This window comes from Microbacterium foliorum, from assembly GCF_003367705.1.
In the GTDB taxonomy this organism is placed as follows: domain Bacteria; phylum Actinomycetota; class Actinomycetes; order Actinomycetales; family Microbacteriaceae; genus Microbacterium; species Microbacterium foliorum.
Genome location: NZ_CP031425.1, coordinates 1,478,843 through 1,591,347, shown reverse-complemented (window position 1 = coordinate 1,591,347; position 112,505 = coordinate 1,478,843). Strand labels below are relative to the sequence as shown.

Sequence of the window (112,505 nt, the reverse complement as noted above, 5' to 3'; positions counted from 1 at the left end):
CCGCAGCTTCAGCAGCAGGCCACGCTCGATGTTCGCGTCCTTGAGGCGCGGGTCGCCGGGGGTGCCCCCCACCGCGCCGAGCAGGATCGCGTCGTGCCCGGCGATCGCCTGCAGGTCGTCATCCGTGAGGGTGTCGCCCGTCTCGAGGTAGCGGGCAGCGCCCAGCGAGAACCGGGTCTTGTCGAAGGTGACGTCCGACGTCGCAGTGACCGCGTCGAGCACCTTCTCGGCCTCGGCGACGACCTCGGGGCCGATTCCGTCGCCGGGGATGACCGCCAGCTTCACGACACGCGACATGACTCTCCTTGCACCGGGATGGACCGGCTCGCGCGCGGACGGATGCCGAGCGGGCCGGTCCTCCCAGCGTACTGGTCAGTGCGTGGGGGCCTTGCGCAGTGTGACGGCGGCGATCGCGCCGGCGAGCACGACCAGGCCTGCGCCGATCAGCGAGGTCACCATCACTCCGGAGCCGAACGCCGTGGACGCCGCATCCCACAGTGCCGTCCCGAGGGCATCCGGAAGTCCCTGCGCGGCGGTGTACGCCCCGGCGAGTGTCTCCTCGGCGGCGCGCGCGGCGTCGGCGGGGACGCCCGCGGGCACGATGAGGGCTCCACGGTAGAACGCCGTGATCAGACCGCCCAGCACCGCGGTGCCGAGCACCGCGCCGAGCTCGTACGCCGTCTCGGACACCGCGCTCGCGGCGCCGGCCTTCTCGGCCGGGGCGCTGGAGAGGATGAGCTCGTTGGAGATCGTCTCGGCGCCGCCGATCCCGATGCCCAGCACGACGAACGCGAGGATCAGCGGCGCGACGCCGTGGTCGGAGGTCGTGAACGCCACCAGCAGGTACCCGGCGAGCGAGAACACCAGACCGACCGGCACGAGGATGTGCGGGCGGACCCGACGTGAGATCGGCACCACCGACAGGCCGGCCACGATCATCGCGAGCATTCCGGGCACGAGCGCGGCACCCGCGGTCATCGGAGAGAGACCCAGAACGAGCTGCAGATGCTGCGACACGAAGTACAGGAAGCCGACGAGCGCGACCACGCTCAGCAGGTTCACGAGGATCGCACCGGAGAACGACCCTCGACGGAACAGCGCCATGTCGAGCATCGGGACGTCGGCGGAGAGCTGACGCCGCACGAACAGGTAGCCCATCACCACTCCGAGCAGCGCCCACGCGCCCGCGGTGAGGCTCGGACCGTCGACGGCCAGCGACTTGATCGCGTAGACGATCGGGATCATCGCGGCCATCGACAGCGCGATGCTGACGAGGTCGATGCGGCCGGGGTTCGGATCACGACTCTCGGGCACCAGCAGCGGGGCGGTGACGAGCAGCGGGATGAGCACGGGGACGGCGATGAGGAACACCGAGCCCCAGTCGAAGTGCTCGAGGAGGAAGCCGCCGACGATCGGACCGAGGGCCGAGCCCGCCGAGAACGCCGAGGCCCAGACCGCGATCGCCAGTCGCCGCTGGTCGCGGTTGCGGAAGATCGACCGCAGCAACGACAGCGTCGACGGCATGAGCATGGCGCCGAAGAGGCCGAGCAGCGCGCGGGCCGCGATCAGCAGCCCGGCTGTCGGGGCGAAGGCCGCCAGCGCCGACACGGCGGCGAAACCCGTGGCGCCGATGAGGAGCATCCTGCGTCGACCGAAGCGGTCCCCCAGGGTGCCCATCGTGACCAGGAGCCCTGCGAGGACGAGCGGGTACACGTCGATGATCCACAGCTGCTCCGCACCGGTGGGAGCGAGCGCGAGGGAGATCTCGGGCAACGCGAAGCTCAGCACCGTGTTGTCGACCGACACGAGGAGCACAGGCAGCATCAGGACGACGAGCGCGGCCCAGCCGCGGGCACCCACGCGGGGGGCATCCGTCTCTGTCGTCGGGATCGACGCAGTGCGGGACATGGAACACCTCTCAGGATCATGACGGCCGGATTACTAAACCGTCCAGATGGTATAGTAACAGAACCGTCATCTCCGCGCGTTACGGTGAAGGACGACGAACAGAGGACCCTATGCCCCGACCTCCCCTGGCCCGCGAACGCGTGCTGGACGCATTCGAATCGATCGTGATCGAAGACGGCGAACGTGCGGCGACGCTCGAGGCCACCGCCCGCGCCGCAGGGGTCTCGAAGGGCGGGCTGCTCTACCATTTCGCCTCGAAGGACGACTTGGCCGCAGGCCTGCTGGAGCGCCTCGACGCCCTCACCACCACCGACCTCGAGCGGATGTCGAGCGCCGAGGAGGGACCCGTCGCGTACTACGTGCGCACGTCCGTGATGGAGGACGACGCACTGGATCGCGCACTGATCGCCGCGAGCAGGCTCGCCCAGGGCGGTTCGGCCCCGGCGGCCGACGCGCTGCGGAGGAACCGGGACCGGTGGGCGGACAGCATCCGTCCCCATGTGCGGGATGCGGCGAGTCTCGATCTCGTCATGCTGCTGAGCGACGGCCTCTATTTCAACAACTCGCTCGACGTGCACGGACCGGAACGGCTGGTCCCCCGCAGCGACGAGCTGTCAGAGCTGATCGCGCTCGTGCTGCGTGCGACGGCACCCTGACGCACGGCCCCACACGCAGAGAGCGGGAAGGCCGCCTCTCGGCCGCCCTCCCGCTCCGCTGAGGCAGGGGCTCCCCCGCTCAGACCTCGGTGATCTCGATCTGACGGAACAGGTCGGCGTCGATCGAGTCGCGAACGTCGTCGAGCAGCTCGTCCGAGACGGGCGAATCCAGCGTGAGGACGCTGAGCGCCTGGTCTCCCGCACCGAGGCGCGAGATCTGCATGCCGGCGATGTTGATGCCGGCCTCGCCGAACTTCTGTCCGTACACGGCGACGATTCCCGGACGATCGGTGTAGAGCATCACGACGTGGTGCTTCTCGATCGGCAGCTCGAGCGCGTGGTCGTTGATGGCGACCAGCTTCTCGGACTGCTTCGGACCGGTCAGGGTGCCTGAGACCGAGAGCTGCGACCCGTCCGACAGCGCTCCACTGAGGGTGATCACATTGCGGTACTCGTCGCTCACGTCGTCCTTGAGCAGACGTACCGCGATGCCACGCTGCTCGGCCAGCAGAGGCGCGTTGACGTACGAGACCGTCTCGCTCACGATGTTCGTGAAGACGCCCTTGAGGGCGGCGAGCTTGAGGACGCTGACGTCGTACTCGTTCAGCTCGCCGTGCACCTCGACGTCGAGGCTCGTGAGCGGCGAGGTCGAGAGGGCGGCGAAGATCTGTCCGAGCTTCTCGACGAGCGAGATGCCGGGGCGGACGTAGGGGTCGATCACGCCGCCGGCGACGTTGACGGCATCCGGCACGAGGTCGCCGCCCAGGGCCAGACGCACCGAGCGGGCGACGGACACGCCGGCCTTCTCCTGTGCCTCCTCCGTGCTGGCTCCGAGGTGCGGAGTGACGACCACGTTCGGCAGGTCGAGCAGCGGACGCGCCGTGCCGCCCTCGGCCGGGGGCTCGGAGGTGAACACGTCGAGACCCGCGCCGGCGATCTCGCCCGCGACGAGGGCCGCGTGCAGCGCCTCCTCATCGATCAGCCCGCCGCGAGCGACGTTGACGACGAACGCAGTCGGCTTCATGGCCGCGAACTGCTCGGCACCGATCATGCCGGTGGTCTCGGGGGTCTTCGGCATGTGGATCGTCAGGAAGTCGGACTCGGCGACGAGCTCGTCGAGCGACAGCAGCTGGACACCCAGCTGCTGCGCGCGCGCCGACGTGACGTAGGGGTCGTAGGCGACGACACGCATGTCGAACGCGGCGAGACGGGCCGCGACGAGAGCGCCGATGCGGCCGAGGCCGACGATGCCGACGGTCTTCTCGAAGAGCTCGGCGCCCGTGAAGGAGCTGCGCTTCCAGTCGCCGGCCGCGAGCGACGCGTGCGCGGCCGGAATACGGCGGGCGAGGCTGAGGATGTGTCCGACGGTGAGCTCGGCGGCCGAGACGATGTTGGAGGTCGGGGCGTTGACCACCATGACGCCCGCGGTCGTCGCGGCCTTGATGTCGACGTTGTCGAGGCCGACACCCGCGCGGGCGACGACCTTGAGGTTCGGCGCGTGGGTCAGCGCCTCCTCGTCGATCTGCGTCGCCGACCTGATGAGCACCGCGTGGGCGTCGGCGAGGGCGGCGAACAGCGCCTCGCGGTCGGTGCCGTCGACGTTGCGCACGTCGAAGTCGGGGCCGAGGGCCTCGATGGTGGCAGGAGAGAGAACTTCAGCGATGAGCACGACGGGCTTCGGCACAGGGATCCTTCGGGGCAGCGCGACAGGGGGCCGATGCGCCGCACACCATGGGGGCGCGATCACGTCAACTGTACCCGAGGGCTCCGGGCGCTCCGTGCCGTGTGACGGGGGCGGTCAGGGCGCGGCGTTGACCAGATCCGCCATGTTCAGGACGCTGTAGCCGATCAGGCTCAGCCAGAACACCGCCACCACGCCCAGCCCCGCGAGCAGGACGAGACCGAGCTCTGCGGCGCGTCGACGCCTGCCGATCACGTAGGCGAACACGAACACGAGCGCCGGGAAGACCACGCCGAAACCGAGCGTCACCCAGCCGACGCCGGTGAGTCCGCTGCTCTGCGCCATGGACACGAGATGCGCCACGGCGTTCCAGATCGCGTAGGCGTAGAAGAGGCCCGCCAGGCCCAGCGCCAGGCCGCTGAGCCACCGCGGCGACGGCGAGGAACGGGGTCCGTCGATCTGCTGCGCGGTCACGATCCGATCACCCCCACCGTCACGAAGGGCCAGGGCACGAGAAGCACGACCCCGAGCAGCAGGAGCGCGACGCGGATCCAGCCCGCCCTCGCACGGGTCAGCACCCACACTGCGAGGAACCACAGCGCGGGGGCGGCGACGGCGAGCACGAACCACGGGACGTACATGGCATCGGCGACGATCAGGTTGGCGAGGGGCTTGAGCCTCATGCCGCCCACGACCCAGCCGATGCTGTAGAGCAGGTAGACGCCGCCCACGACTCCGAGAGTCAGGAGCATCCCCGTGCTGAGCGGTGGACGCTCGGGCTCGTCGTCGTCATCAAGGCGCCCGACGGCGGCACTCCCCCGGCCGACGGCGTTCCATCCCCCGGAAAGAGCGGGATCCTCCGCGGTGCGCTCGGTCGGCGCGACAGCACCCGGCTCCGCGGGTGTCCGACGGGGCTTCTTGGGCGCCTGCTCCTTGCGCGTGCCGCCCTCGTCGCCATCCCAGCTCAGCGCATCGTCGGAATCGGAAGTCATGTCCCCCAGCGTAGGACACGTCGTCCACTATGCTCAGGGCATCCGGGCCACCGGGGCCCGCGTCCGGAGGGATCACCGTGGCCGAGCAGAGCAAGAGGGGCGAGTCCTCGGACTCGCCCGACCGGGTCCGAGAGCCTTCCGAGGGATGGGTCCCGACCGCCGCAGCGAAGTCGAAGGCCACAGCCTATCGTCGGATCGCCGTCGCGGTCTGGGTTCTCGCGATCGCAGCGGAAGCGGTGGCCATCTTCTGGCTCCTGCGTCAGCGCGAGTTCGTCGGCGCCGACGGGGCGCTCGTGCGGGATCCCGACACGGGACTCCTCGAGGCGCAGGGCGCCACCGCACAGTTCCCGCAGTGGGCCTTCATCACGCTCCTCGTGCTGCTGGTCGTGATCGCCGCGCTCGCCATCACCGGCTCGATCCTCTGGAAGAAGGCGAACCGCCTCGACCCCGCGCGCCGGGCCGAGACCCTGCGCTTCTTCGTGCAGAACCAGCTCGGCGCGATCATCGCGATCATCGCCTTCCTGCCGCTGATCATCCTCATCTTCCTGAACAAGGACATGGACAAGGGACAGAAGGCCACCGCCGGCGTCGTCGGCATCGTGCTCGCCGTGATCGCCGCCGTGATCGGCGTGGACTTCTCCCCGCCGTCGGTCGAGAAGTACACCGCCGACCAGTCGGCGGTGATCCAGATGCTCGGTGAGGACGAGGTCGTCTGGGTCGACGGCGGAGCGGTGTACCACGTGTGCGACAGCGTCCCCGACATCCAGACCGGAAGCGAGAAGCGCACCGGCACCACCGCGCAGGCGGTGGAGGCGGGCAAGATCCGCCTGACCCTCAAGTTCGCGTCCGAGCTGAACGCCTGCGGACTCGCCGTACCGCAGAACGCCGACGACATCGAAGACGCGCTGCGTGAGATCCAGGGCGGGGCGGTCGATACGGTCCTCCCGGCGCCCGTGTGGACGAACGGCGAAGACGCCCCTCCCGTGATCGAGGATGCTCCGGCGGAGTAGCAGGGGCGCGATCCGTCGCCGCGGACGACAGAACGGGCACCCCCGAGGGGATGCCCGTTCTGTCGTGTGCGAGCTGTGGGATCAGCGAGCGGCGCTGCCGTCGACGTAGTCCTCATCCTGCTGCTTCCAGGCGAAGAGCGAGCGGAGCTCCTTGCCGGTGGCCTCGATGGGGTGCGTCTCCTCCTTGGCGCGCAGCGCGAGGAACTCCTCTGCGCCGTTGTCCTGGTCGTCGATGAAGCGCTTGGCGAAGGCGCCGTTCTGGATGTCGGCGAGGATCGCCTTCATCGACTCCTTGACCTCGGGCGTGACGACGCGCGGACCGGAGACGTAGTCGCCGTACTCCGCGGTGTCGGAGACCGACCAGCGCTGCTTGGCGATGCCGCCCTCCCACATGAGGTCGACGATGAGCTTCAGCTCGTGCAGCACCTCGAAGTAGGCGATCTGCGGCTGGTAGCCCGCCTCGGTCAGCGTCTCGAAGCCGGCCTGCACGAGGTGGCTGACGCCACCGCACAGCACGGCCTGCTCGCCGAACAGGTCGGTCTCGGTCTCTTCGGTGAAGGTGGTCTTGATCACGCCGGCACGGGTGCCGCCGATCGCCTTCGCGTACGACAGCGCGGTCGCCCAGGCGTTGCCCGAGGCGTCGCGCTCCACCGCGATGATGTCCGGGATACCCCGGCCCGCGACGAACTCGCGACGCACGGTGTGACCCGGAGCCTTCGGAGCCACGAGGATCACGTCGACGCCCTCGGGGGCATCGATGTAGCCGAAGCGGATGTTGAATCCGTGCGCGAACGCGAGGGTCTTGCCCTCGGCCAGGTTCGGGGCGATGGACTCGCTGTAGATCGTGCGCTGGTGCTGGTCGGGCGCGAGGATCATGATGAGGTCGGCCCACTGGGTGGCCTCCGCGACGGTCTTGACCGCGAAACCGGCCTCCTCCGCCTTCGGCGCCGACTTCGAGCCCTCCTTGAGGGCGATGGCGACCTCGACACCCGAGTCGCGAAGGTTCTGCGCGTGCGCGTGACCCTGCGAGCCGTAGCCGACGATCGCGACCTTCTTGCCCTGGATGATCGACAGATCGGCGTCTGCGTCGTAGAAGATCTCGGTGCTCACTGGTTTCTCTCCTTGATTGGGTGTTCGTGTACGTGTGTGGTGTCTGATCAGCCGCGCAGGACGCGCTCGGTGATGCTCTTGCCGCCGCGTCCGATCGCGAGGAGGCCCGACTGTGCGATCTCCTTGATGCCGAACGGCTCGAGAGCCCGCAGCAGTGCATCGACCTTGCCCCGATCACCGGTGACCTCGATCACGAGGGCATCGGATGCGTAGTCGACGACCGAGGCCCGGAACAGGTTCGCGACCTCGATGACGTTCGACCGCGTCGCGTTGTCGGTGCGCACCTTGACGAGCATGTGCTCGCGCTGCACCGACGTCGGGAAGTCGAGCTCCACGATCTTGATGACGTTGATCAGCTTGTTGAGCTGCTTGGTCACCTGCTCGAGGGGCAGCTCGTCGAGATCGACGACGACCGTGATGCGCGAGATGCCTGGCACCTCGGTGACGCCCACCGCGAGCGAGTCGATGTTGAAGCCGCGACGGGCGAAGAGTCCGGCGACACGGGTCAGCAGACCGGGGGTGTTCTCCACGAGGAGGCTCAGCACGTGAGTCGACATGGTCAGTCCTCCTCGTCGAAGGCGGGCGCGTGCTCGCGGGCGTACTGGACGTAGCTGTTGCTCACGCCCTGGGGAACCATCGGCCACACCATGGAATCGGCGCTGACCACGAAGTCGATGACCACCGGGCGATCGTTCGTCTCGAGGGCGAGCGTGATCGCGGCGTCGACCTCCTCCTCCGTCTCCACGCGGATCGCGAGGCAGCCGTAGGCCTCGGCGAGCTTGACGAAGTCGGGGATGCGCACGGTGCCGTGACCGGTGTTCAGGTCGGTGTTCGAGTGACGGCCGTCGTAGAACAGCGTCTGCCACTGGCGCACCATCCCCAGCGACGAGTTGTTGATGATCGCGACCTTGATCGGGATGTTGTTGATCGCGCAGGTGGCGAGTTCCTGATTGGTCATCTGGAAGCATCCGTCGCCGTCGATCGCCCACACCGTGCGGTCGGGCTCGGCGACCTTGGCACCCATGGCCGCGGGCACCGAGTAGCCCATCGTGCCCGCTCCCCCGGAGTTCAGCCAGGAGTTGGGACGCTCGTACTTGATGAACTGCGCCGCCCACATCTGGTGCTGCCCGACGCCGGCGGCATAGATGCCCTCGGGTCCGGTGAGCTCTCCGATGCGCTGGATCACGTGCTGCGGTGCGAGCAGGCCGTCGGTGGTCGGAGCGTAGCCGAGCGGGAACTCGGTGCGCAGACCGTCGAGGTACGACCACCACTCCTCGGTGTTGGGAGTCGTGATGCTCGCCGCGGTGCGGAAGGCCGACTCGAGGTCGACCATCACATCGCGCACATCGCCCACGATCGGCACGTCGGCCATGCGGATCTTCGAGATCTCGGCGGGGTCGATGTCGACGTGCACGACCTTCGCGTTCGGTGCGAACAGCGCGGCCTTGCCCGTCACGCGGTCGTCGAACCGCGCACCGAGCGACACGATGAGATCCGCTTCCTGCAGCGCCAGCACGGCCGGGACCGTGCCGTGCATTCCCGGCATGCCGAGGTGCTGCTGGTGGGAGTCCGGGAAGGCGCCGCGGGCCATCAGGGTCGTGACGACCGGTGCGTTGGTGGTCTCGGCCAGAGCCAGCAGCTCCTTGGACGCGCGTCCGCGGATCACGCCGCCCCCGACGTAGAGCACGGGCTTCTTGGCTTCGGCGAGAAGCGCGGCGGCCGCCTGGATCTGCTTGCCGTGCGCCTTGGTGACCGGACGGTAGCCGGGCAGGTCGAACTTGGCGGGCCAGATGAACGGCGCGACCGCCTGCTGGGCGTCCTTGGTGATGTCGACCAGAACCGGTCCGGGACGCCCCGTGGAGGCGATCTCGTAGGCGGCCGCGATGGCACCGGGGATCTCGGACGCGTCCTTCACGAGGAAGGAGTGCTTGGTCACCGGCATGGTGATGCCGACGATGTCCGCCTCCTGGAAGGCGTCCGTGCCCATGAGGGTCGAGAACACCTGCCCGGTGATGGCGAGCAACGGCACGGAGTCCATGTACGCGTCGGCGATCGCGGTGACGAGGTTCGTGGCTCCGGGGCCCGAGGTCGCGATGCAGACGCCGACCTTGCCGGAGGAGGATGCGTACCCCTCCGCGGCGTGTCCGGCTCCCTGCTCGTGTCGCACGAGGATGTGACGGAGGTCCTTCGCGTCCATGAGCGGATCGTAGACGGGAAGGATGGCGCCGCCGGGAAGCCCGAAGACGTCGGTGATGCCGAGAAGCTCGAGCGTGCGGACCACGGCCTCGGCGCCGGTGATCTCCGGCGCGGCCGACTTGGGTGCGGGTGGCCTCGGCACAGCCGAGACGGTGTCAGCAGTCATGAGATTCCTTCTGATGGTCTGGTGGCGACGTCGGAAGCCGGAGTCCGACGCGGATCAGCCGGTCGTCGCGCCTTCGGCGGCGGACCGCACGAGGCGCGAGTACTTGGCAAGGACGCCACGGGTATAGCGCGGGGGTAGCGGCTCCCAGCCAGAACGGCGGGAGGCGAGCTCCGCCTCGTCGACGAGTAGGTCGAGAGAGCGAGCTGCGATATCGACCCGTATCAGATCACCATCGCGCACGAAGGCGATAGGACCTGCGTCCACCGCTTCGGGTGCTATGTGGCCGATGCACAGGCCGGTTGTGCCGCCTGAGAATCGTCCGTCAGTCAAGAGTAGTACATCTTTTCCGAGCCCTGCGCCCTTGATGGCCGCGGTGATCGCGAGCATCTCGCGCATGCCGGGTCCGCCCTTCGGACCCTCGTAACGGATCACGATCACGGTGCCCGCCTCGATCTCGCCGTTCGCGACGGCATCCATCGCCGCGCGCTCGCGCTCGAAGACCCGGGCGGGACCCTCGAAGACGGCGGCGTCGAAGCCCGCGGTCTTGACGACGGCGCCCTCGGGAGCCAGCGAGCCGTGCAGGATCGTCAGGCCGCCGGTCGCGTGGATCGGGTTGTCGAAGGTGTGGATGACCTCGCCGTCGATCGGCTGCGGGTCGAGGTCCGCGAGGTTCTCCGCGAGGGTCTTGCCGGTGACGGTGAGGGCATCGCCGTGCAGCAGCCCCTCGTCGAGCATCGCCTTCATGATCACCGGGATGCCGCCGTGGCGGTCGACGTCGTTCATGACGTACTTGCCGAACGGCTTCATGTCGGCGACGTGCGGAACCTTGTCGCCGATGCGGTTGAAGTCGTGCAGGCTCAGCTCGACCTCGGCCTCGCGGGCGATCGCGAGCAGATGCAGCACGACGTTGGTGGAGCCGCCGAGTGCCATCGCGAGGGCGATCGCGTTCTCGAACGCCTCCTTGGTGAGGATGTCGCGGGTCGTGATCCCCTGACGGAGCAGGTTGACGACCGCCTCGCCCGAGCGGTGCGCGAAGTAGTCGCGACGACGGTCGGCTGCGGGTGGCGCAGCCGATCCCGGCAGGCTCAGGCCGAGCGCCTCGGCGACGGACGCCATCGTGTTGGCGGTGTACATGCCGCCGCATGCGCCTTCACCGGGGGCGATCGCGCACTCGATGCGTTTGAGGTCCTCTTCGCTCATGAGGCCGGCGCGGCAGGCGCCGACGGCCTCGAACGAGTCGATGATCGTGACGTCCTTCTCGGTGCCGTCGGAGAGCTTGACCCACCCCGGAGCGATCGATCCGGCGTACAGGAACACGCTCGACAGATCGAGACGCGCGCTCGCCATCAGCATGCCGGGGATCGACTTGTCGCAGCCGGCCAGCAGGACGGAGCCGTCGAGGCGCTCGGCCATCATCACGGTCTCGACCGAGTCGGCGATGACCTCGCGCGACACGAGGGAGAAGTGCATGCCCTCATGGCCCATCGAGATGCCGTCCGAGACCGAGATGGTGCCGAACTGCAGCGGGTACCCGCCACCCGAGTGCACGCCTTCCTTGGCGCCCTGCGCCAGACGGTCGAGGCTCAGGTTGCAGGGCGTGATCTCGTTCCAGCTGGACGCGATGCCGATCTGCGGCTTGTCCCAGTCGGCGTCTCCCATGCCGACGGCACGGAGCATGCCTCGGGAGGTCGTCGCCTCGATGCCGTCGGTGACGACACGACTGCGGGGCTTGATGTCGATGGGCGCGCTGCTGGAGGGATCATGCGAGGACATGACGGAAGTCTATTCCCGCCGAGAGGCCCGCTCGTCCGCGAGCGCCTCCAGAAGCCGGGCCATCTCTTGTGGATTCCCCACACGCAGCACGGCGGCGCTGTCACCCGGCCCCACGCGCACACCGAGATCGCCGTCGGTCAGCACGCGCATCGCATCCTCGTCGGTGACGTCGTCGCCGGCGAACAGGATGCCGGTCGCATCGAACTGCTCGCGAAGAGCCGTCATCGCGGCGTCCTTGCCCTCGCTGCGCGACGAGAACTCGAGAACACGGTGTCCGGCGCGGCGACGCCAGTGCGGGAAGCGTCCGGCGACGAGCGCATCGATCTCGGCGAACACCTCTTTCTCGACCTCCGCGGTCGCGGTGCGCGTGTGCACCCCCATCCCGAACGTCTTGGGCTCGAACTCGGCGCCCTCGTGACGATCGATGATCGGGCGCGCAGCCGCCCACAGCTCTTCGCGGTCACCCTCGGCGGTATCGGGCCCCGTCGCGTCGGCCTCTCCCGTTCCGGGGAACCAGTACTGGGCGCCGTGGGAGCCCGCGAGGGCGATCGGCGAGTCGTCGGTGTGCTCGGTGATCTCACGGAGGTCGTGCATGCTGCGCCCCGAGACGTAGGCGACGACCGTGTCGGGCATCGCCGCGAGTCTCGCGACCTGGGTGGCCACCTCCGGCAGCGCGCGTGCCGCCATGGGGTCGGGGACGAGGGGCGATGCCGTGCCGTCGAAGTCGAGGGCGACGACGAGACGTGGCGTCGCGGCTATCGCGGTGATCGCCTCATCGGCGGTTCCGGGGGTCCAGGTGCGGGTCACAGGGTCTCCAATCGATGCGGGTCCCTCCAGTATGGACGCCGGGCTCAGGACCCGCGGACCTCCGCGAGAGCACGCAGGAACGAGGAGGACCAGGCGTTCACATCGTTCTCGAGCACCCGCCGGCGCAGCGACCGCATGCGTTTGCCCTGCTCCGAGGGAGTCATCGTGACCGCCGTCATGATCGCGTCCTTGAGGCCCGCGATGTCATGCGGGTTGACCCGCACGGCCTGCCGCAGCTCGTCGGCGGCACCGGTGAACTCGCTCAGCACGAGCACCCCGCGGTTGTCGGCCCTGGTCGCGACGTACTCCTTCGCGACCAGGTTCATGCCGTCGCGCAGCGCCGTCACGAGCATGACGTCGGCGGCGAGGTACAGCGCGACCATCTCCTCGCGCGGGTAGCCCTGATGCAGATAGCGGATGGCGGTGTGACCCATCGTGTCGTGGTCGCCGTTGATCCGGCCCACCGCGAGCTCGATCTCGTCGCGCAGGTGCACGTAGGCGTCCACCCGCTCCCGGCTCGGACTCGCGACCTGCACGAAGGTGATGTCCTCGACGCTCAAGATGCCGTCTTCGAGCAGCTCCCCGTAGGCCTTGATGCGATGCCGGATGCCCTTGGTGTAGTCGAGTCGATCGACGCCGAGCAGGATCTTCTTCGGATTGCCGAGGCTGGCCCGGATCTCGGCCGCACGGGCCCGCACCTCGGGGCGTGCGGCGAGTTCGAGGTACGGCTCCGTGTCGATGGAGATCGGGAACGCCTTCGCCAGCGCGGTGCGCGTGCCGCCGTCGGGTGTGGGAACGGCGACCGCAGACCCCTTGACCTCGTGGCGCAGCCGCCGCCGCACGGCGGTGAGGAAGTACGTCGCGTCCTGCGCGCGCTGGAAGCCGATGACGTCGGCGCCCAGCAGACCGGTGAGCACCTGGTCACGCCACGGCAGCTGCGCGTACAGGCCGTGGGCAGGGAACGGGATGTGGTGGAAGTAGCCGATGGTCACGTCGTCTCGCAGCTCGCGGACCATCTGCGGCACGAGCTGCAGCTGGTAGTCGTGCACCCAGACCGTGGCGTTCGGCGCGGCGACGGAGGCTGCGGCCTCGGCGAAGCGCCGGTTGACCTTGACGTAGGCGTCCCACCATTCGCGGTGGTACTGCGGCGGCGCGATCACATCGTGGTACAGCGGCCAGATCGTGTCGTTCGCGAAGCCCTCGTAGTAGTCGGCCACCTCTTCCGCGCTGAGCGCGACGGGCACGAGGTCGATGCCGTTGATCTCGAAGCGGTCGAGATGCACATCCGGCTGACCGGGCCACCCGACCCACGCGCCGTGCGCCGTGCGCATCATCGGCTCGAGAGCCGCGACGAGTCCGCCGGGCGACGTGCGCCACTCCTCCACGCCGTCGACGCCCACGACCCGGTCGACGGGCAGTCGGTTGGCGACGACGACGAATTCTGCGTCTGACATGGCGAGATCTCCTGACGCTGGAAGGTGTGCTTCTCAGGCTACAGAAGCTCAGACCGAGGCTACGCGAGGTTCGGCTGCGCTCAGTCGCCAGTTGACAAGCCCCGCGACGAACGCTACCGACGCAGCGATGATCGGAAGCAGGAGCGCGCTGGTCGTCCCCGCGCTCTCCGCGAGTTCTCCCGCGACCGCTGCACCGAGCGATTGACCCACGACGATGCCGGAGCCGAGCATGGTCATCACGGTCGCGGAGCGACCGAGCGGACTGCGCGCGGCCCCGAAGCTGTACTGGGTGACCAGGGTCGGGCCGATCCCGATCCCCATGATCGCGAGGGCGAGCATCATCATCTCGGGGGTGTCGACGCGCAGCAGCAGCAGGCTCCCCCCGAGCAGGATGCCGGAGAACACGAGCCAGCGCGCCCGCAGCGAGAACCGCGAGGGGAGCCAGGCGACGCCGAGCGCGAGGATGGCGGAGCCGACCCCCATGACCCCGTAGAGCAGGCCCGCCTGCTCGGGGGCTCCCCGATCCGCCATGAAGGAGGTCAGGGCGGTGAGCATGGTGCCGAAGAACATGCCGACGCCGAGGATGCCGATGACGACGATGAGCACGCGCGGGGTGAAGAGCTCGGAGACCGCCGACGGCGCGCGTCCGTCGACGCCGCGGTGCAGCGAGACCGCACGTGCGCTCGGGTGCAGCGCGAAGGCGCCGACGAACACCACCGTCAGTGCGGCTGCTCCGACCAGCGGCGCCCACGGCGCGAGCGCGGATGCGAGGATGCCGACGAGAAAGGGCCCGAAGACGAACACCGTCTCGTCGGCCGCGGACTCGTACGCCATGGTCCCCGACACGGTCCGGGCGCGCACGGCCTGAGGCATGCGGTCCGCGATCATCGTCACGAGTCTCGACCGCGACATCGGGGCGACCTGCGGTGCCGTCGCCCCGATGCCGAACGCCGAGACGAGGACCAGCGCGTCGGCCGCGCCCGCATAGACGACGAGCGTGAAGACCACGAGCATCGCCCCGTTGGCGAGGGCGAGGACGAGGAGCACGGTGCGCTGGCCGAACCGGTCGGCAGCGGCGCCGAGAAGCGGACCGAAGCAGGCGGTGCCCAGGCCGACCGCTGCAGAGGTGAGTCCCCCGAGCGACAGCGAGCCGCGCGCCGAGACGACGACGGTGAGCACACCGACGACCATCATCGCGAACGGAAGGCGAGCGATGAAAGCGATGAGGAAATACGGGAGGCCCGCGATGCGGAGCAGTCCCGGCCCCTCTGCGGTCGAAGGGGAAGCGTGCTGCGGGGTGGGGGTGACGTGGGTCATCGTGGCTCTCGCGCGTCTTCCGACGCGGGGTCGGGTGCCGCCGCTGTCCGCCGGAGTGCCGGCGGCCGGTAGATACACGGATTGCGGCCGCGGACCAGCCGCGACTCCCCCATGATAGCGCGGCGACCGGAACGCCGGCTGGGTGAGCGCAGAGATATGCCAGGCGCGCCGCCCGGTTGTCAAGCGGGAGCGTCGGCGGACTCGGCCGGGTAGCGTGAGGGTATGAACTACCTCACGGGTACCGGACTCCTCGGATCTCTCATGACCGGGGCGAACCTGCTCCGCGGCTCTCGCGACACGCCGCTGACGTGGCGATCCGCTCTCGCCTGGGTGAGCTGGGGCATCACGATGGCCCTGGCCATCGGCGCCGCGATCGACACCCGTCGGGCCAAGCAGGGCCGCCCGGTCTCGCATGACTCGCCCGTCTACGCGAAGCAGAAGAAGCAGCAGGAGAAGGACGCCAAGAAGGGCATCAAGCCCCTCAAGCGCTGACGCTCCCCCGCACTGACGCTCACCCGCGGTGACGTTCACCGGGTGAGGATCAGCGCCTCCCCCTGGCCGCCGCCCCCGCACAGGCCGACCGCGGCGTTCCCCGATCCGCGACGCGCCAGTTCGTGCACCGCGTGGACCACCAGCCGCGTCCCTGATGCGCCGATCGGGTGCCCGATGGCGATGCCTCCGCCGTGGATGTTCACGATGTCGCTCGACAGGCCGAGTTCTGTCTGCGATCGCGCGACCACTGCGCCGAACGCCTCGTTGATCTCGACGAAGTCGAGATCGGAGGGAGCCATCCCCTGCTTCTCGCATGCGCGCTCGATCGCGCGGGCGGGCTGCGCCTGCAGCGAATTGTCAGGTCCCGCCGTCTGACCGCTGGCCCCGACGGTCGCCAGCACCGGCCATCCGTGTGCGTCCGCCGTCGCCCTGGTGGTCACCACGACCGCCGAGGCACCGTCGGAGATCTGCGACGAGTTCCCCGCGGTGATCGAGCCGCCCTCCGCGAACGCCGCACGCAGCGCGCCGAGGGTCTCGACGGTGGTGTCGGGACGGATGCCCTCGTCCGCCGTGACGGTCAGCGGCTCACCTCGGCGCTGCGGCACCGACACGGGAATGATCTCGTCGTCGAACACCCCCGCGGCCTGCGCCGCGGCGGCCCGCTGATGCGACAGCGCGGCGACCTCGTCCTGCGCGCGACGGGTGAGGTCGAAGCGGGCGTTGTGCCGCTCGGTCGACGCCCCCATGCTCTCCCGGTCGTAGGCATCGGTCAGGCCGTCGTACGCCAGGTGGTCGAGCACTTCGACGCTGCCGTAGGTCCACCCGTCGCGTGAGCCCATCAGCAGATGCGGTGCGCGAGTCATCGACTCCATGCCCGCCGCGACGACGACGGCGGCGTCTCCCGTGCGGATCATCCGTGCCGCGTCGATGATCGCCGTCAGTCCCGAGAGGCAGACCTTGTTCACCGAGTGCGCGGGCACGTCCCATCCGATGCCTGCACCGATGGCCGCCTGCCTCGCAGCATTCTGCCCCGAGCCCGCGGCGAGCACCTGCCCGACGATCACGGCGTCGACGGCGTCGGGCGCGACGGATGCCTGCGTGAGAGCGCCGCGGATCGCGAGGGCTCCGAGCTGCACCGCGGTGAAGCTCGCCAGCTGCCCTTTGAGGCGCCCCTGCGGGGTGCGGGCGGCGGCGACGATCACGATGTCGTGGTCGTCGGACGGATTCGTGGACCGGTCGGTCGTGGTCATCTCTTCAGCTCTCCGTGTTCGTATTCGTACTCGTGTTCGTGTTCGTGTTCAGCAGGTCATCGGGGACGGTGAGGGGTGGTTCGGTCGCGGCGACGACCTGCTCCACGGTGACGCCAGGGGCGATCTCGACGAGCACGAGCCCTCGGTCGGTGACATCGATGACCGCCAGATCGGTGATGATCCGGTCGACGACGCCGCGCCCCGTGAGGGGCAGTGAACAGGCGTCCACGATCTTGGCGGATCCGTCCCGCGCCACATGCTCCATGAGGACGATGACACGCGCGGCGCCGTGCACGAGGTCCATCGCGCCGCCGGGACCTTTGACCATCTTCCCCGGGATCATCCAGTTCGCGAGGTCGCCCGTCGCCGACACCTGCATCGCCCCGAGGATGGCCGCATCGATCTTGCCGCCTCGGATCATCCCGAAACTGGTCGCCGAGTCGAAGAAGGCCGCACCGGGACGCACGGTCACCGTCTCCTTGCCTGCGTTGATGAGATCGGGATCCACGGCGTCCTCGCGCGGGTACGGGCCGACCCCCAGGATGCCGTTCTCGGACTGGAGCACCACGGTGACCGCCTCGGGCACGTGGTTGGGCACGAGGGTCGGCAATCCGATCCCGAGGTTCACGTACGACCCGTCCTGCAGTTCGGCCGCCGCCCTCGCGGCCATCTCGTCTCGAGTGAGGGCCATGTCAGGATCCTTCCGTGGCGACCGTGCGTCGCTCGATGCGCTTGGGGATGTCGCGGCCCACTTCGACCACGCGGTGCACGAACACCCCGGGAAGATGGATGCGATCGGGGTCGAGGACCCCGGGTTCCACGAGTTCTTCGACCTGCGCGATGCAGATGCGTCCGGCCATCGCGGCGAGCGGGTTGAAGTTGCGAGCGGCCTTGTTGAAGACCAGGTTGCCGTGCCGGTCGCCGGCCAGCGCGTGCACGAGCGAGAAGTCCGTCGTGATGGCCTCTTCGAGCACGTACTCCCGCGGCCCCTGACCGTTGTCGAAGGTGCGCACGTCTTTGACGGGCGATGCGACGGCGATGGACCCGTCGGGCGCGTAGCGGCGGGGCAGCCCGCCCTCGGCGACCTGGGTGCCCACGCCGGTCTGCGTGAAGAACGCGGCGATGCCCGATCCGCCGGCCCGCAGCTTCTCGGCGAGAGTGCCCTGCGGTGTCAGCTCGAGTTCGAGCTCGCCCGAGAGGAACTGCCGCTCGAACTCACGGTTCTCACCCACGTACGACGAGGTCATCTTGCGGATTCGCCGGGCGGCGAGCAGGACCCCGAGCCCCCAGTCATCGACGCCGCAGTTGTTGCTCACCACGCTCAGATCCTTCGTCCCCTGTGCGAGGAGCGCTTCGATCAACGCGATCGGATTGCCGGAGAGCCCGAACCCGCCGACCGCGAGCGAGGAGCCGTCCGAGATGTCGGCGACGGCGTCGGCCGCAGAGGCCCAGTGTTTGTCGATCACGCGTGCTCCTTCGAAGGGTGACTGTCTCCAGCATCCCTCCCCGCCGCGCGATCGGGAAGAGCACCGCTTGCGATGTGGGCGTATCGCCGCGTAGCGTCCACATCATGGACACACCGACGCAGGTCGTTCCCGGCACGCAGGCGATCGCCCGAGCGGCGAGGCTCCTTCGCGCGGTCACGGCGAGCGGCACCGACGGCGCGTCGGTGGTGGACCTCGCCCGCGCCGCAGAGCTGTCGCGGTCCACCGCACATCGCCTCCTCTCCGCCCTGCGCGTCGAGGGGCTGGTCGACCGCGACGAGGTGAGCGGTCGATGGATGCCCGGTCCTGAGCTCTTCCTGATGGGCTCGGTGGCGGCGACGCGCTACGACGTGACAGGACTCGCGCGTGACATCGTCCGCTCGCTCGCGGTCAAGACCGAGGAGAGCGCGTTCCTGTCGGTGCGCCGCGCGGACGAGACGGTGTGCCTCGTGCGCGAGGAGGGCTCGTTCCCGATCCGCTCCTTCGTGCTGAGCGAGGGCGTGCGATTCCCGCTCGGGGTGGCCAGCGCCGGACTCGCCATCCTCGCCTTCCTGCCCGACCACGATGTGGACGCGTACCTCGAGCGGCATCCGGAGCTGGAGACCACGTGGGGTCGCACGCACGGCACGAGCGCCCTGCGCACTCGGCTCGCCGAGACGAAGGAGCGCGGATACGCCGTGAACCCCGGCCTGATCGTGGAAGGCAGCTGGGGACTGGGCGCTGCGGTGTTCGACCGGACGGGTCGCCCGGAATGGGCGCTGAGCCTCACGGGCGTCGGCTTCCGGTTCGGACCGGAGCGGATCACCGAGCTCGGACGCATCCTGCTCGCGCACGCGCACCAGCTCTCGGCACGGATCGCCGGCGCGCGACGCTGAGTCACGGTCACGGCCGGATCCGATTCATACCATCAGGTATATACTTGTTGGTATGCAACGTCAGGATGTCATCCCCTCTCTCGTGCTCTCGGGATACGCGCTCGGGCGCATCGCCGCTCAGGATGCGGGCAACGACGCGCCCGCCGCTCAGTGGCGGGTGCTCACTCTTCTGGAGCGATCCGGGCCACGAAGAGTGGGCGAGCTCGCCGCTGCGGCGCGCACCACGCAGCCGGGCATGACACGACTCGTCGGCGTCCTGGAGCGCGACGGTCTGGTGCTCCGCTCCCCCGTCGCGGAGGACTCGAGGGCGACTGCGGTCGCCATCACGGAGGCGGGGTCGGACGCGTTGCAGGCATGGCGCGCAGAATTCCGCGACACTCTGGCCCCGCGCTTCGCCGGACTGGCGGACGAGGACTGGAGCATCCTCACGCGGGCGGCGGAGATCCTCGCCGCCCACACCACCAACGATTCGACAGGAGCAGCACAGTGAGCACCGCCACCCCATCCGTATGGAAGCAGCCGGCACAGGTCTGGGCCGTGGCGTTCGCGTGCGTGGTCGCCTTCATGGGCATCGGGCTGGTCGACCCGATCCTCCCGGCGATCGCCGAGTCCCTGCAGGCGAGCCCGTTCGAGACCGAGCTGCTGTTCACCAGCTATCTCGCGGTGACCGGACTCGCCATGCTGGTGACCAGTTGGATCTCCTCCCGCATCGGCGCGAAGAAGACCCTCCTGATCGGACTGGCGCTGATCGTGGTGTTCGCGCTCTTCTGCGCCCTCAGCGGCAGCGTCGACGCGGTCATCGGGTTCCGCGCCGGATGGGGCCTCGGCAACGCGCTCTTCATCTCCACCGCCCTCGCGACGATCGTCGGAGCAGCCTCCGGCGGCAGCTCGGCGGCGATCATCCTCTACGAAGCCGCCCTGGGCCTCGGCATCGCTATCGGGCCACTGCTGGGCGGGCTGCTCGGCGAGCAGAGCTGGCGCGTACCGTTCTTCGGAGTCGTCGTGCTCATGGCGATCGCGTTCCTCGCGGTGCTCGCGCTCCTGCGGGGACCGGGCGAGAAGCGCACCCCCGTCGCCTTCTCCGCGCCGTTCAAGGCCCTCGGTCGTCCCGCCCTCGCGGTGCTCGCCACCGCGGCGTTCTTCTACAACATCGGCTTCTTCATCCTGCTGGCCTTCTCGCCCTTCCCCCTCGGGTTCGGGGCGATGGGCATCGGCTTCACCTTCTTCGGATGGGGTCTCGCTCTCGCCGTCACCAGCGTCTGGGTCGCCCCGATGCTCATGCGTCGGATGCCGCGCACGCGGGTGATCCTGCTCGTGCTCCCCCTACTCGCGCTCGACCTGATCGTCGCAGGCCTCCTCGTCGAATCGGCGACAGCGCTGGTGATCTGCATCGTGATCGGCGGCCTGCTGCTCGGGGTGATGAACACCGTGCTGACGGAGGCGGTCATGGAGGCGACGGACCTCCCCCGGTCGGTGGCGTCGTCGGCGTACTCGTCGGTGCGATTCCTCGGCGGGGCTATCGCCCCGCCGCTCGCGGCAGCGCTCTGGCACGCGTTCAGCGCCACCGTCCCCTACCTGGTGGCCGCGATCGCAGTGCTCGTCGCGGCACTGACGATCTTCCTCGGGCGCAAGACCCTCGCACACATCGACGACGAGCCCGAGGACCCCGCCGTCGACGACGCCGCGGCCATCCTGGTGGGCGATGCCGCATGAGTCGACGGCACCAGACCGCCGGCTGACCGTCACGGTGATCTCGGCGCCGCGCCGGTCGCCCCCTCGTCGGGCACGGCACCACGGAACCGGTACTCGAACCGGATCACCGTGGTGCCGAGTCCGAGCGGACCGAAGCGACAGCGCAACTCGGTCGGCGCGCCCGCCTCGCCCGCCTCGCCTGCCTTCGCGGAGGTAAAGCACGCGTGCGGCCCCGGACGACAGCGCCCCAGATGCAGAAAAGCCCCGATGACTGGCGAGAGTCATCGAGGCTGATCCGTGCACCCCCTCGGACTTGAACCGAGAACCCACTGATTAAGAGTCAGTTGCTCTGCCGATTGAGCTAGAGGTGCGTGGCCCGGTTTCCCCGGCCGAGGAATTACATTACCAGCCGACGGTCTCGGTGCGAAATCGAGGCCTCTCCATCCCATCCGCCGCGCGTGTCGCAGCGTGTCGTGCCCTCGCGGTCGCGACGGATCGGGCGACTATCCTGGACGGGTGACCGCCTCCCCCAGCGCCGACCGCCTCTCTCTCGACCTCGCGCTCGCGCTGCGCCTCGCCGACGCCGCCGATGCGCAATCGCTGCCACGGTTCGACAGTCCCGACCTCGAGGTGTCGACCAAGGCCGACCGCTCGCACGTCACCGACGCCGACCTCGCGACGGAACGCGCCATCCGGGCGATCCTCGCGACCGAGCGACCCGACGACGGGATCTTCGGCGAGGAGTTCGGTGCCGAAGGCAGCACGCATCGCCAGTGGATCATCGACCCGATCGACGGCACCGCGAACTTCCTGCGCGGCGTACCGCTGTGGGGCACCATGATCGCGCTGGCTGTCGACGGCGTGCCGCAGGTCGGCGTCGTGAGCATGCCCGCCCTGGGGCGCCGCTGGTGGGCCGCAGCGGGAACCGGAGCCTGGACGGCGACGGATGCAGAGCCGCGCCGCATCCGCACCTCCGCCGTGTCGTCTCTCGATGACGCCAGCGTGAGCTTCCAGAGCATCACCCAGTGGGCGGACTCCGGTCACCTCGACCAGCTGGTGACCCTCGCCGACCGCGTCTGGCGTGATCGCGCCTACGGCGACATCTACGCGTACATGCTCCTGGCCGAGGGGCGCATCGACATGGTCGCCGAGTTCGGCGTCAAGGAGTACGACGTGGCCGCCGCCGTGCCGATCGTGCGGGAGGCCGGAGGCCGGATGACCGGGTTCGACGGCACCGAGACGATCTCCGACCTGTCGACACTCGCCACCAACGGCATCCTTCACGATGCCTTCCTCGAGCTGCTGCATGACTGACGAAGGCGAACGATGACGCACCGCAAGATCTCAGCCGCCCTGGGCGCTCTGACGCTGGCCGTCGTGCTCGCTGCGTGTGCCGGCGCTCCGGATGCCGCCGCGACCCCGTCGTCGCCGTCACCGTTGCCCTCCGCTGAGGTGAGCACAGAGCCGAGCCCGACGCAGCCGCCCGCGACACCGACCGCTCCGACGTGCGACACGATCGTCTCCGCCGGCACGGTGAAGCTGCTCACCGACGCGGGGTGGACGTTCCAAGAGAAGGAGTTCGTGGTCGGCGGAGTGCCCCTGCCCGACGGTCTGCTGTGCTTCTGGGCGGATTACACCGTCGCCTCCGACCACGGCCAGCTCTACGGATGGTCGCCCATCTCGGCGGAGGACGCGACCGAGGCGCAGTCTTCGCTGCTGGCCGACGGCTGGACCCGCGAAGACAGCGCTGACGGCATCTACATCACGGAGAACCCGCAGTACTCGATGGGCACGGACGACGAGGGCTACGGCATGACCTATCTCTTCGGTGACGGATGGGTGAAGTTCGCCGATACCCGGCAGAGCCTCATCCTGATCGAGTGGGCCGGCTGACCGCCTCACCCATCGGATCGACGGCATAGTCGGCCGGATCAGGGTCGCGCGCTATCGTCACCACCGCGACGTGTCGAGCACCTCGTCGAGGAGCATGATGCCCCCCGTGGAGTTGACCGACTGCATGAGGTCATCGATCCACTGCGTGTTGAGCTCGGGCTGTTCGGGGTCGTCGAAGGTGAACCGGAGCGGGATCGACGGGTGGATCCAGATGGTGGAACGTCCGCCGGCATCGCCATCGGGATGCCGCCACGACAGAGTGAAGCTCTCCTGTCGACGCAGTTTCGTCGCGATGACGATCTTGAGGTGCGCGAGCGCCCGGTCCTCGATATGGATCGGGACATCGGACGCACCGTAGAACAGCGTGGCCATGGCCCCAGAATACTGACTGATCGCGAATCGGCCGGAGGTTGTGACGGCGATGTTCGGCATGGCACTCCGGTGTATCGTCGCTCGCATGGCCCCTCGGTTGACGGACATCGCGAGAGAGCTCTACAGCGTTCCGCTCCCGGAATTCGTCTCCGCACGCAATGCCAGGGCCGCAGGCACCTCGGACCCCGAACTGGCCGCCCAGATCCGCACGCTGAAGAAGCCCTCGGTCGCCGCATGGATCGTCAACGTGTTCGCCCAGGAGCGTGCCCCGCAGCTCGAGGAGGCACTGCAGCTGGCCGGCGAGCTCCGGGAGGCCCAGGAGGATCTGGACGCCCGCGCCCTCGCGCAGCTGGGTCGCGACCGGCGTGCACTGACGAATCGGCTCGCCGAGGCAGCCGCAGAGCTCGCCGAGACGAGAGGTGAGCGGGTGACCGCGTCGACGAGAGGCGCGGTGCAGCAGACCATCGCCGCCGCGTTCTTCGATCCTGCGGCCGCCGCCGCGGTCGCCTCGGGGCGGCTGCTGCGCGAACTGGAGCCCTCCGGCGATTACGAGGGCGACCCGGACGCCCTCGTCGGCGGTGGCCCTCCGCAGGCGTCGGAGGTCGCCGCCGCGCCGCGCGACGAGGTGAAGGCGCGCCGGGAACGGAGGGAGGCCGAACGCGCCCTGCGCGCCGCCGAACAGAGCCGGGAACGGGCGGTCCGCGATGCGGCATCCGCAGACCGCAGCCTGCGAGCCGCGACTCTGCGCGTCGAGGAGCTGGACCGCCGGGAGCGCGAACTCGGCGCAGAACTCGTCGCGGTCCGCCGCGATGCGACGCGAGCCCGGGCCTCGCTCGAGGAGGCGCAAGCGGAGCAGGAGTCCCGGGCTCGGGCCGTGGACGATGCCGAGGAGGCGGTCGCGCACGCACGACGCGGTGTCGAGGATCGACCGGCGGACTGACCCTGCCCCACGTCGCGGCGTCGTCGGATTCGCCCGGATCTCCGCGAACGAAGCCGCGACGCCGGGGACGAGAAGAGGAGGAAAATACTCCGGCACGAGGCGTGCGTCAATCCGCTTCATCCGATCTCGCCCGACGGACAGGATCGGAGTGTGAGTGTGAGTCAGCGCCGCCATCGCGGCCTCGTGGCGGCGACCGTGACCGCGACGCTCGCCCTTCTGCTGAGCGGGTGCGGCGTGTCGATCCCCTCGGACCCCGACGGCACCCTCGAGACGGTCCGTGGGGGCGAGCTTCGCGTCGGCGTTTCTCCCGACCTGCCCCTGGTGGAGGACGCCGAGGACAGACCGTCCGGAAGCGTGGTCGACCTGGTCGATGACTTCGCCTCGAGCCTCGACGCGGACACGGACTGGACGGTCGCGACCGAAGAGACCCTCGTCCGGATGATGGAGGAAGGCGATCTCGACCTCATCGCAGGGGGCATCACCTCGGACACTCCGTGGTTGGATCGGGCAGGCGTCACCCGGGGATACACCGGCATCGACGGCGCGGAGGGTCGCGAGATCGTGATGTTGGTGCCATTGGGTGAGAACGCGTTCCTGTCGGCTCTCGAGCGTTTCCTCGATGAGGAGGCCGGCACGTGAGCGGACTCCACAGGTTCGGACGCACCGATCTGCCACAGGAGCAGGCAGAAGCACTGCGCAAGGCGATCCGCTGGGAGTGGTTCACCATCGCGTACACGAGCGCGACGATCGCGGTCATCGCACTCGTGGTGGGGAACTCGCAGGCGATGCGCACCGCCTGGATCGAAGACATGCTGTCGCTGATACCGCAGTTCGCGTTCCTGATCGCGTTGCTCTTCGTGCGGCGCAGACCGAACCGCCGCCGCCCTTACGGAATGCACCGGGCGATGGGAATCGGTCATCTCGTCGCCGGCGTCGCCCTCTTCGTCGTCGGCGCGAATCTGGCCGTCGAGTCCGCTGTCGGCTTGATCGCCGGCGAGCACCCCACCATCGGCACGGTGCAGATCTGGGGTGAGACGATCTGGCTGGGGTGGTTGATGGTCGCAGTCATGGCCGTCGTCGTGGTGGGACCGATCTTCTTCTACGGGCCCGCGAAGGCCAGGCTCGCGCCCGTGCTGCACAACAAGCTGCTCTACGCGGACGCCGACATGGCGAAAGCGGACTGGCAGACGACGGTGGCGTCCATCGTCGGTGTGCTGGGGGTCGGCGTCGGCGCATGGTGGCTCGACGGTGCGGCAGCGATCTTCATCTCGCTCGGCATCATCTGGGACGGCGTTCGCAACACGAGAGCGGCAGTCGTCGATCTCATGGACGAGCGCGCTCGTACTTTCGACAGCAAGAAGCCGCACCCGCTCGCCGGCGACATCGTCGCTCGCCTTCGCGCGCAATCCTGGGTGCGAGATGCTGCGGTCCGACTGCGAGATCAGGGGCAGGTCTTCCACGTCGAGGCCTTCGTGGTGGCCCGACGCGCAAAGGTCGCCACACGCGACATCGCTGCGGCGGCGGAGGAGATCACCGCCCTCGATTGGAAGATGCAGGATGTCGTGATCGTGCTCGCCGACCAGCTGCCCGATGAGGCGGACCCTGGGCATCGATAGCGCCTGAGTAGCTCGATCGACGTCGTTTTTCAAGGGTCTGGAGCAAGATTTCGGACGTTCTTAGCCTGGTGCGAGATCTGGCGGAGGATGCGAACCCGATCGGTCGAGTTGCGCCCCCACGCGCTCGCGGTACTTCTCTCCAAGCCAGGAACCGGTGTCAAGAGAGTGGAGTCCCCCCATGTCCGATCCCCGCTTCGAACTTCGCAAGGCGACCGACAGCGAGTGGCTGGTCCTGGACCACAAGTACACGGCCGATGATTCCCGGCAGACTGTCGCCTGCGTCTATCAGGTCGACGCCGTAGAGGTCGACGTCGTCTGGATGCGGGACCTCCCTCTGGCCAACTGCTACATGTCCGCCGATGACGTGCTCGCTGACGTCCGACGCTTCTACGCGACTCCCGACCGCACCACCTCCCCCATCGCGATCCCGCACCGTCCTCCGTTCGCGACGGCATAACCCGGCCCGGCGCCCGCCGGTGTGCCGAGCACGGCGCCGGAGGCAGGATGCGCGCGTAGAGCCGACCGTCTGGCGGCCTCCACAGAACGCGAAGAAAGAGATCGAACTCTGCCCGATCTGCATGCTTCCGGCGCTGCCCCGAATCTCGCAGGAAGCGAAGGTGAGCCGCCGCGGAAGGCAGCAGGAGTTCGGCAGCTCAGGACCGCCCGCACCAGGCGGCAATCGCCGGGCGGGCCGTCATCGCTGCACGAACGGCTGTGTCAGCTCGTCCCTGAGCCAGTCCTCGCCGAACGAACGGGTGAGCGCTTCGGTCAGGTGGTTGCTGTCGAAATACGCGGGGATTCAACCGACGACGGGGTAGCAGACCTCGTCGCAGAACACGTCGGAGAAGTCGACGACACTGAAATTCACGTTGTCGATCATCGCCGCGGCGCGCGTCAGCGCCGACTCCACTTCGACGCTATCGACGGGTACGGTGCACGAGTAGGACACACGCGTTCTGACATCCGTTCCGCTGACACGAGTCGAGCCGACACCGGTTCCCGCGGAGACGTCTGTGGTGCGACGATCCCCTTCGGGTATTCCAATGTTCTAGTTATGCCCCGATGGCGCGACCGTTCAGCGGTCCCGCTCTCGACGATGTCGCGAATGGGCTCGACGACCGTGCGACAGCGGTGGATGTGGGCAAGCGTGGGCAGGGCTCGCCGCCTGACCAGTTATCCACAACGCGAAAAGGCCCGCCTCCCCAGTGATCACTGGGGAGGCGGGCCTTCTTGCTTGTGACAGCGACCTGGTGGAGCTGGGGGGAATCGAACCCCCGTCCAACGCTGAGTCTCCACGCCTTCTCCGGGCGCAGTCTGTGCAGACGTTCTACTCGGCTCCGACCTTTGTCACAGACACCTAATTCGACAAGCCCAGCCTGGGAAGAGTCCCACGTGACGTCCAGACGCCATCACGCAGCAAGATTCCTAGATGACGCCAGGATCCGTATCGGAATCACATACGGCCTGACGGACTATCGGGCTCGCTTATGCAGCGAGGGCGAAGTCGTTGCGCTTGGTTTCGGCAACTATTTTTTTGCAGAGAGCGTTTACGAGATAACTCTGCATCCTCGGCCCGCTTCTCGTGGATTCACAGGCGCTGTCGAAACCGATCAGCCCCGTGGTCCTTCTCTCGAAGGAGCCGCTGTCACACTGTGGAATTACCTGCTCGGGACCGAAGTACCCGAGCATCTCAGTTTACAACGTCCGGCGGCGCTCCGCCATTCCGCGCCCCGCGAGACGCTGGCGTAGAGTCGCCCCATGAGCGAAGTCACCGTCACCGTGCGCGGAGAACACGAGACCCGCGTCGCCCCTGAGCGCGCCACGATCCGTCTCAGTGTGCGCGCAGAAGGCTCCGAGCGCTCGCCCGTCGTCGAGCACGCGATGCGTCTCACCGAGCCGGTCCGAGACAGCATCACGGCACGCAAGGAGTCCGGCGTGATCGTGGACTGGACGAGCACTCGCCTGTCCGTGCGCGCCGAGCGTCCCTGGAACAACGAGGGCAAGAGGCTCGCTCCGATCTACTATGCGAGCATCGACCTGACGGCGACATTCATCGACGCGTCCGATCTCTCGATCTGGGTGTCGGACGTGTCGCCGTGGGACGGTGTCGAGGTCGGGTCGGTGAGCTGGCACCTCACACCCGAGACGAACGCCCGACTCGAGCGTGAGGTCGCCTCCGAGGCGGTCGGCGTGGCGGTGGCCAGGGCCCGCGCATATGCGACCGCACTCGGACTCCACGACGTCGAGCCCGTCGAGATCGCGGATGCCGGGCTGATCGCCCCCACCGCGTCCGCTCCCCCGGCGGGCATGGCGAAGTTCCGTGGGATGGTTCAGGAATCAGGCGACATGACCGGCGCCTCCATGGCCTACGAGCCCGACGCGATCGTCATCACCGCGACCGTCGAGGCACGGTTCGTCGCACGCTGAGCCGTCGGTCCGGGGTGCGACCCCGGACCCGACGGGGTCAGGCCGCAGCGAACGGAGCCAGATCGGCGGCGAGCCGCTCCGACACCCGGGCGTGCACGACGGTGCCGTCCTCGCTGTGCTCGACCGAGAGCAGCATCCCCGTCTCATGGATCGCGGCGACGAGATCACCCCGGTCGTACGGGACGACCGCGTGCACCTCGACGGCGGGCTTGGGCAGCGCCTCTTCGATCGCGGCCCGCAGCTCCTCGACGCCTTCGCCCGACCGCGACGAGACGAAGTGCGCCTTGGGCTCCAGGCCCTGCAGCACCAGACGGTCGCCGTCGTCGATGAGGTCGGCCTTGTTGAAGACCACGAGCTCGGGCATATCGCGCACTCCGACGTCGCCCATCACATCGCGCACTGTCTGCAGCTGACCGGCAGGGTCGGGGTGGGAGCCGTCGACGACGTGCAGCACGACGTCGGCGTCGCCCACCTCCTCAAGGGTGGAGCGGAAGGCCTCGACGAGCTGGTGGGGAAGGTTCCGGACGAATCCGACCGTGTCTGTCAGCGTGTACACGCGGCCGTCCGAGGTCTCGGAACGACGCACTGTCGCATCGAGCGTCGCGAACAGAGCGTTCTCCACCAGGACGCCGGCGCTCGTCAGAGCGTTCAGCAGGCTCGACTTGCCGGCGTTGGTGTAGCCGGCGATGGCCACAGAGGGGATCGTGTTGCGTTTGCGCTCGGCGCGCTTCGCTTCGCGAGCAGGACCGAAATCACGGATCTGCTTGCGCAGCAGCGCCATCTTCGTGCGGATGCGACGCCGATCGAGCTCGATCTTCGTCTCACCGGGTCCACGAGATCCCATACCGGCTCCGCCGGCTCCGACCTGACCACCGGCCTGTCGACTCATCGAGTCACCCCAGCCGCGCAGACGCGGCAGCAGGTACTCGAGCTGCGCGAGCTCGACCTGCGCCTTGCCTTCACGACTCTTCGCGTGCTGGCTGAAGATGTCGAGGATCACGGTGGTGCGGTCGATGACCTTGACCTTGACGACGTCCTCCAGGGCGCGACGCTGGCTCGGCGCGAGCTCCGTGTCGGCGATCACCGTGTCGGCGCCGGTGGCCGCGACGATGTCCTTGAGCTCCTGCGCCTTGCCACGTCCGATGTAGGTGGCGGCATCGGGGTGCGGGCGGCGCTGCAGCACGCCGTCGAGCACGACGGCGCCGGCCGTCTCGGCGAGGGCCGCGAGTTCGCGGAGCGAGTTCTCGGCATCCTCCTGAGTACCCTGCGGGTATACGCCCACCAGCACGACGTTCTCGAGCCGCAGCTGGCGGTACTCGACCTCGGTGACGTCTTCGAGCTCTGTCGAGAGTCCGCCGACGCGTCTCAGCGCGTGGCGGTCTTCCAGGTCCCACTGGTCGCCGTCCGAAGTGGCATGCGACGCCGTCGATCGATCCTGCAGCGCCTGTGCGGCGCCGAACACTCGAGCCTCCGTCCGCTTCTCCGCGTTCGCGAGCACCCGATCGACTGCTTCGTCGCCGGTGGAGTGTGAGGTGGTATCCGTCATCCGTTCCTAATCTCTGGGTTTCGTTGCGGTCCTTAACCTTAGCCCGCGGTGTCCGCTACGCTCACGGTATGGGGTCCGACCATTACTTCACTGCGGCCCCGGCAAGCCCCGAGAACCTGCGTCCGATCCGTGTGACGCTCGCAGGCCGAGAGCTGTCCGTCACCACTGCCGGTGGCGTCTTCAGCCCGGATCGGCTGGATGCCGGTACTGCCGTCCTACTCGCGAACATGCCTCCCGTACCGCCGGGAGGCCAACTTCTCGACCTCGGAAGCGGGTGGGGTCCCATCACGCTCTCGATGGCCCTCGCCGCTCCGCATTCGACGGTGTGGGCCGTCGATGTGAATGAGCGTGCACTCGACCTCGTTCGTCGGAACGCGGCAGCGCACGGCCTCACCAATGTCAACGCCTCGCTGCCGCAGGATGTTCCCTCAGACGTGACGTTCCGAACGATCCGATCGAATCCTCCGATCCGAGTCGGCAAGAATGAGCTGCACGGGCTGTTGGAGAAGTGGATACCCCGCCTCGACGAGCGCAGCGATGCGTGGCTGGTGGTGCAGCGCAACCTCGGTGCCGACTCGCTGCAGAGGTGGATCGCCGCGACGTTCAGCCCCGGTTACAGCGTCCACCGCACGACGACCTCCAAGGGCTACCGAGTACTCAAGGTCCGCAAGCACGGTAGTCCCCCGACCGAGCCCATCACCCTCGTCTGAGTCCGGGATCGAGACTGTTCACCCGCGCAGCAGTGCGGGCAGCACTCGCATGTCCGAGAACACCGTCGCGCCCTCCTGCTCGAGCCATTCGGGCGGGGTGAGACCGCCGGCGTACCCGAAGACCTGCATCCCCGCCGCCCGCGCGGCCTGCGCGCCGAATCGGCTGTCCTCCACCACAGCGCAACGTCGTGGAGCGACACCGAGGCTGTCCGCGGCATGCAGGAAGAGATCAGGGGCGGGCTTGCCCTCGACGACGTCATCCGCGCTGTAGATCCTTCCTGCGAAACGGGAAAGCAGCCCGGTCAGGCCCAGCGTGCGCCGGATCTTCGCGTGAGAGCCGCTGGACGCGACGCAGGTGCGAGTCGGGATCTCGTCCAGGGCCGCCTCCACACCGGGGACGGCGGTGAGTTCGCGGGAGAAGGCGTCCTCGTACCAGCTCTGATACGGGGCCTCCCAGTCGTCGGAGAGCGGTACCCCGAGCTGACGCTCGATCTCCGCACGGAAATGGGCCGCCGACCGTCCGACGAACCGGTGCAGGATCTCGCTGTGCGACAGCGACCATCCGAGGTCTGCCAGAACCCGACGATCCACCTCGATCGAGAGCCTCTCGCTGTCGACGAGGACGCCGTCGCAGTCGAAGATGACGAGGTCGAACGGACTCGCGACCGGCATCAGATCAGGTCGACCTCGCCGCTGTAGACGAGCTGTGCGGGACCGGAGAGGGCGACGTGCTCGCCGTCCTCCGCAGGGAACATCCGCACCCCGAGCGTGCCTCCCGGAACCTCGACCCGCCAATGGTGGGGGGCCTTCTCCCCCGCCCAGTGCCGGACGGCGAGAGCCGTGGCCGCGACGCCGGTGCCGCAGCTGAGCGTCTCGCCGACACCGCGCTCCGACACCCGCATGGTGACATGGCCGATCCCGTCACGCACGAGAGGCTCGCCCGGAACGACGAACTCGACGTTCGCACCGGCGGGAAGGATCGGATCGAGCTCCGGCGCGCGGTGCAACTCGAGTGACTCCAGCTCCTCCTCCGAGGCCAGCGCGACGACCACATGCGGGTTGCCGACATCGATCCCCAGGCCCGGACGGGTGACCGACAGCCCCTCAGCGGTCACGAGCGGGTCGTCACCGGAGAGCTTCCACAGCCCGAGATCGACCTGGTAACCGGTCTCGCTGCGCGTCACGTCGCGGACGCCCGCACGCGTACCGATGGGCAGAGTCGATCCGGGTTCGATGGTCGCGAGACCGGAGCGGACGAGATAGTGGGCGAAGACCCGGATGCCGTTGCCGCACATCTCAGCGATGGACCCGTCCGCGTTTCGGTAGTCCATGAACCATTCGGCGGCGGGTTCCTCGAGCAACGATGCCCGGCCCTCGTCGATCGCCGCGGAGCGCACGACGCGGAGGATGCCGTCGGCGCCGATGCCGAAGTGCCGATCGCACAGCACCGCCACCTGCTCCGAGGTGAGCTCGAGAGCGCCCTCGGGATCGGCGATGATGACGAAGTCGTTGCCGGTGCCGTGTCCCTTGGTGAATGCGACCATGCATCCAGTCTAGAGTCGCCCTTCAACCCAGACCGATCACCCGTCGGCGCTCAGACGTCGACGATCAACCGCTTGCCGAGGTTCGTGACCGAGAAGCGCTCGTAATCCAGAGCATCGTAGAACGCGAGGACGCCGTCATTGCCCTCTCGCACCATGAGCTGCACCTTCGGGCAGCCCATCGCCTCCAACAGCCGTTCGGCCTCGCGCACCAGTGTCCTGGCGATACCGCGGTGACGATGGGACTCCGCGCTGGCCAGGTAGTAGATCCATCCTCGGTGGCCGTCGTAACCGGCCATCACGGTGCCGACGATCGCCGCCCCGTCGACATCACCGGAGGTGTCCTCGGCGACGAGGAACAGCTCGGGCTGCACTCGCAGCTTGCGTTCGATGTCGAGTCGCGGATCGTTCCAGGGCCGGGTCAGCCCGGCCTCCGTCCACAGCGCGACCACCGATTCTGTGTCGGCGCGTTCGAACGCCCGTACCGCCCAACTCATGGTTCGAGTCTATGGTCGGTGCGAGTTCTGCAGCACCGCAGGTTCAGCCTCGCCGCACGCGGTACCGACCGCACAGGAACGCGCGGTTGCGTGCGACGTCGAGGAGCTCGAGGTCCAGTGCCCTGGGCAGTAGGGGCGCTCCGGACCCGAGGGTCACGGGGGCGTATTGGACCCACACTTCGTCAAGCAGCCCCGCGTCGGCGAACTGTCCTGCGAGGTCTCCTCCCCCGACGATCCAGAGGTCTTCGCCGCCGGCGGCAGCCAGCATGTCGGGGTGAACGTCCGCCACGTCGCCCTGAACCACGCGGATGTCAGCGCCCGGCGGCAGATCGAGGTCTCTGTGGGTGAAGACCCAGGTGGGCTGGGTGTATCCCCAGCGCCCGCGCTCATGTCGCATCACCCACTCGAAGGTCGAGGCCCCCATGGCGAGGGCGCCGATCGACTTCTCGAACGACGCGTAGGCCATCGGCCCCTCATCGTCGATGTCCTGCGTGAGCAGCCAGTCGAGCGAGTGGTCGTCTGTCGCGATGAACCCGTCGAGGCTGCTCGACGTGTAGTAGTGGACGGTCATGCTCCGACCCTCGCACACGCCACCGACATCAGGAGGCGTGCGTCAGACGCGCAGCAGCGCCTCCGCATCGACGGGCGGCTCGTGCCAGGTCAGTCCCGGGTAGCGCTTGAACCAGGACACCTGACGGCGCGCGTAACGGCGAGTGAGCGCCTGCGTCTCCGCGATCGCCTCGGGCTCGGTGAGGCGCCCGTCGAGCTGTCCGAGCGCCTGGGCGTACCCGATCGCACGCGAGGCGGTGACCCCCTGTTCCAGTCCGCGCTCCCGCAGATCCCGCACCTCGTCGATGAGACCTGCGTGCCACATCCGATACACACGGGCATCGAGTCTCTCGACCAGTGCGCCGCGGTCGACATGGAGTCCGAGCAGGCGCGTGTGCTCCTGCCAGAGCGCAGGGGCTTGCGGCAGCGCCGCGCCATGCGTACTGCTCCCCTGCTCGATGACCTCGAGAGCACGGATGACCCGTCGGTCATTGCGTGCGTCGATCCGCGCCGCAGTCTCGGGATCGAGGCGACGGAGCCGATCGAGCAGCACGCCGATGCCCTCGACCGCGAGTTCCTGTTCGAGACGCTCTCGGAGAACCGGGTCTCGTGGGGGGAAGGCGAAGTCGAACACCACGCTCGAGACGTACAGTCCGGAGCCGCCGACCAGGATCGCATCCCCTCCACGCTGCTGGATCTCCGAGATCGCCGAACGTGCCAACGGCTGATACCAGGCGACCGCCGCATCCTCGTCGACGTCACGCACATCGAAGAGATGATGCGGGATCCCGCGGCGCTCTTCGAGCGGCAGTTTCGCCGTACCGATGTCCATGCCGCGATAGAGCTGCATCGCATCGGCATTGACGATCTCCGCCGGGTTGCCGCGTGCGCGCAGGGCGTCGGCGAGATCGAGAGCGAGATCGCTCTTACCCGTCCCCGTCGCACCGACGATCGCCCAGAGGCGAGGACCTCCGAGGTCGCGGGAGGGGGTGGGGTCCGCCGCCTCGTGCGCGGAAGTCACACGCCGACGCGCAGGGTGGGGAGGCCGAGCGAGACCGCCCGCGCCGCTCCGCCGGAGGCCGGCGACGGCACCGCACAGGACTCCGCCTGCCCGCGCTCCCATGCGTCTCCGCCGCGAGTGCGACGGATGCGCAGAGGCGCGCCGGACGGATCGTCGGCGAGCAGATGGAACGGAGCCGCGTGGGTGACGGTCACCGAGACCACGTCACCGGGGCGCGGTACGTCCGACCCGGGTGTGATCTCGAAGTGCACGAGCCGGTTGTCCTCAGCGCGCCCGGTGAGCCGGTGCGTCGCAGCATCCTTCTTGCCCTCGCCGGTCGAGACGAGAACCTCGACCTCGCGGCCGACCTGGCGCTGATTCTCCTCGAGCGAGATCCGCTCCTGCAGAGCGATCAGGCGGTTGTATCGCTCTTGGACGATCTCTTTGGGGACCTGGTCGCCCATGGTCGCCGCCGGTGTGCCCTCGCGGATCGAGTACTGGAAAGTGAACGCGCTCGAGAACCGCGCCTTCCCGACGACACGCAGCGTGTCTTCGAAGTCTGCGTCGGTCTCACCGGGGAATCCGACGATGATGTCGGTCGTGATGGCCGCGTGCGGGATGCGCTCGCGCACGCGATCGAGGATGCCGAGGAACCGGTCGCTGCGGTACGAGCGCCGCATCGCCTTCAGAATGCTGTCGCTGCCTGACTGCAACGGCATGTGCAGCTGCGGCATGACGCTCGGGGTCTCAGCCATCGCATCGATCACGTCGTCGGTGAACGCCGCCGGGTGCGGGCTGGTGAAGCGGATGCGCTCGAGGCCCTCGATCTCGCCGGCGGCGCGCAGAAGCTTGCCGAACGCCTGACGGTCTCCGAACTCGACGCCGTAGGAGTTGACGTTCTGGCCGAGCAGGGTGACCTCGATGGCACCGTCATCGACGAGCAACCGGATCTCGTTGAGGATGTCACCCGGTCGGCGATCCTTCTCCTTGCCGCGCAGACTGGGCACGATGCAGAACGTGCAGGTGTTGTTGCATCCGACGGAGATCGACACCCAGCCGCTGTGCGCGGAGTCCCGCTTGGTGGGAAGGGTCGAGGGGAACACTTCGAGCGATTCCAGGATCTCGAGCTCCGCATCGCCGTTGTGACGAGCCCGCTCGAGGAGTCCCGGCAGGGACCCCATGTTGTGCGTGCCGAAGACGACATCGACCCATGGCGCCTTGTCGAGCACTGCCTGCTTGTCCATCTGAGCCAGGCAGCCGCCCACGGCGATCTGCATGCCGTCTTTCCGGCGCTTGACCGACGCGAGCTGACCGAGGGTTCCGTAGAGCTTGCCTGCGGCGTTGTCACGGACCGCGCAGGTGTTGATGATCACGACGTCGGCCTCGTCGCCGTCCGTGGCGCGGATGTATCCGGCGCTTTCCAACGAACCGGACAGTCGCTCGGAGTCGTGGACGTTCATCTGGCATCCGAAGGTACGCACTTCGTAGGAGCGCTGGCGTCCGTCGAGGTCGATTGCCGCCGACGAGGAACTGATGATCGTCGGCTCACTGCGCGGAATAGTCATGGTCCCTCCATTCTACGAGCGCTCCATCGCGGATGCCGTGCGCGGAACGGCGGGCCTGCGCACCCAGGGCTTCCCGCACTCCGATGGACACCCCGCGCTCCAACCGTGCTCCCGGTGACCTCGGCCCGCGTGGTCCGACGCGTGCCGCACCCGTCAGTCGGAATCCACGAAACGCACGCCGGACCGCGGTCCGCGGAACGACGCCTCCGCCAGTGCCGTCTTCGCGGCGTTCATGGCGACAGAGCCGTTGTACCCGCGCCTCGAGAGCTGACCGACCAGTCGCCGCAACGCGGTGTCGGCATCGAGGCGCGACAGGCTCTGCGCCTTGGTCCTCGCGAACTCCAGAGCGCGGTCCGCATCGTCGTCGGGAAGCTCGTCGAGCGCCGCGTCGATGACGTCGCGCGGCAGCCCACGCTGCGAGAGAGCTCGCGAGAGCGCGACTCGGCCCTGGCCCTTGCGCTCCACTCCCGAGGTGACGAGCTGCTCGGCGAGTACGGTGTCGTCGAGATATCCTCGCCGACAGAAATCGTCGATGATGTCGTCGATCACACCCGTCTCGAGCCTGATCCGATCCTGCTCGTACCCCTTCAGCACCATCCGCGATTCGGAGATGGAAAGGGAGCGCGAGCGGAGCTTGCGCACAAGCAATTGTTCCGCGGCCTCGCGCAGCGCATCGACATCAGGCGAGACATCGGCCCCTGAGGACTCGTCGTCGTCCACCTGCAACGCTCGCAGTCTGGGAGCCGACTTCGCCGCTCCTCCCCGTGCCGGGTGGCGCTCGCTCGGATCACGCGATCCTGTCGTCGAACCTGCACCTGCACCTGCACCTGCACCGGCACCCGCACCTGCACCGGCACCTGCACCGGCTGAACTGCCACTCCATGTCGACCGCCACGTACCGATGTCTTCGGTCGCGTCAGAGCGGCCACCGGCGCCTGCGCTCCGTGCCTGATCTTCTGCCGGATCGGACTCTTGTGGCACCGGAGCCGCGACGGCATCGGTGGTCCTGCTGTCGGGAGGAGTCGTACGGGGCGTACGACCGAACAGCGGGATCACGGGGGCGAGCTGTTCCGGCTTGCCCCCGTGATCATTCATCGCTCACTCCGAGTGCGGAGCTGACGCGGGTCGATGATCACGCCGGTCGACGCTCGGCGAGCTCATCAGCGGGAGTCTCGGAGGCTCCGCCGATGCCGAGCTTCTGCTTGATCTGCGTCTCGATCGCCAGGGCGATGTCAGGGTTCTTGAGGAGGAACGTGCGGGCGTTCTCCTTGCCCTGACCGAGCTGATCGCCGTCGTAGGTGTACCACGAACCGGACTTCTTGACGATCGCGTGCTCGACACCGAAGTCGATCAGGCTGCCCTCACGAGAGATACCGACTCCGTACAGGATGTCGAACTCCGCCTGCTTGAACGGCGGGGCCATCTTGTTCTTGACGACCTTGACCCTGGTGCGGTTTCCGACTGCGTCGGTGCCGTCTTTCAACGTCTCGATACGTCGGATGTCCATGCGGACGGAGGCGTAGAACTTGAGCGCCTTTCCACCGGCGGTGGTCTCGGGCGAACCGAAGAACACACCGATCTTCTCACGCAGCTGGTTGATGAAGATCATCGTGGTGTTCGTCTGGTTGAGACCACCGGTGAGCTTTCGCAGCGCCTGCGACATCAGGCGAGCCTGAAGTCCGACGTGCGAGTCGCCCATCTCGCCCTCGATCTCGGCACGCGGCACGAGGGCGGCGACCGAGTCGATGACGATCAGGTCGATGGCTCCCGAGCGGACGAGCATGTCTGCGATCTCGAGCGCCTGCTCACCCGTGTCGGGCTGGGAGACGAGGAGGGCGTCGATGTCGACGCCGAGCTTGGCGGCGTAGTCCGGGTCGAGCGCGTGCTCGGCGTCGATGAAGGCGGCGATGCCGCCGGCGCGCTGCGCGTTGGCGATCGCGTGCAGAGTCAGCGTCGTCTTACCGGAGGACTCCGGGCCGTAGATCTCGACGATACGTCCACGCGGCAGTCCTCCGACGCCGAGCGCGACGTCGAGGGCGATGGAGCCGGTCGGGATGACGGCGACGGGTGCGCGCTCGTCGCTGCCCAGCCGCATGACCGAGCCCTTTCCGAACTGACGATCGATCTGCGCGAGTGCGGTCTCGAGGGACTTCTCGCGGTCAGCGGGTGATGGCATGTCGTGCTCCTAATGCTCGCATGGTGCCGCCTGTAGGCTGTCGCGGTCCTCCCGGCTGGGCGGAACTCTCCGACAAGGCGTATGGCTCTTCGGCTTGTTCCTCACCGTACGAGGCACCTCCGACATTGCGCCGTAGGTACCGAGAATCCGGGAGAACAGTTCCGCTGAACCACTTGTGCAGAACACTACGCCGATTTCGAACACATATTCGACGACACGCCGACCGCACCGCGCGTCTTACCGAACGAATAGCGGGCGGGAGGCGTCAGCGACTGCGCGGCTCGAGCCGTCCGGCCCCGTGGCGACGCTCGACGGGCACATCGGTCTCGATGCAGAGAGCCGACCAGATGTCTCGGGGCGGGATGCCGACCTCGAGCGCCTCGCCTGCCGTACGTCCCGAGAGCTGGCGCAGGGAGAGATCACTGACGAGGGAGGACGCGCGGCCGCCGAACTCGGCGTCGACGGCGCGGAGGAATTCGCTACGGCGCATGCCAGTCCGGGAATCAGGCAGTCAGTGCAGCGAGAGCTCGGGCTCGACCGATGCGACGAGGTCGTCGGGAACGACATCGGGGAACACCTGGATGCCCTCAAGAACCGAGATCCGGTCTCCCACTTCGCGCATGATGATCGAGATCGGAACATCGAGGGCGTCGGCCACCGAGGCGAGGATCTCGCTCGAGGCCTCCTTCTGACCGCGCTCGACCTCACTGAGGTAGCCGAGGGCCACCGAAGCCTTGCTCGCAACCTGCCGGAGCGTGCGCCCCTTCTGCAGGCGGAAGTCCCTCAGCACATCGCCGATTTCCTGTCGTACAAGAATCATCGGAACCTCCTCCCAGGTCGTCCGATCGAGGTCTGCCTCGATGAGATCGCCAGTCTAGTCCTACTGAACTTCACAAAATCTACCCTTGCACGCTGTGGTTTCCGTGTGAGCACATTCCAGATAACCGTCGATCGCTCTCTCCTATTCCCCGACCATGCGCAGGAGCAGCGCGAGTGCGGCGTCGACCGTGAGGGCGCGGATCTGCGGCCGATCCCCCGAGAACTCGAAGAACTCTGCACTCTGTGCCTCGGGCGTGACGACGGCGATGTGCACGGTTCCGACGGGCTGACCGTCAGGCGAGTCCGGCCCGGCGATGCCAGTGGTCGACACACCGACATCGGCATCGCGCCCGTGCACCTGCACTGCTCGGCGCACGCCGGAGGCCATCTGCAGAGCGACCTCGGCATGCACGGGTCCGTGACGAGCGAGCAGCTCGTGATCCACGCCGAGAAGGCTGTGCTTAACGGGCGTCGCATAGGCCACGACACCGCCGAGAAGTGTGCTGGATGCTCCGGGAACCGCGACGATCTCGGCCGTGAGCGCCCCGCCGGTGAGCGACTCGGCGACGCCCAGCGTCCACCGGCGGGCCGTGAGCGCTGCGACGACGGTGGAGGATGCGGTCACGCGGATCGCCGGGACCCTCGCACCTGCGCGACGATGTAGTCGATCCCACTGGCGACGGTGAGGATCAGCACCGCGATCATCAGGATCGCTGTGATGACGATCCACAGCTCTGCGCCGATCAGCACGTGCAGCGGGAGCAGCGCCCACGAGAGGGCGACTCCCTGCACGGCGGTCTTCACCTTGCCCATCCAGGCTGCGGCGACGACGTGCTCCTTCGCAACGACCAGTCGGTGCACCGTGATGCCGATCTCGCGGACCAGGATGACCACGACGAGCCACCACTGCAGCTCTCCGAGAATGGCGAGCCCGACGAAACCGGCTCCGGTGAGGAGCTTGTCCGCGATCGGATCCCAGAGTTTGCCGAAGTCGCTGACGATGTCGAACCGTCGGGCGAGATACCCGTCTACCCAGTCGGTCGAGATCGCGACGATGAAGAGGATTCCGGCGACCCATCGCATCGCGAGGTCGTCGATGCCGTACGTGCCTCCGAGGAGGAGAACGACGAAGAAGACGACAGCGAGCGGAATCCGCGCCACCGTGATCGCGTTCGGGAGCTGGCGTGGGATGCCCATCAGTCGCGCCCCGTCAATCCCCAGGCGTCTTCATCGCCATCGTCGTCCGACTCCACCACGGGCAGCCCCTGGAACTGGGCCTCGACCGGATCGTGCGGCGTGCCCGCGGCCGTGGCTCCGACAGCCGCCGGTGCCGCGTTTGCGGCAGGACCATCATCACCGCGCAGCTTGGCCATGACCTGAGGCAGCTGCTCCGCTGTGGCCAACACGTCACGCGCCTTCGATCCTTCGGAGGGCCCGACGATCTCGCGGGACTCGAGCAGATCCATGAGGCGTCCGGCCTTCGCGAAACCGACACGGAGCTTGCGCTGCAGCATCGACGTCGAGCCGAACTGCGAGGAGACGATGAGCTCGGCGGCCGCGAGCAGGAGCTCGAGGTCGTCGCCGATGTCCTCGTCGACCTCCTTCTTCTTCGTCGGCTCCAGCGCCTCCTGCACGTCGGGACGGTAGTCGGGGCGTGCTTGACGCGTGACGTGCTTGACGACGGCGTCGATCTCCTTCTCGTCCACCCATGCGCCCTGCAGACGGAAGGGCTTGGACGATCCCATCGGAGAGAAGAGCGCATCACCCTGCCCGATCAGCTTGTCGGCTCCGGGACTGTCGAGGATGACGCGGCTGTCGGTGACGCTGGTCACCGCGAAGGCGAGGCGGGACGGGACGTTCGCCTTGATCAGGCCGGTCACCACGTCGACGCTCGGTCGCTGTGTGGCCAGCACCAGGTGGATGCCGGACGCGCGCGCGAGCTGCGTGATGCGCACGATCGAGTCCTCGACGTCGCGTGGGGCGACCATCATCAGGTCGGCGAGCTCGTCGACCACCACGAGCAGGTACGGATACGGCTTCAGCACGCGCTCGCTGCCCACCGGAAGCTGCACTTCGCCGGCGCGGACCGCACGGTTGAAGTCGTCGATGTGGCGGAACCCGAACGACGCGAGATCGTCGTACCGCATGTCCATCTCCTTCACGACCCACTGCAGCGCTTCGGCCGCCTTCTTCGGGTTCGTGATGATGGGCGTGATGAGGTGCGGCACTCCCGCGTAGCTCGTCAGCTCGACGCGCTTCGGGTCGATCAGGACCATCCGCACATCGCTGGGTCGCGCGCGCATCAGCAGGCTCGTGATCATGGAGTTGACGAAGCTCGACTTACCCGAGCCGGTGGATCCGGCCACGAGCAGGTGGGGCATCTTCGCCAGGTTCGCGATGACGATGTTGCCGCCGACGTCCTTGCCGACGCCGATCGTCATGGGATGCGTGCTCTTGTGCGCCGCAGGCGAGCGGAGAACGTCACCGAGCGCGACCATCTCCTTGTCGGCGTTGGGGATCTCGATGCCGATGGCGCTCTTGCCGGGGATCGGCGAGAGGATGCGCACATCGTTCGAGGCCACCGCGTAGGCGAAGTTGTTGCTCAGCTGCAGGATCTTCTCGACCTTGACGCCGTGACCGACCTCGACCTCGTACTGGGTGACCGTCGGACCGCGCGAGAAGCCGGTCACCTTGGCATCGACCTTGAACTGGGTCAGCACGCTCGTGATCTGCTCGATCACCTTGTCGGTCGCCTCGGATCGTACGACCGGTGGCGGCCCCTCGACCAGGAGACCCGGCGAGGGCAGGATGTACGGTGCGACGGGAGCCTGCGGCCCGCGCTCCCCCGGCCCCGCGGTGCCGAAGCCGTCGAGACCGGGAAGCTCGGGAGCTTCGCCGGTGTCGGACCCGTCGTCGAGAAGTGCCGTGGTCTGCTGCCCCGCGAGCGAGTCCGCGACCGCGCGCACCTCGGACAGCACCTCGGTGGCCGCGTCGTAGGGGTCTTCGACGACGACGGCCTGATCGTAGGCCGGCGTCGGCTCTGCGGTCGTCAGCAGCGCCGTGATGTCGTCGGAGCCGAGAGTGCCCTCGTCGGGGTCTTCCTCGCGTCCGGTCTTGTTGCGCCTCCACCACGGGAGCACATCGGGGTCGTCGACCTTGTCGGCGTCGTCGATCGATGCGGCGTCCTTGGCGGGCTTCTCGGTGCGCTCCGCGTCGAACATCCACGCGTAGAGGTCGCCGAGGCGCTGACCGATGCGGTTGGGAGGCGTCTTCGTGAGGATCAGGACGCTGAGGGCGGCGAGCACCGAGAGCAGGATGTACGCACCGATCGGCGTGAGGTAGGAGAGCGGCTCCCCGAGCATCCAGCCGAACAGTCCGCCCGCTTCGCTGAGAGCCGGCATGCCGTCTCTGGGCTGCGGGCGCGCGAGGATCCCCGCGGAATCGGCGCGGCCGGCCGCGGTATGGCAGAAGCCCGAGAGCGCGAGGATGAACAGCCCGAACCCGATGCCGATGCGCCCGTTGTCGTGCACGGACGACGGATGGCGGAACAGCCAGCCCGCGAGCAGCAGGAGAAGGACCGGCATGACGAAGGCCACGCGTCCGACGAGGAGCCCCACCGAGTAGGCGCTGATGTTCGCGGCGACCTCGTTGCCGATGAAGAACCACTCGTTGACCGCGCCGGCGATCGCCAGCAGCACGAGCAGGAACGGGAAGCCGTCGCGGCGGTCGTCCTTCTCGAGGGTCTCGGGTCCGAATGCCCGGAAGATCCCGCCGACGCCGTGGGCGAGTCCGTTCCAGGCCCGCACCGCCACCGGAGGCTTGTCGACTTCGTCGATGTACTTCTTGGGCGCTGCCTGAGCCTTCGGAGCGGCCTGCCTCTTCGGGCGAGGCGTGGCGCTCTCGGACGCGCGCGCTGATTTCGTGGTGCTCCTGGCCATGCTCTCACGTTACGGCGAGAGGCCGACATTGCCCGTAATGACGCGGCATTCCAGACGGTTCGGCTCCCCGCAGCACCGTCAGGACATCCGATTCACCATCGTGTCGCGCACAGACCCCGACTCGGTGACGATGAACCCCTCCGAACGGTAGAGCGCCTTCGCGAAGTTGTCGTGCTCCACGCTGAGGCTGATCCGGGAATGCCCCTGACTCCGGGCATGGACCACCAGCCGTCGCAGGAGCGCCCGACCGACCCCGTGCGCCCGCCATACCGGCCGCACCCCGATGATGAGCTCGGGGACGGCCGTGCCGACGTATCCGAAGCCGGGATCGTCCTGAGCGAGGATCCGATACCAGGCCGCACCGATCGGCGACTCGTCGGAGTCGATCGCGACGAAACCCGCATCCGCCGGTCGCATCCATCCGGTGACATACCGACGATGCTCGACGGCGGTGAGGATCTCATGACGGGCACGCGCTCCGCCGGCACGCCAGTTCGCCGCCTCGACGACCATGTCGCCGAGGAAGCTCCCGTCCGCCTGCACGGCGGCGCGGATCGAATAGGCGTCCGGCATGCCTGGAGGGTACGACGCCCGCGTTACAGCCGCATGACGCACGGCTGTGAACGCGGCTCGCCGCCGAGGATCAGGCCTCGATGACGAGCGGGACGATCATCGGACGGCGACGGAGCTTCTGGTTCACCCAACGACCGATGGTCCTGCGGATCACCTGCGAGAGCGCATGCGTGTCGCGGACTCCGTTGCCGGAGGCCTCCTTCAGCGCGGCGATGATCTTCGGCGTCACGTCGTCGAAGACGGAGTCGTCCTCGGCGATGCCGCGGGCGTGGATCTCGGGCCCGGAGATGATCCGCCCGGTCGCGGCATCCACGACGACGATGACGGAGACGAAGCCCTCCTCGGCGAGGATGCGACGGTCCTTGAGATCGGCGTCGGTGATGGCGCCGACGGTCGAGCCGTCGACGTACACGAACCCGAGGTCGAGCTGGCCGACCACGCGCGCGTCGCCGTCCTTCAGGTCGATCACGGTGCCGTTCGATGCGATGATCGTGCGCTCGGCCTCGACGCCGGTGTCCTGGGCGAGCTTGGCGTTCGCGATCAGGTGCCGGTACTCGCCGTGCACGGGGAGGACGTTCTTGGGCTTGAGGATGTTGTAGCAGTAGATGAGCTCGCCGGCGGCGGCGTGACCGGAGACGTGCACCTTGGCGTTCGCCTTGTGCACGACGTTCGCGCCGAGCTTGGTCAAGCCGTCGATCACGCGGTAGACGGCGTTCTCGTTGCCCGGGATCAGGCTGGACGCGAGGATGACCGTGTCGCCCGGTCCCGGCTCGATCGCGTGGTCGAGGTTCGCCATGCGGCTGAGCACGGCCATCGGCTCGCCCTGTGACCCCGTGGACATGTACACGATCTTGTCGTCGGGGAGGTCCTTGGCCTTCTTGTAGTCGATCAGCAGTCCACTGGGCACCTTCAGGTACCCGAGGTCTTCGGCGATCGTCATGTTGCGCAGCATGCTCCGTCCGAGCAGGGCGACGCGCCGGCCGTGCGCGTGGGCGGCGTCGAGGACCTGCTGCACACGGTGGACGTGGCTGGAGAAGCTCGCGACGATGACCCGGCGCGGGGCCTTGCCGATGACCTGGTCGAGCACGGGGCCGATCGAGCGCTCCGTGGGGGTGAACCCGGGGACGTCCGCGTTCGTGGAGTCCACGAGGAAGAGATCGACGCCCTCCTCGCCGAGGCGCGCGAAGGCACGCAGGTCGGTGATCCGGCCGTCGAGCGGGAGCTGGTCCATCTTGAAGTCGCCGGTGGCGAGGACGAGGCCGGCGGGGGTGCGGATCGCGACCGCGAGAGCATCCGGGATCGAGTGGTTCACGGCGACGAACTCGAGGTCGAAGGGCCCGACCTTCTCGTTCTGCCCTTCCTTCACCGTGAGCGTGTACGCCTTGATGCGGTGTTCCTTGAGCTTCGCCTCGACGAGGGCGAGGGTGAGGCCGGAGCCGATCACCGGGATGTCGCTCTTGAGGCGCAGCAGGTACGGCACGGCGCCGATGTGGTCTTCGTGGCCGTGGGTCAGCACGACGCCGACGATGTCGTCGAGGCGGTGCTTGATGGGCTCGAAGTCCGGCAGGATCAGGTCGACGCCCGGCTGGTGCTCCTCGGGGAAGAGCACGCCGCAGTCGACGATCAGGATCTTTCCGTCGAACTCGAAGATCGTCATGTTGCGGCCGATCTCGCCGAGTCCGCCGAGCGGGGTCACTCGGAGGGTGCCGTCGGCGAGGGCAGCGGGTTCTGAGAGCGGGATGGACATGTGGTCTCCTCAGTCGGATGCCCGAGGCATCCGTTCGTTCGTTACGACGCGCCTCGGCGCGCCAGGTGTCAGCGGGTGGTGCCGTGCACTTTCGGCAGGGCGCCGCCCGCGGCCGCGTTGCGGTCGGGGCGGAAGTTGGAGAAGTCGGCACCGGCGAGATCGCTCACGAGATCGAGCTCGTCCTCGATGAGGGCGGCCTCCCACTCTTCGGGACCGACGAGCGGCAGACGCACGCGGGGGCTCGAGATGCGCCCGAGGCCGTGCAGGATGTACTTCGCCGCGACCGTTCCCGGCACGTGCGTCATGACGGCGCGCACCAGGGGCTCGAGACGCTTGTGCTCGACGGTGGCGGCGGCGAGATCGCCGCGGTTCACGGCGTCGATGATGGTGCGGTAGGGGGTGGCGGTGATGTTCGCGGTCACGCCGATCAGGCCGGTGGCGCCGATCGAGAGATGCGGGAGTGCGTTCGCGTCGTCGCCGGAGAAGTACATCAGATCGGTCTGGTTGAGCACGCGGCTGACTTCGGAGAAGTCGCCCTTCGCATCCTTCACCGCGAGGATGTTCGGGTGCTTCGCGAGCCGCAGGATGGTCTCGTACTTGATCGGCACACCGGTGCGCCCGGGGATGTCGTAGAGGATGACCGGCAGATCCGTGGCGTCCGCCACGAGCCGGAAGTGCGTGAGGATTCCCGCCTGCGTGGGCTTGTTGTAATACGGGGTGACGATCATGATGCCGTCGGCACCGGCCTTCTCACTGGCCCGGTACAGCTCGATCGCGTGCGCGGTCTCGTTCGATCCACCGCCGGTGATGATCTTCGCGCGCCCGGAGGAGACGGACTTGCCGACCTCGACCAGCTTGAGCTTCTCGGGGTCGGTGAGGGTGGAGGTCTCCCCCGTCGTCCCCGTCACGACGATGCCGTCGGCCCCCGCGGTGATGACGTCGTCGATGTGCTTCTCGACGGCGGGCCAGTCGACTTCGCCGTCGGCCGTCATCGGGGTGACGAGCGCGACGAGGACCTGTCCGAAGGGATTGCCCGAATGCGTCATGCCCCCCAGCGTATCGCTTCGGATGCTGCTCACGCAGACGGGGCGGGACGGATGACGTCGCCGCGGGCGACCGCGATCTTCTCGCGGAGCAGGAGACCCACCGGCTCACCGACCGTGGCCTCTTTCACATGCTTCCGGAACATCTCGATGCCGGTGATTCGCGTCTGCGCCTGCACGACACCCTCGCGCAGCACCTGGATGTCATCGTCCACCCGCAGCACACCGGATCTCATCGTGCCCGTCGCGACCCTTCCGCGCCCCGTGATCGTGAAGACGTCCTCGACCTGGAACTCCGCCCCGCTCGAGTGCACGGACAGCGCACCGGACGCCGCAGGGCGCGTCCCGTCGTCGACCGTCGGCGGCGACGGGAGACCGGAGGTCATCGCCGTGAGCCGCGCGGCCTCGGCCTCGTTGTACCGCCGGAGCACCTCGTTCGCGTCCTCGGCGTCTTGCTTTCTTCCGAACAGCCATCCCATGCGGACGATCCTACGGAGCCACCTAGGCTCGACACCATGACATGGGTCACACACGAGTCGTCGACGGTCTACGCGAATCGGTGGATCGAGGTGCGGGAGGACCAGGTCACGGGCCCCGCGGGCGACGGGATCTACGGCGTGGTGACGATGCGGCATCCGGCGGTCTTCGTGATCGCGCTCGACGACGAGGATAGGATCTGCCTCGTCACGCTCGAGCGGTACACGACCGGCGTCTCGATCGAGGTACCGGCCGGGGGAAGCGATGGCGAGGATCCTCTCGCGGCCGCGAAACGCGAGCTGCTCGAGGAGACCGGGTACATCGCCTCCGACTGGACGCCGCTCGGAACCATGAACGCCCTGAACGGCATCGCGGATGCGCCCGAGCACGTGTACCTGGCCCGCAGCCTGACCTCGTCGGACGACTCCACGCGCACACAGGCGGAGGAGGGCATCGACGCCGTCACCTGGGTGCCGTTCGCCGAGGCTCTCGGCATGATCGCCGACGGACGCATCACCGACGGGGAGACCGTGGCGGCGATCGCCTACGCCGGCATCCACCTGCGCAGGTTCCGCTGACGGGTGTCGGTGCGCTCGAGGGAGATCGCTCCGAGGATCCGGCTCAGACGCGTCCGCGCCGTGCCACTCCTGATGTCACGGAGCTCGGAAGCAGGCTCGCGAGCGCCACGATCGCCTTGTAGCGCAGCGACGGGATCGAGACCGCCTTGCCCTGTGCGGCATCGCGAAGACCCGCACGGACCACATCTCGCGCATCCAGCCACAGGAGACCCGGGATTCCCTCGTGACCGGGCGCGAGTCCCATCCGCTCATGGAACGTCGTGTGGGTGAACCCCGGGCAGACCGCGGTCACGCTGACTCTGTCCGAGGCGTATTCGACATTCGCCCAACGGCTGAAGCCGATCAGCCAGCTCTTGCACGCCGAGTACGTGGAGCGCGAGATGAAGCCGGCGACCGAGGCGACGTTGATGATCCGTCCCCCGCGACCGCGCATCGACCCGAGCGCGGCGTGCATGAGGCGCATCGATGCCTCGACATGCACGCGCAGGTGCCTCACCTCGTCGTCGATGTCATTGTCGGCGAACTGCAGCGGCAGCCCGAAGCCCGCGTTGTTGATCAGCAGGTGCACCGGGTCGGACGCATCACCGAGACGCTCGGCCACGCGCTGCACGTCGTCGGTGACCGACAGGTCGGCCACAAGGACTTCCACCGCCACGCCGAATTCGCTGCGCAGCTCTGCGGCGACGTCCTCGAGCGCTCCGGCGGTTCGCGCGACGAGGATCAGATCAGCCTGTCGACGAGCGAGTTCGCGAGCGAACTCGGCGCCGAGTCCGGCGCTCGCTCCCGTGATGAGTGCGGTGGGCATCAGCGCTCGTATCCGAGGAAGCGGTAGCGGATGCCGGTGCGCGATGTCGCCCATTCGGACTCGTCGACCAGCCGCCAGCCGGTCGTGTCGGGCGCATAGGCATCACCCGAGACGTCGAGATCGAGTTCCGTGACCTCGAGACGGTCGGCATCGGTGATGACGAGGCGGAAGATCTCGGCTCCGCCGATGATCCAGACCCTGTCGTGTCCGCGCACCGCATCGGTCACGGTGGCGGCACGAGTCGCGCCCTCTGCAGACCAGTCCTGCTGCCGCGTGACCACGATGTTGTCGCGCCCGGGAAGAGGACGGAACCGGGCAGGCAGCGAGTCCCAGGTCTTGCGCCCCATGATCACGGGCGCGCCGAAGGTCTTCTCCTTGAAGTGGGCGAGATCCTCGGGCACGTTCCAGGGCATGCCGCCCTCGGCGCCGATGACCCCTCCCCTGGCTTCCGCCCAGATGAGGCCGACCCAGGTCATACCGCCACCGCCGCGCGGATCGGGGCGTGGTGCTGATAGTCCTCGACGATGAAGTCCTCGTACCGGTAGTCGAACACGTTCTGCGGGGTACGGGCGAAACGCAACGTCGGGTAGGGGTACGGCTCCCGGCTCAGCTGCTCGCGCACCTGCTCGACGTGGTTGTCGTAGATGTGGCAGTCACCACCGGTCCAGACGAAGTCGCCGGGCTCGAGCCCCACCTGCTGCGCGACCATGAGAGTGAGCAGCGCGTAGGAGGCGATGTTGAACGGCACTCCCAGGAAGAGGTCGGCGCTGCGCTGGTAGAGCTGGCACGAGAGCTTGCCGTCGGCGACGTAGAACTGGAAGAGCGCGTGACAGGGGGCCAGCGCCATGTCGGGGATGTCGGCGGGATTCCAGGCCGAGACGATGAGGCGACGCGAGTCGGGCGACCGGCGGATCTGCTCGATGACCTCGGCGAGCTGATCGATGCTCCGACCGTCCGGGGTCGGCCACGAGCGCCACTGCACGCCGTACACCGGACCGAGGTCGCCGGACTCGTCGGCCCACTCGTCCCAGATCGTGACACCGTTGTCCTGCAGCCACTTGACGTTCGACTCGCCGCGGAGGAACCAGAGCAGCTCGTAGGCGATCGATTTGAAGTGCACGCGCTTGGTCGTGATCAGGGGGAAGCCCTGCGCGAGATCGAAACGGATCTGCCGGCCGAAGACGCTGGTGGTCCCCGTGCCGGTTCGATCCGACTTGTGCGTGCCGGACTCCAGCACGTCGCGGAGCAGGTCTTCATACGGCGTCGGGACGGCTGCGCTCATGTCTGCCAGACTACCCGCCCCCGGGGCGCGGATGCCCGATCGTCACGAGCCGACACAACCGCGCTCGGCGCGCCGACGGCCCCGTATCCTCGATCCATGTCGCCCGCATTCGCCCTCGCCGCAGCCCTTGCTCTGCTCGGGCTCGCCACCGCCCTGGGCATCGTGCTGCGTGTCCGCGACGGGCGCCGCCGAACGGGCGGTCGACTGCGTTTCGACCCCGCCGATGCGGGTGTCGGCGCGCTGGGCCGCCATGCCACCCTGGTGCAGTTCAGCACCGAGATGTGCACACGCTGCCCGCAGGTGCGGCGAATGCTCTCGTCGTACGTCTCCGAGCGCGACGGTGTGCACCACGTCGAGGTCGATCTCACCCATCGCCCCGACCTGGCCTCCCGCTATCGGGTGCTCCAGACCCCCACCACCTTCGTCGTCGACGCCTCGGGCGCCGTCCTGGCCCGTTTCCACGGCGTGCCGCAGCGCCACGCCCTCACCGACGCACTCACCGCCTGAGGCGGCAGAACCTGGAGCAGAGATGACCAGCACCCCCGGTATCGACCCGCGCGGGCCGCGCTTCGCGGCCACGATCACGACAGTGCTCCTGCTGGTGGCCACCTTCCTCGGTCTGATCGGGATCTCGACAGCCCGGACGTTCGGCTGGTTCGCATACCAGCCGCTCGCGTCGGCGGGACTCGGATCCGGCACCTGGGCGGTCGCCTCGGCATCGCTCGCCCAGCGGGCAGTCGACCCTGGATTCCTCCTCACCGTCGTGATCGCGCTCCTGTTCCTCTGGGGCGTGGCGTGGCCCTCGACCGCCCCCTGGGGCGTCGTCTTCCGGCGGTTCGTGCGCCCTCGTCTCTCGCCTCCGACCGAGCTCGAGGACCCGCGTCCGCCGCGCTTCGCACAGGGCGTCGGCCTCTTCGTCGTCACCGTCGGACTCGTCCTGCATCTGGTCGGCGTGCCGTGGGCGCTTCCGATCGCGACCGCCGCGGCGTTCGTCGCCGCGTTCCTCAACGCCGCTTTCTCGGTCTGCCTCGGCTGCCGGCTGTACCTGCTGTTGCAGCGCGCAGGACTCGTCGCGCGCGGCTCCACCGCGACCTGAGGATCACGCGCCGGCCGCCCGACGGCTGTTCCCCCGCCTCGCCGCGCTCGGTAGGCTGACCGGACACGCGTCCGCACATCCCGCGGCGCGAGAATCGGAGAGATCATGCCCGTCACCAGCGAAGCCGCCACCACCTGGACCGGATCCCTCGCGGAGGGTTCGGGCACCGTGTCGTTCTCCTCGTCGAAGCTCGGCACCTTCCCCATCAACTGGAAGGCGCGCAGCGAAGGCAGCGACACGACCACCACTCCGGAGGAGCTGATCGCCGCCGCTCACGCGTCGTGCTTCAGTATGGCGCTGTCTCACGCGCTCTCCGAGAACGGCACTCCGCCCGAGCGCGTCGACACCAGCGCCTCGGTCACCTTCAAGCCGGGCGTCGGGATCTCCGGCAGCCACCTCAACGTCAATGCGGTCGTACCGGGGCTCGACGCCGACGACTTCCAGCGGATCGCCGCCGAGGCGAAGGTCGGCTGCCCGGTGTCCCAGGCTCTTGCGGGCATCGAGATCACGCTCGAGGCCACACTCGCCTGAGTCCCGTCAGCCGCGGGCCACGCGGATCGCCGCACGGATGCTCGCGCGGGCGTCCTTGCGGCGCCCCGCGGCATCCTGCACCACCCCGAGCCGGTACCGCGCTCGCCAGTCGCTCGGTGCGGCATCCGCCTCGGCTGCGTAGCGCGCGATCAGAGGATCGGCGTCCGAGCGGGCGATACGTCCGCTCGGAGTGAGCTCCGACTCCGCCTCCGGCATCCCGCCCTCGGCATCGAGTTCACGCCCCAGACGGTCGGCCGCGAATCCGAACTGCATCTCGCGCACCAGCGCCCAGGCACCGATCGGCGTGAGCACGATCAGCGCGACTCCCATCCCGATCGACACGGCGGTGCCCACGGCGAAGAACATCACCGCGAGCCAGATCGCGACCGCGAGGTAGACCAGCAGCGCCGCGGCCATGAGCGCGACGCCGATCCTCGACATCATGAGCGGATGCCGATGTCGATCATGCTCTCCAGCCCGACGTGCACGCCGATCGCCTGCACGGCGAACGGGACCGCGAGACGGATGCCGGGCGCGTAGGCCAGAGCGGGCTCGACCGTGTCATGGGTGAAGGTGAGCGACTCCCCCGGGCCTGCGAGCACGACCTCCTGCTTCGCGACCACCCCTGGACGACGCAGGGAATGGATGGGCACGCTGCCCACCTGCTGCCCGCGGGCGCGCTGGTCGGCATGAGGCGCGCTCACGGGTCCCTGCTCCGCTCGGGCGGCGGCGATCAGCTCGGCCGTCCGCACGGCCGTGCCACTGGGGGAATCGACCTTCCCCTCGTGGTGCGCCTCGACGATCTCCGCGGAGCCGAAGAACGGCGCGGCCGCGGCGGCGAGGGCGGAGCCCAGCACCGATCCGAGGGAGAAGTTCGGGATGAACACGGCACCCGTGCCTGCGTCCTCGACGAGCGGACGCACCAGGGCCAGCCGCTGAGTCGACCAGCCGGAGGTCGCGACGAGCACGTTGATGTGCCTCTCCACCGCTGCGCGCACGACGTCGATGCTCACCTGAGGCGTGGTGGCGTCGATCACGAGCCCGGCGCCGTCGAGCTCAGCGAGATCGCTGCGCGAGGTGAGCACGCGGCCCACCTCGAAGCCCTCGAGGTCGTCGATCACCGAATGGATGATCGAGCCGAGCTTCCCGGTTCCGCCGACGAGTGCTACCTGCGTGGTCATGCACCCAGTCTATTTCGCCGGGGCTCTGCAGCCTCGCGGCGGGCCGTGCCCCGAGGGATCAGACCGGCATCGTGTCGGGGATGCCGGTGCGCAGCTCGACCGGAAGATGGCCGGTGTCGTTATGCGTGAGCAGCGTCCACGGCCTTCCCTGCTTCTGCGCGATGACCGTGAGTCCGCAATGCGCCTGGTTGAGGGTCATCCACCGCCACTCTGGCGCTCCGAGAACCTCTCGGACGAACCAGGAGATGACGAAGTTGTGGGTGATGAGCACCTCGTGGACGTCTCCCGGCTTGCGCACCAGGAACTCGTTGACGGCATCGAACATCTGCGCGCGTCCCGCCTCGAGCTCGGCCTCGGTGACGGCTCCGAAGAACGGCTCGTAGGCGGCAGGCGTCTCGTCGGTCATGCCGGTGGGCACGCAGTCGAACAGCAGCGCCGTCGGCTCGGGGTCGACCGACGGCAGACGGGCGGCGATCGCCCTCGCCGTCTCGTTCGCGCGCAGCAGGGGCGAGTGCCAGACGGCGTCGAGCGGAAGGCCCGACAGGCGATCGGCGATCAGCTCGGCCTGGCGCTGACCTCGAGGCGACAGGGGTCCGTCGGCGAGACCGTGCTCGGCGTCCTGATGTTCGCCATGTCTGACCAGATATATGTAATGCGTCACAAACTCGCTCGCTTCATCGACAGCGTTTGTCGGTTCCACTCCACCCTATGCCAGGTCTGTGACAGCGTCGTGACGCCGCTCAGTTGCCGGCGCGGGTGAGTTCTGCGACCTGTGCGCGCGACAGCGTGACACCGGCCCCCTGCATCAGCTCGTCGACGTGCTCCGCGGCGAAGGCGTTCACGATCGGCGCCGCGACAGTGCGCTGGGCGAGCAGCCACGCGATCGACACGGCGGCGACCGGCACCTCGAGTTCGGTGGCGACCTGATCGAGGGCGCGGAGGATCTTGGTGCCGCGACGGTTCAGATGTCCGCGCAGCTGCTCTCCGCGCACGCCCTTCGAGGCCAGCGCCTTGCTGCGGTGCCTCCCCGAGAGGAAGCCATGCTCCAGCGCGTGCGACGGAGTCACCGCGAGGCCCTGCGCGCCGGCGACGAGACGCAGATCGCCCTCGAAGGGCTGACGCCTGACCAGGTTGTACGGAGAGTCGATGACTTCGATGCGCGGATATCCGGCCGAGGCGAGGATCCGCGCCTCGACGAGGCGCTCAGGGGCGAAGCCGAAGGCTCCGAGCGCACCGATCTTTCCCGCGTCGACCATCCATTCGACCGTCGCGAGAGTGTCTTCGAGGTTCGTGGTCTTGTCGAGAGTCGCATCGAGGTAGACCACGTCGATCCGCTCGACACCCAGTCGGGTGAGGGATCCTTCGACGGCGCGAACGAGGTTGACGGATCCGAGTCCGGGGTTGTCGGCGTGCGCGCCGATGCGCGCGCTCACCACCGAGCGCTCCCTCTGACCACGGGACTGCAGCCACTGACCGATGATGTGCTCGCTGCGTCCGCCGGAGAATCCGTCTGCCGTGTGGATCGCGTTGCCGCCGAATTCGACATATCTGTCGAGGATCCCGTGACTGGTCTCGAGGTCGACGTTCCAGCCGAACTCCGCGGCACCGAGCATCAGAGGGAACGTCTCGAAACCCGTCTCGCCGAGCGGGACGCGGATGTTCTCCCCTATTCCGGGTCCGATGACCGGGATGGGAGCCGACGGATGCTCAGCCAGGCTCTCCTGCGCGCGGTCGTTCGAGGCTCCTGTGCCTACGCCGAACAACCGCATATCCTCACCCCGCCTCGGCCGTGGACCACGGCCCGCATCACTGCCCGAATACACCCCCCGGTGCGTACTTCGAGAGTAGGCGAGTTCTGCGAACTCCCCGACCAATCCGAGGAACGGCGGGCGAACTTCCCATAACGGTTTGGTCACGTCGGACACGACGAAGCCCGGGCGTCCTGAGGGACGGCCCGGGCTCCGTGTCGAAGCGCTGGGGATTACTCCGCAGCGGACTCCTCGGCAGCAGCGGCTGCAGGAGCCTCGTCGATGACGGGCTCGAGCGACAGCTTGCCGCGGTCGTCGATCTTCGTGATCTTCACGAGGATCTTCTGTCCGACGGAGAGGACGTCGTCGACGTTCTCGACGCGCTTGCCACCGGCGAGCTTGCGCACCTCGGTGACGTGCAGCAGACCGTCCTTGCCCGGAAGCAGCGAGACGAACGCACCGAACGTCGCGATCTTCACGACGGTTCCGAGGAACTGCTCACCCACCTCGGGGTTGGTCGGGTTCGCGATCGCGTTGACCTGGGCCCGTGCGGCCTCGGCCGACGGTCCGTCGGTCGCGCCGATGTAGACGGTGCCGTCCTCCTCGATGGAGATCTGCGCGCCGGTCTCGTCCTGGATCGAGTTGATCGTCTTGCCCTTCGGGCCGATCAGCTCACCGATCTTGTCGACCGGGATCTGCACGCTGATGACGCGAGGCGCGGTGGGCGCCATCTCGTCGGGCGCGTCGATCGCGGCGTTCAGGACGTTGAGGATCGTCAGACGGGCGTCGCGGGCCTGGGTGAGCGCACCGGCGAGGACCGAGGTCGGGATGCCGTCGAGCTTCGTGTCGAGCTGGATGGCGGTGATGAACTCACCGGTACCCGCGACCTTGAAGTCCATGTCGCCCAGAGCGTCTTCTGCGCCGAGGATGTCGGTCAGCGCCGCGTAGCGGGTCTCGCCGTCGACCTCATCGGAGACGAGGCCCATGGCGATACCGGCGACGGGTGCGCGCAGCGGCACACCGGCGTTCAGCAGCGACAGGGTCGACGCGCAGACGGAGCCCATCGAGGTCGAGCCGTTGGAGCTCAGCGCCTCGGACACCTGACGGATCGCGTACGGGAACTCCTCGCGGCTCGGCAGGACCGGCACGAGCGCGCGCTCGGCGAGGAAGCCGTGCCCGATCTCGCGACGCTTCGGCGAACCGACCCGGCCGGTCTCACCGGTCGAGTAGGGCGGGAAGTTGTAGTGGTGCATGTAGCGCTTGCTCGTGGTGGGCGACAGCGAGTCGATCTGCTGCTCCATCTTGAGCATGTTCAGCGTGGTGACGCCCAGGATCTGGGTCTCACCGCGCTGGAAGATCGCCGATCCGTGCACGCGCGGGATGACCTGCACCTCGGCGTCGAGCGGGCGGATGTCGGCGAGGCCACGGCCGTCGATGCGAGCGCCCTCGGTGAGGATGCGACCGCGGACGATCTTCTTCGTCACGGACTTGTACGCCGCGGAGAACTCCAGCGGGGCGCCGGCGTGGAGCGAACCCGACTCGGTGGCCTCGATGAGCTCTGCCCGGACGCGGTCCTTGATCGCGTCGTCCGCAGCCTGACGGTCGGACTTGTCGGCGATCTGGTAGACGCCGACGAGGTCGTCGTAGGAGCGGCCGGCGACGAAGTCGTAGACCTCCTGGCTGTACGCCGGGAAGACCGGGTACACGCCCGGCTCCTTCGACGAGGTGGCGGCGAGCTCGGCCTGAGCCTTGACGAGCTGAGCGATGAAGGGCTTCGACGCCTCGAGGCCCTGCGCGACGATGGTCTCGTCGGGCTTGGTGGCGCCGGCCTTGATCAGGTTCCAGCTGCCCTCGGTGGCCTCGGCCTCGACCATCATGATCGCGACGTCTTCGGAGCCGTCGGACTTGGTGACGACGCGACCGGCGACGATGAGGTCGAACACGGCCTCTGCGACCTGCTCGGCATTCGGGAACGCGACCCACTGGTCGGCGTGCTCGCCGTGGCCCGGGACGAACGCGAGGCGCACACCGGCGACGGGACCCGAGAAGGGCAGACCCGAGATCTGCGTCGACGCGGAGGCCGCGTTGATCGCGAGAGCGTCGTAGTACTCGCCGGGAGCGATCGACATCACCGTGATGACGACCTGGACCTCATTGCGCAGGCCGTCGACGAACGACGGACGCAGCGGACGGTCGATCAGACGGCAGACGAGGATCGCCTCGGTGGAGGGGCGGCCCTCACGACGGAAGAACGAGCCGGGGATCTTGCCGGCGGCGTAGGAGCGCTCCTCGACGTCGACCGTCAGCGGGAAGAAGTCGAAGCCCTCGCGCGGGTGCTTGCCTGCGCTGGTGGCCGAGAGGAGCATGGTCTCGCCGTCGAGGTACGCGGCGACTGCGCCCTGAGCCTGCTGCGCGAGGCGGCCGGTCTCGAAGCGGATGGTGCGGGTGCCGAAGCGGCCGTTGTCGAGAACGGCCTCGGTGGCGGTGATTTCAGGACCTTCCAAGAGGTCTCTCCTTCTTTGTTTAGGCTCGCGCACCCGTATGGTGCGCGAGCGTATTCATGAAGGAGCGGATGCGGCAGGATATGGGCGCGCGGGCATTCCCGCGAATGTCACCTGCGCTGGCCACCAGTAGAAAGCCACCCGACGCGACCCGCCGAGGAACCCACCACAGGGGACCAGCTCTCCGCCGATCGCTCCATGAGTCGATATGAAGTTATGCGGTCGACACGCGTCGACCGCATCCAGCCTATCAGCGGCGGCCCGAAAAGCCCCGTGGGCTCGACGCCCGGGTGTTCCGACATGCGCCGTCCACGTGGCGTTCACCCCTCCGATGCTCTCGCGTGAGGAGCATCGGGTCTTGTGGGCGCATGCGCATGTCAGTGATCGGATGCGGGTACCTCGGTGCCGTGCACGCCGCAGCGATGGCCTCGATCGGACACGACGTCGTCGGTATCGACGTCGACGAGCACAAGGTCGCCGTGCTCGCGCACGGGACGGCACCGTTCTTCGAGCCACGGCTCGAGGAGCTGCTGCGGGACGGACTGACCTCGGGACGCCTGCGGTTCAGCAGCGATATGGCCGACGCGCGCGGATCCGACGTGCATTTCCTCGCCGTGGGCACCCCGCAGGTCGCGGGCGGGCATGCGGCCGATCTGCGGTTCGTCGACGCGGCCCTCGAGTCGCTCCTCCCCCATCTCCGCCGAGGTGATGTCGTCGCCGGCAAGTCGACGGTGCCGGTCGGCACCGCGGAACGCCTGGCCGCGCGCGTCGACGAGACGGGCGCGACGCTGGTGTGGAACCCCGAGTTCCTTCGTGAGGGCTGGGCCGTGCACGACACGCTCACACCCGACCGCCTCGTCGTCGGCGTGCCAGACGGAGCCGGGGGTGCCGGGGCCGCGACGCTGCTACGGAAGGCCTACGCCTCCGCCGTCGCGACGGGAACCCCGTTCCTCGTCACCGATCTCGCGACCGCCGAGCTCGTCAAGGGAGCCGCGAACGCCTTCCTCGCCACCAAGATCTCGTTCATCAACGCGATGGCCGAGATCGCGGAAGCCGCGGGCGCCGATGTCGCGCTGCTCGCGGACGCGCTCGGATACGACACCCGCATCGGCAGACGCTATCTCGGCTCGGGGATCGGCTTCGGCGGCGGGTGTCTGCCCAAGGACATCCGCGCCTTCACTGCGCGTGCCGAGGAACTGGGCCGCGGAGAGGCCGTGGGTTTCCTCCGCGAGGTCGACGCGATCAACCTGCGTCGTCGCGACAGGGCGGTGCAGATGGTCGTCGACGCACTGGGCGGGCTCGTGTTCGGGCGACGGGTCGCGGTGCTCGGCGCGGCGTTCAAGCCCTTCAGCGACGACATCCGCGACTCCCCCGCGCTCGATGTCGCGGTGCGGCTGCGGGGGTTGGGCGCCGACGTCGTGGTGACGGATCCGGCGGCGCTCGCGAACGCGGAGGCCGCTCATCCTCAGCTCGGGTATGCCGCCGAGCGCGATGACGCCCTGCGCGACGCGGATGCCGTCGTGATCGTCACGGAATGGGACGAGTACCGCCGCGACCTCACCCCCGAGCATGCGGGGTCGCTCGTCGCCGGGCGGGTGATCATCGACGGCAGGAACTGCCTCGACGCCGATCTCTGGCGAGCGGCCGGCTGGTCGTATCACGGCATGGGTCGCCGCTGACCCGCGCGGCCTCGCCGACGATCAGCCGACGCTGACCCCGCGCGGAGCTCGCGAGCGCCCGAGATAGACGTAGTCGTCGTGCTTCGCGACACGCCCGTCGCCGGCCGCACGGCCGTGCAGGCGTCGCCACACCCAGGGCAGCGCGTGGCGACGCCACCACAGACCGGCGCTGATCGGCTCGTCGTCGTGCAGCGACGCATCGAGCGCACCCAGCGCGTCGGCGTGCGGGACGCCCAGCACCTCTCCCACCCGGTAGGCGAGGAAGCGATGACCGCGGCTGCTGAGATGCACGAGGTCCTCACCCCAGTGGGGACGCTCGGGCAGCGTCGGATGCAGATCGGTGTCGATCAGGATCGCGCCCGTGCGTGCCGCGATACCCGCCAGGGCGGTGGCGAACGACGCGAAGCGCGCGGCGTAGATGCCCGCCGCACGGCGGTCGGGGAGAAAGGGCGTGACCAGGACCACGTCGGCGCCGATGGCGCGGAGCCGGGTCACTGCGCTCTCGAGCTCGGCTGCGAGCGCGGTCACGTCGACACGCGGTTTCACGAGGTCGTTGGCGCCGATGAGCACCGACACGAGGTCGGGACGGAGCTCGATCGCCCGCGGCAGCTGGGTCTCGCAGACGTCGCGCACGCGCTTCGAGCGGATGGCGAGGTTGGCATAGTGCAGTCCTCCCCTGGACGCGAGCAGCAGCGCCAGTCGGTCCGCCCATCCCCGCAGGGTTTCCTCGGGTCCGGGATCGCACAGCCCCTCGGTGAGAGAGTCCCCCAGGGCGACGTAGCGCTGCCAGCGACGCGCGTCGATCGATCGCGACGGATCGGGGCGGGTCCTGCGGCGAGCGCGCGCGCCCGCGTCGACGGCCTGCAGTGCCCTCGCCTCGTCGAAGTGGCCCAGCAGCTGGTCGCAGACGCTGGCCCAGCTGCGTCCCTGCACGGCCTGATGCCCGGCGGCCCCGAACGCTCTGCGCTTTCGGGCGTCGCCGGCGAGATCGGCGACGCGCATGCGCAGATCCTCGAGATCTCCCGGGCGGTAGAGCCATCCGTCGATCCCCATCCGCACGAGATCGAGCGGCCCGCCGCGCCCGGTGGCGACGACAGGCACTCCGCTGGCGTGCGCCTCCTGCAGCGTCTGTCCGAAGGTCTCGCTCTCGCCGGGGTGCACGAACACGTCGAAGGAGGCCAGCGCGGCGGCGAGCGCATCCCCCTCGAGATGTCCGAGGAACACCGCGCTCGGCATCAGCGTCTCGAGTCGGGGCCGGCTCGGCCCGTCCCCCACGATCACGAGGCGCGCCCCGGGGATGTCCTGCAGCGCCGCGAGGTCTTCCACCTGCTTCTCCGGAGCGAGTCGGCCGACGTAGCCGATCACGGTCTCGGTACCCCATGCGGCACGCAGCTGCGCACTCCGGCGCATCGGCTGAAAGCGTTCCGCATCGACTCCTCTGCCCCATCTCCTGACCCGATCGACCCCGAGGTCGGCGAGTCGGTGCGCGGCGTCTTCGGAGGGCGCGAGCGTGAGGGTCGCCCGCCGGTGCAGGCGCGCGATGTGGGTGTGGGCGAGGCCTGTGGTCGCGGGGACCCGGTATCTCGCCGCGTACGCCGCGACGTCGGTCTGATAGGCCGCCACCGAGGGCACCTCCAGTCGCTCTGCGGCGAGCGCACCGCGCCATCCCAGCGCGAAAGGGGAGGCGAGGTGCACGACGTCCGGTTGAAAGCGTCGGAGGGAGGCGGCCACGCGGTGGGCGGGCGAGGTCCCCACCCTGACGTTGCGGTAGCCGGGGAGTGCCAGGCTCGGGATGGCTTCGACGGCCGCGCCGGAGATCTCGGTCGGCAGGCCGACGGCATCCGGTGCGAGCACGTGCGCCTCATGGCCCGTGCGCTCGAGGTGCCGGAGGATCTGCAGCACGGATCCGGTGACACCGTTCATGTGCGGAAGGAAGGACTCGGTCACGATCGCGACTCTCACCCGCCCAGGATGCCCGGTGTCGGCGCCGTCTGAGGCGCGAACGTGCCCCTGCCACCAGAAGTTCACCGGATGCTGGAGCGCCGGTCACCGGCTATCCCGACGTTGGTTGCCGTTCACCTCCGGCGCGCAGTGTGGTGGGGTGCCGTTCGAGCTGCTCACCGGCCCCTGGGCCCTGCTCATCATGAGCCTCCTCGTCCTCGGGGACTCCTTCCTGGTTGTCGTCCCCGGGGAGATCGCCGTGACGGTTCTCGGCGCGATCGCCTCGACGTCGGGTTCTCCCCCGCTGTGGGCCGTCATCGGATGTGCGGGAGCGGCGGCGGCCTGCGGCGACATCGCCTGCTATCTCGTCGGACGCACCGTGGGCATCGAGCGCTGGGCGTGGATGCGCCGCCCCCGCGTCCGGGCAGCGCTGGACTGGGCAGGGCTCCGGCTCGACGGGGGCACGGCGAGCGTGCTCTTCACCGCGCGGTTCGTCCCCTTCGCGAGGCTGGCGATCAACCTCGTGGCCGGGGCCTCGCGCATCCATCCTGGACGCTACATCGGCCTCGTGACGACGGCTGCGCTCGGATGGGCCGCCTATCAGGCGTCGGTCGGCGCGGTGGTGGCCGCGGTGATCCCCGGGGGTCCGGTGGTGGCTGTGGTCGTCTCGGTCGCCGTGGCGCTCGGCCTCGGCGCGGCGATCGACCTCGCCGTGCGACGCGCGCGACGCAGGTCGTCGGCATCCACTCGGCCGCCGCGCAGCGACGTGGCCTAGGCTTGCGGGCATGAGCACCGAAGAAGGCGCGTCCTCCACCGAGGACATGAAGCGCAAGTTCAAGGAAGCGCTCGAGAAGAAGAACGCGCACCACCGTCAGGGCGAGTCGCACCTGGATGGCGACTCCGCCGTCCATGGAGCAGCGGCCCCGCAGACGCGGCGTGAGTTCCGACGCAAGAGCGGTTGATCGCACGGATGCGGGAGCCGACGAATCGTCGACTCCCGCATCCCTCTCCCTCGCTCGGGCTCAGCCGCGCTCCTCGCGTGCACGTGCGCGTGCCTGCTTGGCCGCCATCTCGTCGAGTGCGGACTCCTTGAGCCCCTGCACGTCGACGGCGCTCTCCTCGTCCACCATGCCGTGATCGTCGACACCGTCGAGCTGCGACTCCTCGAACGGGATCCGGCCACTCAGCACCTGTGTCACCCGGTCGCGGTCGATCTGACGCGTCCAGGTGCCGATGAGCAGGGTGGCGACCGCGTTGCCGGTGAAGTTGGTGAGCGCGCGTCCCTCCGACATGAAGCGGTCGATGCCGACGATGACGCCGACGCCGTCGACCAGGTCGGGGCGGTAGGCCTGCAGCCCGCCGGCGAGCGTCGCGAGCCCTGCACCGGTGACGCCGGCGGCGCCCTTGCTCGCGATGATCATGAACACGAGCAGCCCGATCTGCTCGCCGATCGCCATCGGCTGCCCCATTCCGGTGGCGATGAACAGCGAGGCCATCGTCAGGTAGATGGCGGTGCCGTCGAGGTTGAACGAATATCCGGTCGGCACGGTGATGCCGACGACCGGCTTCGAGACGCCGATGTGCTCCATCTTCGCGATCAGTCGAGGCAGCGCGGACTCCGACGACGACGTGCCGACGATCAGGAGGTACTCCCTGGCGAGGTACTTCACGAGGCTGAAGATGTTGACCCGGGTGACCGCGTAGAGCAGCGTTCCCAGCACGACGACGATGAACAGGAAGCAGGTGATGTAGAACGCGATCATCAGCACGCCCAGACTCCAGATCGCGGCCACCCCGGTCTTGCCGACGACCGCGGCGATCGCGCCGAATGCACCGAGCGGCGCGAGCCAGAGGATCATTCCGAGGATGCGGAAGACCAGCTTCTGCAGGTTCTTCACCGCATCCATGATCGGGGCGCCCTTGTCACCGAGTCCCTGCAGCGCGAAGCCGACCAGGAGGGCGATGAACAGCACCTGCAGGACGCTCTCACCGGTGAACGCGGAGAAGAACGTGGTGGGGATGATGCCGAGGATGAACTCGGTCGTGGTCTTCGCCTCGGTGTCGGTCGCGTCGTAGTTCGAATTGGCCATGTCGAGGCCGGACCCCGGGTGGATGATGTTGCCGACGACGAGGCCGATCGCGAGAGCGAACGTCGACATGACCATGAAGTACAGCAACGCCAGACCGCCGATCTTGCCGACGGTTGCCGCCTTGGCGATCGACCCCACTCCCACGACGATCGTGCAGAAGATGATCGGCGCGATCATCATCTTGATCAGCGACACGAACCCCTTGCCGATCGGCTCCAGGCTCTGACCGACCTGCGGCCAGAGCAGCCCCACCGCCGCGCCGAGGACGACCGCGATGATCACCGACACGTACAACCAGGTGTGCCTGTCCCAGGCCTGCTTGCCTCGGCGAGAATTGAAACCGGGAAGGGAGAACCCCGTCGTGATGGCCATGTTTTCCTCCTTGATCATGAACGTCGTCGTCTCATGACCGACGGCGTCGTCGCCTGTCGGTGTGTTCACCGTCGCCGACTTCCCTCCTCGGCACCATTTGTGGTCGTATTGGTCACTACCGAGATCACGGACCCCGCGATCACCGCCGATCGGAAGGACCCGATGAGACCCGCGCGCAGCATCGCCTCACGGGTCTTCCTCGTACTGCTGGTCGCGGCGGTGGTGCTCGGGGCACTGGTCGCGGTCTTCCTGGTGGTGGACGCCCAGCGGGCCACCCATGCCGAAGCCGAACGGGTCACGGCGGCGACCGCGGCGACCGTCGCATCCTCTCCGCTCGTCGTCGACATGCTCGGGGGCGAGGATCGCACGGCGATGAGCGCCGGACTCGAGCCGTACGCGCTCGACGTCATGGCCGATGCAGGTCTGGACTTCGTGACGATCATGACCCTCGACGGCACGCGCGTGACCCACCCGGATCTCGACCAGATCGGTGCGCGCTACCTCGGCACCATCCCCGATGCGCCGCGGCCGCTGACGGAGGTGTTCACCGGGACACTGGGCCCGTCTGTGCGCACGATCGTTCCGGTGATCGGATCCGGCGGCGACCCGGTCGGCTGGGTGTCCTCCGGCGTCACCATCGAGTCGATCTCGGAGACCCTGGTGCGCAGGCTCCCCCTCTCTGTCGGCATCACCGCGGGCCTCGTCGCCTTCGGGGCCATAGGCGCCCTGGCGGCTCGCCGATTCACCCGCCGGATCGCCGGGGATCTGCCGCCGGGGCAGGTGCGCGACGCGGTGTCGTCGTACGAGTCCCTGCGCCCCCTGGGCGACGCGATCCGCGCGCAGACCCACGAGCACGGGAACCGCATGCACACCGCCGTCGCCCTGCTCGAGCTCGGGCGCACGGACGAGGCGATCGACATCCTGACCGAGACATCGCGGCAGAGCCAGTCGCTGGTCGACCAGGTCACGGCCCGTCGCGCCGGCGACCCTGCGGTGGGAGCGCTGCTGCTCGGCAAGGCCTCGCAGGCCAAGGAGCGCGGCATCGACTGGCGGGTGCGCATCGATCCCGACACTCCCCGCTCGCCGCTCTCAGCGGTCGAGAGCGTCGCCGTGCTCGGCAACCTCATCGACAACGCCATGGATGCGGCGGGTGAGGCCGAGGAGCGCTGGGTCGAGGTCACTCTGCAGACGGCCGTCGACGGAGGCATCCTCCTGGAGGTCTCGGACAGCGGCCGAGGGATCCCCGTGCCGATCCGCGAGCAGATCTTCGTCCAGGGGTTCTCGACCAAACCCGCCGATACGCACGGACGCGGCGTCGGCCTGGCACTCGTCCGCTCGGTGGTGCTGGGGGCGGGCGGCACGGTCGCGGTGTCCGAGCACCCGACGACCTTCCGCGTCGCCCTCCCGCCGACCCGGGGGAAGGCACCGAGATGATCCGCACCCTGCTCGTCGACGACGACGCTCTGACGATCGAACTGCATCGGACCTACCTCGAGCGGATCGACGGCTTCGTCGTCGGCGGAGAGTGCACCGGAGCCCGCGCCGCGCTCTCGGCCGTGCTGGCACAGCCGACGGATCAGCCGTTCGACCTCGTGCTGCTCGACCTGACGATGCCCGACGGTTCGGGCATCGACGTCCTGCGTGCACTGCGCGCCCGCGGCGCGGCAGTCGACGTGATCGCGATCACCGGCGTGCGCGACGCCGAGAGCGTGCGGCAGATGGCCGCGCTGGGGGTGCACCAGTACCTGGTCAAGCCCTTCCCGTTCGCCGTCTTCCAGGAGCGCCTGACCGCGTACCGGTCGCACCGTGAGCAGGCGCGTGCGACCGACGGCGAGGCCACCCAATCGGAGATCGATGCCCTGCTCGGCCGTGCCACCGGCACCGTCTCCATCCCGAAGGGACTCTCCGACGCGACGCTGCAGAAGGTCATCGCGGCGCTGCGTGCGGGAGGCGCGATATCGGCGAGCGAGGCGGCCGAGCGGCTCGGCATGTCCCGCGTGTCGGTGCGCCGATACCTCGAGCATCTCGCCGATACCGGTGTGGCGATCCGCGGCGCACGGTACGGGGCACGGGGTCGCCCGGAGACCGAGTACGGCTGGAATCGCCGTGCGGGTGGGCGTGGCTGACCTGCACGGCCGGAAACGCGAGTGCGCCGCTCGACCGTGGTCGAGCGGCGCACGACGAGGTCACTCGCCGGCGAGACCGCCGAGCATGTGACCGAACGACCGGCCCTCGCCGAGGTAGGTCGCGGGATCGTACGGGTCGAGGACCTCGGTGGTGTCCCGCCTGGCGATGGCCTCGGCGAGCTCACGCGCACCCTTCTCCACCCTCTTCGCGAGAGGGGCGACGTCGTCGCCTGCTCCGCCCCAGTCGCTGGAGGCCGCGAACACGCCCGTCGAGACGGCATCCGCATGCAGATAGGCGAAGAGCGGGCGGATCGCGTAGTCGATGGCGAGCGAATGCCTGGCCGTGCCGGCGTTCGCGCCGATCAGCACGGGCATCCCGGCGAGCGCGTCGGGATCGAGCACGTCGATGAACGACTTGAAGAGGCCGTTGTAGCTCGTCGAGAAGATCGGCGTGACCGCGATGAGCGCGTCTGCGGACACCACGGTGTTGATCGCGGTCTCCAGCGCCGGCGGCGCGAACCCGGTGAGCAGATTGTTGGTGATGTCGTGCGCGTAGTCCCGCAGCTCGACGACGTCGACCGTCGCTTCGATGTCATGACCGGCGAGAGCCCTGACGGTCTCGGCCGCGAGGCGATCGGCCAGCATGCGAGTGGACGACGGGTTCGAGAGGCCGGCCGAGACGACCGCGATCCGACGGCTGGCCATCTCAGGCACCCTTCCGGCTCAGACCGAAGGCGGAACCGGCGGGAGCGGGCGTGTCCTGGTAGGGCGAGTCACCGGTGAGGTTGTCGCCCCGGTTCGCTCCGGGCCGCGCCTGGCGGGTCGGGCCGTCGCCGAACTCGGCCAGAACCCGCGATGCATGGGTCGGGGCGTCCGGGACGTTCGCCGGACGGTCCTTCGCGAGCTCCTTGCGCAGCACCGGCACGACCTCGGAGCCCAGGATGTCGAGCTGCTCCAGCACCGTCTTCAGAGGAAGACCGGCGTGGTCGATGAGGAAGAGCTGCCGCTGGTAGTCCCCGTAGTGCTCCCGCATCGCGGCATAGCGGTCGATGACCTGCTGCGGCGACCCCACGGTGAGCGGGGTCATCTCGGTGAAGTCCTCCATGCTCGGACCGTGTCCGTACACGGGGGCGTTGTCGAAGTACGGGCGGAAGCGGTTCACGGCATCCTGCGACTTCGCCGCCATGAACACCTGACCGCCGAGGCCGACGATCGCCTGCTCCGGCGCGCCGTGTCCGTAGTGCGCGTACCGCTGACGGTAGAGCTCGATCAGACGCTGGTAGTGCTCCTTGGGCCAGAAGATGTTGTTCGCGAAGAATCCGTCGCCGTAGTAGGCGGCCTGCTCGGCGATCTCGGGTGTGCGGATCGAGCCGTGCCAGACGAACGGGGCGACACCGTCGAGCGGACGCGGCGTCGAGGTGAAGCCCTGCAGCGGCGTACGGAACTTGCCTTCCCAGTCCACGACGTCCTCACGCCACAGCTTGTGCAGCAGCGCGTAGTTCTCGATCGCGAGCGGAAGACCCTGGCGGATGTCCTGGCCGAACCACGGGTACACGGGACCGGTGTTGCCGCGACCCAGCATGAGGTCCATGCGGCCGTCCGACACGTGCTGGAGCATCGCGTACTCCTCGGCGATGCGCACCGGGTCGTTCGTGGTGATGAGGGTCGTCGAGGTCGACACGATCAGACGCTCGGTCTGCGCGGCGAGCGCAGCGAGGAACGTGGTGGGGCTGGACGACCAGAACGGCGGGTTGTGGTGCTCGCCGATCGCGAAGACGTCGAGACCGACCTCCTCCGCGTGCGTGGCGATCCGCAGGGTCGCCTTGATGCGCTCCTGCTCGCTCGGCGTGATGCCGGTCGTGGGATCGCGGGTGATGTCGCTGACCGACATGATGCCGAACTGCACCGGGACGCCTGCCTGCTCGCTCATGATTGCTCCGTCTTCTCGAATCGGGTGCCGCGCATCCGGTTCTATTCATGTGAATGTATATGAGTCAACGCGATCCCCACAACTTTATTCCCCGAGTAGCCTCGGAGGATGCACAGCACCGGAGCCGACCCGACGAGCCCCGCCACCGCGTCCGCCCCGAGACCGCGCAAGAGAGTCCCCTTCTGGGACAACGCGCGGTACGCCTGCATCGTGCTGGTGGTGCTGGGACACGCGATCCAGCGGCTCACGTACGACTCCGACATCGCTCTCGCGGCGTATCTCGCGCTGTACGCGTTCCACATGCCCGCGTTCGCGATCATCTCCGGCTACTTCTCGAAATCCGGCTCCCCCACGCGGGTGCAGATGGCGAGGGTCATCACCGACATCCTCGTCCCCTACGTCATCTTCGAGTTCCTCTGGACCCTCACGAAGTGGTTCGTCGAAGGACAGGCGGATCCGAACTTCACGAAGCCGTCCTGGACGCTGTGGTTCCTGCTGGCGCTGGGGATCTTCCGCCTCGTCCTCCCCTATCTCGCCCTGCTGCGCTGGCCACTGCTGTGGACGGTGATCATCTCGGTGGGCGTCGGCTACCTCCCCAACGTCGACAGCACGTTCTCGCTGTCGCGCACCCTCGGGCTGCTGCCGTTCTTCGCGCTGGGCTGGTGGCTGCGCGATCGCGACGTCGTCACACGCCTCCGCCTGCTCGACGTCCGCCCCTGGTGGGTCAGGGCGACAGCCCTGTGCGTGCTCGGCATCGCGGGCTTCGCAGCGTGGAACTGGATCGACGTGTGGAAGCAGGTCGACCTCGGCCGGTGGTTCTTCTACGAGGATGCCTATGCGGACCTCGGCGGCGAGCAATGGTGGGCGGGTGGCGCGCGCATCGCGCTGATGCTGCTGGCGGTCATCCTCAGCGCCGCGTTCTTCGCCCTCATCCCCCGCGGCACCCACTGGTGGACGCGATTCGGCCAGTACACGATGTACGTGTTCCTCCTGCACTCCTTCGTGCTCTACCCGTTCCGCGAGTCAGGAGTGCTGCGGGACCTCGATCCGACCTGGCTGTGGCTGCCGCTCGTGACCCTGCTGTCGGTCGTCCTCGCCCTGGCTCTCGCGACGAAGCCGATCCGGTCGATCTTCCGCCCCCTCGTCGAACCCCGGCCGCGCTGGCTGTTCACCGACCCGGAGCTCACCGGCAGGCAGGGACACCGCAGCGACCCCACCGGCTCCCGGCGGCCCCGGCAGACTCCGGATGCGAGCGTGAAGCGGTGACCCGAGCCGCGCGGATCCGCGATCTCATCGTCGAGCAGGTCGATGCGACGGGCTTCGTCGCACATGGTCTGCACGTGCGCATCGGCCACGACGTCGCCGAGTACCGCTGGACCGAGGACGTCCGAGAGGAGATCCATTCGGTGGCGAAGGCGGTGTGCGTCCTGGCCGCGGGCATCGCCGTGGACGAGGGACTCGTCTCGCTCGATGCACCCGTCGCCGAGTACGTGCCGGACGTCGTCCTCGGAGACGGTGTCGAAGAGGTGACCCTCCGGCATCTGCTCACGATGTCGAGCGGCATCGATCTGCCCTACTCGGAGACCCTGATGACGGACTGGCCCGATCTCGCCCGTGAGTTCCTCGGTCGTCCGACATCCGGTCGCGTGTTCCAGTACTCCAATGCCAGCAGCTACACGGCGATGGCAGTGCTGGCGACCCGGACAGGCGACATCGTCGACTATCTGCGGCCGCGGCTGCTCGACCCCCTGGGTCTCGGCGACATCGCCTGGGAGCGCTGCCCGCGGGGTCGGGTCGTCGCCGGCAGCGGCATCGCTCTGCGCACCGAGGAGATGTCGAGACTCGGACGGCTGATCCGCGACCGCGGCGAATGGGAGGGCGAGCGCCTCGTCTCCGCAGCACTCATCGACGGGATGCACTCCGACTGGGTCGCCTCGGGCCAGAACCCCGGGTACGAGCGGTATGCACTCGCAGGCTGGGACGGCCCCGGACCGCAGTGGCGACTGCACGGCGCACACGGTCAGCTCATCCTCTTCGCCGGAGATGCGGTCGTGACCATCAGCGCCGACGACCACCTCGGAGCGGACTCGACGGCGGCCTTCGTCGCCGACCTCCTCGACGCCTGACCGGGGAGCGGGTCAGGCGAAGAGCTCCGCGCCGACGTAGGAGCCCGATGTCGCCCCGCGCGGGACCGCCCAGATACCCGATCCCACGTGTCGGATGTACTCGTTCATGCGATCCGTCGAGAGGGCTCGCTGCAGGCTGACGAACTGCGCGGGATCTCGCTGGTACGAGAGGAAGAACAGCCCTGCGTCGAGTCGCCCGAGATCGTTGTTGCCGTTGACGTAGTTGAAGCCGCGGCGCAGGATGCGGATGCCTCCGTTCTGCTCCGGATGCGCGAGCCGCACGTGCGAGTTCGCATCGATGGCGGAGGTGCCGAAGTCGGGCGCGGTGAACTCGTCGCCCCCGGAGAGGGGAGCCCCTGAGCCCTTGTCCCTCCCGACGATCGTGTCCTGTTCCGACAGGCGCACCCGGTCCCAGGTCTCGATCAGCATTGCGATCCTGCGGGCCACGAGGTACGACCCACCGGCCAACCAGGCGGGCTCGTCGTCCGCACCGACCCAGACGTGCGCCGCGAGTGCATCGGCGTCGTCCGCGAGGATGTTCGCCGTGCCGTCCTTGTAGCCGAAGAGGTTGCGCGGAGTGGTCTGCGCCGAGGTCGTGCGCGACGTCTTGCCGAAGCCGAGCTGCGACCAGCGCAGCCGTGCGCGCCCGAAGGCGATCCGGCTGAGATTGCGGATCGCGTGCACCGCCACCTGCGGGTCATCGGCGCAGGCCTGGATGCAGAGGTCGCCGTGGGAGCCCTGCGGATCGAGGTCATCGCCCAGGAAGGCCGGCAGCCGTTCGAGTCCTTCGGGTCGCTGCGCGGCGATGCCGTAGCGATCCCCGTCCTCGTTCTCGAACAGGCTCGGGCCGAAGCCGATCGTGATCGTGAGCGACGCCGCCGGCAGCCCCAGCGCCTCGCCGGTGTCGTCGGGCGGCACCTCGGCGTCCCCGCCGACAGCGCCGGTGGCGCTCACCTCGAGCCCCGCGACCATCCTGGAGGCTGCGTACGACCAGTCCTGCAGCAGCGAGATCAGGTCGTCGCGGTCGGTACGGGGCATCATGTCGAACGCGGCGAAGTGCAGATGCTCCTGCACGGGCGTCGTGATGCCCGCCTGATGCGCGCCGAAGAAGTCGTACGCCCGCTGCGCATCGTCGGCAGCCTCCGCCCTGCCCGCCGCGGTGCCGCCGACGAAGCCCGCTCCGACGCCTGCCGCGAGGGAGGCTACGCCGCCCCCGAGGGCGAGTCCGAGCAGTCCTCGGCGGCTGAGACCACCCGACGAGGGTGCCGCGGACGGCGGCTCCGACACGGACTGCGCGTCGGCGTCGTCGTTCGATCGTTCGTCCACGTGCGAGACCGTACCCTTCGGATCAGTCGAGGACCGTGCCGGTGAGCTGCGACAGCGGCTCCGCGAGGGCGTTGATCAGATCGGTGAACTCGCGCTTGTCGGCATCCGTGAGCGCCGAGTACCCCACGAATCCGTCGGCGAGGGAGCCGTGTGCGGCGAGAGACCCCTCGAGGGCGGTGTATCCGTCCTCGATCTCGGACACCAGCGCGGCGCCGTCGTCGCCCTGCGCCGCAGCGAAGTCCTGCACCAGGGAGAACGCCATCTTCGACCCCTCGACGTTCGCCGCGAAGTCGTAGAGGTCGGTACCGGACCACCAGTCCTCCTCGCCCGAGATCTTGCCTGTCGCGACCTCGTCGAGCAGCGCGATGGCGCCGTTGGAGATACCGCCGATGCCCTGATCGTCCAGTGCCGCGGTGAAGTCGTCGGAGTGCACGTAGTCGTACAGCTCCTGCACGTCGGCCAGCAGCTGGTCGCCGTAGTCGGCGCGCTCCTGGCTCGTCGAGGGCGCCCAGTCCTGCCATGCCGGAGTCTCGCCGTCGGCGTTGAGGGCATCCTGCGCCGGCACCCACAGGTCCTTCTCGATGCGGTGGAATCCCGTCCAGTCGAGCCCCTCGGCCACGGCATCCACCTCGCGGTAGTCGATGCGCGGGTCGAGCGTGCCGAGCGCCTCGGCGACCGGCTCGATGCGCTCGTAGAAGGCGCGCGTCTGCGGGAAGAGCGTGCGCGCGGTCTCGTCGTCGCCCGATTCGTAGGCCGCGACCAGTGCCTCGACAGAGGGAACGAGCTGTCCGACCTGATCCTTCACGAAGGCGGCGTAGAGGTCCACCGCCTGCTGCTTCTGCTCGGAGTCCTCCCCGGCGACCTCGACCCGGTCTCCGGTCACCGTGAACTCCGACTTGCCGACGCCCTCGCCGATCATGCCCGGCTTGCACAGGGTGAAGTACTTCCCGGGCTGGGCGACGACGGTCAACGTGCGCGACGCGGACGGCGCGATGTTCTCGACCTCGCCGACGATGCGCAGGCCGTCCTCGGCCAGCAGGTAGAACTCGGACGTCTGGCCGCTGTCGTTCTTCACATCGAAGGTCAGCGTGCCGCTCGCCGCGGTGGCACCGGAGACGGCGCACGCGGAATCGGTCGACGACACGTCGAACGCCGCGCCGGAGGCGACGTCGCTCTTCGCGACGCAGCCGCTGAGGACGAGAGCCGCGGCGCCTGCCGCGGCGACGGCACCGATGATTCGACGAGAGGTGGTCATGCTGCTCCTTGCTGGGTGAGGGTGGCCGTCGAGCCGCTGTCCACGGACGCAGACGGGGACGGGGACGGGCGAGAAGAAGTGGGGAGACGGGATCGCAGCCCGCGGACGAAGAGCGATCCGACGATGAGGACGTACGCCGACCATGCCGCGACCTGGAGCCACGTCATCCGCGGCATGAAACCGACGGTCGCCTGGAGAACGGTCGCCCAGGCGCTGTCGGGAGCGATGACGTTCGTGACGTCGAATGCCCAGCCGAACGGGAAGGCCGCCCAGCCGAGTGCCACGGCGCCCGTGACGGCATCGATCGGAGCGGCGGAGGTGAAGGGACCGGGCAGCGCACCGGCCTCCTGGAGGTCCATGATCGCGTATGCCAGCACTCCTGCCGCGACGATGACGAGGAATCCGCTCGTCCAGGTGAAGAACCTGCGCAGGTCGAGTCGCACCGCACCGCGGGCGAGCAGCCAGCCGATCACCACGGCGACGAGCAGGCCGAGGACGGCGCCGATCAGAGCCGCGGGCGCGTCGCCGAACGACTGCACCATCGACCACAGCAGAAGCGTGGTCTCGATGCCCTCCCGTGCGACCGAGACGAAGCCGATCGCGATCAGCGCCCAGATGCCGCCCTGGGTGAGCGCCCGGTCGAGCCCGCCCTCGAGGGTCGCCTTCATGGTGCGGCCGGCCTTCTGCATCCAGAAGATCATCCAGGTGACCATGCCCACCGCGAGCAGGGAGAGCAGACCGCCGATCAGCTCCTGCGCCTCGAAGGTGAGTGTGTAGGCGCCGAAGGTGAGGATCGCTCCGATGCCCAGCGCCAGGGCGATGGCGAGTCCGACGCCGGTCCAGAGTCGCGGCAGCGCGTCGCCGCGTCCGAGCCGGCGGAGGTAGGCGACGAGGATGCCGACGACGAGTGCGGCTTCGAGGCCTTCACGGAGGCCGATGAGGAAGGTGGCGAGCACGGAGGAACACTCTCTGACACAAGAAATGAGGTAAGGCATCCCTTACCTCCAGAGACTTTAGCACCACCGCGGGTGTGTGTTTCACCGTGCGTTCCGCGCGCACGCCGCGGGTAACGCGGCGCAACACAGCGCCACCCTCGAGAGGACCGAATTACGCTCGGGTCATGGCTGATCTCTCGCTCCCCATCCTCGACCTCTCCCAGCTCGACGCCGGCCCCGAGGCCGCGGCGCAGTTCCGCGACGAGCTGCGCGCAGCGACGCACGACGTAGGGTTCTTCTACCTCACGGGGACCGGCATCTCCCCCGCACTGGAGGAGCGTCTGCACCGTGCGGCGCTCGACTTCTTCGCACTTGCGGAGGAGGACAAGCTCGCGATCGAGAATGTGAAGAGCCCGCACTTCCGCGGCTACACGCGCGTCGGCGGAGAGCGCACGCAGGGCAAGGTCGATTGGCGTGAGCAGATCGACATCGGCCCCGAGCGCGAACCCGTCGAGGGAGGCCCGGCCTTCAATCGGCTGACCGGTCCGAACCTGTGGCCCGCCGCACAGCCCGAGCTCAAGGCCGTCGTCACCGAATGGCATGACACCCTGACCGAGATCGCCCGCAAGCTGCTGCGCGCCTGGGCGCTCACCCTGGGGGCGGACGAGACCTACTTCGACGAGCCCTTCCACGACCCGTCGACCCTCATCAAGATCGTGCGCTACCCGGGCACGAACGACCCCGAGCCGCAGCAGGGCGTCGGCGCGCACAAGGACTCGGGCGTGCTCACGCTGCTGTGGGTCGAACCGGGCAAGGGCGGCCTCCAGGTGGAGCGCGACGGCGAATGGGTGTCCGCGCCGCCGGTCCCCGGCGCTTTCGTCGTCAACATCGGAGAGCTCCTCGAGTACGCCACGGGTGGATACCTGAAGGCGACCAACCACCGGGTGATCTCGCCTCGCGCCCCCGAGGAGCGCATCTCGATCCCGTTCTTCTTCAACCCCGCGCTGGATCAGCAGCTGCCGCTGCTCGAGCTCCCCGAGGATCTCGCCGCCGAGGCGACCGGGATCACCGAGGACCCGAACAACCCCATTCACGCGACCTATGGCGAGAACGCGATGAAGTCGCGCCTTCGCGCGCATCCCGATGTCGCAGCGATCCACCACCCCGACCTGGTGTCATCCCGGAACTGAGCCGGTCAGAGCGAGGGACCCCCGCCGAGCGCGACGATCTCCCGCAGCGCCTGGAGGTGGCCGGCGAAAGCCGCGCGACCGGCCGCTGTCGAATGGACCCACGTGCGGGGGCGATTGCCGAGGCTGCCCTTGCGGGCGACGACGTACTCCGCCGCCTGAAGGTGCGAGATGGCCTTGCTCAACGGTGAGTCACCGCACTGGAGGATCTCGCGCAACGCCGCGAAATCCAGTTCGACGCCGTCGCCGAGCGATGCAAGAAGCGAGAACCGGATCGGCGACGCGAAATTGTCGTCGAGCCTGGTCCGCGGGTGCGGCCGGGACCCGCTCTCACTCACGCAGATCACGTCCGGGGACGAATGAGACGGCGATGAACAGTGCGATGATGCCCGAACCGCTGAGCACGCCGACCAGAACCGGAATCTCGTCGACAAGCACCACCAGAGACAGCACGGAGGCGGCTACGGCGAAGGCGGCGAGGTGGGGCCAGCGCCAGGAGGCACCGACGGCGGGGAGGCCCATCTCTGTGCGCGCCGCCGTGAACCAGGCGAACAACACCAGCACGACGAGCAGCAGCAGCGCGCTCGTCAGAGTCCCGTCCGACGAGGACCCGAGCATCGCGAGCACACCGAGAGCGACGCCGACGCCGATCGTTCCCCACCGCACGCCGCGCGTGAGCGGGGCGGGATGCGACCGTGGAGGGCGACCGTCACCGGCCGCACGAGCGAGCTGCACCACCCCGTAGCCGCCATACCCGAGCAGCACGAGCGCGGCGGGGATCCACATCCCGATCGCCGGGAACCGGGGATCCCAGACCACGAAGCCGAACACGACGAATGCCGCGACCGTCAGCACGGCCCCCGAGACCCACAGCAGCCAACGCGACCGCGTCAGGCGCCACTGCATCCCATTGCGCTGCGCGATGCCACCTGCCAGCTGCCCCCACAGGATGAACCCGAAGAGGATCACCTGGCTCGCCCCCACCTGTTGGCCGCCACGTAGGGCCGCCGCCATCGCGACGAGGTACACGGCGGTGATGACGGCATTCGCGATCTGCAGCCACGCCAGCCCTCGCCGATCGACGACACGCCCGCGTCGATGCACCACCGCGTCCGCCTCATCGAGATAGCTCTGGGCGAGCTCCGCGCTCGGCGGTGCGAGCGCCTCCTGTCCCTGGACCGGCTTCTGGTCCATCGTGTGTCCTCCGATCGCTTTCCACTAGGAAAGCACATTACTTTCCTACTGGAAAGACATCGAGAGATCAACCCCGGACATGACGAAGACCGCCCCACACCTGGGACGGCCTTCTCAAGAATGTTTTGCGCGATTGTACGCGCGAGCGCTCTGCGTTATCGGCGGAGACCCAGGCGAGCGATCAGCGAGCGGTAACGCTCGATGTCGACGCTCTGGAGGTAGCCGAGCAGACGACGGCGCTGACCCACGAGCAGGAAGAGGCCACGACGCGAGTGGTGGTCGTGCTTGTGCTCCTTCAGGTGCTCGGTGAGGTCCTTGATGCGCTGCGTCAGCATCGCGGCCTGCACCTCGGGGGATCCGGTGTCACCGGGGTGCGTCGCGTACTCTTCGATGATCGCCTTCTTGACGTCTGCTTCCAGTGCCATAGATTCGATCCCCTCTCTGCTTGTTGCGCGGTGCCCGACGCCTGATGCGTGAGCTCTCTTTATCCGCGGCCGATCAAACGGCAACCTGTCGAGTCTACCAGGCATCTGCACCGTCGCAGGACGCGAGCAGACGAAGATCCACCGCCCTGGATACGGCGAGAACCCCGAGCCTCCGGGCCCGGGGTTCCCTCATGCGATCCGAGATCAGTCCTGCTGCAGAGCCGCCTGCAGGTCGAGGTTGATCGTGACGTCCTTGCCGACGAGCACTCCGCCGGTCTCGAGGGCGGCGTTCCAGGTCAGACCGAAGTCCTCGCGGTTGATGACGGCCTTCGCCGACGCGCCCGCCTTGTAGTTTCCCCACGGGTCGGAGCCGAAGCCGCCGAAGTCGACCTCGAACGTGACGGGCTTGGTGATGCCGCGGATCGTGAGATCTCCGTCGACGAACAGCTCACCCTTCTCGGCACGTGCACCGGTGGAGACGAAGTCCATGGTCGGGAAGTTCTCGGTGTCGAAGAACTCGGCCGACCGCAGGTGCTGGTCGCGTCCCTCGTCCTTGGTGTCGACGGAGGTCACGTCGACGCTCGCCTCGACCGTGGTCTCGAGGGGGTTCTCGGGAGCGGTGAGCGTCGCGCTCTTCACGCCGAAGGTGCCGCGCACCTTGGAGATCATCATGTGGCGGACGCTGAACGTGACCTCGCTGTGGGCGGGGTCGAGGACGTAGGTGCCGGGACGGTAGCCGGGGATGTCGATGGTGGTCATGGTTTTCTCCTCGGAGACGGGGGCCGCAGGTGGCGGCAGGGATGAGGGGCCGCGTTCACGGCGTCACGCGTAACAACTTACATGCGTACGCATATATTCCGCTGTACGTGGGCAATGTCGCACGAAAACGCAGAAGGCGCCGAGCCTGTCGGGGCGCGGCGCCTTCATCGTTCGTCGGGGTCAGCCGACCTTCACGAGGTCGATGATGAAGATGAGGGTCTTACCGGAGAGGAAGTGCCCACCTCCCACGGGGCCGTAGGCGAGGTGCGGCGGGATGACGAGCTCACGCCGACCGCCCTCCTTCATGCCCGGGATGCCGTCCTGCCAGCCCTGGATCAGGCCGCGCAGCGGGAACTGGATGGTCTCGCCGCGACCCCACGAGGAATCGAACTCCTCGCCGGACTCGAACTCGACTCCGGCGTAGTGCACGGTGACGGTGTCGCCGGGCTTCGCCTCGGCTCCGTCCCCTTCGATGATGTCGCGGACCACGAGCTCCGCGGGAGCGGGGCCGGTGGGGGCGTCGAACTCAGGCTTTGTGCGATCAGTCATGATGTCCATCCAACCCGAGCACCGGGGGCACGGTCAACGCGACGGCGCCCGCTCACAGCGAACACGTCGGATCCTGCCAGCTGGCCGCTCAGCGCACCGCAGCGCACCTCGACCCCGAGGGCGCGCGGAAGGCAGGTCTTGACACCCGTCGGCACCGGGTGCACCCTGTTTACAGACCAACTCAGCGCCCGGTAGACATGCAGGCATCGCCGCAGCACCGGGCGCTGAGTCTTTCCCCCGGCACCCGGCACTGCGCGAGTGATCGCGCCGCCACCGAGGCCATCAGTACGCCAGCAGCGCCGCCCTCGCCGCACGCGTGCGCGCGAGCAGTGCCTGCTCGTCTACGGGGGCCATCGGATCCCGCCCGGTGATCGCCCGTTGGCGCACCGAGGCGAGCATCGTCGCATCCTTGATGAACTGCCGCATGAGGGGGCGACGGTCACCCCGCAGCTGCGAAGCCCAGGCCAGCCCGGTCTTGCGTCCAGCCGGCGTCGCCAGCATCGTGACCTCCTCGGGTGTGAACCACCCGGCGGCGGCGTAGTCGCCGAGTCGTTCCCTGGTGAGGCGCGACTCCTCACGCCTCAGCGCGATGATGCCGAAGATGAAGCCGACGAACAGCGGCACCTGCAGCACGAAGTACAGCAGGAAGAAGTTCACGAAGGACGATCCGTTCCACAGGCCGTGCAGCAGCATCGCACCGAGCATGCCGAGGACGCCGAACCCGAGCGCCGCACCGGCGGACGCGTGGCGTCGGGCGGCGAGACCGATCGCCAGGCCGGTCAGCGACGTGAACATCGCGTGAGCGAACGGAGACATGATCGCTCGGAGGATGAAGGTCACGGTGAGCTGCCCGCTGCCGCCCTCGATGAGGCTGACCGCGAAGTACTGGATGTTCTCGGTGAAGGCGAAGCCGGCGCCCACCAGTGCACCGTAGACGACGCCGTCGACCGGACCGTCGAACGAGCGCCGGGCGATCAGGAAGATCAGGAAGACGCCGATGCCCTTCCAGAACTCCTCCACGATCGGAGCCTGGACGACCGCTCCCGCCGCCTCGCTGCGCAATCCGAAGACCGCGGTGAGACCCAGATCGACCAGCAGGGTGAGGCCCACCGCGGCGATAGCCCCCCAGGCGATGGCGAAGAACACCAGCGACTTGGGCTCCGGTTCCCACCGGTCGATCATGCGCACGACGAAGAACACGATCGCCAGCGGGACGAGTGCGAGCACCAGGCCGATGAACGATGCGGCCGCGCCGAGGAAGAGCCCGAAGTAGGCCACGAGAGCGAGCATCAGCAGACCGAGGAAGCCGAAGAGCGAGTAGAGAGCGATCCGGCCGCCCCGTCGCCCTGGCGGAAGAGGGGGAAGCCCCGGCGCGGGCGACGGCGCCGCAGGAGCCGGCGGCGAGTAGGGGGTCGGCTGCGCGAGCACCGAGGCGTAGACGGGCTGCTGCGCGAACTGCGGCGGCGTGTAGTTCGACCGGGCGTACTGCTGGGGCGAGTACTGCGGCGGCTGTCCGTACTGCGGCGGCTGCCCGTGCTGCGGCTGTTGTCCCTGTTGCTGCGGCTGGGCGGGCGGCGGCGAGTAGGGCGATGGCTGGGACGGTCCTCCGGAACTCATAGCGAAAGCATATGGCGAACAAGCTCCTCCGCCCGGGTATGGCGACTTCCTCCAGCCGATCCGGGGCCGCACCGGATAGCGTAGGAGTATGCGGTTCGCTCATCTGCGCCGTGCCAACTCCCCCGCTGTGCATCTCGCAGTGGTGGAGGGGGCCGACGCCATCCTCGTCTCCGATCTCCTCACCGACCCTCCTGCGACTCTGCAGCAGCTGATCGAGAGCGGTGAGCCGGCTCTCGCCGCCCTGCGCTCTGCGGTCGCCGGCGGCGAGGCTCCCCGGCATCCGCTCGACGGGTGGGACTACGCGTCGGCCGTCATCACTCCCCCGGCGGTGCTCGCCGTGGGCCTCAACTACGCCGCGCACTCCAGTGAGCTCGGCCTGAAGACCGACGCGGCGCCGACGGTGTTCACGCTGTGGCCGAACTCGCTCACCGGTCATGAGCAGACCACCTCCTGGCCGCGCGCGCTGAGCGAGGCCGTCGATTACGAAGCCGAGCTCGGGGTGCTCATCGGCACCCCGGCGAAGGACGTCGCCGAGGCCGAGGCGCTGTCCCATGTGTGGGGCTACACCGTCGTCAACGACATCACCGCGCGCAACGTGCAGTTCTCCGAGGCGCAGTGGTCGCGCTGCAAGTCGTTCGACGGCTTCACCCCGACGGGCCCCTTCGCCGTGACCGCCGACGAGATCGCGGATCCTCAGGACCTCCACATCTGGGCCGTCGTCGACGGGCAGACCGTGCAGGACGCCAGCACCGACCAGATGGTGCGATCCGTCGCGAAGCTCATCGCGCACCTCTCGCAGTCGCTGACCCTGCTGCCGGGAACCCTGATCTCCACCGGGAGCCCCGGCGGCGCGGGCTACTCCCGCGATCCGCAGATCTTCCTCCGCGACCGTTCCACCGTCACCGTCGGCATCGACGGCATCGGCGAGCTGACGACGCACTGTCGCGTGCAGGACTGACCGCAGCTTCTGCTCCCTCGCAGACGACGAAGGGCCCGGCGATCTCCGCCGGGCCCTTCGTCATCTGCGGATTCCGCTCAGATCTCGATCAGATCCTCGGAGGCGATGATCGGGATCGCCGCGGTGATCGCCTCGAGACCCGACAGACGTGCGGGCGACAGCTGCTTGATGACCTCGTCGCGCGACATCAGTCCGGCCTCGACGACCAGATCCGCGACATTGCGGTTCGTGAGCAGAGCGGTCTTCGCCAGAGCGGCTGCGGCCGCGTAGCCGATGAAGGGGGTGAGCGCGGTGATGACACCGACGGACGCACCGACCATCGCACCCAGACGATCGCGGTTCGCCGTGATCCCGTCGACGCAGTTCACCCGCAGCGTCCACATCGCCTGCCGCATCCAGGTGATCGACTGGAAGATGGAGTGCGCGATCACCGGCTCGAAGGCGTTCAGCTGCAGCTGGCCGGCTTCGGCAGCCATAGTCACGGTCATGTCGGCGCCGGCGACCGCGAAGGCGACCTGATTGACGACCTCGGGGATCACCGGGTTGACCTTGCCGGGCATGATGCTGGAGCCGGCCTGCATCGCCGGGAGGTTGATCTCACCGAAGCCCGCCTGCGGCCCCGACGACAGCAGACGCAGGTCGTTGCAGATCTTCGACAGCTTCATGGCGTTGCGCTTCAGGGTCGACGAGAACGACATGAAGGAGCCGGTGTCGCTCGTGGCCTCGACCAGGTCGGCGGAGGTCATCAGATCGAGGGTCGTGATCTCGCGCAGATGCTTGAGCACGGCGGGTGCGTAGTCGGCGTGGGTGGTGATGCCGGTGCCGATGGCCGTCGCGCCCATGTTGATCTCGAACATCAGCGAGGCGTTCTCGGTCAGGCGCGTGTGGTCGTAGCCCAGCGTCGACGCGAAGCCGTGGAACTCCTGGCCGAGGGTCATCGGCACGGCATCCTGCAGCTGGGTGCGACCGACCTTCAGCACATCGTGGAACTCGCGGGACTTGTTGAGGAAGGAGATCCGCAGGAGATCGAGTTCCTCGAGCAGGGAGCGCAGCGTGAGCGAGAGACCGATCTTCACCGCGGTCGGGTAGACGTCGTTGGTCGACTGGCTGCGGTTCGTGTGGTCGATGGGCGAGAGGAACGCGTAGTCGCCCTTCTCGCGGCCGGCGAGCTCGAGCGCGATGTTGGTGATGACCTCGTTGGCGTTCATGTTCGTCGAGGTGCCGGCACCGCCCTGGATGACGCCCACGGTGAACTGGTCGTGGAACTCGCCGTCGATGACCCGCTGTGCCGCACGGTCGATCAGGTCGGCCCGCTCGGCGTCGAGGACGCCGATCTGCCTGTTCGCACGCGCGCTGGCCTGCTTGACCATCGCGAGAGCGACCACGAGATCGGGGTAGACCGAGATCGGACGCTTGGTGATCGGGAAGTTCGCGTCGGCGCGAGCGGTGTGGATCCCCCAGTAGGCGTCGGCGGGAATCTCCATGCTCCCGAGCGAATCGGTCTCGGTACGGGTACGGGTAGGCGCGGCAGAAGCCATGTCACATCCTTGTGGGTAGTGGCGAGTGTGGAGTGCGGGGGATGTCCCAAGTCTACGCCCGCACGCATGCGCGCACCGGGATACGCACCCGGATCAGCGTTTCCGCGAGAAGACCTCGAGGCGCTCGTCAGGGGTGAGCGCCGCCATTCGCTCGATCCAGGCCTGCGAGAACACGTCTGCGGTCGGCGCATCGGTCACCGGCACCACCGTGTGGGTGATCGTGTCGGCGCGGACATGCACGATCTGGAACGCCTGCGCCGCATCCATCCCGTTGACGTCGGCCGCCGGGCGCGCGACGTTCATGGTGTAGCACGTGGCCGACGACACGCTGACGGGGACACCGGCGAACATCCCGTGAGCGGAATAATGCAGGTGCCCGGCGAGGATTCCGCGCACATCGCTCCCCCGGATCGCATCGGCCAACTCGTCCTGATGACGAAGCTCGAGGATGTCGAAGAGCGGAAGGTGGCTCGGCAGGGGCGGGTGATGCATCGCGAGCAGCGTGCCGTGCGGCGCCGGCTCACGGAGGACATCGCGCAGCCACGACAGCTGGTCTTCGTCGAGATCGCCGTGATGCCAGCCCGGAACACTCGTGTCGAGGGCGATCAGCCTCAGCCCGTCGAGATCCCAGACGCCTGTCACCGGATCCGATGTCGGCTCCAGTCCCAGCAGGCCCTCGCGCAGCGCCGGGCGTTCGTCGTGGTTGCCGGCGACCCACACCACGGTGGTGCCCAGCTCCTCGGCGACGGGCTCGACCGCCGCACGAAGCCGCCGGTACGCGTCGGGTTCGCCGAGATCGGCGAGATCGCCGGTGACGACGATCGCCGTGGGGTCCGGGTGCACGGCGCGGACGGCCTCGAGCGTCCGCGCGAAGTTCGACTCGACGTCGTACCGTCCGCCCAGTCGCGCACCCTCGGCGAGGAAGTGCGGGTCGCTCACGTGGATGATCACGTGGGACGCGGGCTGGTGGCGACCGAAGACGTGCTCGCTCTCGGAATGCGCTGACATGCTCCCAGCCTAGGCCGCGCTCCGACACCGGATCCGGCTCTGCACCACGTCAGGTGTAGTGATGACGATAGGGTTCTCGGATGGCGAAGAACGAGGCACGCAGGCGACTCATCGCGGATGCGGGATTGACGATCCTCGCGACGGAAGGCTCGCGTGGGCTCACCCATCGAGCCGTCGACCTGGCCGCCGGACTGCCGGTCGGCACGACGTCGAACTACTTCCGCAGCCGTGACGCCCTCATCGAGGGACTGGTCGATCGCATCGGGGAGCGCCTCGCCCCGAGCGAGGACGACCTGGCGCGTCGGTCGTCGGCGACCCCGAGCGCCGAGCTCTTCGCCGACTACCTGCGCGACATCGTCAGACGGCTCAGCGATGACCGGGACGTGACGGTGGCTCTGTTCGAGCTGCGCCTCGAGAGCACCCGCCGACCCGAAGTCGCCGCGCTGCTCGGGGCGTGGCAGCGCGCGGGCTTCGAAGCCGACGTGGCGTTCAACGCCTCCGCCTCCCTGCCGGGCGGACGGCACGAGATCGCGCTGTTCCATTACGCCATCGACGGCCTGCTGCTCGACCGACTGACCACGCCGATCGATCCCGGCACCTCGACGGACGAGATCATCGACCGTCTCGTGTCAGGGCTGCTGCGCTGAGACGGCGGAGCAGCCCCGCAGCGTGGGCTGCTCCGGACAGTGATGATGCCCGGCGGCCCGACGACGAGACTTGGAGCCCGACCTCGGTGAGGGCCAGAGCCCGACGTCCGTGAGAATCAGTGCCCGACGACGATGAGGGTCAGTGCCCGACGACGATGATGAGGATGCCGGCGACGACGGCGACGGCGCACAGTGCGAAGCAGCCGTAGGCGCCGAGCAGTGCGATCCGTCGCTGCCCCTCGGTCAGCGGACTCTTCTTGGCGGCCTTCGCCGCCTGCTTGGCCGCACGACGCAGCTCCTTCTCGGTGATCACGGTGATGGCGTCCGTGAACTCGGCCGGGCTCACGACCGGCGCGCGGCCGCTGCGCACCAGCAGCCGCAGCCCCAGCGAATAGAAGGTCACGACGGCGCATGCGCCGATCAGAGCGGCGAGGAACACCTGGAGGAAAGCGCTCCAGTCGATGTCGACGCTCACTTCGCATCCTCGCTGTCCGTCGTCTCGGTACTGTCGATCCTGGTCGCGGCGCCGGTGCTCGGTGCGCGCTTGGAGGCCTTCGCCCTGGCCTTCTCCTTGGCATCGGCCTTGGCCTTGGCCTTCGCCTTCTCGCGCGCGTCGGCGCGCGCCTTGGCCTCGGCCTTCGCCTCGATCGCCCGCTGCTGACGGCGGGTGGGCGGCGGCATGTCCGGGTGCTCGACCGCGAGACCGGACTCGGCCACGTCGCTCATGGCGTTCGCGGGCGTCACGGCGTCCTTGCGCGAACGGAGGAACAATCCGATGATGACCAGCAGGGCGAGCACCGCATCGATCGCGATGCCCCAGGTGCCGAGCCAGGTGATCAGCAGCGCCGCGAGAGCGCCGACCGCGCCGGCGGCCGGGAGCGTGAGCAGCCATCCGATCGCGATGCGACCGGCGGTCCGCCAGCGCACCGTGGATCCGCGGCGGCCGAGACCGGAGCCGATGACCGACCCCGAGGCGACCTGAGTCGTCGACAGCGCGAATCCGAACGCGCTGGAGGCGAGGATCGTCGCGGCTGTGGAGCTCTCGGCCGAGAACCCCTGCGCCGGCTTGACCTCGGTGAGGCCCTTGCCGAGAGTGCGGATGATGCGCCATCCGCCGAGGTACGTGCCGAGGGCGATCGTGACGGCGCAGGCGATGATGACCCACAGGTGCGGATCCGCCTGCGAGCTGCTCTGCCAGCCGACGGTGATCAGCGCGAGCGTGATGACTCCCATGGTCTTCTGCGCGTCGTTCGTGCCGTGGGCGAGGGCGACGAGCGACGAGGTGAAGATCTGCCCCCACCGGAAGCCGTCCCGTCCGTCGGGCTTGCCGTCGTAGCGCCGGGTGATCGAGTAGGCGAGCTTCGTGGCCGCGAAGGCGATGATGCCGGCGGTGAGCGGGGCGATCAGAGCCGGGAGGATGATCTTCGACAGGACCATGCCGAAGTCGATTCCTCCGACGCCGACGCCGACCAGCGTCGCACCGATCAGGCCGCCGAACAGCGCGTGCGACGAGCTCGAGGGCAGACCGAGCAGCCAGGTCAGCATGTTCCAGGTGATCGCGCCGATCAGCCCCGCGAAGATCATGGGCAGGAACGCATCGCCCTGGATCGTGTCCTCCCGGATGATGCCGTGCGAGACGGTCTTCGAGACCTCGGTCGAGAGGAAGGCTCCGACGAGGTTGAGCACGGCCGCGAGGAGAACCGCGGTCTTGGGCTTGAGGGCACCGGTCGCGATGGGCGTGGCCATCGCGTTCGCGGTGTCGTGGAACCCGTTGGTGAAGTCGAAGAAGAGTGCCAGCAGGATCACCAGCACGACGATGAGGGCTGCGGTTTCCACCGGTCGCTTTCGGTCGTTGAGGAAGAAGGAGGTGTCGACGTGATCGACGTGACGAACGAAGAGTTCACCGTGGGTTTGACTTCCGTTAACCGGCCCCGTTGAATCTTCCCACCCTCCCGAGTGCCGGTCAACTCGACCTGGGCTAGCGTGGATCCCGTGACTGATGCTCCGATCGCAGACCGCCGCTCGACCCTCCGCACTCACCACGGCGACACGTTCGACGATCCGTACGAGTGGCTCCGCGCGAAGGACTCCCCCGAGGTGATCGCGCACCTCGAGGCCGAGAACGCCCACACAGACGCCGAGCTCGATCACCTCGCTCCGCTGCGCGAGACGCTGTTCCAGGAGATCAAGGGTCGGGTGCAGGAGACGGATCTGTCGGTCCCCACCCGCCGCGGCGACTGGTGGTACTACAGCCGCACCGAGGAGGGCGCCCAGTACGGCATCCACTGCCGCACCGCGGCGACCGAGGGCGACTGGACTCCCCCTGTTCTCGAGCCCGGCGTCCCGGTGCCCGGAGAGACCGTGCTGCTCGACGGCAACGTCGAGGCCGAAGGCCATGAGTTCTTCTCGCTCGGCGCCTTCGACACCTCGGACGACGCCACGAAGATGCTGTGGGCGACCGATTTCGAGGGCGACGAGCTCTACACCGTGCACGTGCGAGACCTCGCGAGCGGCGAGACACTCGCCGACGAGATCCCCGACACCGGAGGCGCGTTCTTCACCCCCGACGGCACCGGCATCCTCTACACGACCCGTGACGACGCCTGGCGCCCCGACACCCTCTGGCTGCATCGCCTCGGCACCCCCGTGGCGGAGGACGTGAAGCTCTTCCACGAGCCCGATGAGAAGTACTGGCTCGGCGCGGGCATCACGCGCAGCCGGAAGTACCTCGTGATCGCGGTCGGCTCCAGCATCACGAGCGAGGAGTACCTGGTCGACCTGTCCGGCGACCTGACGGCGGCGCCGCAGATCGTGTGGCCGCGTCGCGAGGGCGTGGAGTACTCGCTCGAGCACGCGGTGGTCGGCGGCGAGGACCGGCTCTACATCCTGCACAACGACGACGCACTGGACTTCGAGCTCGTCTCGGTGGCCGCCGTCGACCCGCTCGGCGCACGGCGCGTGGTGCTCGCGCATGAGCCGGGCCGACGACTTCTCGGCATGGACGCGTTCCGCGACTTCGCTACCGTGGAGTACCGCAGCGAGGGGCTCGAGCGCGTCGGGCTGCTCGACTACACGACGGATGCCGTGGAGGACGTCGTCTTCGACGAGCCGCTGTACTCGGCAGGAGTCAGCGGCAACCCCGAATGGCACTCGCCGTTCCTGCGGCTCGGCTACACCTCGTTCGTCACTCCCGGAACGGTCTACGAGCTCGACCTCGCGACCCGCGAGCTCGAGCTGCGCAAGCAGGTGTCGGTGCTGGGTGGCTACGATCCGCTCGACTACGGCCAGGAGCGCGCCTGGGCGACGGCATCCGACGGCACGAGAGTGCCGATCTCACTCGTCTGGAAGCGCTCGTTCGGCGCTCCCGGAGCCGAGCCTCGCCCCGTGCACCTATACGGCTACGGGTCGTACGAGCACTCGATCGACCCGGGCTTCTCGGTCGCACGCCTCTCGGAGCTCGACCGCGGCATCGTCTTCGCCGTCGCACACGTCCGCGGCGGGGGCGAGATGGGGCGCCAGTGGTACGAGGACGGCAAACTGCTGAACAAGCGGAACACGTTCACCGATTTCGTGGCGTGCGCCAGGCACCTCGTCGACGAGGGGATCACCTCCCCCGAGACGCTGGTCGCCGAGGGCGGCAGCGCGGGTGGACTGCTGATGGGGGCGATCACCAACCTCGCTCCCGAGCTCTTCGCCGGCGTGCTGGCGGCTGTTCCCTTCGTGGACGCCCTCACCACGATCCTCGATCCCTCGCTCCCCCTGACCGTCATCGAATGGGACGAGTGGGGAGACCCGCTGCACAGGGCCGACGTCTACGAGTACATGAAGTCGTACTCGCCCTACGAGAACGTCCGTGACGGCGTCGCCTACCCCCGCATCCTCGCGGTGACCTCACTCAACGACACGCGCGTGCTCTACGTGGAGCCGGCGAAGTGGATCGCCGCGCTGCGCGTCGCCGGTGCCGCGGACGCGCTGCTCAAGTGCGAGATGGTCGCCGGGCACGGCGGCGTCAGCGGGCGCTACAACTCGTGGCGGGAGCGCGCGTTCGAACTGGCCTGGATCCTCGACACCGTGGGGCTCGCCGGGGAGTGAGCCCTGCAGGGTGGGCGTCCCGGGGTGGACGCCCACTGTGAGCGCCCCGCCGTATCAGGAGTTCGATCTCTGATCCGCGGGGCCCGATGTTCAGCCGAAGAGAGCAGCAGCCTCGTCGTAGCGGCTGCGTGGGACCGTGTTGAGCTCGCCCAGAGCCTCGGCGAACGGGACCCGGACGATATCGGTGCCCTGCATGGCCACCATCTGCCCCCACGAGCCCTCGACGATCGCATCGGCGGCGTGCAGACCGAGGCGCGTGGCGAGCACGCGGTCGAACGCCGACGGGGAGCCACCGCGCTGGATGTGTCCGAGGATCGTCGCGCGGGTCTCGATGCCGGTGATCCGTTCGATCGCGGGGGCGAGCTGATCGCCGATCCCGCCGAGACGCGGCCGGTTGAAGGCGTCCATCCCCTTGTCGCTGAATGCCTCGTCCATGCCGAGCAGCTTGAAGCCCTCGGACACCACGACCAGCGGAGCGCGGCCGCGGTCGTGGGCGCTCGAGACGAGATCGCAGATGTCGTCGATCGACATGGGGACCTCGGGAATGCAGATCGCATGGGCGCCTGCGGCCATCCCGGCGTGCAGCGCGATCCATCCGACGTGGCGCCCCATGACCTCGGCGACCATGCAGCGCTGGTGGGAGTCACCCGTGGTGCGCAGACGATCCATGGCATCCGTGGCGATGTTCACCGCCGTGTCGAAACCGAAGGAGTAGTCGGTCGCGCGCAGGTCGTTGTCGATCGTCTTGGGCACGCCGATGACGTTGATGCCATCCTTCGCAAGACGGTCTGCCGCGGCGAGGGTGCCTTCACCGCCGATCGCGATGATGCCGTCGATCTTGTGGCCGTACAGGGTCTTGGCGATGTTCTCCGCTCCGCCGCGCTCCCCCTCGTACGGGTTCGTCCGGCTCGTGCCGAGGATCGTGCCGCCGACCTTCGAGAGTCCCTTGACCTCGTGTCGGGTGAGGGGGAAGAAGTCGCCGTCGACGACTCCCCGCCATCCGTCGCGGATGCCGACGAACTCGAGATCGTACGTGGTGGTGCCCTTGAGCACGATGCCGCGGATGACCGCGTTGAGTCCGGGGCAGTCGCCGCCGCTCGTCAGAATGCCGATCTTCATGCTTGCCTCAGACGGGTTCAGGGGAAAGGGAACAGGCGACGGTGCCTGCGATCGACACTATCGGTCTGCGACGTGCCGGCGCCATTCGAGAGGTAGAAAACCGCGGATCTTGACCGCGGTTCAGCCACGATCTGCCGAACATTCGCGATCGAGCCCCCTCGGACGCGAGATCGGCGTCAAGAACCGTGGTTCTTGACGCCGATCTCGGATGACGATCCTCGCTCAGGAGGTGGCGAGCGTCTCGCGCAGCAGGTGCATGAGCGCGCCGAGCTGCACGGGCTCGGCCGCAGCCTGGTCCAGGGCCTCGCCGTCGAGCGCACGGGCGGCGAGCCCCTGCTTCTGATCGATGAGCTCTGCGATCTTGGCGTCGATCGTGTGGGCCGCGATGATCCGCCACGCGGTCACCGGCTCGCCCTGACCGATACGGTGCACGCGGTCGATCGCCTGCGTCTGCTCGGCGGCCGTCCACGACAGCTCCGCGAGCACGACGTTCGACGCGGCCTGCAGGTTGAGTCCCACACCCGCCGCGGTGAGCGAGCAGACGGCGATGCCGACCCCCGGGTCGCCGTTGAAGTCATCGATCGCCTGCTGGCGCGTCGTCGTCGTCTGATCTCCACGGATCGACACCGCACGGATCCCGACCGACGCGAAGTGCGCCTCCGCCTGATCCATCACGTCGATGTGCTTCGCGAAGAACACGACCTTGCCGACCGAACGCTGCAGCTGGGCGGCGTAGTCGGCGGCGAGATGCGCCTTGGCCTGTCCGATCCGACGCACCATGGTGAAGACGTTGTCGCCCCCGGTTCCCGCGGCCTTGGACTCCTCGAGCTCGTTCTGGGCGACCAGACGCACGATGTCGTCGTCGATCTCTCCCGGCGCGAGGCCCCGGTCGCCGCGTGCCTCGAGAATGCGACGGTAGCGCGCGGCGAGCCGCTCGCCCAGCTCGCGCTCCGCCTGGCGGATGCTGCGACCGAATTCGTCGTCGAGTTGCACGGGCAGGTCGGCGATGAGCTTGTCGGGCAGGTCGGCGGCCACGTCCTTCTTCTTCCGACGGACGATCCCCATCGAGATCACCGCTTCACGCGCCTCGGGATAGAAGGCCTTGTCGGCCGGGGTGAAACCGGTCGCATCGAGCTTCTCCATCAGCTCCGGTCCCGGCTTCTCACCCGTGGTCCAGCCGAGGAAGCGCCAGATCGCGTCGAAATCCTCGACGTCGTTGATGAGCGGGGTTCCGGTGAGCGCCAGCATGAGCGGCTTTCCGCCGGGGGTGCGCTCGCGCACGCGATTGGCGAGCGACAGCACGTTCTGCGAACGCTGCGAGCTGAGGTTCTTGATGAAGTGCGCCTCATCGACCACCATGCCGCGAAGCCCGATCGAGGCGAGCCATGACATGTGCCGGTCGAGGATCTCGTAGTTCACGATGAAGATGTCGGCGAAGGCGTCGATGTCCGCGCCATCGCCCTGGATGACCGTCGCGCGTCTCTGCGGAGTCCACCGCTCGACCTCGCGCGCCCAGTTCATCTTCACGACGTTGGGCACGACGACCAGCAGCGGGTAGGCGCCGGCGACAGAGGCGGCCAGCACCGACTGCGCGGTCTTTCCCAGGCCCGGCTCATCGGCGAGCAGGAAGCTCCGATGCCCCTCCCGCACGGCCTCGAGGAACCGGGACTGGTGCACCATGATCTCGAGCCCCTTGGGCGAGAGGTGGTCGTACTCGGGCGCGGGAGGCAGGTCCATGCTGGCCGCCCCTCCCCCGGCTCCCGTCTCGAATGCCTTGTACAGCGGCCCCATGAGCTCCCAGCCGTCCAGGCGACGACGCGGCGTCGTGGCCGCGCGCGGCGTGAGGTCCGGTACCAGGAACGGGTTCGCGAGCTGACGCGCCTCGACGGACGGCGGCGTGACCTGGCGCTCGGCGATCGCCGCGGAGACCACGGGCATCTGCACCGGTGCGACGTCCGCGATGATCAGCTCCTCGGGGGCGAGTTCGGCCCCCGATTCGAGCAGCCAGTCGCGACGCATGCGCTTCGCCACGGGCGACGTCGCCTGATCCGCCTCGAGAAGCTGGATGAGCGAGGTGTCGCGCGCCGCGGTCTTCGCGAGGATCGTCGCCACGCCGTCGAGCCGCTTGAGCAGCTCCGCCCTGGCGGAATCGACGATCTCGGTGTCCGCCTTCACTCTGGCGCGCTCCTCGCGCACCAGGAATGCGATCACCTGGAACTTGACCCGATTCGTGGGGCCGAGCTTTCCTCGTTGCGACTTCGCCTCGATCTCGCGCACCTTGCGCGCGAGGATCGGGATGAGTGGTGCCTCGTCGTCGCGACGAGACGTCTTCTTGCGCCGCGATGCGGCGGTTGCCGTGGTCGGCATGCTCCTCCTGAGCGTGAAGGCCGAAGCATCCCCGGGGATGCAGGGGCCGTTCTCGATGTCCGCGTGTGGCGTGAGCCAGGACCGTACGAACGATGGTTCCGGTGATCGTCGACACGACTGACGCGAGGACCGTGAACCACCGACGCCAATCCTATGCCATCGTGCAGGAGGGCGCAGAACATCGCAGGAGAGTCGGGATCCCGTCAGCGCTCTCCGGCGAGCACACGCTCCGCGTCGGTGACATCGGCGGCCATCTGGTCCTTGAGCTTCTCGATGCCTTCGAAGGCGACCATGCCGCGCAGCCGGCTCACGAACTCCACGGTCACGTCGTGGCCGTAGAGATCGAGATCGGTCTCGCCGATGACGTGGGCCTCGACCTGGCGCTCGAGCACGTCGTCGAAGGTGGGGTTGGTCCCCACCGAGATCGCGGACCGATGACGGATACCGGTCACGTGGTCGATGAGCCAGCCCGCGTACACGCCGTCGGCCGGCACGAAGGAGTCGACGGACGCCGACAGGTTGGCGGTCGGGAACCCCAGCTCGCGGCCGCGCTTGAGACCGTGCACCACTTCGCCGCGCACGTCGACGTTGCGATCGAGCACCCGCGCGGCCGCGGTCACGTCGCCCGCCATCAGGAGCTCCCTGATCCAGGTCGACGACACGCGACGATCGGAGCCCTCGAGGAAGACGTCGTCGACCACCTCGACCGTGAATCCGTACCGCGGACCGAGCTCGCGCAGGAGCGCGGGCGTGCCCTCTCCTCCGTGGCCGAATCGGAAATCCTCGCCGACCAGCACGGTCGAGACCCGGAGCGCATCGACGAGGATGCCGGTGACGAAGTCCTCGGCACTGCGGGAGGCGAACTCCGCGTCGAAGGTCAGCAGAAGGGTGGCGTCGAGAGCCAGTTCGCCGAGCAGCTCGAGCTTGCGGTCGACCGTGACCACGTTCTCGGGGCACCGATCGGGGCGGAGCACCGCGAGCGGGTTGCGGTCGAACGTGACCGCGACGGTGCGCAGACCGGACTCGGCGGCGACTTCGGTCAGACGGCGGATGACCGCGCGGTGCCCCGCGTGCACCCCGTCGAACTTGCCGATCGCGACGGCGGAGGCGCCGAAGTCGGTCGGCACCTCGTTCGGGTCGCGGAAGACGATCATGCGCCGACCTCGACGGATGCCCGTGCCTCGGTCGTCGCGACCGGTCGGTGGGTGCGGAGCCACCAGATGCCGAACACGGGAAGCACGAGCGGGACGAACAGGTACCCCCGACCGAACATCGACCACACGGTGTCGTGCGGGAACAGGTCGGGCAGGAAGATGCTCAGCGCACCGACCACCAGCACGCCGGTGAGTTCGAACACGATCGCCACCCAGGCCACGACGTACCAGCCGCGACGTCCGGCGAGCACGAGGGCGAGCGTCGCGAGGATGTACACGGCGGCGGCGAGCGCCGAGAGAGCGTAGGCCAGCGGCGCCTCGTCGAACTGCCGGAAGATCTGCACGAAGCTCCGACCGGTCGCGGCCAGCGCCATCACGGCGTAGACGATCACGAGGACGCGGCCGATGCCGGTCATCCGGGAGGTGGGGACGGTGGTGCTCATAGCGCCACCCATTCTAGTTCCGGGCCGGGGCACGGGATGCGCGCGCGGCGGGCATCCCGAGCGGATCAGGCGATCTGGATCGTCCAGATGACGTGCATGCGCCACACCATGATCGCGACGGCGAGGGCGGCGACCCCGAGGATGACGGTGCTCCAGCGACTGCGCTCCATGAGAGCCCAGAGCACGGCGCCGACGGGCAGCAGCACGGCCGAGACGAGGTAGACCCAGTACTCGAGCAGATCGCCGGTGGGAGGGTTGCCCGCCAGCGGCGCCACGATCGCGACGACCACCTGCACGACGAGCAGCAGCTCGACCAGGGCGAGTGCACCCACGGTGTAGTCGCTCGGGCGTCTGCCCGCGAAGCCGGCGACGAGGCAGAAGAGCCCCGCGACGACGGCGACGGCCACCTGCGCGAGAGTCAGCCACAGGATCATCGCTGCACCTCGGGCATGTTCATCACGCTCTTCAGGTCGGCGCCACGCTTCTCGACCACACCGACGAGGACGTCGTCCTCATCGATCGCGGCCGCGAGCGCACCGCCCAGACGCACCGCCTGCTGCGCGAGTCGCTTGCCGTGGCGGAGATCCCTCGCCTCGTCGTTCGACACCCGCAGGGCGTCGAGCACTCGGACGGCTGCGGCCGCAGGGGTGAGCAGGGCGGACTCGGTCACCGCATCCACCTGCACCGCATCTGCGACATCGAAGTCCCCGACGCGCGTGCGGCGCAGCGCCGTCAGGTGCCCGCCGACCCCGAGGTCGGCGCCCAGATCCCGGGCCAGTGAGCGGATGTAGGTGCCGGAGGAGCAGTCGACGACGACATCGAGGTCGAGGAAGCCGTCACCACGGCGCTCTCCGAGAACATCGAACCGAGAGACGGTGACCTCGCGCGCCGCGAGGACCACCTCCTCGCCGGCACGCACGCGATCGTATGCGCGGCGCCCGTCGACCTTGATCGCGGACACGGAGCTGGGCACCTGGGAGATCGCACCGGTGAGCGATGCGATGCCTGCGGCCACGCGCGCCGGAGTCACCGCAGTCCAGGCCTGCTCGGGGGCGCGGGTCAGGACATCGCCGTCTGCGTCATCGGTTGCCGTGGTCTGTCCGAGTCGGATCGTCGCCTCGTAGGTCTTGTCCGCGCCGACGATGAACGTGAGCAGTCTCGTGGCTCCTTCGACACCGATCACGAGCAGCCCCGTGGCCATCGGATCGAGCGTGCCCGCGTGCCCGACCTTGCGGGTGCCGAGCGCGCGGCGCGTGCGGGCGACGACATCGTGGCTGGTCAGCCCAGCAGGTTTGTCGACGAGGAGGATGCCGGGCGAGACCATCCCTCAAGCCTACGGTGCGCCCCGCCCCGCATCGGCACAGACACCGAGGGCCGTCGGCCGGTCTGTGCTCGACCCCGTTCGCCTAGGCTGTCGTGGGTGCGCTCGACTCCCCCTCCCGCCGATGCCGTGACGATGCCTCTTGCGCGCTGGTACGGCGACGCCGCACGCGACCTTCCGTGGAGACGACCCGAGTTCCACGACGAGTTCGGCGCCTGGGGCACGCTGGTCAGCGAGTTCATGCTCCAGCAGACCCCGGTGAATCGGGTGATCCCGCATCTGGAGGCATGGCTCGCCCGCTGGCCCACACCGTCGGCACTCGCTGCGGCGACGACCGCCGAGGTCGTGCAGCAGTGGGCGAACCTCGGCTATCCCCGCCGCGCACTCTGGCTTCACCGGGCGGCCGTCGAGATCACGGAACGCCACGACGGCGTCGTGCCGCGCGATGTGGAGGCTCTGCTCGGCCTGTCGGGGATCGGCGACTACACCGCACGAGCGGTCGCCGTGTTCGCGTACGCCGACCGTCACCCCGTCGTCGACACGAACACCCGCCGGGTGCTGGCCCGCGCGGTGCTCGGACAGGCGCAGCCCGGCTCCCCGTCCCGCCGTGACCTCGCCCTCATGGAGACGCTGCTGCCTGAGGACGCCGGGGAATCGGCCGTGTTCAACGCCGCGGCGATGGAGCTCGGCGCGACGGTGTGCACCTCGAGAGCACCTCGTTGCGAGATCTGCCCGCTCCTCGACGGGTGCGCCTGGGTGGCGGCCGGTCGGCCCGACACCGGCGATGCCCGTCGCCGTCAGGCGGCGTTCGAAGGGTCCGATCGGCAGGCGCGCGGGGCGGTGCTCAGGATCCTCCGGGATGCGGCACCGGACTCCGTGCCGCTCGATTCCGTACTGCCCGAGTGGCCGGACCCTCTGCAGCGGCACCGTGCCATCGACTCGCTCATCGCCGACGGGCTGGCCGAGGCCGACGGCGAGCTCATCTCTCTCCCCCGCTGAGAGCTCCCCGCGTCTGGCGCCGATCGGCCCGAACGGGAACGCTATCCGCCGATCCGATGCGCCAGGACCGTGAGCTCGACGCGCGTGCGCACGTCGAGCTTGCCGAAGACCCGGCCGAGGTGAACCTCGACGGTTCGCACCGACACGTGCAGCGCATCGGCGATGTCGCGGTTCGACGCACCCTCGACGACCAGCATGGCCACCTCGAGCTCGCGGGCGGTCAGCTGCGCCTCCCACGCCCGCCGCGACGACGAGAGGGGGTCCTTCGCGCTCGGCGCCGTCTCTGCGGCATCCACCCGGTCGATCCGGCACTCCACGGCCCGAGTCCAGGCGGTCGCGCCCGACACCTCCAGGAGATGTCGGGCGTCTGCCAGGTACTCCCGACCGATCCTGATCTCGCCATCGCGAATCGACCGGATGCCGATCATGGCTTCCACGCGACCGCGGGTGAACGGGGAACGGAGGGTCCGTGCCACCGCGGAGATCGAGGCACGCTCTGTCTGCCACTCCTCAGCGGGAAGGTTCAGGATGCGGGATCGAAGCCCGCGGGCGAGCGTGATCTCCGGCGGTTCGATCGGGGCGGATCGTGGCGGGTCGTCATCGGTCTCGATGCTCGACTCCTCCAGGCCCGGCACGGACAGCGACGGTCGCGGCGCTCCGCGATCGTGCCACAGCCGCATCAGCGCGATGGCCTCCTCCTCATCGCCGGCCAGGAAGGCCTCGATGCCCCGATCCACCAGCCGATCGATCCGTTGGGGCGCCGGGAGCGACGCTGTGAGGGCGCGGGCGAAGGGGCCGAGCCTGCCGAGCACGGCGAGGTCGAGGCGGCGACTGATCACCACGCCGAGGCCGGCGAACGGCAGCGCGACGGGCAGGGCCACAGCCGCCCTCATCATGCGGATGCGGGCGGCGCCGATATCGCCCCGCCACATCAGCAGCAGCACCTCGACCACCGCGCGGTAGGCGGCGACCAGCGGGCTGCGTTCGCACCCGGCGACGAGCGGGTCGACCTCCTCGTCCATTCCTGTGTCCCAGGCGGCCAGCAGACGAAGACCGCGATCGATGTCCCCGTCCATCCCCGCGTGAAGCGCTCCGAGGATCCCGCGCGAGAGCGGCCCGGTGCCCGGCGCATCGTCGATGTCCCGATCGCCGAGAACCAACCACGAGAGGGCGACGACGGGATCGCGAAGGCAGCGGTCTGCGCCCACTTTCGCGCTGCCCTCCCTCATGGCGTCGAGCCAGGCACGCATCCCCCGACGGTCACCGCGCTCGGCGCAGAGGAACGCCGCGAGCGCCGCGGCTCGCGTCCAGGAGTACCAGTCGTCGCGGTCGTCGGTCCGAGGCGCGAACGCATGGGCATCCAACTCCGGCACCGCACCCCGGACGAAGGCTTGGGCCACCAGCAGACTCCCGAGACCCTGCAGCCGGTGGCGCTCGGTCGCATCGGGATACAGCCCGACGAGCAGGCGCACGGCTTCCACCGCGTGGCCGGCGGCGATCGCCGACACCCCTGCCACGAGCGTGGCCTCGTCGCGCTCAGCGCCGGAGGTGTGCGCTGCCGCCTCGCCGGCGATCTGGAACGCCCGCACGTTCTTCCCCGTCTGCGCGAGGACGCGGGCTGTGCGGGTGAGCGCGCTCGCGGCCACCGGGCTCCGAGACGTGGACGATCTCGCCGCATGCCAGTCTGCGCACACCTGCTCTCTGCGGCTCAGGAAGACATGGTGCAGACGCGTGTGCAGGGCGACGGTGTCCGAGGGAGCCGTGCTGGCCTGCAACCAGATGCCGAGCCGCGGATCGATGAGTCGGATCCTTCCGGCATGCATCTCGATCAGATCCCCGACCGGGCTGACTGCCAGCTCAGCGGCCGTGCGGCCGTCGATGGCGAGGATCGGCTCGAGAGAGTCGCTGAGGTGCAGCGCCACCGCCAGGAGCAGATCGCGATCGCGATCGGTCAATCGCAGGCTCCCGTAGAGCGCGTCGATCTCAGGCACCGACGGCAGCGGCGACGGCAGGGCCCTGAGCCCCTGACGCTGCGCGAAATCGAGACGGGCCGCCATCGCCCTGACGGTCGCCGCGTCTCCGGTCACCTCCGACACGAGGCGTGCGACCACGTGCGGAGCACAGCTCAGGTCGTCATCCAGCAGTTCGGAGACCAGGGCCTCCAGCGAGACCGGGTCGATCGAGACCGCCCCCCGCGCACTCGATCCGTCGATGCCGAACCCCCCAAGTCCGTACGAGCATCCGCTCGTTCAGGTGAGGCTAGCAAGCCCGCACGCTCGGAGCGGCGCAGGCACACGTCAGGGGCGCGAGTCGTCCTCATCCGGATGCAAGTAGGGGTCAGCATCTCCTGCGTGCGATGCCGAGGAGGCGAGCGCGGCGACCTCCGCATCCCGCTGCTGCGCCTCGCGGAGCAGCGCGGAGATGTGGTCGGCGTTCTCGGGCAGAGCGTCCGGGATGAACTCGAGCGTCGGCACCAGTCGGGTGCTCAGCTGCCGCCCGACCTCGCTGCGCAGCATGCCGGTGGCCGATGCGAGGGCGGCGCCGCTGGCGATCCGCTCCTCCTCCGTGCCGAGCACCGTGTAGAAGACGGACGCATGCTGCAGATCGCCGCTGACACGGCAGTCGGTGATGGTCACGAAGCCGAGGCGCGGATCGCGCAGCCCCTTCTCGAGTCGCTCGGCCAGGATCACTCGGATCCGATCGGCCAGACGGGCCTGACGTTCACCAGCCATTGTTCTCTCCTTCTCCGTACCCTTCGGGCGCCCTTCGTCTCGCTGGCCCGCTGAGGAGCCGGAGCGAAGGACGCCCGAAGAGATATCGAAATCGATCAGCCGCGCGGCTTCTCGACCAGTTCGGTCGTCTCGATCTCGTCGCCGATCTGGATGTCGTTGAACTTACCGAGGCCGATACCGGCCTCGTAGTCCGTGCGCACCTCGGTGACGTCGTCCTTGAAACGACGCAGCGACTCGATGGCGAGGCCATCGGCGATCACGACGCCATCGCGGATGACACGAGCCTTGGCGTTTCGCGTGATCGTTCCCGACCGCACGATGACACCGGCGATGTTGCCGAACTTCGAGGAGCGGAACACCTCGCGGATCTCGGCGACACCCGACTGGATCTCTTCGTACTCCGGCTTGAGCATGCCCTTGAGCGAGCTCTCGATCTCGTCGATCGCGTTGTAGATCACCGAGTAGAACCGGATGTCGACGCCCTCGCGCTGAGCACGCTCACGCGCCTTCGTGTCGGGACGGACGTTGAAGCCCACGATGATCGCGTTGTCGATCGTCGCCAGGTTCACGTCGGACTCCGTGATCGCACCGACACCACGGTGGATGATGCGGAGCTGCACCGAGTCGTCGACCTCGATCTTGAGCAGTGACTCCTCGAGTGCCTCGACGGCACCGGAGACGTCACCCTTGATGATGAGGTTGAGCGACTCGACCTTGCCGTCCTCGAGAGCACGGGTGAAGTCCTCGAGCGAGATGCGCTTGCGGGCCTTGGCCAGCTGCGCGTTGCGCTCGACCGCTTCACGCTTCTCAGCGATCTGGCGAGCCATACGGTCTTCCTCGGTCACGATGAAGACGTCACCGGCACGAGGCACCGAGTTGAGACCCTGGACCTGCACGGGACGCGACGGGTAGGCCTCGAGGACCTGCTCGCCGTTCTCGTCGGCCATGGCACGAACTCGTCCGTACGCGGTTCCGGCGACGATGGCGTCTCCGATCCGGAGCGTTCCGGACTGGATGAGCACCGTCGCGACCGATCCGCGGCCCTTGTCGAGCTTCGCCTCGATGGCCACACCACGCGCACCCTTGTTCGGGTTCGCGGTGAGGTCGAGACCCGCATCGGCGGTGAGCAGCACCGCGTCGAGGAGTTCCTGGATGCCGGTGTTGGCACGAGCCGACACATCGACGAACAGCACGTCTCCGCCGTACTCCTCAGCGACCAGACCGTATTCGGTCAGCTGCTGACGGACCTTGGCCGGGTTGGCGTCGGGCTTGTCGACCTTGTTCACCGCGACCACGATCGGCACGTTCGCCGCCTGGGCGTGGTTGAGCGCCTCGACCGTCTGCGGCATGATGCCGTCGTCGGCCGCGACCACGAGGATCGCGAGGTCGGTGACCTGCGCACCACGGGCACGCATGGCGGTGAACGCCTCGTGACCCGGGGTGTCGATGAAGGTGATGGCCCGCTCGATGCCCTCGTGCTCGGTCCAGACCTGGTACGCACCGATGTGCTGGGTGATGCCACCCGCTTCGCCGTCGATGACGTTGGTCTGACGGATCGCGTCGAGCAGTCGGGTCTTACCGTGGTCGACGTGACCCATGACGGTGACGACCGGAGGACGGATCTCGAGGTCGTCCTCGCTCTCCGCCTCCAGCTCGGCCTCGAGGTCGAGACCGAAGCCCTCGAGGAGCTCCTTGTCCTCATCCTCGGGCGAGACCATCTGGATCTTGTAGCCGAGCTCCTCACCGAGCACCTCGAACGTCGCCTCATCCAGCGACTCGGTGGCCGTGGCCATCTCGCCGAGGTTGAAGAGGATCGTCACGAGAGTTCCGGGCTGGACCGTGTAGCCGGTCAGCGTCTCGATCTTGTCGGCGAAGTCCGCGATGGACGCGCCACGGCGCATGCGGATGATCTCTCCGTTGCCGCGGGTGACGTTGACGCCACCGACGACCGGAGCACTCCGCATCTCGAACTCTTGCCGCTTCGCCCGCCGCGACTTGCGCTGCTTGCTCTTGCCGCCGCCCTTGCCGAAGGCACCTGCGGTACCTCCACCGGGACCACGGCCACGGCCACCGCCGCCACCAGGGCGACCTGCGAAGCCGCCACCGGGACGTGCGCCGGGGCCACCTGCACCACCGGGTCCACCGGCGCCGCCGGGACGACCGGGGCCGCCCGGACGCTGCTGGAACGGTGCGCCGCCGGGACGACCACCCTGACCGCCGCGCGGAGCGCCGGGACGGGGGGAACCGGGACGAGGCGCACCCGGACGCGGGGCACCCGGACGAGGCGCCTGCGGACGCGGGATGTTGCCGGGGGTCGGGCTCGGACGCTGGCCCATGCCCTGAGCCGACGCGAACGGGTTGTTACCCGGACGCGGACCGGCCGGGCGCTGACCCATGCCCTGAGCCGACGAGAAGGGATTGTTGCCGGGGCGCGGGGCGCCGGGCTTCGGCGCTCCACCCTCGGCGGGCTTGGCCTCTGCGGGGCCGGGCGTCGCCGCTGCGGGGGCGGCCTGCGGGGCCGGAGCCTCGTCGACCGCAGCAGCGGGCTGCTCGGGAGCAGGTGCCGGCTTGGGGCCGGGCTTGGGACCAGGGGTCGGCGCGCCGGGCCGCGATGCGGCGGGCGTCGCCGCACCGGTCTTGGCTGCGTCGTCCTCGGCAGCACCGGTCTTGGCTGCACCGGACTTTGTAGCACCGGGCTTTGCAGCACCGGGCTTTGCCGCACCGGGCTTTGCCGCACCGGTCTTGGCTGCCGCTGTCGTGTCTGCGGACGGCTTCAGGGAAGCATCCGCCTCGATCGCCGCGCGCAGTTTGCGCGCCACCGGCGGTTCGATGGTCGAAGAGGGGCTCTTGACGAACTCTCCGAGTTCCTTGAGCTTTGCAAGTGCGATCTTGCTGTCGACGCCGAGTTCGGCGGCGATCTCGTGTACGCGTGGTTTACCAGCCACAATTCTCCTGTCTGAGTCGGTCCACCCAGACAGGGCAGACCACTAGTCGCGGACGGGTCTCATTTCGAGCCGTTCACTTTGTTTCCATAGCTGTTCAGCCTTTGTTTCTTGGTGGGTGCTGTGCGATGTTCCGCGTGTCCAGGTCGCTGGTCACGCGCAGTGCTCTTCCGAAGGCGCGACGTCGCAGGGCGGTGTCGATGCACTCCGGTGTCGGATGCACCCACGCGCCGCGCCCCGGCAGGACAGCACTCTCATCGGGGATGAGGATGTCGTTCTGGGACACCACCCTGAGCAGAGTGGAGCGGGGAGCACGCGTGCGACAGCCGACGCACGTTCGTACGGGTTCCATCTTACACCTGAGTTCCCGTACGACTCACGTGAGAGCCGCGAGTCGTACGTGCCGCGTGGTCAGTCGAGGACGCTGTCCGGCTGGATGTCGATCTTGGCGCCGGTGAGCTTGGCGGCGAGTCGGGCGTTCTGCCCCTCCTTGCCGATCGCCAGCGAGAGCTGGTAGTCCGGCACGAGTGCGCGCACGGCCTTGGTGTTCGCGTCGAGGATGAACGAGCTGGTCACCTTCGCCGGCGACAGCGCATTCGCCACGAAGGGGGCGAGCTCGGGGTCGTAGTCGACGATGTCGATCTTCTCGCCCGCGAGCTCCTCGGTGACGGCGCGGACGCGGCGGCCCATCTCGCCGATGCAGGCACCCTTGGCGTTGATCGCCGGGTCGTTCGCCCTGACGGCGATCTTGGTGCGGTGTCCGGCCTCACGCGCGAGCGACACGATCTCGACGAGCCCGGCGGCGATCTCGGGAACCTCGAGCGCGAACAGCTTGCGGACCAGTCCCGGGTGCGTGCGCGAGACCGTGATCTGCGGACCCTTGAGCCCCTTGGCGACACTGGTGACGTAGACACGCAGACGCGAACCGTGCGCGTACACCTCGCCGGGGACCTGCTCCTCGGGCGGCAGGATCGCCTCGACGGCTCCGAGGTCGACGTGGATCATGCGCGGGTTCGGACCCTGCTGCACGACCCCGGCGACGATGTCGCCCTCCTTGTCCTTGAAGTCGCCGAGCACGACGTCGTCGGCGATGTCGCGAAGACGCTGGCTGATGACCTGCTTCGCCGCGAACGCGGCGATGCGGCCGAAGTCGCCGGGGGTCGCATCCTCCTCGCCGATGATCGCGCCCTCGTCGTCCTTGACGACCTGCAGCACGGCGACGTGGCCGGTGCGACGATCGAGCTCGACGCGCACGCCCTCAGGGGTGGCGCCGTCTTCGGAGACGTGCTTGGAGTAGGCGGTCAGGATGGCCTGTTCGATGATCGAGACGAGTTCGTCGAAGGGAATCGCCTTCTCCTTCTCGATCCCACGCAGCAGACTCAGTTCGATATCCATGACAACTCCCTATTCAGCTCTCGTCGCGCGGGTGTGCACACGCGACATCCGTACCACGATACCCTGTGCCCACCGCCCGTGCCACGAGTGCGGAGCAGCGCAGCCCGGTGACACCCGCAGGAGGATCCAGTGACCACGTACGACACGATCGTGATCGGTGCCGGGATGTCGGGCGTGACCGCGGCGCGGATGCTGGCGGACGCCGGTGCCTCGGTGCTCGTGCTCGAGGCTCGCGACCGCATCGGAGGCCGGATGAACACGGACCGCTCCGCGGGCTTCCCGGTGGACCTCGGCGCCTCGTGGGTCCATGGGATCGACGACTCGCCTCTCTGGGAGCTCGTGCAGGCACTCGGCGTGTCCACCATCGAGTACACGGTCGGCAGTTTCCAGGCCGGCGGGCGCCCGATCGAGAACTTCGACGGAGACGGTGCGCGGATGGCTGGTGCCGCCACCGCGAAGTGGGTCGACGACGTCACCGAGGCCGATCGCCTGCTCGTCGAGGAGATCGCGGATTCCTCTCCCGGCGACACCTACCTCGATGTCACCGAGCGCGCGCTCGACAGATCGGGCCTGGATCCGGAACGGATCGACGAGATCCGGGAGTTCTTCCGCCACCGGGTCGAGGAGCAGTGCGGGGCATGGATCGGCGATCTCGACGCCCACGGCCTCGACGAGGACGAGATCGACGGCGACGAGGTGATCTTCCCTCACGGGTACGACGAGCTCCCCCGGCGCATCGCCGCCGGCCTCGAGATCCGACTCGACCACGTCGTGACCCGTGTGGTGCGCACGGCGGATGGAGTCGTGATCTCGACGGCGGACGGCGAGTTCTCGGCCCGCACCGCGCTGGTCACGGTGCCGCTCGGCGTGCTCAAGGCGGGTTCGATCCGCTTCTCCCCTCCGCTGCCCGATGCGGTCGCGGGTCCCGTGGAACGTCTGGGAATGGGGGTCTTCAACAAGATCTTCCTGCAGTTCCCCGAGCGCTTCTGGGACGACGACAGCTACGTGCTGCGTGCGCTCGGCGAGGCCGGCGAGCACTGGCACTCCTGGTACGACGTATCGGCCGTCAGCGGTCTCCCGACTCTCCTCACTTTCGCGGCAGGACCGTTCGGCACGAGGATGCAAGAACTCACCGACGACGAGATCGTCGCGGACGTGCTCGCCGCCCTGCACAGGCTGTACGGCGACGCCGTCGGAGCCCCCACGGCGCGGTGGATCACCCGGTGGGGACACGACCCGTTCTCGAACGGGTCGTACTCGCACCTCGCCGTCGGGTCCTCGCATCATGATCATGATGACCTCGCGGGCCCCGTCGACGGGGTGCTGCACTTCGCGGGCGAGGCCACCTGGGGAGACGAACCCGCCACCGTGGGGGCCGCCTACTACTCGGGGCACCGCGCCGCAGAGCGCATCCTCGGCCGATCGATCGACCTGGCTGCCTTCGCCGCCGCCATCAGAGCGCGGGAGCAGACTCCAGCGAATTGATCGCGCCGATCAGACGGAACAGGTTGCCGACCTGCCGCTGGTCGAGGTGGAGCGCGAGCCTCGGCAGATGCAGGACGTCGTCGTCGGTGACCTCCGGTGACCGCGGTGCGGACCGCTCGATGCGGCCGCTGACCAGCATCCCGGCGAACTGCTCGTTGAGCGCGTCGAGCTCGACGTCGGTCGGCTCGGCGCGGAGACGGAGCACGAGCGTGTCGCCCACCCAGCGCAGCGAATCGTAGTTGCGCCAGAACCCGGCGATCACGGCGGCAGCCGATTCCACCGAGTCCGTGATGACGACGCGGTCGAAGTCGCCCTCGGAGATCACGCCGGTGGGCGCGAGATCTTCGTCGATGAAGCGCTTGAGTCCCCTCCAGAAGGTGCCGCCCGGCTCGTCGAGCAGCACGATGGGGGTCGGCTCGGCCTTGCCCGTCTGCTGCAGAGTGAGGAGCTCGAACATCTCGTCGAGAGTGCCGAATCCGCCCGGGAGGCAGATGAACCCGATGGATTCCTTGATCAGCATCAGCTTGCGGGTGAAGAAGTACTTCATCGCGACGACATGGTCGCTTCCCGCGACGAGGCTGTTCGCCTTCTCCTCGAACGGCAGCCGGATCGACACGCCCAGAGACAGCGCAGGACCCGCGCCCTCGGCGGCGGCCTGCATGATGCCCGGTCCCGCTCCCGTCACGACCATCCACCCGTCTGCGGCGAGCGCAGCGGCGACATCGCGCGCCTGGACGTACAGCGGATCGTCCTGACGCGTGCGGGCGGAGCCGAAGACGGTGACCTTGGGGACTCCTTCGAACGGCGCGAAGAGCCGGAAGGCGTCGCGCATCTCCGCCAGTGCCGCCGAGGCGATCTTGAGGTCGAGTCGGTCGGTGCCGTCCTCCCCCAGAAGCAGCGCGGTTCGCATCATCCGCAGCACGAGTCGTCGGTCGGTCCTGACCCCCGCCTCGTCGAGCACGGTGTTGATCTCGGCACTCAGTGATTCCGGCAGCACGTCGTCGGTCATGCCTCCAGCCTGTCACACGCGGCCCCCGCGATGCACAGGGCACGAGCCGGGGGGGGCGAGTGGGTACGGCGCAGCACGCGCCACGGGCCGTGTCAACCCCGCGCGCGTCCGCCGGCGGTGCACCAGCATTGTCCACATGACAGAGATCACCGGACCTGAGGCACTGGCACGAGTCACCGAGCTCGTGGAGGACATCGACTTCACGATGCTGACGACGATCGACGACGACGGCAATCTGGTCAGTCGCCCGATGTCGACCCGGCAGATGGACGAGGCCGGCGACATCTGGTTCTTCACGGCGGAGGACACCGAGAAGGTCGAAGAGGTGAAGGAGCACCGCCAGGTCGGGCTCTCATACTGCGACGCCGGCGGCATGCGCTACGTGTCGGTCGCGGGCAACGCATCGGTCGTCCACGACCGGGCGAAGATGGAGGAGCTCTACTCCCCCTCGCTCGACATCTGGTTCGAGGACGGGCTGGACACCCCGGGGATCGCGCTGCTGAAGGTGACCCCCACGGTGACGGAGTTCTGGGAGCCGTCGAAGGGCAAAATCGCGTTGGCCGCAGGGATGCTCAAGTCTCTGGTCACGCGAGACACCCCGGACGACGACACCATGAACCACGGGCGCATCGTCTGCTGAGCGCTCCCTCGACGCAGAACGCCGCGCGGCCCGAGGGACGCGCGGCGTTCTGCATGGAAGATCAGCGCTGCGTGAGCCGCTCCACGGCCTCGACGATCGACACGGCATCCCGGTCGCCCGTGCTGCGATCCCACAGTTCGACCTGACCGTCGGCGGCCCCGCGGCCGACGATCACGATCTTCGGCACGCCGACGAGCTCGGCGTCGCCGAACTTCACTCCCGGAGACACCTTGGGGCGATCGTCGTAGAGCACATCGAGACCCGCGGACTCGAGCTGTGCGGAGAGGTCCGCCGCCACGTCGAACGCGACCTGATCGCGGCCCGCGGCCACGACCTGCACGTCGAACGGAGAGACGGATGCGGGCCAGATGAGGCCTTTCTCGTCGTTGTTCAGCTCGGCGATGATGGCGAGGATGCGGGTCACACCGATCCCGTACGAGCCCATGGTGACGGTGACCAGCTTGCCGTTCTCGTTCAGGACCTTGAGACCGAGCGCCTCGGCGTACTTGCGCCCCAGCTGGAAGACGTGGCCGATCTCCATGCCGCGCGCGAGCTCCACCGGACCCGAGCCGTCGGGCGCGGGGTCGCCCGCGCGGACGTTCGCGATCTCGACGATCCCGTCGGCGAAGAAGTCCCGACCCGCGACGACGGAATGGGCGTGCTTCTGGTCGATGTTCGCACCGGTGATCCACGAGGTGCCCTCGCTCACGCGCGGATCGACCAGGTAGCGGATGCCGGTGGCCGATTCCTCGCCCAGCACCGCACCGGTGGCCGACCAGGGCCCGATGTATCCCTTGACCAGCAGCGGGTTGTTCTCGAAATCGTCGGCCGTCGCGGTGTCGACCTCGGCCGGCGCGAACGCGACCTCAGCGCGCTTCTGGTCGACCTCGCGGTCACCGGGCAGGCCGACCACGACCAGCTCACGGGAGCCGTCGAGGTGCGTGAGCGCGAGAACGACGTTCTTGAGCGTGTGGGCGGCGGTGTATTCGCCGTCGAGGTTCGCATTGACGTGTGCCACCAGCGTCTCGATCGTCGGAGTGCCGGGCGAGTCGAAGATCACGGGCGATGCATCCGCGTCGAAGGCCACCGCATCGGGCACCGCCGTGGTGAACGCCTCGACATTCGCGGCATAGCCGCCCGCGCTGCGCACGAAGGTGTCTTCGCCGACGGGCGTCGGGTGCAGGAACTCCTCGCTGCGCGAGCCGCCCATCGCTCCCGCATCCGCCTGGACGATGACGTATTCGAGTCCGAGGCGCTGGAAGATGCGCTCGTACGCGTCGCGCTGGGCCTGATAGCTCACGTCGAGGCCCTCGTCGGAGGCATCGAAGGAGTAGGCGTCCTTCATCGTGAACTCACGGCCGCGCAGCAGGCCGGCACGGGGACGGGCCTCGTCGCGGTACTTGTCCTGGATCTGGTAGATCGTCAGGGGCAGATCCTTGTATGACGAGTAGAGATCCTTCACCAGCAGCGTGAAGGCCTCCTCGTGCGTCGGCGCCAGCAGGTAGTCGCCGCCCTTGCGGTCCTGCAGTCGGAACAGGAGGTCGCCGTACTCCTCCCAGCGCCCGGTCGCCTCGTAGGACTCACGCGGCATCAGTGCGGGGAAGTGCACCTCCTGGGCACCGGCCGCGGCCATCTCCTCGCGGACGACGGTCTCGATCTTCGCCTTGACGCGCAGGCCGAGCGGCAGCCAGGCGAAGATGCCGGCTGCCTGCGGTCGGATGTATCCGGCGCGGATCAGCAGCTTGTGGCTCGCGACCTCTGCACCTGCAGGGTCTTCACGGAGCGTACGGAGGAAGAAGTTCGAAAGACGAGTGACCACGGGGCAAGTCTACTGACCGTGGCCACTCGCCTTCGCGGTGGATCAGTTGAGCGCGGGCAGACCGTTGGGGATCACGCCGCCGGCGTACAGGCTCGCCGCCAGCTCCTGCGTCGCGGTGAGCGCGACACGCTGCGGAAGCGGCCCGTACGAGATGCGGGCGACGCCGAGCTTCTCGTACTCGGAGGCCGCGAGGGTGCCGGGGAGACCGATGACGCTGAGCTTCCCCTCCCCGAGACCCTCCACGAGCTGGCGGGTGACGGCCGCGTCGAGCATCCCCGGGACGAACACCGCGGTGGCACCCGCGTCGAGGAACGCGCGGCCGCGCTGGATCGCATCGGCGACGCTCTCGGCGACCGGGCGGTGGCCCGCGCGCACGAATGCGTCCGTGCGGGCGTTGAGAGCGAACGGCACCCCCTCGGCCTCGGCGGCCTTGACGATGGCTTCGACGGCGGCGACGGACTCGTCGAAGGGCTTGAGGCGGTCCTCGATGTTGGCACCCACCACACCTGCGGCGATCGCGAGGCGGGTCGTCTCGCCGGCGTCGCCGTATCCGTCGTCGAGATCGGCGGTCACGGGCACCGGGACGGCCGCCGCGATGCGACCGACCATGTCGATCATGATGTCGCGGGTGATGGTGCCGTCTTCGAAACCGAATGATGCGGCGATGCCGTGCCCTGCGGTGGCGATGGCCTTCGTCTCGGGGAGTGCAGCGACGGCGCGGGCGGAGACGACGTCCCACACATTCACGACGCGGAGGATCTCCGGTGCTTCGTAGAGTCCGATCAGGGTCTGGGCTTTCGCAGCAGTGGTCATGCCCCCACGCTAACGCCCAGCATTCCGGTCGGGGCCGGACGGACACGCGAATCACAGGTTCCGGATGCCGAGCAGGTGCGCTCATAGGTCGCTCCGCAGCGATCCAGTACCGTGTTCCGACACCTCACGGCGCGAGACCAGCGATGCCGTTCTCCGACCTGCGGGCACTCCGCTCGAGCGTGTGACGTCGACCACACGCGTGACCACGCGACAGGGGGGACCACCGAGACCGACAACCTCGGCGATCTCTGCCGACGCCTTAATTCCCTCACACATCGCACCCCTGGCATGTCGACCATCTCGGCGACGGCGTCTTCGCCTGGACCAGTCCGACGGGACAGACCTATGTCGATAAACCCCCGACGCAGAACACCACGACCACGGAAGACGACATGTCACCGCCCTTCTGACGAGTCCGCCGAGGCACGCCCCCCGAGGATGTGCGGGTCCACAGCGCCGCCTGGCCACAGCGCCGCCTGGCCACAGCGTCGCCTGGCCGCAGCGCCGTCTGTTCACAGCGTCGCCTGTCCACAGCGTCGCCTGTCCACAGCGTCGCCTGTCCACAGCGTCGCCTCACCTCGAAACCTCCTTCTACGACATCTCTTTCTTCCGCACTCCGCGTCGCGCCGCGACGCCGCAGCGCGCGACATAGTGTGGGGCATGCCTCAGCGCCGATCCCACGTTGCTCCGTCCGCCGCACAGACGGAACTCGCCGCGGCACTCGCCGCGCTCAAGGAATCCCTGGAAGCGCCCGCCGACTTCCCGGCTGCGGTGCTCGCCGAGGCAGCGGCGTCGGAGGCCGCCGCTCCCGGACTCGACCTGCGCGACATCGCGTTCGCCACACTCGATCCCCGCGGGTCCCGTGACCTCGATCAGGCCTTCCACCTCGAGCGGCGGGGTTCCGGATACACCGTCCGCTACGCGATCGCCGACGTGCCCGGATTCGTGACCCCTGGCGGCACGGTTGACGAGGAAGCACGCCGTCGCGGGCAGACGTTGTACGCGGCCGACGGCACGATCCCGCTGCATCCGAAGGTGCTGAGCGAGGATCGCGCGTCACTGCTGGCGGATGTGGACCGCCCCGCGCTCGTCTGGACCTTCGCTCTCGATTCTGCGGGAGTCGTGGAGGACTTCCGCCTCGAGCGAGCCCTGATCCGCTCGCGCGCGCAGCTCGACTACGCCAGCACGCAGGCGGCGCTCGACCGGGGCGAAGACGGGCCGGCCGCGCTGCTGCCGGAGATCGGCGCCCTGCGGATCGCCCAGGAGAAGCTCCGCGGCGGAGCGAGCCTGAATCTTCCGGACGAAGAGGTCGTTCGCGGCGTCGACGGAACCTACTCGATCGAACGTCGGCATCCCCTTCCCGTCGAGGAATGGAATGCGCAGCTCTCCCTCATGACCGGCATGGCCGCCGCGTCACTGATGATCGACGCCGGCATCGGCATCCTGCGCACCATGCCGCAGCCCGATGAGAGGTCCTTCGCCGCATTCCGTCATCAGACCGAGGCCCTCGGCCGACCCTGGACGACCGGGAGGTACGGCGACTACCTGCGCGAGCTGGATCGCGCAGACCCCATGACCCTCCCGATCCTCGAGGCGGCGGCGTCGCTGTTCCGCGGAGCGGGGTACGTGACTTTCGACGGCCCGGTGCCGCCAGAGACGGAGCAGGCTGCCATCGCCGCTCCGTACGCGCACGCCACGGCACCTCTGCGTCGTCTCGTCGACCGCTGGTCGCTCGCGATCTGCCTCGCCGTGTCCGAGGGACGTGAGGTGCCGGGCTGGGTTCGCGAGTCCCTCGCCGATCTCCCCGCACTGATGCAGGAGTCCGGTCAACGGGCGTCCAGGCTCGATTCCGCGACGATCAACTGCGTCGAGGCCGCACTGATGACTCCCCTGGTCGGCTCCACGGTCGGTGCGACAGTGATCGAGGTCCGAGGCGAGCGGGCGACGGTCCAGATCGCCGCCCCCGCCGTCACCGCCTCGGCGCCGCTCCCGGAGGGCGCCGTGCCAGGAAGCACCGTGCAGCTTCGAGTGGTGCGCGCCGACATCACCCGGGGTGAGGTCGAGTTCGCCGTCTGACTCGCTCGCCGCTGCCTCGGCGCCGGAACGCGCAGGGCACGGCGTTACGCTTGCGGCGTGGACCACCTCGCTGTCGCTGAACGATTCGTCGCTGCCCGCTACCCCGGAACGGACATCGCCATCGTGGCGGGAAGCACGGCACGCGGCGAGCGCACCCCGACGAGCGACATCGATCTGCTGCTCCTCGGCGATGCGCTCTTCGAGACCGAGGACCAGACGAGCGAGGCCTCGACTCATGAGTTCGAGGGCGAGATCATCGAGGTCTTCGCGTATACACCCGCGGGTTTCGAGGAGTGGGCAGACCGAGGTGTGGCACAGCACAGACCGGTGATCGTGCACATGCTCGTCGAAGGCACCCCGTTCCGAGACGACGGCCGCCTGGCCCCGCTCCGAGATCGCTGGCAAACCGCCCTCGACGCGGGCCCGTCGCTCAGTCCGCAGGAGTCCGCCTTCCGTCGCTACGTCATCACCGACGTGCTCGACGACCTCAGAGACGCCGCCGACCCGCTCGAGCAGCAGGTCGAGGCCGCCATCCTGTTCGAGAGGATCGCGGAGCTGATGCTGCTCAGCGAGGGACGCTGGATCGCGACGGGCAAATGGCTCCCCCGGCGCCTCCGTACACTCAGTCGCGAGCGTGCCGACCGGCTGAGCATCCCGCTGCTCGACCGCGACTACACGACGTTCGCCGACCGTGTCGGCGACGAGCTCGATCGTGCCGGCGGCCGCGTGCAGAGCGGCTTCGTGCGCTGAGCACGGCTCACGACGCAGGCACAGCCCGCGTCGTCATGACCAGCAGCTGCGGATCGGTGAGGTCGAGAGTCACGGAGATCGAGACGAACTCGGCGAGAGACCCCACGTGCGTGCCACCGCACAGGATCTCTGCCGTGCCCTCGGGAAGCTCGCACTGCCAGCTGCGTCGGTCCACGATCGTCGGACCTTCCGTCGTCACCCGGCTCGACGCGCCGGACTCGACCCACGCGGCCAGCTGGGCGTTGATCGACGCCTCACGGTCCGCGAGAGTCGCGGCGAACGTCTCGGTGTCGAACCCCGCCCTGCGCAGGCTCTTGCCCAGGCGGTACTCGTCGACGGCGCCGTCCGCATGGATGCGGCTGGACTGATTGGCCTTGGCCTCGAAGTTCGGGGCGCCGAGAGCATCCTCCCCCGGATCCTTGCGCCACAGGTCCGCGAGCGCACGATCGAGCGCCAAGGACGCCAGGTGGCAGGCGGTGTGTCCCCGACTCAGCCCGGCCCGTCGGGACGAATCGACCGACAGCTCCACGCGTGCGCCCTCGACCAGCCAGGAAGGGGCGTCGCCCTCGATGGGATGGCCGACGAGCCACGTCCACCCTTCACCGCCGCGCTTGACGGGGATGTCGGAGCCGACGGCGAACTGCCCCTCGTCGGAGACGGCGGCCATCACAGCCTCGGACACGCGGACGACAGAACCGTCGAGCGTGATCTCGCCGCTGTCGCCGGGCTGATCCGGCCACGTGTGATCGACCGGGTGGAACGGTGTCGCCTCCACCACGACGACGACACCCGCGGATGTCGACTCGACACTGGTGACGATGCTCGACCCCGAGACATCTCCGCCCGCGAAGGACACGATGGTTGACGAGGACATGAGACTCCTTGAGAGGTTCATGACGAGCGCCGCCCCTCGCAAGAAGGGTCGTGCGCTCGAATCGGGTTGAGAACGAGTCCCGGCGGCGGGGTCGAGACGACTTGCGCGATCGTGGGTGCGTCGGGGCGTGCCCGGCCGTCAGACCGTGACGACCTGCGCGGTGCCGAGAGGAGCCTCAGGTCCCATCTCGGCGGCGATCCGGTTGGCCTCTTCGATCAGGGTGGCGACGATGTCGGCCTCAGGCACGGTCTTGATGACCTCGCCCTTGACGAAGATCTGCCCCTTGCCGTTGCCCGAGGCGACACCGAGATCGGCCTCGCGCGCCTCGCCCGGCCCGTTCACGACACAGCCCATGACCGCGACGCGCAGCGGGACGGTCATGTCCTTGAGCCCCTCGGTCACGTTCTCGGCGAGCGTGTAGACGTCGACCTGCGCGCGCCCGCAGGAGGGGCACGAGACGATCTCGAGCTTGCGCTCTCGCAGGTTCAGCGACTGCAGGATCTGGTGGCCGACCTTGACCTCTTCGGCCGGAGGCGCCGAGAGGGACACGCGGATGGTGTCGCCGATGCCCTCCCCGAGCAGGATGCCGAACGCCGTGGCGCTCTTGATCGTGCCCTGGAACGCGGGCCCCGCCTCGGTGACGCCGAGGTGCAGCGGCCAGTCTCCCCGCTCGGCGAGCAGACGGTACGCCTTGACCATGACGATCGGGTCGTTGTGCTTGACCGAGATCTTGAAGTCGTGGAAGTCGTGCTCCTCGAACAGCGAGGCCTCCCAGACGGCGCTCTCGACGAGGGCCTCGGCCGTCGCCTTGCCGTACTTGGTGAGGATGCGACGGTCGAGCGATCCGGCGTTCACGCCGATGCGCAGGGAGACGCCCGCGGCCTTGGCCGCCTCGGCGATCTTGCCGACGTTGCCGTCGAACTCGCGGATGTTGCCGGGGTTCACGCGCACCGCGCCGCATCCGGCGTCGATCGCCGTGTAGATGTAGCGGGGCTGGAAGTGGATGTCAGCGATCACCGGGATCTGGCTCTTCATCGCGATGATCTTCAGCGCGTCGGCGTCGTCCTGGTGAGGCACGGCCACGCGGACGATCTCGCAGCCGGATGCGGTGAGCTCCGCGATCTGCTGAAGCGTCCCGTTGATGTCGGTGGTCTTCGTGGTGGTCATCGACTGCACGCTCACGGGAGCGTCGCCGCCGACCAGGACCTTGCCCACCTTGATCTGGCGGGACTTGCGACGCGGGGCGAGGACTTCGGGGATCTTCGGCATCCCGAGATTGACTGCTGGCACACCCCCAGCCTACGCCGCCCTGATGCGCGCAGGCTGGAAGAAGGCCACTCGGGACCTCGGTCACGCGAACGGGGCCGCGGTCGGCGGTGTGATAGTTTTCAGGCCATGCTCGCGAACCTCACCTGGTGGCCCGCCTCCTAGGCGGTGTGTTCGCGTTCCCACGAATCCAGACCGCCTCCGGGGCGGTCTTTTCGTTGAGCCGAGCCGGAGCCACGCACAGGAGACATCGATGACCCTCTCACGTCTTTCCGAGCTCACCGCGGATCCCGCGGCATCTTTCGTGCTCATCGCGCGCGACGGCACCGACTCCGTCGAGCTGCTGACCGGCGACGTCCTGGATGTCGATCTCCTCGCCGACATCCCGCTCACGATCGACGGCGCTGCCCGCGAGATCTTCGCGATGGTGCCGTACCGCCAGGTGCGAGAGCGCGGATTCGTGGCCCAGGACGACGGAGCACCGCTGCGATGCCTCGTCGTCGACGAGCACCTGCAGCTCCCGACCGCCGAGCTGCTGGCCGCTCTGCCCGGCGACCCTGTTCCGCTGCGAGACGGCGGCTTCGACATCCCCGACGCGGAGTACGCGCAGATCGTCACGACCGTGATCGCCGACGAGATCGGACGGGGCGAGGGCGCGAACTTCGTGATCCGGAGGGACTTCACGGCCCACATCGATGTCGACGACCGCACGGCCGCGCTGACCTGGTTCCGTGCCCTGCTCACCCACGAGCGTGGGGCGTACTGGACGTTCGCCGTCGTCACCCCCGGCCATATCGCCGTGGGCGCCAGCCCCGAGGCCCACGTCGTGGCACGGGGCGGCGTCGTGACGATGAACCCGATCTCGGGCACGTTCCGTCACCCGGCGGGCGGCGCCACGAAGGACACTCTGGTCGACTTCCTCTCCTCCACCAAGGAGACCGAGGAGCTGTTCATGGTGGTCGACGAGGAGCTCAAGATGATGAGCGCGGTGTGCTCCGACGGTGGGAGGATCACCGGCCCGCACCTCAAGGAGATGTCGCGGCTCACGCACACCGAGTACATGCTCCGCGGCCGCAGCGCGCTGGATCCCCGCGACATCCTCCGCGAGACGATGTTCGCGCCGACCGTGACCGGCTCCCCCATGCAGAACGCCTGTGCGGTCATCCGTCGTCATGAGCGCAAGCCGCGCGGGTACTACTCCGGCGTGGCCGCTCTGTTCACCCCCAACCCCGAGGGCGGACACGATCTCGACGCCCCGATCCTCATCCGCACCGTCTACGTGCACGACGGCGCGCTCAGCGTGCCGGTGGGCGCCACCCTCGTGCGTCACTCCGATCCGCACGGCGAGGTGTCCGAGACCCACGGCAAGGCGGCCGGCGTGCTCGGTGCCATCGGCGCGATCGACAGGGACGGTGCCGCAGAAGCTCGGGAGGACGCCGACGCCCCCGGCGCGCGGCGCTCCCTCGCCGCCGACCCGACGATCGAGTCCCTGCTCGCCTCGCGCAACGCCCGACTCGCGGATTTCTGGCTCAA

Annotated in this window: 110 protein-coding genes, 1 tRNA gene and 1 other RNA gene (2 of these 112 running past the window's edge); 35 read left to right on the top strand and 77 right to left on the bottom strand. The window is 68.5% G+C overall.

Going from position 1 to position 112,505, the window contains the following annotated elements; all coding sequences use genetic code 11:
* Both DXT68_RS07285 and DXT68_RS07280 read right to left on the bottom strand, forming a co-directional pair.
* A protein-coding gene (locus tag DXT68_RS07285) for a 3-isopropylmalate dehydrogenase (protein WP_045255277.1) crosses the window boundary here: on the bottom strand, window positions 1-297 show its beginning. The gene continues 747 nt to the left of window position 1, outside the view; 297 of the gene's 1,044 nt are visible here — the first part of the coding sequence; its start codon is at window positions 295-297; its stop codon lies beyond the left edge, outside the window.
* Between the two features lie 75 nt (window positions 298-372).
* Window positions 373-1,908, bottom strand: a complete 1,536-nt coding sequence (locus DXT68_RS07280) for an MFS transporter (RefSeq protein ID WP_045255278.1) — start codon at window positions 1,906-1,908, stop codon at window positions 373-375.
* Between the two features lie 110 nt (window positions 1,909-2,018).
* Between DXT68_RS07280 and DXT68_RS07275 the strand changes: the two genes are divergently transcribed.
* Entirely contained in the window at window positions 2,019-2,564 is a 546-nt protein-coding gene (locus tag DXT68_RS07275; protein ID WP_045255279.1) for a TetR/AcrR family transcriptional regulator, read from the top strand.
* Window positions 2,565-2,643: 79 nt separating this feature from the next.
* Here DXT68_RS07275 and serA read toward each other — a convergent pair whose 3' ends face one another.
* The 3 genes from serA to DXT68_RS07260 form a co-directional block, all read right to left on the bottom strand.
* On the bottom strand, window positions 2,644-4,248 hold the full coding sequence (serA, locus tag DXT68_RS07270; RefSeq protein ID WP_045255280.1) for a phosphoglycerate dehydrogenase: 1,605 nt from the start codon (window positions 4,246-4,248) through the stop codon (window positions 2,644-2,646).
* 114 nt (window positions 4,249-4,362) lie between these two features.
* A complete protein-coding gene (locus tag DXT68_RS07265) occupies window positions 4,363-4,719 on the bottom strand; it encodes a hypothetical protein (protein ID WP_244268218.1) in 357 nt (118 codons plus the stop codon).
* Complete coding sequence (locus DXT68_RS07260; protein WP_045255281.1) at window positions 4,716-5,237, bottom strand: hypothetical protein; 522 nt, start codon at window positions 5,235-5,237, stop codon at window positions 4,716-4,718. The genes DXT68_RS07265 and DXT68_RS07260 overlap by 4 nt, the downstream gene beginning before the upstream one ends.
* Window positions 5,238-5,314: 77 nt before the next feature.
* Between DXT68_RS07260 and DXT68_RS07255 the strand changes: the two genes are divergently transcribed.
* Window positions 5,315-6,247 carry a hypothetical protein gene (locus DXT68_RS07255; protein WP_052677832.1) on the top strand — a complete coding sequence of 311 codons (933 nt, stop codon included), beginning with the start codon at window positions 5,315-5,317 and terminating at the stop codon, window positions 6,245-6,247.
* Window positions 6,248-6,328: 81 nt separating this feature from the next.
* On the opposite strand, the gene ilvC is transcribed toward DXT68_RS07255, so the two are convergent.
* Genes ilvC through DXT68_RS07220 form a run of 7 tightly spaced genes read right to left on the bottom strand, consistent with a single transcriptional unit; the run spans window position 6,329 to window position 15,070 of the window.
* Entirely contained in the window at window positions 6,329-7,357 is a 1,029-nt protein-coding gene (gene ilvC, locus DXT68_RS07250) for a ketol-acid reductoisomerase (RefSeq protein WP_045255282.1), read from the bottom strand.
* 47 nt (window positions 7,358-7,404) lie between these two features.
* Window positions 7,405-7,914, bottom strand: a complete 510-nt coding sequence (gene ilvN / locus DXT68_RS07245) for an acetolactate synthase small subunit (protein ID WP_045255283.1) — start codon at window positions 7,912-7,914, stop codon at window positions 7,405-7,407.
* 2 nt (window positions 7,915-7,916) lie between these two features.
* Window positions 7,917-9,719, bottom strand: coding sequence for an acetolactate synthase large subunit (locus tag DXT68_RS07240; RefSeq protein ID WP_045255284.1), 1,803 nt, complete (start codon window positions 9,717-9,719; stop codon window positions 7,917-7,919).
* A 54-nt stretch (window positions 9,720-9,773) separates the two neighbouring features.
* Window positions 9,774-11,492 carry a dihydroxy-acid dehydratase gene (gene ilvD, locus DXT68_RS07235; protein ID WP_045255285.1) on the bottom strand — a complete coding sequence of 573 codons (1,719 nt, stop codon included), beginning with the start codon at window positions 11,490-11,492 and terminating at the stop codon, window positions 9,774-9,776.
* A 9-nt stretch (window positions 11,493-11,501) separates the two neighbouring features.
* Entirely contained in the window at window positions 11,502-12,299 is a 798-nt protein-coding gene (gene otsB / locus DXT68_RS07230) for a trehalose-phosphatase (RefSeq protein WP_045255286.1), read from the bottom strand.
* Between the two features lie 44 nt (window positions 12,300-12,343).
* On the bottom strand, window positions 12,344-13,753 hold the full coding sequence (locus tag DXT68_RS07225; protein ID WP_045255287.1) for an alpha,alpha-trehalose-phosphate synthase (UDP-forming): 1,410 nt from the start codon (window positions 13,751-13,753) through the stop codon (window positions 12,344-12,346).
* Between the two features lie 48 nt (window positions 13,754-13,801).
* Window positions 13,802-15,070: an MFS transporter gene (locus DXT68_RS07220; protein ID WP_045255288.1), complete on the bottom strand. Its 1,269-nt coding sequence runs from the start codon at window positions 15,068-15,070 to the stop codon at window positions 13,802-13,804.
* 222 nt (window positions 15,071-15,292) lie between these two features.
* Between DXT68_RS07220 and DXT68_RS07215 the strand changes: the two genes are divergently transcribed.
* Window positions 15,293-15,562, top strand: coding sequence for a hypothetical protein (locus DXT68_RS07215; RefSeq protein WP_045255289.1), 270 nt, complete (start codon window positions 15,293-15,295; stop codon window positions 15,560-15,562).
* A 35-nt stretch (window positions 15,563-15,597) separates the two neighbouring features.
* On the opposite strand, the gene DXT68_RS07210 is transcribed toward DXT68_RS07215, so the two are convergent.
* Genes DXT68_RS07210 through DXT68_RS07200 form a run of 3 tightly spaced genes read right to left on the bottom strand, consistent with a single transcriptional unit; the run spans window position 15,598 to window position 18,278 of the window.
* Window positions 15,598-16,812: an acetyl-CoA C-acetyltransferase gene (locus DXT68_RS07210; protein ID WP_045255290.1), complete on the bottom strand. Its 1,215-nt coding sequence runs from the start codon at window positions 16,810-16,812 to the stop codon at window positions 15,598-15,600.
* A 4-nt stretch (window positions 16,813-16,816) separates the two neighbouring features.
* Window positions 16,817-17,503, bottom strand: coding sequence for a 3-oxoacid CoA-transferase subunit B (locus DXT68_RS07205; RefSeq protein ID WP_174233198.1), 687 nt, complete (start codon window positions 17,501-17,503; stop codon window positions 16,817-16,819).
* 1 nt (window position 17,504) lies between these two features.
* Entirely contained in the window at window positions 17,505-18,278 is a 774-nt protein-coding gene (locus DXT68_RS07200; protein ID WP_045255291.1) for a CoA transferase subunit A, read from the bottom strand.
* Between the two features lie 104 nt (window positions 18,279-18,382).
* On the opposite strand from DXT68_RS07200, the gene DXT68_RS07195 reads away from it, so the two are divergent.
* From DXT68_RS07195 to DXT68_RS07185, 3 genes are read left to right on the top strand one after another with little or no spacing between them, the layout of a single operon-like run.
* Window positions 18,383-19,171, top strand: coding sequence for an IclR family transcriptional regulator (locus DXT68_RS07195; protein WP_045255292.1), 789 nt, complete (start codon window positions 18,383-18,385; stop codon window positions 19,169-19,171).
* Window positions 19,172-19,223: 52 nt separating this feature from the next.
* Window positions 19,224-19,661, top strand: a complete 438-nt coding sequence (locus DXT68_RS07190) for a MarR family winged helix-turn-helix transcriptional regulator (protein WP_045255293.1) — start codon at window positions 19,224-19,226, stop codon at window positions 19,659-19,661.
* Window positions 19,658-20,884 carry an MFS transporter gene (locus DXT68_RS07185; protein WP_045255294.1) on the top strand — a complete coding sequence of 409 codons (1,227 nt, stop codon included), beginning with the start codon at window positions 19,658-19,660 and terminating at the stop codon, window positions 20,882-20,884. The genes DXT68_RS07190 and DXT68_RS07185 overlap by 4 nt, the downstream gene beginning before the upstream one ends.
* Before the next feature lie 277 nt (window positions 20,885-21,161).
* Here the strand turns inward: DXT68_RS07185 and DXT68_RS07180 are convergent.
* Window positions 21,162-21,234, bottom strand: a tRNA-Lys gene (locus DXT68_RS07180).
* A gap of 145 nt (window positions 21,235-21,379) precedes the next feature.
* Between DXT68_RS07180 and hisN the strand changes: the two genes are divergently transcribed.
* Both hisN and DXT68_RS07170 read left to right on the top strand, forming a co-directional pair.
* A complete protein-coding gene (gene hisN / locus DXT68_RS07175) occupies window positions 21,380-22,177 on the top strand; it encodes a histidinol-phosphatase (protein WP_045255295.1) in 798 nt (265 codons plus the stop codon).
* A gap of 12 nt (window positions 22,178-22,189) precedes the next feature.
* The gene (locus DXT68_RS07170) at window positions 22,190-22,756 is read left to right on the top strand and encodes a hypothetical protein (protein ID WP_045255296.1); all 567 of its coding nucleotides are present in this window, start codon (window positions 22,190-22,192) and stop codon (window positions 22,754-22,756) included.
* A 57-nt stretch (window positions 22,757-22,813) separates the two neighbouring features.
* On the opposite strand, the gene DXT68_RS07165 is transcribed toward DXT68_RS07170, so the two are convergent.
* A complete protein-coding gene (locus tag DXT68_RS07165; protein WP_045255653.1) occupies window positions 22,814-23,128 on the bottom strand; it encodes a DUF7882 family protein in 315 nt (104 codons plus the stop codon).
* Window positions 23,129-23,213: 85 nt separating this feature from the next.
* On the opposite strand from DXT68_RS07165, the gene DXT68_RS07160 reads away from it, so the two are divergent.
* The 4 genes from DXT68_RS07160 to DXT68_RS07145 all read left to right on the top strand — a co-directional run bounded on the left by DXT68_RS07160 (window position 23,214) and on the right by DXT68_RS07145 (window position 26,141).
* Window positions 23,214-24,068 carry a hypothetical protein gene (locus DXT68_RS07160; RefSeq protein WP_045255654.1) on the top strand — a complete coding sequence of 285 codons (855 nt, stop codon included), beginning with the start codon at window positions 23,214-23,216 and terminating at the stop codon, window positions 24,066-24,068.
* Window positions 24,069-24,218: 150 nt separating this feature from the next.
* Entirely contained in the window at window positions 24,219-24,707 is a 489-nt protein-coding gene (locus DXT68_RS07155; RefSeq protein WP_341853375.1) for a transporter substrate-binding domain-containing protein, read from the top strand.
* A complete protein-coding gene (locus DXT68_RS07150) occupies window positions 24,704-25,684 on the top strand; it encodes a cation efflux transmembrane domain-containing protein (protein WP_045255298.1) in 981 nt (326 codons plus the stop codon). The genes DXT68_RS07155 and DXT68_RS07150 overlap by 4 nt, the downstream gene beginning before the upstream one ends.
* Before the next feature lie 178 nt (window positions 25,685-25,862).
* Complete coding sequence (locus tag DXT68_RS07145) at window positions 25,863-26,141, top strand: hypothetical protein (protein WP_045255299.1); 279 nt, start codon at window positions 25,863-25,865, stop codon at window positions 26,139-26,141.
* Window positions 26,142-26,932: 791 nt separating this feature from the next.
* Here the strand turns inward: DXT68_RS07145 and ssrA are convergent.
* Window positions 26,933-27,302: a transfer-messenger RNA gene (ssrA, locus tag DXT68_RS07140) on the bottom strand.
* A gap of 140 nt (window positions 27,303-27,442) precedes the next feature.
* Here ssrA and DXT68_RS07135 point away from each other — a divergent pair.
* Entirely contained in the window at window positions 27,443-28,111 is a 669-nt protein-coding gene (locus tag DXT68_RS07135) for an SIMPL domain-containing protein (RefSeq protein ID WP_045255300.1), read from the top strand.
* 37 nt (window positions 28,112-28,148) lie between these two features.
* On the opposite strand, the gene hflX is transcribed toward DXT68_RS07135, so the two are convergent.
* Window positions 28,149-29,657, bottom strand: a complete 1,509-nt coding sequence (gene hflX / locus DXT68_RS07130) for a GTPase HflX (protein ID WP_045255301.1) — start codon at window positions 29,655-29,657, stop codon at window positions 28,149-28,151.
* Between the two features lie 68 nt (window positions 29,658-29,725).
* Between hflX and DXT68_RS07125 the strand changes: the two genes are divergently transcribed.
* Window positions 29,726-30,367, top strand: a complete 642-nt coding sequence (locus tag DXT68_RS07125) for a class I SAM-dependent methyltransferase (protein ID WP_045255302.1) — start codon at window positions 29,726-29,728, stop codon at window positions 30,365-30,367.
* Window positions 30,368-30,385: 18 nt separating this feature from the next.
* Here the strand turns inward: DXT68_RS07125 and DXT68_RS07120 are convergent, their stop codons facing one another.
* From DXT68_RS07120 to DXT68_RS07035, 17 genes are all read right to left on the bottom strand, one after another.
* Window positions 30,386-31,039: an HAD family hydrolase gene (locus DXT68_RS07120; RefSeq protein WP_045255303.1), complete on the bottom strand. Its 654-nt coding sequence runs from the start codon at window positions 31,037-31,039 to the stop codon at window positions 30,386-30,388.
* Window positions 31,039-31,911 (bottom strand): diaminopimelate epimerase, encoded by an 873-nt coding sequence (dapF, locus tag DXT68_RS07115; RefSeq protein WP_045255304.1) that lies wholly within the window; start codon window positions 31,909-31,911, stop codon window positions 31,039-31,041. The genes DXT68_RS07120 and dapF overlap by 1 nt, the downstream gene beginning before the upstream one ends.
* 50 nt (window positions 31,912-31,961) lie before the next feature.
* Window positions 31,962-32,405, bottom strand: coding sequence for a GNAT family acetyltransferase (locus DXT68_RS07110; RefSeq protein ID WP_045255305.1), 444 nt, complete (start codon window positions 32,403-32,405; stop codon window positions 31,962-31,964).
* Window positions 32,406-32,448: 43 nt separating this feature from the next.
* The gene (locus tag DXT68_RS07105) at window positions 32,449-32,976 is read right to left on the bottom strand and encodes a dihydrofolate reductase family protein (RefSeq protein ID WP_045255306.1); all 528 of its coding nucleotides are present in this window, start codon (window positions 32,974-32,976) and stop codon (window positions 32,449-32,451) included.
* A 42-nt stretch (window positions 32,977-33,018) separates the two neighbouring features.
* Window positions 33,019-33,975, bottom strand: coding sequence for a tRNA (adenosine(37)-N6)-dimethylallyltransferase MiaA (miaA, locus tag DXT68_RS07100; protein WP_045255655.1), 957 nt, complete (start codon window positions 33,973-33,975; stop codon window positions 33,019-33,021).
* A complete protein-coding gene (miaB, locus tag DXT68_RS07095) occupies window positions 33,972-35,519 on the bottom strand; it encodes a tRNA (N6-isopentenyl adenosine(37)-C2)-methylthiotransferase MiaB (RefSeq protein WP_045255307.1) in 1,548 nt (515 codons plus the stop codon). Before miaB ends, miaA begins: the two co-directional genes overlap by 4 nt.
* Before the next feature lie 153 nt (window positions 35,520-35,672).
* Window positions 35,673-36,239 carry a regulatory protein RecX gene (locus DXT68_RS07090; RefSeq protein ID WP_244268229.1) on the bottom strand — a complete coding sequence of 189 codons (567 nt, stop codon included), beginning with the start codon at window positions 36,237-36,239 and terminating at the stop codon, window positions 35,673-35,675.
* 412 nt (window positions 36,240-36,651) lie between these two features.
* Window positions 36,652-37,695 carry a recombinase RecA gene (gene recA, locus DXT68_RS07080; RefSeq protein ID WP_045255308.1) on the bottom strand — a complete coding sequence of 348 codons (1,044 nt, stop codon included), beginning with the start codon at window positions 37,693-37,695 and terminating at the stop codon, window positions 36,652-36,654.
* Between the two features lie 265 nt (window positions 37,696-37,960).
* On the bottom strand, window positions 37,961-38,185 hold the full coding sequence (locus DXT68_RS07075) for a DUF3046 domain-containing protein (protein WP_045255309.1): 225 nt from the start codon (window positions 38,183-38,185) through the stop codon (window positions 37,961-37,963).
* Between the two features lie 21 nt (window positions 38,186-38,206).
* Window positions 38,207-38,515 carry a helix-turn-helix domain-containing protein gene (locus DXT68_RS07070; protein ID WP_042541772.1) on the bottom strand — a complete coding sequence of 103 codons (309 nt, stop codon included), beginning with the start codon at window positions 38,513-38,515 and terminating at the stop codon, window positions 38,207-38,209.
* A 141-nt stretch (window positions 38,516-38,656) separates the two neighbouring features.
* Entirely contained in the window at window positions 38,657-39,139 is a 483-nt protein-coding gene (locus tag DXT68_RS07065; RefSeq protein WP_052677835.1) for a CinA family protein, read from the bottom strand.
* Complete coding sequence (gene pgsA / locus DXT68_RS07060; RefSeq protein ID WP_045255310.1) at window positions 39,136-39,711, bottom strand: CDP-diacylglycerol--glycerol-3-phosphate 3-phosphatidyltransferase; 576 nt, start codon at window positions 39,709-39,711, stop codon at window positions 39,136-39,138. The genes DXT68_RS07065 and pgsA overlap by 4 nt, the downstream gene beginning before the upstream one ends.
* Window positions 39,711-42,452: an FtsK/SpoIIIE family DNA translocase gene (locus tag DXT68_RS07055; RefSeq protein WP_045255311.1), complete on the bottom strand. Its 2,742-nt coding sequence runs from the start codon at window positions 42,450-42,452 to the stop codon at window positions 39,711-39,713. Before DXT68_RS07055 ends, pgsA begins: the two co-directional genes overlap by 1 nt.
* Before the next feature lie 78 nt (window positions 42,453-42,530).
* The gene (locus DXT68_RS07050; protein ID WP_045255312.1) at window positions 42,531-43,025 is read right to left on the bottom strand and encodes a GNAT family N-acetyltransferase; all 495 of its coding nucleotides are present in this window, start codon (window positions 43,023-43,025) and stop codon (window positions 42,531-42,533) included.
* Window positions 43,026-43,095: 70 nt separating this feature from the next.
* Window positions 43,096-44,772, bottom strand: coding sequence for a ribonuclease J (locus DXT68_RS07045; protein WP_045255313.1), 1,677 nt, complete (start codon window positions 44,770-44,772; stop codon window positions 43,096-43,098).
* A 68-nt stretch (window positions 44,773-44,840) separates the two neighbouring features.
* On the bottom strand, window positions 44,841-45,818 hold the full coding sequence (gene dapA / locus DXT68_RS07040; protein ID WP_045255314.1) for a 4-hydroxy-tetrahydrodipicolinate synthase: 978 nt from the start codon (window positions 45,816-45,818) through the stop codon (window positions 44,841-44,843).
* Window positions 45,819-45,847: 29 nt separating this feature from the next.
* Window positions 45,848-46,294 (bottom strand): EF-Tu/IF-2/RF-3 family GTPase, encoded by a 447-nt coding sequence (locus DXT68_RS07035; RefSeq protein WP_082069038.1) that lies wholly within the window; start codon window positions 46,292-46,294, stop codon window positions 45,848-45,850.
* A 36-nt stretch (window positions 46,295-46,330) separates the two neighbouring features.
* Between DXT68_RS07035 and DXT68_RS07030 the strand changes: the two genes are divergently transcribed.
* Entirely contained in the window at window positions 46,331-46,870 is a 540-nt protein-coding gene (locus DXT68_RS07030; protein WP_045255315.1) for an NUDIX domain-containing protein, read from the top strand.
* A 43-nt stretch (window positions 46,871-46,913) separates the two neighbouring features.
* Here the strand turns inward: DXT68_RS07030 and DXT68_RS07025 are convergent, their stop codons facing one another.
* Genes DXT68_RS07025 through DXT68_RS07015 form a run of 3 tightly spaced genes read right to left on the bottom strand, consistent with a single transcriptional unit; the run spans window position 46,914 to window position 48,957 of the window.
* The gene (locus DXT68_RS07025) at window positions 46,914-47,675 is read right to left on the bottom strand and encodes an SDR family NAD(P)-dependent oxidoreductase (RefSeq protein ID WP_045255316.1); all 762 of its coding nucleotides are present in this window, start codon (window positions 47,673-47,675) and stop codon (window positions 46,914-46,916) included.
* On the bottom strand, window positions 47,675-48,151 hold the full coding sequence (locus DXT68_RS07020; protein WP_045255317.1) for a dihydrofolate reductase: 477 nt from the start codon (window positions 48,149-48,151) through the stop codon (window positions 47,675-47,677). Before DXT68_RS07020 ends, DXT68_RS07025 begins: the two co-directional genes overlap by 1 nt.
* On the bottom strand, window positions 48,148-48,957 hold the full coding sequence (locus tag DXT68_RS07015) for a thymidylate synthase (protein ID WP_045255318.1): 810 nt from the start codon (window positions 48,955-48,957) through the stop codon (window positions 48,148-48,150). The genes DXT68_RS07020 and DXT68_RS07015 overlap by 4 nt, the downstream gene beginning before the upstream one ends.
* Window positions 48,958-49,053: 96 nt before the next feature.
* On the opposite strand from DXT68_RS07015, the gene DXT68_RS07010 reads away from it, so the two are divergent.
* From DXT68_RS07010 to DXT68_RS07000, 3 genes are all read left to right on the top strand, one after another.
* On the top strand, window positions 49,054-49,464 hold the full coding sequence (locus DXT68_RS07010) for a thioredoxin family protein (protein WP_045255319.1): 411 nt from the start codon (window positions 49,054-49,056) through the stop codon (window positions 49,462-49,464).
* Window positions 49,465-49,486: 22 nt separating this feature from the next.
* Complete coding sequence (locus DXT68_RS07005; protein WP_045255320.1) at window positions 49,487-50,053, top strand: DUF4395 domain-containing protein; 567 nt, start codon at window positions 49,487-49,489, stop codon at window positions 50,051-50,053.
* 105 nt (window positions 50,054-50,158) lie between these two features.
* Window positions 50,159-50,584, top strand: coding sequence for an OsmC family protein (locus DXT68_RS07000; RefSeq protein WP_045255321.1), 426 nt, complete (start codon window positions 50,159-50,161; stop codon window positions 50,582-50,584).
* Between the two features lie 6 nt (window positions 50,585-50,590).
* On the opposite strand, the gene DXT68_RS06995 is transcribed toward DXT68_RS07000, so the two are convergent.
* The 5 genes from DXT68_RS06995 to DXT68_RS06975 form a co-directional block, all read right to left on the bottom strand.
* Window positions 50,591-51,028: a hypothetical protein gene (locus tag DXT68_RS06995; protein WP_045255322.1), complete on the bottom strand. Its 438-nt coding sequence runs from the start codon at window positions 51,026-51,028 to the stop codon at window positions 50,591-50,593.
* Window positions 51,025-51,765 carry a 4-hydroxy-tetrahydrodipicolinate reductase gene (dapB, locus tag DXT68_RS06990; RefSeq protein WP_045255323.1) on the bottom strand — a complete coding sequence of 247 codons (741 nt, stop codon included), beginning with the start codon at window positions 51,763-51,765 and terminating at the stop codon, window positions 51,025-51,027. The genes DXT68_RS06995 and dapB overlap by 4 nt, the downstream gene beginning before the upstream one ends.
* A gap of 58 nt (window positions 51,766-51,823) precedes the next feature.
* Window positions 51,824-52,426, bottom strand: a complete 603-nt coding sequence (locus DXT68_RS06985; protein WP_045255324.1) for a histidine phosphatase family protein — start codon at window positions 52,424-52,426, stop codon at window positions 51,824-51,826.
* 79 nt (window positions 52,427-52,505) lie between these two features.
* Window positions 52,506-53,534, bottom strand: coding sequence for an aldo/keto reductase (locus tag DXT68_RS06980; RefSeq protein WP_045255325.1), 1,029 nt, complete (start codon window positions 53,532-53,534; stop codon window positions 52,506-52,508).
* 212 nt (window positions 53,535-53,746) lie between these two features.
* The gene (locus tag DXT68_RS06975; protein ID WP_045255326.1) at window positions 53,747-56,017 is read right to left on the bottom strand and encodes a polyribonucleotide nucleotidyltransferase; all 2,271 of its coding nucleotides are present in this window, start codon (window positions 56,015-56,017) and stop codon (window positions 53,747-53,749) included.
* A gap of 365 nt (window positions 56,018-56,382) precedes the next feature.
* On the opposite strand from DXT68_RS06975, the gene DXT68_RS06970 reads away from it, so the two are divergent.
* Entirely contained in the window at window positions 56,383-57,693 is a 1,311-nt protein-coding gene (locus DXT68_RS06970) for a UDP-glucose dehydrogenase family protein (RefSeq protein WP_045255327.1), read from the top strand.
* A gap of 21 nt (window positions 57,694-57,714) precedes the next feature.
* On the opposite strand, the gene DXT68_RS06965 is transcribed toward DXT68_RS06970, so the two are convergent.
* Complete coding sequence (locus tag DXT68_RS06965) at window positions 57,715-59,640, bottom strand: GDSL-type esterase/lipase family protein (RefSeq protein WP_244268219.1); 1,926 nt, start codon at window positions 59,638-59,640, stop codon at window positions 57,715-57,717.
* Between the two features lie 154 nt (window positions 59,641-59,794).
* Between DXT68_RS06965 and DXT68_RS06960 the strand changes: the two genes are divergently transcribed.
* Both DXT68_RS06960 and DXT68_RS16935 read left to right on the top strand, forming a co-directional pair.
* Window positions 59,795-60,409: a DedA family protein gene (locus DXT68_RS06960; protein WP_244268220.1), complete on the top strand. Its 615-nt coding sequence runs from the start codon at window positions 59,795-59,797 to the stop codon at window positions 60,407-60,409.
* Between the two features lie 10 nt (window positions 60,410-60,419).
* Window positions 60,420-60,596, top strand: a complete 177-nt coding sequence (locus DXT68_RS16935; RefSeq protein ID WP_162247495.1) for a DUF5302 domain-containing protein — start codon at window positions 60,420-60,422, stop codon at window positions 60,594-60,596.
* 60 nt (window positions 60,597-60,656) lie between these two features.
* Here DXT68_RS16935 and DXT68_RS06955 read toward each other — a convergent pair whose 3' ends face one another.
* A complete protein-coding gene (locus DXT68_RS06955; protein WP_045255661.1) occupies window positions 60,657-62,096 on the bottom strand; it encodes a cation:dicarboxylate symporter family transporter in 1,440 nt (479 codons plus the stop codon).
* A 162-nt stretch (window positions 62,097-62,258) separates the two neighbouring features.
* Between DXT68_RS06955 and DXT68_RS06950 the strand changes: the two genes are divergently transcribed.
* Together DXT68_RS06950 and DXT68_RS06945 are read left to right on the top strand one after the other, a co-directional pair.
* Window positions 62,259-63,530 carry a sensor histidine kinase gene (locus DXT68_RS06950; RefSeq protein ID WP_045255662.1) on the top strand — a complete coding sequence of 424 codons (1,272 nt, stop codon included), beginning with the start codon at window positions 62,259-62,261 and terminating at the stop codon, window positions 63,528-63,530.
* Window positions 63,527-64,222, top strand: a complete 696-nt coding sequence (locus tag DXT68_RS06945) for a response regulator (RefSeq protein WP_045255328.1) — start codon at window positions 63,527-63,529, stop codon at window positions 64,220-64,222. The genes DXT68_RS06950 and DXT68_RS06945 overlap by 4 nt, the downstream gene beginning before the upstream one ends.
* Before the next feature lie 60 nt (window positions 64,223-64,282).
* Here the strand turns inward: DXT68_RS06945 and DXT68_RS06940 are convergent, their stop codons facing one another.
* Entirely contained in the window at window positions 64,283-64,927 is a 645-nt protein-coding gene (locus DXT68_RS06940; RefSeq protein ID WP_045255329.1) for an FMN reductase, read from the bottom strand.
* A gap of 1 nt (window position 64,928) precedes the next feature.
* A complete protein-coding gene (locus DXT68_RS06935) occupies window positions 64,929-66,152 on the bottom strand; it encodes an LLM class flavin-dependent oxidoreductase (RefSeq protein WP_045255330.1) in 1,224 nt (407 codons plus the stop codon).
* 108 nt (window positions 66,153-66,260) lie between these two features.
* Here DXT68_RS06935 and DXT68_RS06930 point away from each other — a divergent pair, with 108 nt between their 5' ends.
* Together DXT68_RS06930 and DXT68_RS06925 are read left to right on the top strand one after the other, a co-directional pair.
* On the top strand, window positions 66,261-67,418 hold the full coding sequence (locus tag DXT68_RS06930; RefSeq protein ID WP_045255331.1) for an acyltransferase family protein: 1,158 nt from the start codon (window positions 66,261-66,263) through the stop codon (window positions 67,416-67,418).
* A complete protein-coding gene (locus DXT68_RS06925; RefSeq protein WP_045255332.1) occupies window positions 67,415-68,278 on the top strand; it encodes a serine hydrolase domain-containing protein in 864 nt (287 codons plus the stop codon). Before DXT68_RS06930 ends, DXT68_RS06925 begins: the two co-directional genes overlap by 4 nt.
* 12 nt (window positions 68,279-68,290) lie before the next feature.
* Here the strand turns inward: DXT68_RS06925 and efeB are convergent, their stop codons facing one another.
* Genes efeB through efeU form a run of 3 tightly spaced genes read right to left on the bottom strand, consistent with a single transcriptional unit; the run spans window position 68,291 to window position 71,815 of the window.
* Entirely contained in the window at window positions 68,291-69,604 is a 1,314-nt protein-coding gene (efeB, locus tag DXT68_RS06920) for an iron uptake transporter deferrochelatase/peroxidase subunit (RefSeq protein ID WP_082069039.1), read from the bottom strand.
* Between the two features lie 22 nt (window positions 69,605-69,626).
* The gene (efeO, locus tag DXT68_RS06915) at window positions 69,627-70,859 is read right to left on the bottom strand and encodes an iron uptake system protein EfeO (protein ID WP_045255333.1); all 1,233 of its coding nucleotides are present in this window, start codon (window positions 70,857-70,859) and stop codon (window positions 69,627-69,629) included.
* Complete coding sequence (efeU, locus tag DXT68_RS06910) at window positions 70,856-71,815, bottom strand: iron uptake transporter permease EfeU (RefSeq protein WP_082069040.1); 960 nt, start codon at window positions 71,813-71,815, stop codon at window positions 70,856-70,858. Before efeU ends, efeO begins: the two co-directional genes overlap by 4 nt.
* A gap of 164 nt (window positions 71,816-71,979) precedes the next feature.
* On the opposite strand from efeU, the gene DXT68_RS06905 reads away from it, so the two are divergent.
* Window positions 71,980-72,984, top strand: a complete 1,005-nt coding sequence (locus DXT68_RS06905; RefSeq protein WP_115760471.1) for an isopenicillin N synthase family dioxygenase — start codon at window positions 71,980-71,982, stop codon at window positions 72,982-72,984.
* A gap of 5 nt (window positions 72,985-72,989) precedes the next feature.
* Here the strand turns inward: DXT68_RS06905 and DXT68_RS06900 are convergent, their stop codons facing one another.
* The 6 genes from DXT68_RS06900 to DXT68_RS06875 form a co-directional block, all read right to left on the bottom strand.
* Complete coding sequence (locus tag DXT68_RS06900; RefSeq protein WP_045255336.1) at window positions 72,990-73,319, bottom strand: transcriptional regulator; 330 nt, start codon at window positions 73,317-73,319, stop codon at window positions 72,990-72,992.
* The gene (locus DXT68_RS06895) at window positions 73,312-74,175 is read right to left on the bottom strand and encodes a hypothetical protein (RefSeq protein WP_045255337.1); all 864 of its coding nucleotides are present in this window, start codon (window positions 74,173-74,175) and stop codon (window positions 73,312-73,314) included. The genes DXT68_RS06900 and DXT68_RS06895 overlap by 8 nt, the downstream gene beginning before the upstream one ends.
* 155 nt (window positions 74,176-74,330) lie before the next feature.
* Window positions 74,331-74,600: a 30S ribosomal protein S15 gene (gene rpsO, locus DXT68_RS06890; RefSeq protein ID WP_017203073.1), complete on the bottom strand. Its 270-nt coding sequence runs from the start codon at window positions 74,598-74,600 to the stop codon at window positions 74,331-74,333.
* 204 nt (window positions 74,601-74,804) lie between these two features.
* A complete protein-coding gene (locus tag DXT68_RS06885) occupies window positions 74,805-75,359 on the bottom strand; it encodes a YceI family protein (protein WP_045255338.1) in 555 nt (184 codons plus the stop codon).
* A gap of 180 nt (window positions 75,360-75,539) precedes the next feature.
* Window positions 75,540-75,908: an FKBP-type peptidyl-prolyl cis-trans isomerase gene (locus DXT68_RS06880; protein WP_045255339.1), complete on the bottom strand. Its 369-nt coding sequence runs from the start codon at window positions 75,906-75,908 to the stop codon at window positions 75,540-75,542.
* Window positions 75,909-76,190: 282 nt separating this feature from the next.
* On the bottom strand, window positions 76,191-77,525 hold the full coding sequence (locus DXT68_RS06875) for a PrsW family intramembrane metalloprotease (protein ID WP_082069041.1): 1,335 nt from the start codon (window positions 77,523-77,525) through the stop codon (window positions 76,191-76,193).
* 88 nt (window positions 77,526-77,613) lie between these two features.
* On the opposite strand from DXT68_RS06875, the gene DXT68_RS06870 reads away from it, so the two are divergent.
* Window positions 77,614-78,483 (top strand): fumarylacetoacetate hydrolase family protein, encoded by an 870-nt coding sequence (locus DXT68_RS06870; protein ID WP_045255340.1) that lies wholly within the window; start codon window positions 77,614-77,616, stop codon window positions 78,481-78,483.
* Between the two features lie 77 nt (window positions 78,484-78,560).
* Here the strand turns inward: DXT68_RS06870 and DXT68_RS06865 are convergent, their stop codons facing one another.
* Together DXT68_RS06865 and DXT68_RS06860 are read right to left on the bottom strand one after the other, a co-directional pair.
* A complete protein-coding gene (locus tag DXT68_RS06865) occupies window positions 78,561-80,021 on the bottom strand; it encodes an aspartate ammonia-lyase (protein WP_045255341.1) in 1,461 nt (486 codons plus the stop codon).
* A 93-nt stretch (window positions 80,022-80,114) separates the two neighbouring features.
* Window positions 80,115-81,029 carry a metallophosphoesterase gene (locus tag DXT68_RS06860; protein ID WP_045255342.1) on the bottom strand — a complete coding sequence of 305 codons (915 nt, stop codon included), beginning with the start codon at window positions 81,027-81,029 and terminating at the stop codon, window positions 80,115-80,117.
* 80 nt (window positions 81,030-81,109) lie between these two features.
* Here DXT68_RS06860 and DXT68_RS06855 point away from each other — a divergent pair, with 80 nt between their 5' ends.
* Window positions 81,110-81,676 (top strand): TetR/AcrR family transcriptional regulator, encoded by a 567-nt coding sequence (locus DXT68_RS06855; protein ID WP_045255343.1) that lies wholly within the window; start codon window positions 81,110-81,112, stop codon window positions 81,674-81,676.
* A 139-nt stretch (window positions 81,677-81,815) separates the two neighbouring features.
* Here the strand turns inward: DXT68_RS06855 and DXT68_RS06850 are convergent, their stop codons facing one another.
* Window positions 81,816-82,151, bottom strand: coding sequence for a hypothetical protein (locus DXT68_RS06850; RefSeq protein WP_045255344.1), 336 nt, complete (start codon window positions 82,149-82,151; stop codon window positions 81,816-81,818).
* A complete protein-coding gene (locus tag DXT68_RS06845) occupies window positions 82,148-83,512 on the bottom strand; it encodes an inorganic phosphate transporter (RefSeq protein WP_045255345.1) in 1,365 nt (454 codons plus the stop codon). The genes DXT68_RS06850 and DXT68_RS06845 overlap by 4 nt, the downstream gene beginning before the upstream one ends.
* Before the next feature lie 156 nt (window positions 83,513-83,668).
* Here DXT68_RS06845 and DXT68_RS06840 point away from each other — a divergent pair, with 156 nt between their 5' ends.
* Complete coding sequence (locus tag DXT68_RS06840; RefSeq protein ID WP_045255346.1) at window positions 83,669-85,768, top strand: S9 family peptidase; 2,100 nt, start codon at window positions 83,669-83,671, stop codon at window positions 85,766-85,768.
* 90 nt (window positions 85,769-85,858) lie between these two features.
* Here the strand turns inward: DXT68_RS06840 and DXT68_RS06835 are convergent, their stop codons facing one another.
* From DXT68_RS06835 to truB, 6 genes are all read right to left on the bottom strand, one after another.
* Window positions 85,859-86,887 carry an ATP-dependent 6-phosphofructokinase gene (locus DXT68_RS06835; RefSeq protein WP_045255347.1) on the bottom strand — a complete coding sequence of 343 codons (1,029 nt, stop codon included), beginning with the start codon at window positions 86,885-86,887 and terminating at the stop codon, window positions 85,859-85,861.
* A gap of 222 nt (window positions 86,888-87,109) precedes the next feature.
* Complete coding sequence (locus tag DXT68_RS06830; protein ID WP_045255348.1) at window positions 87,110-89,254, bottom strand: DEAD/DEAH box helicase; 2,145 nt, start codon at window positions 89,252-89,254, stop codon at window positions 87,110-87,112.
* Between the two features lie 203 nt (window positions 89,255-89,457).
* Complete coding sequence (locus tag DXT68_RS06825; RefSeq protein ID WP_045255349.1) at window positions 89,458-90,408, bottom strand: bifunctional riboflavin kinase/FAD synthetase; 951 nt, start codon at window positions 90,406-90,408, stop codon at window positions 89,458-89,460.
* Window positions 90,405-90,851 (bottom strand): hypothetical protein, encoded by a 447-nt coding sequence (locus DXT68_RS06820; RefSeq protein ID WP_244268221.1) that lies wholly within the window; start codon window positions 90,849-90,851, stop codon window positions 90,405-90,407. Before DXT68_RS06820 ends, DXT68_RS06825 begins: the two co-directional genes overlap by 4 nt.
* Window positions 90,852-90,916: 65 nt before the next feature.
* Window positions 90,917-91,285 carry a hypothetical protein gene (locus tag DXT68_RS06815; protein ID WP_045255351.1) on the bottom strand — a complete coding sequence of 123 codons (369 nt, stop codon included), beginning with the start codon at window positions 91,283-91,285 and terminating at the stop codon, window positions 90,917-90,919.
* On the bottom strand, window positions 91,282-92,175 hold the full coding sequence (gene truB, locus DXT68_RS06810; RefSeq protein WP_045255352.1) for a tRNA pseudouridine(55) synthase TruB: 894 nt from the start codon (window positions 92,173-92,175) through the stop codon (window positions 91,282-91,284). The genes DXT68_RS06815 and truB overlap by 4 nt, the downstream gene beginning before the upstream one ends.
* A gap of 132 nt (window positions 92,176-92,307) precedes the next feature.
* Here truB and DXT68_RS06805 point away from each other — a divergent pair, with 132 nt between their 5' ends.
* Window positions 92,308-93,171, top strand: a complete 864-nt coding sequence (locus DXT68_RS06805) for an iron-sulfur binding domain-containing protein (protein WP_045255665.1) — start codon at window positions 92,308-92,310, stop codon at window positions 93,169-93,171.
* 41 nt (window positions 93,172-93,212) lie between these two features.
* Here DXT68_RS06805 and DXT68_RS06800 read toward each other — a convergent pair whose 3' ends face one another.
* From DXT68_RS06800 to nusA, 5 genes are all read right to left on the bottom strand, one after another.
* Complete coding sequence (locus DXT68_RS06800) at window positions 93,213-95,282, bottom strand: helix-turn-helix transcriptional regulator (RefSeq protein WP_045255353.1); 2,070 nt, start codon at window positions 95,280-95,282, stop codon at window positions 93,213-93,215.
* A 186-nt stretch (window positions 95,283-95,468) separates the two neighbouring features.
* A complete protein-coding gene (gene rbfA, locus DXT68_RS06795) occupies window positions 95,469-95,903 on the bottom strand; it encodes a 30S ribosome-binding factor RbfA (RefSeq protein WP_045255354.1) in 435 nt (144 codons plus the stop codon).
* A 95-nt stretch (window positions 95,904-95,998) separates the two neighbouring features.
* On the bottom strand, window positions 95,999-98,848 hold the full coding sequence (gene infB, locus DXT68_RS06790) for a translation initiation factor IF-2 (protein WP_045255355.1): 2,850 nt from the start codon (window positions 98,846-98,848) through the stop codon (window positions 95,999-96,001).
* Window positions 98,849-98,942: 94 nt separating this feature from the next.
* Window positions 98,943-99,197, bottom strand: a complete 255-nt coding sequence (locus tag DXT68_RS06785) for a YlxR family protein (RefSeq protein WP_082069042.1) — start codon at window positions 99,195-99,197, stop codon at window positions 98,943-98,945.
* A gap of 59 nt (window positions 99,198-99,256) precedes the next feature.
* Entirely contained in the window at window positions 99,257-100,240 is a 984-nt protein-coding gene (gene nusA / locus DXT68_RS06780) for a transcription termination factor NusA (RefSeq protein ID WP_045255356.1), read from the bottom strand.
* Between the two features lie 129 nt (window positions 100,241-100,369).
* Between nusA and DXT68_RS06775 the strand changes: the two genes are divergently transcribed.
* Window positions 100,370-101,725, top strand: a complete 1,356-nt coding sequence (locus DXT68_RS06775) for a flavin monoamine oxidase family protein (RefSeq protein ID WP_082069043.1) — start codon at window positions 100,370-100,372, stop codon at window positions 101,723-101,725.
* On the opposite strand, the gene DXT68_RS06770 is transcribed toward DXT68_RS06775, so the two are convergent.
* Window positions 101,694-102,734, bottom strand: coding sequence for an LOG family protein (locus DXT68_RS06770; RefSeq protein ID WP_045255357.1), 1,041 nt, complete (start codon window positions 102,732-102,734; stop codon window positions 101,694-101,696). The two genes, DXT68_RS06775 and DXT68_RS06770, sit on opposite strands and share 32 nt — an antisense overlap.
* 136 nt (window positions 102,735-102,870) lie before the next feature.
* Here DXT68_RS06770 and DXT68_RS06765 point away from each other — a divergent pair, with 136 nt between their 5' ends.
* A complete protein-coding gene (locus DXT68_RS06765) occupies window positions 102,871-103,374 on the top strand; it encodes a pyridoxamine 5'-phosphate oxidase family protein (protein ID WP_045255358.1) in 504 nt (167 codons plus the stop codon).
* Between the two features lie 61 nt (window positions 103,375-103,435).
* Here DXT68_RS06765 and DXT68_RS06760 read toward each other — a convergent pair whose 3' ends face one another.
* Window positions 103,436-105,193 carry a proline--tRNA ligase gene (locus DXT68_RS06760; protein ID WP_045255359.1) on the bottom strand — a complete coding sequence of 586 codons (1,758 nt, stop codon included), beginning with the start codon at window positions 105,191-105,193 and terminating at the stop codon, window positions 103,436-103,438.
* A 42-nt stretch (window positions 105,194-105,235) separates the two neighbouring features.
* Entirely contained in the window at window positions 105,236-106,006 is a 771-nt protein-coding gene (locus tag DXT68_RS06755) for an isocitrate lyase/PEP mutase family protein (RefSeq protein WP_045255360.1), read from the bottom strand.
* Window positions 106,007-106,666: 660 nt separating this feature from the next.
* Here DXT68_RS06755 and DXT68_RS06750 point away from each other — a divergent pair.
* A complete protein-coding gene (locus tag DXT68_RS06750; protein ID WP_045255361.1) occupies window positions 106,667-108,082 on the top strand; it encodes an RNB domain-containing ribonuclease in 1,416 nt (471 codons plus the stop codon).
* A gap of 57 nt (window positions 108,083-108,139) precedes the next feature.
* Window positions 108,140-108,832: a nucleotidyltransferase domain-containing protein gene (locus tag DXT68_RS06745; RefSeq protein ID WP_045255362.1), complete on the top strand. Its 693-nt coding sequence runs from the start codon at window positions 108,140-108,142 to the stop codon at window positions 108,830-108,832.
* 7 nt (window positions 108,833-108,839) lie between these two features.
* Here the strand turns inward: DXT68_RS06745 and DXT68_RS06740 are convergent, their stop codons facing one another.
* A complete protein-coding gene (locus DXT68_RS06740) occupies window positions 108,840-109,706 on the bottom strand; it encodes an alanyl-tRNA editing protein (RefSeq protein WP_045255363.1) in 867 nt (288 codons plus the stop codon).
* 138 nt (window positions 109,707-109,844) lie between these two features.
* Window positions 109,845-110,996, bottom strand: coding sequence for a flavodoxin-dependent (E)-4-hydroxy-3-methylbut-2-enyl-diphosphate synthase (gene ispG, locus DXT68_RS06735; protein ID WP_174233197.1), 1,152 nt, complete (start codon window positions 110,994-110,996; stop codon window positions 109,845-109,847).
* A 229-nt stretch (window positions 110,997-111,225) separates the two neighbouring features.
* Between ispG and DXT68_RS06730 the strand changes: the two genes are divergently transcribed.
* Window positions 111,226-112,505 carry the 5' portion of an anthranilate synthase family protein gene (locus DXT68_RS06730; RefSeq protein WP_045255364.1) on the top strand. 604 nt of this gene lie beyond the right edge of the window, so 1,280 of the gene's 1,884 nt are visible here — the first part of the coding sequence; its start codon is at window positions 111,226-111,228; its stop codon lies off the right edge, out of view.

What these genes read in the sequence shown, in the direction of transcription:
- DXT68_RS07135 (WP_045255300.1), top strand. Translation starts at nt 27,443, where the DNA reads ATGAGCGAAGTCACCGTCACCGTGCGCGGAGAACACGAGACCCGCGTC.
- DXT68_RS07020 (WP_045255317.1), bottom strand. Translation starts at nt 48,151, where the DNA reads ATGACCTGGGTCGGCCTCATCTGGGCGGAAGCCAGGGGAGGGGTCATC.
- DXT68_RS07240 (WP_045255284.1), bottom strand. Translation starts at nt 9,719, where the DNA reads ATGACTGCTGACACCGTCTCGGCTGTGCCGAGGCCACCCGCACCCAAG.
- DXT68_RS06785 (WP_082069042.1), bottom strand. Translation starts at nt 99,197, where the DNA reads ATGGAACCCGTACGAACGTGCGTCGGCTGTCGCACGCGTGCTCCCCGC.
- DXT68_RS07075 (WP_045255309.1), bottom strand. Translation starts at nt 38,185, where the DNA reads ATGCGCCGTAGCGAATTCCTCCGCGCCGTCGACGCCGAGTTCGGCGGC.
- ilvN (WP_045255283.1), bottom strand. Translation starts at nt 7,914, where the DNA reads ATGTCGACTCACGTGCTGAGCCTCCTCGTGGAGAACACCCCCGGTCTG.
- DXT68_RS07195 (WP_045255292.1), top strand. Translation starts at nt 18,383, where the DNA reads ATGGACACACCGACGCAGGTCGTTCCCGGCACGCAGGCGATCGCCCGA.
- DXT68_RS06855 (WP_045255343.1), top strand. Translation starts at nt 81,110, where the DNA reads ATGGCGAAGAACGAGGCACGCAGGCGACTCATCGCGGATGCGGGATTG.
- DXT68_RS06770 (WP_045255357.1), bottom strand. Translation starts at nt 102,734, where the DNA reads ATGACCGACGACGTGCTGCCGGAATCACTGAGTGCCGAGATCAACACC.
- DXT68_RS07050 (WP_045255312.1), bottom strand. Translation starts at nt 43,025, where the DNA reads ATGCCGGACGCCTATTCGATCCGCGCCGCCGTGCAGGCGGACGGGAGC.
- DXT68_RS06820 (WP_244268221.1), bottom strand. Translation starts at nt 90,851, where the DNA reads ATGAGCACCACCGTCCCCACCTCCCGGATGACCGGCATCGGCCGCGTC.
- DXT68_RS06815 (WP_045255351.1), bottom strand. Translation starts at nt 91,285, where the DNA reads ATGATCCTGTGGCTGACTCTCGCGCAGGTGGCCGTCGCCGTCGTCGCG.
- DXT68_RS06880 (WP_045255339.1), bottom strand. Translation starts at nt 75,908, where the DNA reads ATGACTGATCGCACAAAGCCTGAGTTCGACGCCCCCACCGGCCCCGCT.
- DXT68_RS06935 (WP_045255330.1), bottom strand. Translation starts at nt 66,152, where the DNA reads ATGAGCGAGCAGGCAGGCGTCCCGGTGCAGTTCGGCATCATGTCGGTC.
- DXT68_RS07125 (WP_045255302.1), top strand. Translation starts at nt 29,726, where the DNA reads ATGGGGTCCGACCATTACTTCACTGCGGCCCCGGCAAGCCCCGAGAAC.
- DXT68_RS07280 (WP_045255278.1), bottom strand. Translation starts at nt 1,908, where the DNA reads ATGTCCCGCACTGCGTCGATCCCGACGACAGAGACGGATGCCCCCCGC.
- DXT68_RS06905 (WP_115760471.1), top strand. Translation starts at nt 71,980, where the DNA reads ATGGCTGATCTCTCGCTCCCCATCCTCGACCTCTCCCAGCTCGACGCC.
- DXT68_RS06995 (WP_045255322.1), bottom strand. Translation starts at nt 51,028, where the DNA reads ATGATGTCGAGGATCGGCGTCGCGCTCATGGCCGCGGCGCTGCTGGTC.
- DXT68_RS07160 (WP_045255654.1), top strand. Translation starts at nt 23,214, where the DNA reads ATGGCCCCTCGGTTGACGGACATCGCGAGAGAGCTCTACAGCGTTCCG.
- DXT68_RS07145 (WP_045255299.1), top strand. Translation starts at nt 25,863, where the DNA reads ATGTCCGATCCCCGCTTCGAACTTCGCAAGGCGACCGACAGCGAGTGG.
- DXT68_RS06830 (WP_045255348.1), bottom strand. Translation starts at nt 89,254, where the DNA reads ATGCCGACCACGGCAACCGCCGCATCGCGGCGCAAGAAGACGTCTCGT.
- DXT68_RS06865 (WP_045255341.1), bottom strand. Translation starts at nt 80,021, where the DNA reads ATGGCTTCTGCCGCGCCTACCCGTACCCGTACCGAGACCGATTCGCTC.
- nusA (WP_045255356.1), bottom strand. Translation starts at nt 100,240, where the DNA reads ATGGATATCGAACTGAGTCTGCTGCGTGGGATCGAGAAGGAGAAGGCG.
- DXT68_RS07190 (WP_045255293.1), top strand. Translation starts at nt 19,224, where the DNA reads ATGCAACGTCAGGATGTCATCCCCTCTCTCGTGCTCTCGGGATACGCG.
- DXT68_RS06895 (WP_045255337.1), bottom strand. Translation starts at nt 74,175, where the DNA reads ATGGACCAGAAGCCGGTCCAGGGACAGGAGGCGCTCGCACCGCCGAGC.
- DXT68_RS06755 (WP_045255360.1), bottom strand. Translation starts at nt 106,006, where the DNA reads ATGACCACTGCTGCGAAAGCCCAGACCCTGATCGGACTCTACGAAGCA.
- hflX (WP_045255301.1), bottom strand. Translation starts at nt 29,657, where the DNA reads ATGACGGATACCACCTCACACTCCACCGGCGACGAAGCAGTCGATCGG.
- DXT68_RS16935 (WP_162247495.1), top strand. Translation starts at nt 60,420, where the DNA reads ATGAGCACCGAAGAAGGCGCGTCCTCCACCGAGGACATGAAGCGCAAG.
- DXT68_RS07045 (WP_045255313.1), bottom strand. Translation starts at nt 44,772, where the DNA reads ATGTCCATCCCGCTCTCAGAACCCGCTGCCCTCGCCGACGGCACCCTC.
- DXT68_RS07275 (WP_045255279.1), top strand. Translation starts at nt 2,019, where the DNA reads ATGCCCCGACCTCCCCTGGCCCGCGAACGCGTGCTGGACGCATTCGAA.
- DXT68_RS06970 (WP_045255327.1), top strand. Translation starts at nt 56,383, where the DNA reads ATGCGCATGTCAGTGATCGGATGCGGGTACCTCGGTGCCGTGCACGCC.
- efeO (WP_045255333.1), bottom strand. Translation starts at nt 70,859, where the DNA reads ATGACCACCTCTCGTCGAATCATCGGTGCCGTCGCCGCGGCAGGCGCC.
- DXT68_RS06835 (WP_045255347.1), bottom strand. Translation starts at nt 86,887, where the DNA reads ATGAAGATCGGCATTCTGACGAGCGGCGGCGACTGCCCCGGACTCAAC.
- pgsA (WP_045255310.1), bottom strand. Translation starts at nt 39,711, where the DNA reads ATGGGCATCCCACGCCAGCTCCCGAACGCGATCACGGTGGCGCGGATT.
- DXT68_RS07260 (WP_045255281.1), bottom strand. Translation starts at nt 5,237, where the DNA reads ATGACTTCCGATTCCGACGATGCGCTGAGCTGGGATGGCGACGAGGGC.
- DXT68_RS07170 (WP_045255296.1), top strand. Translation starts at nt 22,190, where the DNA reads ATGACGCACCGCAAGATCTCAGCCGCCCTGGGCGCTCTGACGCTGGCC.
- truB (WP_045255352.1), bottom strand. Translation starts at nt 92,175, where the DNA reads ATGGTCTCGCCCGGCATCCTCCTCGTCGACAAACCTGCTGGGCTGACC.
- DXT68_RS07215 (WP_045255289.1), top strand. Translation starts at nt 15,293, where the DNA reads ATGAACTACCTCACGGGTACCGGACTCCTCGGATCTCTCATGACCGGG.
- rpsO (WP_017203073.1), bottom strand. Translation starts at nt 74,600, where the DNA reads ATGGCACTGGAAGCAGACGTCAAGAAGGCGATCATCGAAGAGTACGCG.
- DXT68_RS06805 (WP_045255665.1), top strand. Translation starts at nt 92,308, where the DNA reads ATGCCTCTTGCGCGCTGGTACGGCGACGCCGCACGCGACCTTCCGTGG.
- ilvD (WP_045255285.1), bottom strand. Translation starts at nt 11,492, where the DNA reads ATGTCCTCGCATGATCCCTCCAGCAGCGCGCCCATCGACATCAAGCCC.
- DXT68_RS06750 (WP_045255361.1), top strand. Translation starts at nt 106,667, where the DNA reads ATGCCTCAGCGCCGATCCCACGTTGCTCCGTCCGCCGCACAGACGGAA.
- DXT68_RS07225 (WP_045255287.1), bottom strand. Translation starts at nt 13,753, where the DNA reads ATGTCAGACGCAGAATTCGTCGTCGTCGCCAACCGACTGCCCGTCGAC.
- DXT68_RS06945 (WP_045255328.1), top strand. Translation starts at nt 63,527, where the DNA reads ATGATCCGCACCCTGCTCGTCGACGACGACGCTCTGACGATCGAACTG.
- DXT68_RS07030 (WP_045255315.1), top strand. Translation starts at nt 46,331, where the DNA reads ATGACATGGGTCACACACGAGTCGTCGACGGTCTACGCGAATCGGTGG.
- DXT68_RS07165 (WP_045255653.1), bottom strand. Translation starts at nt 23,128, where the DNA reads ATGGCCACGCTGTTCTACGGTGCGTCCGATGTCCCGATCCATATCGAG.
- DXT68_RS07105 (WP_045255306.1), bottom strand. Translation starts at nt 32,976, where the DNA reads ATGACCGTCCACTACTACACGTCGAGCAGCCTCGACGGGTTCATCGCG.
- DXT68_RS06870 (WP_045255340.1), top strand. Translation starts at nt 77,614, where the DNA reads ATGCGGTTCGCTCATCTGCGCCGTGCCAACTCCCCCGCTGTGCATCTC.
- DXT68_RS07110 (WP_045255305.1), bottom strand. Translation starts at nt 32,405, where the DNA reads ATGAGTTGGGCGGTACGGGCGTTCGAACGCGCCGACACAGAATCGGTG.
- DXT68_RS07220 (WP_045255288.1), bottom strand. Translation starts at nt 15,070, where the DNA reads ATGACCCACGTCACCCCCACCCCGCAGCACGCTTCCCCTTCGACCGCA.
- DXT68_RS06980 (WP_045255325.1), bottom strand. Translation starts at nt 53,534, where the DNA reads ATGCGGTTGTTCGGCGTAGGCACAGGAGCCTCGAACGACCGCGCGCAG.
- DXT68_RS07210 (WP_045255290.1), bottom strand. Translation starts at nt 16,812, where the DNA reads ATGACCACGACCGACCGGTCCACGAATCCGTCCGACGACCACGACATC.
- DXT68_RS06875 (WP_082069041.1), bottom strand. Translation starts at nt 77,525, where the DNA reads ATGAGTTCCGGAGGACCGTCCCAGCCATCGCCCTACTCGCCGCCGCCC.
- DXT68_RS06825 (WP_045255349.1), bottom strand. Translation starts at nt 90,408, where the DNA reads ATGATCGTCTTCCGCGACCCGAACGAGGTGCCGACCGACTTCGGCGCC.
- DXT68_RS07010 (WP_045255319.1), top strand. Translation starts at nt 49,054, where the DNA reads ATGTCGCCCGCATTCGCCCTCGCCGCAGCCCTTGCTCTGCTCGGGCTC.
- DXT68_RS07015 (WP_045255318.1), bottom strand. Translation starts at nt 48,957, where the DNA reads ATGAGCGCAGCCGTCCCGACGCCGTATGAAGACCTGCTCCGCGACGTG.
- DXT68_RS06860 (WP_045255342.1), bottom strand. Translation starts at nt 81,029, where the DNA reads ATGTCAGCGCATTCCGAGAGCGAGCACGTCTTCGGTCGCCACCAGCCC.
- dapB (WP_045255323.1), bottom strand. Translation starts at nt 51,765, where the DNA reads ATGACCACGCAGGTAGCACTCGTCGGCGGAACCGGGAAGCTCGGCTCG.
- DXT68_RS07055 (WP_045255311.1), bottom strand. Translation starts at nt 42,452, where the DNA reads ATGGCCAGGAGCACCACGAAATCAGCGCGCGCGTCCGAGAGCGCCACG.
- DXT68_RS06930 (WP_045255331.1), top strand. Translation starts at nt 66,261, where the DNA reads ATGCACAGCACCGGAGCCGACCCGACGAGCCCCGCCACCGCGTCCGCC.
- DXT68_RS07205 (WP_174233198.1), bottom strand. Translation starts at nt 17,503, where the DNA reads ATGGCCCTCACTCGAGACGAGATGGCCGCGAGGGCGGCGGCCGAACTG.
- DXT68_RS06955 (WP_045255661.1), bottom strand. Translation starts at nt 62,096, where the DNA reads ATGGCCATCACGACGGGGTTCTCCCTTCCCGGTTTCAATTCTCGCCGA.
- DXT68_RS07120 (WP_045255303.1), bottom strand. Translation starts at nt 31,039, where the DNA reads ATGCCGGTCGCGAGTCCGTTCGACCTCGTCATCTTCGACTGCGACGGC.
- DXT68_RS06740 (WP_045255363.1), bottom strand. Translation starts at nt 109,706, where the DNA reads ATGTCCTCGTCAACCATCGTGTCCTTCGCGGGCGGAGATGTCTCGGGG.
- DXT68_RS07035 (WP_082069038.1), bottom strand. Translation starts at nt 46,294, where the DNA reads ATGGGATGGCTGTTCGGAAGAAAGCAAGACGCCGAGGACGCGAACGAG.
- miaB (WP_045255307.1), bottom strand. Translation starts at nt 35,519, where the DNA reads ATGACTATTCCGCGCAGTGAGCCGACGATCATCAGTTCCTCGTCGGCG.
- rbfA (WP_045255354.1), bottom strand. Translation starts at nt 95,903, where the DNA reads ATGGCTGGTGAACGTCAGGCCCGTCTGGCCGATCGGATCCGAGTGATC.
- DXT68_RS06950 (WP_045255662.1), top strand. Translation starts at nt 62,259, where the DNA reads ATGAGACCCGCGCGCAGCATCGCCTCACGGGTCTTCCTCGTACTGCTG.
- DXT68_RS07005 (WP_045255320.1), top strand. Translation starts at nt 49,487, where the DNA reads ATGACCAGCACCCCCGGTATCGACCCGCGCGGGCCGCGCTTCGCGGCC.
- DXT68_RS06940 (WP_045255329.1), bottom strand. Translation starts at nt 64,927, where the DNA reads ATGGCCAGCCGTCGGATCGCGGTCGTCTCGGCCGGCCTCTCGAACCCG.
- DXT68_RS07000 (WP_045255321.1), top strand. Translation starts at nt 50,159, where the DNA reads ATGCCCGTCACCAGCGAAGCCGCCACCACCTGGACCGGATCCCTCGCG.
- dapF (WP_045255304.1), bottom strand. Translation starts at nt 31,911, where the DNA reads ATGGTCGCATTCACCAAGGGACACGGCACCGGCAACGACTTCGTCATC.
- DXT68_RS07025 (WP_045255316.1), bottom strand. Translation starts at nt 47,675, where the DNA reads ATGCCCACCGCACTCATCACGGGAGCGAGCGCCGGACTCGGCGCCGAG.
- recA (WP_045255308.1), bottom strand. Translation starts at nt 37,695, where the DNA reads ATGCCATCACCCGCTGACCGCGAGAAGTCCCTCGAGACCGCACTCGCG.
- dapA (WP_045255314.1), bottom strand. Translation starts at nt 45,818, where the DNA reads ATGACGCATTCGGGCAATCCCTTCGGACAGGTCCTCGTCGCGCTCGTC.
- DXT68_RS06765 (WP_045255358.1), top strand. Translation starts at nt 102,871, where the DNA reads ATGACAGAGATCACCGGACCTGAGGCACTGGCACGAGTCACCGAGCTC.
- DXT68_RS06885 (WP_045255338.1), bottom strand. Translation starts at nt 75,359, where the DNA reads ATGACCACCATCGACATCCCCGGCTACCGTCCCGGCACCTACGTCCTC.
- DXT68_RS07070 (WP_042541772.1), bottom strand. Translation starts at nt 38,515, where the DNA reads ATGATTCTTGTACGACAGGAAATCGGCGATGTGCTGAGGGACTTCCGC.